73 protein-coding genes and 2 pseudogenes (1 of these 75 only partly in view) are annotated in these 81,071 nt (G+C 53.4%); 45 read left to right on the forward strand and 30 right to left on the reverse strand.

Translation table 11 applies throughout. The annotated features are described in order from the left end of the window. The 3 genes in view from glgC to glgP are tightly spaced (at most 19 nt apart) and all read left to right on the forward strand, a layout consistent with a single transcriptional unit that may run on beyond the window. A protein-coding gene (gene glgC / locus N0B36_RS18515; protein ID WP_016154815.1) for a glucose-1-phosphate adenylyltransferase crosses the window boundary here: on the forward strand, positions 1-859 show its 3' portion. It extends 437 nt beyond the left edge of the window; only the last 859 of its 1,296 coding nucleotides appear in the window; its start codon lies off the left edge, out of view; it ends in the stop codon at positions 857-859. Beyond that, on the forward strand, positions 859-2,292 hold the full coding sequence (glgA, locus tag N0B36_RS18520; RefSeq protein ID WP_016154814.1) for a glycogen synthase GlgA: 1,434 nt from the start codon (positions 859-861) through the stop codon (positions 2,290-2,292). Before glgC ends, glgA begins: the two co-directional genes overlap by 1 nt. Before the next feature lie 19 nt (positions 2,293-2,311). Then, the gene (glgP, locus tag N0B36_RS18525; protein WP_259688792.1) at positions 2,312-4,759 is read left to right on the forward strand and encodes a glycogen phosphorylase; all 2,448 of its coding nucleotides are present in this window, start codon (positions 2,312-2,314) and stop codon (positions 4,757-4,759) included. A gap of 104 nt (positions 4,760-4,863) precedes the next feature. On the opposite strand, the gene glpD is transcribed toward glgP, so the two are convergent. After that, entirely contained in the window at positions 4,864-6,372 is a 1,509-nt protein-coding gene (gene glpD, locus N0B36_RS18530; protein ID WP_047415950.1) for a glycerol-3-phosphate dehydrogenase, read from the reverse strand. A 198-nt stretch (positions 6,373-6,570) separates the two neighbouring features. On the opposite strand from glpD, the gene glpE reads away from it, so the two are divergent. From glpE to N0B36_RS18545, 3 genes are all read left to right on the forward strand, one after another. Further along, the gene (gene glpE / locus N0B36_RS18535) at positions 6,571-6,897 is read left to right on the forward strand and encodes a thiosulfate sulfurtransferase GlpE (protein ID WP_016157651.1); all 327 of its coding nucleotides are present in this window, start codon (positions 6,571-6,573) and stop codon (positions 6,895-6,897) included. Positions 6,898-7,067: 170 nt separating this feature from the next. Further along, complete coding sequence (gene glpG, locus N0B36_RS18540; RefSeq protein WP_200052022.1) at positions 7,068-7,898, forward strand: rhomboid family intramembrane serine protease GlpG; 831 nt, start codon at positions 7,068-7,070, stop codon at positions 7,896-7,898. 15 nt (positions 7,899-7,913) lie between these two features. Continuing rightward, positions 7,914-8,672 carry a DeoR/GlpR family transcriptional regulator gene (locus N0B36_RS18545; protein WP_003023499.1) on the forward strand — a complete coding sequence of 253 codons (759 nt, stop codon included), beginning with the start codon at positions 7,914-7,916 and terminating at the stop codon, positions 8,670-8,672. A gap of 41 nt (positions 8,673-8,713) precedes the next feature. On the opposite strand, the gene malT is transcribed toward N0B36_RS18545, so the two are convergent. Beyond that, positions 8,714-11,419, reverse strand: coding sequence for an HTH-type transcriptional regulator MalT (malT, locus tag N0B36_RS18550; RefSeq protein WP_016154810.1), 2,706 nt, complete (start codon positions 11,417-11,419; stop codon positions 8,714-8,716). 629 nt (positions 11,420-12,048) lie between these two features. Here malT and malP point away from each other — a divergent pair. Then, positions 12,049-14,442, forward strand: coding sequence for a maltodextrin phosphorylase (gene malP / locus N0B36_RS18555; RefSeq protein ID WP_259688793.1), 2,394 nt, complete (start codon positions 12,049-12,051; stop codon positions 14,440-14,442). Positions 14,443-14,451: 9 nt separating this feature from the next. Next, positions 14,452-16,539, forward strand: a complete 2,088-nt coding sequence (gene malQ / locus N0B36_RS18560; protein ID WP_259688794.1) for a 4-alpha-glucanotransferase — start codon at positions 14,452-14,454, stop codon at positions 16,537-16,539. An 80-nt stretch (positions 16,540-16,619) separates the two neighbouring features. On the opposite strand, the gene gntT is transcribed toward malQ, so the two are convergent. From gntT to gntX, 3 genes are all read right to left on the reverse strand, one after another. Then, positions 16,620-17,936 (reverse strand): gluconate transporter, encoded by a 1,317-nt coding sequence (gene gntT, locus N0B36_RS18565; RefSeq protein ID WP_003023507.1) that lies wholly within the window; start codon positions 17,934-17,936, stop codon positions 16,620-16,622. 379 nt (positions 17,937-18,315) lie between these two features. Further along, entirely contained in the window at positions 18,316-18,891 is a 576-nt protein-coding gene (nfuA, locus tag N0B36_RS18570; protein ID WP_003023509.1) for a Fe-S biogenesis protein NfuA, read from the reverse strand. Between the two features lie 58 nt (positions 18,892-18,949). After that, positions 18,950-19,633 (reverse strand): DNA utilization protein GntX, encoded by a 684-nt coding sequence (gene gntX, locus N0B36_RS18575; RefSeq protein ID WP_259688795.1) that lies wholly within the window; start codon positions 19,631-19,633, stop codon positions 18,950-18,952. Between the two features lie 37 nt (positions 19,634-19,670). Between gntX and bioH the strand changes: the two genes are divergently transcribed. Beyond that, positions 19,671-20,441, forward strand: coding sequence for a pimeloyl-ACP methyl ester esterase BioH (gene bioH, locus N0B36_RS18580; protein WP_016157646.1), 771 nt, complete (start codon positions 19,671-19,673; stop codon positions 20,439-20,441). Positions 20,442-20,485: 44 nt separating this feature from the next. On the opposite strand, the gene N0B36_RS18585 is transcribed toward bioH, so the two are convergent. The 6 genes from N0B36_RS18585 to greB all read right to left on the reverse strand — a co-directional run bounded on the left by N0B36_RS18585 (position 20,486) and on the right by greB (position 27,834). Further along, positions 20,486-21,448: an Rpn family recombination-promoting nuclease/putative transposase gene (locus N0B36_RS18585; protein WP_259688796.1), complete on the reverse strand. Its 963-nt coding sequence runs from the start codon at positions 21,446-21,448 to the stop codon at positions 20,486-20,488. 236 nt (positions 21,449-21,684) lie between these two features. Further along, on the reverse strand, positions 21,685-21,921 hold the full coding sequence (gene feoC / locus N0B36_RS18590; protein ID WP_003023516.1) for a [Fe-S]-dependent transcriptional repressor FeoC: 237 nt from the start codon (positions 21,919-21,921) through the stop codon (positions 21,685-21,687). 11 nt (positions 21,922-21,932) lie between these two features. Then, positions 21,933-24,251 (reverse strand): Fe(2+) transporter permease subunit FeoB, encoded by a 2,319-nt coding sequence (feoB, locus tag N0B36_RS18595; RefSeq protein WP_259688797.1) that lies wholly within the window; start codon positions 24,249-24,251, stop codon positions 21,933-21,935. Between the two features lie 18 nt (positions 24,252-24,269). Then, positions 24,270-24,497 carry a ferrous iron transporter A gene (gene feoA / locus N0B36_RS18600; RefSeq protein WP_003023519.1) on the reverse strand — a complete coding sequence of 76 codons (228 nt, stop codon included), beginning with the start codon at positions 24,495-24,497 and terminating at the stop codon, positions 24,270-24,272. A 431-nt stretch (positions 24,498-24,928) separates the two neighbouring features. Further along, positions 24,929-27,262 carry a Tex family protein gene (locus N0B36_RS18605; RefSeq protein WP_259688798.1) on the reverse strand — a complete coding sequence of 778 codons (2,334 nt, stop codon included), beginning with the start codon at positions 27,260-27,262 and terminating at the stop codon, positions 24,929-24,931. A 98-nt stretch (positions 27,263-27,360) separates the two neighbouring features. Further along, a complete protein-coding gene (greB, locus tag N0B36_RS18610) occupies positions 27,361-27,834 on the reverse strand; it encodes a transcription elongation factor GreB (protein WP_049283093.1) in 474 nt (157 codons plus the stop codon). Between the two features lie 225 nt (positions 27,835-28,059). On the opposite strand from greB, the gene ompR reads away from it, so the two are divergent. Further along, entirely contained in the window at positions 28,060-28,779 is a 720-nt protein-coding gene (gene ompR / locus N0B36_RS18615; RefSeq protein ID WP_001157751.1) for a two-component system response regulator OmpR, read from the forward strand. Continuing rightward, positions 28,776-30,128, forward strand: coding sequence for a two-component system sensor histidine kinase EnvZ (gene envZ / locus N0B36_RS18620; protein ID WP_006687412.1), 1,353 nt, complete (start codon positions 28,776-28,778; stop codon positions 30,126-30,128). The genes ompR and envZ overlap by 4 nt, the downstream gene beginning before the upstream one ends. A 74-nt stretch (positions 30,129-30,202) precedes the next feature. Here envZ and pckA read toward each other — a convergent pair whose 3' ends face one another. After that, on the reverse strand, positions 30,203-31,825 hold the full coding sequence (gene pckA, locus N0B36_RS18625; RefSeq protein ID WP_016154801.1) for a phosphoenolpyruvate carboxykinase (ATP): 1,623 nt from the start codon (positions 31,823-31,825) through the stop codon (positions 30,203-30,205). Between the two features lie 378 nt (positions 31,826-32,203). Here pckA and N0B36_RS18630 point away from each other — a divergent pair, with 378 nt between their 5' ends. Beyond that, complete coding sequence (locus tag N0B36_RS18630; protein WP_259688799.1) at positions 32,204-33,922, forward strand: DUF4153 domain-containing protein; 1,719 nt, start codon at positions 32,204-32,206, stop codon at positions 33,920-33,922. A gap of 82 nt (positions 33,923-34,004) precedes the next feature. Here the strand turns inward: N0B36_RS18630 and hslO are convergent, their stop codons facing one another. The 4 genes from hslO to igaA form a co-directional block, all read right to left on the reverse strand. Next, positions 34,005-34,883 carry an Hsp33 family molecular chaperone HslO gene (hslO, locus tag N0B36_RS18635; RefSeq protein ID WP_016157640.1) on the reverse strand — a complete coding sequence of 293 codons (879 nt, stop codon included), beginning with the start codon at positions 34,881-34,883 and terminating at the stop codon, positions 34,005-34,007. 24 nt (positions 34,884-34,907) lie between these two features. Further along, positions 34,908-35,309, reverse strand: a complete 402-nt coding sequence (gene hslR / locus N0B36_RS18640) for a ribosome-associated heat shock protein Hsp15 (protein WP_259688800.1) — start codon at positions 35,307-35,309, stop codon at positions 34,908-34,910. A gap of 10 nt (positions 35,310-35,319) precedes the next feature. Then, positions 35,320-35,988 carry a GMP/IMP nucleotidase gene (gene yrfG / locus N0B36_RS18645; RefSeq protein ID WP_016157638.1) on the reverse strand — a complete coding sequence of 223 codons (669 nt, stop codon included), beginning with the start codon at positions 35,986-35,988 and terminating at the stop codon, positions 35,320-35,322. 62 nt (positions 35,989-36,050) lie between these two features. Then, a complete protein-coding gene (igaA, locus tag N0B36_RS18650; protein ID WP_259688801.1) occupies positions 36,051-38,186 on the reverse strand; it encodes an intracellular growth attenuator protein IgaA in 2,136 nt (711 codons plus the stop codon). Positions 38,187-38,508: 322 nt separating this feature from the next. Here igaA and nudE point away from each other — a divergent pair, with 322 nt between their 5' ends. Further along, on the forward strand, positions 38,509-39,069 hold the full coding sequence (nudE, locus tag N0B36_RS18655; RefSeq protein ID WP_016157636.1) for an ADP compounds hydrolase NudE: 561 nt from the start codon (positions 38,509-38,511) through the stop codon (positions 39,067-39,069). A 58-nt stretch (positions 39,070-39,127) separates the two neighbouring features. Here the strand turns inward: nudE and mrcA are convergent, their stop codons facing one another. Then, entirely contained in the window at positions 39,128-41,680 is a 2,553-nt protein-coding gene (gene mrcA / locus N0B36_RS18660; protein ID WP_181220928.1) for a peptidoglycan glycosyltransferase/peptidoglycan DD-transpeptidase MrcA, read from the reverse strand. A 120-nt stretch (positions 41,681-41,800) separates the two neighbouring features. Here mrcA and N0B36_RS18665 point away from each other — a divergent pair, with 120 nt between their 5' ends. The 13 genes and pseudogenes from N0B36_RS18665 to N0B36_RS24475 all read left to right on the forward strand — a co-directional run. Continuing rightward, positions 41,801-42,580: a DNA utilization protein HofM gene (locus tag N0B36_RS18665; RefSeq protein ID WP_103766939.1), complete on the forward strand. Its 780-nt coding sequence runs from the start codon at positions 41,801-41,803 to the stop codon at positions 42,578-42,580. Next, a complete protein-coding gene (locus tag N0B36_RS18670) occupies positions 42,580-43,119 on the forward strand; it encodes a PilN domain-containing protein (RefSeq protein ID WP_200046860.1) in 540 nt (179 codons plus the stop codon). The genes N0B36_RS18665 and N0B36_RS18670 overlap by 1 nt, the downstream gene beginning before the upstream one ends. Then, positions 43,103-43,558: a hypothetical protein gene (locus N0B36_RS18675; RefSeq protein WP_259688802.1), complete on the forward strand. Its 456-nt coding sequence runs from the start codon at positions 43,103-43,105 to the stop codon at positions 43,556-43,558. Before N0B36_RS18670 ends, N0B36_RS18675 begins: the two co-directional genes overlap by 17 nt. Beyond that, complete coding sequence (locus tag N0B36_RS18680) at positions 43,548-43,961, forward strand: HofP DNA utilization family protein (RefSeq protein WP_016154790.1); 414 nt, start codon at positions 43,548-43,550, stop codon at positions 43,959-43,961. Before N0B36_RS18675 ends, N0B36_RS18680 begins: the two co-directional genes overlap by 11 nt. Next, a complete protein-coding gene (hofQ, locus tag N0B36_RS18685) occupies positions 43,864-45,111 on the forward strand; it encodes a DNA uptake porin HofQ (protein WP_200102697.1) in 1,248 nt (415 codons plus the stop codon). The genes N0B36_RS18680 and hofQ overlap by 98 nt, the downstream gene beginning before the upstream one ends. Positions 45,112-45,515: 404 nt before the next feature. Further along, positions 45,516-46,037, forward strand: coding sequence for a shikimate kinase AroK (aroK, locus tag N0B36_RS18690; protein WP_003023552.1), 522 nt, complete (start codon positions 45,516-45,518; stop codon positions 46,035-46,037). Positions 46,038-46,094: 57 nt separating this feature from the next. Next, the gene (gene aroB / locus N0B36_RS18695; protein WP_047358161.1) at positions 46,095-47,183 is read left to right on the forward strand and encodes a 3-dehydroquinate synthase; all 1,089 of its coding nucleotides are present in this window, start codon (positions 46,095-46,097) and stop codon (positions 47,181-47,183) included. Positions 47,184-47,279: 96 nt separating this feature from the next. Beyond that, positions 47,280-48,566 (forward strand): cell division protein DamX, encoded by a 1,287-nt coding sequence (damX, locus tag N0B36_RS18700; RefSeq protein ID WP_259688803.1) that lies wholly within the window; start codon positions 47,280-47,282, stop codon positions 48,564-48,566. Between the two features lie 117 nt (positions 48,567-48,683). After that, positions 48,684-49,520 (forward strand): adenine-specific DNA-methyltransferase, encoded by an 837-nt coding sequence (gene dam / locus N0B36_RS18705; protein ID WP_016154786.1) that lies wholly within the window; start codon positions 48,684-48,686, stop codon positions 49,518-49,520. Between the two features lie 17 nt (positions 49,521-49,537). Beyond that, positions 49,538-50,215 (forward strand): ribulose-phosphate 3-epimerase, encoded by a 678-nt coding sequence (rpe, locus tag N0B36_RS18710; RefSeq protein WP_003023561.1) that lies wholly within the window; start codon positions 49,538-49,540, stop codon positions 50,213-50,215. Next, entirely contained in the window at positions 50,208-50,966 is a 759-nt protein-coding gene (gene gph, locus N0B36_RS18715) for a phosphoglycolate phosphatase (protein ID WP_016154785.1), read from the forward strand. Before rpe ends, gph begins: the two co-directional genes overlap by 8 nt. After that, complete coding sequence (gene trpS, locus N0B36_RS18720; RefSeq protein ID WP_016154784.1) at positions 50,959-51,963, forward strand: tryptophan--tRNA ligase; 1,005 nt, start codon at positions 50,959-50,961, stop codon at positions 51,961-51,963. The genes gph and trpS overlap by 8 nt, the downstream gene beginning before the upstream one ends. A 159-nt stretch (positions 51,964-52,122) precedes the next feature. Next, positions 52,123-52,200 (forward strand): annotated as a pseudogene (locus N0B36_RS24475) (hypothetical protein); the annotation flags it as partial. A gap of 77 nt (positions 52,201-52,277) precedes the next feature. Here the strand turns inward: N0B36_RS24475 and N0B36_RS18725 are convergent. The 6 genes from N0B36_RS18725 to tsgA all read right to left on the reverse strand — a co-directional run bounded on the left by N0B36_RS18725 (position 52,278) and on the right by tsgA (position 59,465). Further along, positions 52,278-52,448 (reverse strand): YhfL family protein, encoded by a 171-nt coding sequence (locus N0B36_RS18725; RefSeq protein WP_016154783.1) that lies wholly within the window; start codon positions 52,446-52,448, stop codon positions 52,278-52,280. A gap of 307 nt (positions 52,449-52,755) precedes the next feature. Continuing rightward, complete coding sequence (cysG, locus tag N0B36_RS18730; RefSeq protein ID WP_016157628.1) at positions 52,756-54,129, reverse strand: siroheme synthase CysG; 1,374 nt, start codon at positions 54,127-54,129, stop codon at positions 52,756-52,758. 11 nt (positions 54,130-54,140) lie between these two features. Then, the gene (gene nirC, locus N0B36_RS18735) at positions 54,141-54,950 is read right to left on the reverse strand and encodes a nitrite transporter NirC (RefSeq protein ID WP_047501468.1); all 810 of its coding nucleotides are present in this window, start codon (positions 54,948-54,950) and stop codon (positions 54,141-54,143) included. Positions 54,951-55,089: 139 nt separating this feature from the next. Then, on the reverse strand, positions 55,090-55,416 hold the full coding sequence (gene nirD, locus N0B36_RS18740; protein WP_047501470.1) for a nitrite reductase small subunit NirD: 327 nt from the start codon (positions 55,414-55,416) through the stop codon (positions 55,090-55,092). Beyond that, complete coding sequence (gene nirB, locus N0B36_RS18745; RefSeq protein ID WP_016154779.1) at positions 55,413-57,956, reverse strand: NADPH-nitrite reductase large subunit; 2,544 nt, start codon at positions 57,954-57,956, stop codon at positions 55,413-55,415. Before nirB ends, nirD begins: the two co-directional genes overlap by 4 nt. Before the next feature lie 327 nt (positions 57,957-58,283). After that, on the reverse strand, positions 58,284-59,465 hold the full coding sequence (gene tsgA / locus N0B36_RS18750) for an MFS transporter TsgA (RefSeq protein ID WP_016154778.1): 1,182 nt from the start codon (positions 59,463-59,465) through the stop codon (positions 58,284-58,286). Between the two features lie 264 nt (positions 59,466-59,729). Here tsgA and ppiA point away from each other — a divergent pair, with 264 nt between their 5' ends. The 5 genes from ppiA (at position 59,730) to N0B36_RS18775 (ending at position 63,066) form a co-directional block, all read left to right on the forward strand. Next, entirely contained in the window at positions 59,730-60,302 is a 573-nt protein-coding gene (ppiA, locus tag N0B36_RS18755) for a peptidylprolyl isomerase A (protein ID WP_003023595.1), read from the forward strand. Positions 60,303-60,408: 106 nt separating this feature from the next. Continuing rightward, entirely contained in the window at positions 60,409-60,576 is a 168-nt protein-coding gene (locus N0B36_RS18760) for a YhfG family protein (RefSeq protein ID WP_016157626.1), read from the forward strand. Then, positions 60,566-61,168, forward strand: a complete 603-nt coding sequence (locus N0B36_RS18765; RefSeq protein ID WP_016157625.1) for a putative adenosine monophosphate-protein transferase Fic — start codon at positions 60,566-60,568, stop codon at positions 61,166-61,168. Before N0B36_RS18760 ends, N0B36_RS18765 begins: the two co-directional genes overlap by 11 nt. A 31-nt stretch (positions 61,169-61,199) precedes the next feature. After that, complete coding sequence (gene pabA, locus N0B36_RS18770) at positions 61,200-61,763, forward strand: aminodeoxychorismate synthase component 2 (RefSeq protein WP_016154776.1); 564 nt, start codon at positions 61,200-61,202, stop codon at positions 61,761-61,763. 85 nt (positions 61,764-61,848) lie between these two features. Next, positions 61,849-63,066, forward strand: a complete 1,218-nt coding sequence (locus N0B36_RS18775; protein ID WP_016157624.1) for an aspartate aminotransferase family protein — start codon at positions 61,849-61,851, stop codon at positions 63,064-63,066. Positions 63,067-63,108: 42 nt separating this feature from the next. Here N0B36_RS18775 and N0B36_RS18780 read toward each other — a convergent pair whose 3' ends face one another. After that, positions 63,109-65,196, reverse strand: a complete 2,088-nt coding sequence (locus N0B36_RS18780) for a YccS/YhfK family putative transporter (RefSeq protein ID WP_016154774.1) — start codon at positions 65,194-65,196, stop codon at positions 63,109-63,111. Between the two features lie 51 nt (positions 65,197-65,247). Further along, positions 65,248-65,880 carry a cAMP-activated global transcriptional regulator CRP gene (gene crp / locus N0B36_RS18785; protein WP_000242758.1) on the reverse strand — a complete coding sequence of 211 codons (633 nt, stop codon included), beginning with the start codon at positions 65,878-65,880 and terminating at the stop codon, positions 65,248-65,250. Between the two features lie 308 nt (positions 65,881-66,188). Between crp and N0B36_RS18790 the strand changes: the two genes are divergently transcribed. Next, positions 66,189-66,596, forward strand: coding sequence for an OsmC family protein (locus tag N0B36_RS18790; RefSeq protein ID WP_016154773.1), 408 nt, complete (start codon positions 66,189-66,191; stop codon positions 66,594-66,596). 93 nt (positions 66,597-66,689) lie between these two features. On the opposite strand, the gene N0B36_RS18795 is transcribed toward N0B36_RS18790, so the two are convergent. The 4 genes and pseudogenes from N0B36_RS18795 to N0B36_RS18810 all read right to left on the reverse strand — a co-directional run bounded on the left by N0B36_RS18795 (position 66,690) and on the right by N0B36_RS18810 (position 70,902). Continuing rightward, positions 66,690-67,559, reverse strand: a complete 870-nt coding sequence (locus N0B36_RS18795) for a phosphoribulokinase (protein ID WP_003827751.1) — start codon at positions 67,557-67,559, stop codon at positions 66,690-66,692. A gap of 53 nt (positions 67,560-67,612) precedes the next feature. Continuing rightward, on the reverse strand, positions 67,613-67,831 hold the full coding sequence (locus N0B36_RS18800) for a YheU family protein (protein WP_003023615.1): 219 nt from the start codon (positions 67,829-67,831) through the stop codon (positions 67,613-67,615). Continuing rightward, positions 67,828-68,896 (reverse strand): annotated as a pseudogene (locus N0B36_RS18805) (hydrolase). Before N0B36_RS18805 ends, N0B36_RS18800 begins: the two are co-directional and overlap by 4 nt. Before the next feature lie 104 nt (positions 68,897-69,000). Next, positions 69,001-70,902 (reverse strand): ABC transporter ATP-binding protein, encoded by a 1,902-nt coding sequence (locus tag N0B36_RS18810; protein WP_047358155.1) that lies wholly within the window; start codon positions 70,900-70,902, stop codon positions 69,001-69,003. A 132-nt stretch (positions 70,903-71,034) separates the two neighbouring features. On the opposite strand from N0B36_RS18810, the gene kefG reads away from it, so the two are divergent. From kefG to slyD, 4 genes are all read left to right on the forward strand, one after another. Beyond that, on the forward strand, positions 71,035-71,586 hold the full coding sequence (gene kefG, locus N0B36_RS18815) for a glutathione-regulated potassium-efflux system ancillary protein KefG (RefSeq protein WP_200080332.1): 552 nt from the start codon (positions 71,035-71,037) through the stop codon (positions 71,584-71,586). Continuing rightward, positions 71,586-73,391 (forward strand): glutathione-regulated potassium-efflux system protein KefB, encoded by a 1,806-nt coding sequence (gene kefB, locus N0B36_RS18820; RefSeq protein WP_259688808.1) that lies wholly within the window; start codon positions 71,586-71,588, stop codon positions 73,389-73,391. Before kefG ends, kefB begins: the two co-directional genes overlap by 1 nt. Before the next feature lie 8 nt (positions 73,392-73,399). Continuing rightward, a complete protein-coding gene (locus N0B36_RS18825) occupies positions 73,400-73,600 on the forward strand; it encodes a YheV family putative zinc ribbon protein (RefSeq protein WP_016154768.1) in 201 nt (66 codons plus the stop codon). A 94-nt stretch (positions 73,601-73,694) separates the two neighbouring features. Then, a complete protein-coding gene (slyD, locus tag N0B36_RS18830; protein WP_003023634.1) occupies positions 73,695-74,300 on the forward strand; it encodes a peptidylprolyl isomerase in 606 nt (201 codons plus the stop codon). A 49-nt stretch (positions 74,301-74,349) separates the two neighbouring features. Here slyD and N0B36_RS18835 read toward each other — a convergent pair whose 3' ends face one another. Continuing rightward, a complete protein-coding gene (locus tag N0B36_RS18835; RefSeq protein WP_003023639.1) occupies positions 74,350-74,568 on the reverse strand; it encodes a protein SlyX in 219 nt (72 codons plus the stop codon). Positions 74,569-74,800: 232 nt separating this feature from the next. Between N0B36_RS18835 and fkpA the strand changes: the two genes are divergently transcribed. The 9 genes from fkpA to N0B36_RS18880 form a co-directional block, all read left to right on the forward strand. Further along, a complete protein-coding gene (gene fkpA / locus N0B36_RS18840; protein ID WP_200080271.1) occupies positions 74,801-75,619 on the forward strand; it encodes an FKBP-type peptidyl-prolyl cis-trans isomerase in 819 nt (272 codons plus the stop codon). Between the two features lie 167 nt (positions 75,620-75,786). Further along, positions 75,787-76,509, forward strand: a complete 723-nt coding sequence (locus tag N0B36_RS18845) for a transcriptional regulator (protein ID WP_003023643.1) — start codon at positions 75,787-75,789, stop codon at positions 76,507-76,509. Beyond that, on the forward strand, positions 76,509-76,895 hold the full coding sequence (gene tusD, locus N0B36_RS18850) for a sulfurtransferase complex subunit TusD (protein WP_016154766.1): 387 nt from the start codon (positions 76,509-76,511) through the stop codon (positions 76,893-76,895). The genes N0B36_RS18845 and tusD overlap by 1 nt, the downstream gene beginning before the upstream one ends. Further along, positions 76,895-77,254: a sulfurtransferase complex subunit TusC gene (gene tusC, locus N0B36_RS18855; RefSeq protein WP_016154765.1), complete on the forward strand. Its 360-nt coding sequence runs from the start codon at positions 76,895-76,897 to the stop codon at positions 77,252-77,254. The genes tusD and tusC overlap by 1 nt, the downstream gene beginning before the upstream one ends. Positions 77,255-77,261: 7 nt before the next feature. Further along, positions 77,262-77,549 (forward strand): sulfurtransferase complex subunit TusB, encoded by a 288-nt coding sequence (gene tusB, locus N0B36_RS18860; protein ID WP_016154764.1) that lies wholly within the window; start codon positions 77,262-77,264, stop codon positions 77,547-77,549. Positions 77,550-77,674: 125 nt separating this feature from the next. Further along, positions 77,675-78,049, forward strand: coding sequence for a 30S ribosomal protein S12 (gene rpsL, locus N0B36_RS18865; RefSeq protein ID WP_003023654.1), 375 nt, complete (start codon positions 77,675-77,677; stop codon positions 78,047-78,049). Positions 78,050-78,144: 95 nt separating this feature from the next. Beyond that, complete coding sequence (gene rpsG / locus N0B36_RS18870) at positions 78,145-78,615, forward strand: 30S ribosomal protein S7 (protein WP_016154763.1); 471 nt, start codon at positions 78,145-78,147, stop codon at positions 78,613-78,615. A gap of 96 nt (positions 78,616-78,711) precedes the next feature. Next, positions 78,712-80,826 carry an elongation factor G gene (gene fusA, locus N0B36_RS18875; RefSeq protein ID WP_016154762.1) on the forward strand — a complete coding sequence of 705 codons (2,115 nt, stop codon included), beginning with the start codon at positions 78,712-78,714 and terminating at the stop codon, positions 80,824-80,826. A 69-nt stretch (positions 80,827-80,895) separates the two neighbouring features. Then, positions 80,896-81,071 (forward strand): GTP-binding protein (locus N0B36_RS18880; protein WP_000031655.1); only part of this gene is annotated, 176 nt, incomplete at its 3' end.

Genomic DNA, 81,071 nt, shown 5'->3' on the forward strand with positions numbered 1-81,071 from the left:
GCAGGACTACTCACGCATGCTGATCGACCACGTTGAGAAAGGCGCGCGTTGCACAGTGGCCTGTATGCCTGTGCCTATTGAAGAGGCCAGCGCGTTTGGCGTAATGGACGTGGACGACACCGATAAAATTATCGAGTTCGTTGAAAAACCTGCCAACCCGCCAGCGATGCCTAATGATCCGACCAAATCGCTTGCCAGTATGGGGATCTACATCTTCGACGCCGATTATCTGTATGAACTGCTGGCGGAAGATGATCTCGATGAAAAATCCAGTCACGATTTTGGCAAAGACATCATCCCGAAAATCACCGAAGCTGGCATGGCATATGCTCATCCATTCCCATTGTCCTGCGTACAGTCTGACCCGGAATCCGAGCCGTACTGGCGCGATGTGGGAACGCTGGAAGCCTACTGGAAAGCAAACCTCGATCTGGCTTCGGTGACGCCTGAACTGGATATGTACGACCAGGACTGGCCAATCCGTACGCATATGGAATCACTGCCGCCGGCGAAATTTGTTCAGGACCGTTCCGGTAGCCACGGAATGACGCTGAACTCGCTGGTTTCCGGTGGCTGTATTATTTCTGGTTCGGTGGTAGTGCAGTCCGTTCTGTTCCCGCGAGTGCGGGTGAATTCATTCTGTAACATTGATTCGGCAGTGTTGTTACCTGAAGTGTGGGTGGGACGTTCGTGCCGCTTACGTCGTTGCATTATCGACCGCGCCTGCGTTATTCCTGAAGGCATGGTGATTGGTGAAAACGCGGAAGAAGATGCACGTCGTTTCTACCGTTCAGAGGAAGGTATTGTACTGGTCACGCGTGAAATGCTGCGCAAACTGCAGATCAAACAGGAGCGATAATGCAGGTTTTACACGTTTGTTCAGAGATGTTCCCTTTGTTAAAAACCGGGGGACTGGCGGATGTTATTGGGGCGTTACCCGCAGCGCAAATCGCGGACGGTGTGGATGCCCGCGTGCTGCTCCCGGCGTTTCCTGATATCCGTCGCGGCATTCCCGATGCGCAGGTAGTGACGCGTCGCGATACCTTCGCCGGACGTATTACGCTGTTGTTCGGGCATTTCAACGGTGTGGGCATTTACCTGATTGACGCGCCGCATCTCTATGACCGTCCCGGTAGCCCGTATCACGACACTAACCTGTTTGCATATACCGATAACGTGCTGCGTTTTGCGCTGCTGGGTTGGGTCGGCAGTGAAATGGCCTGTGGCTTTGACCCATTCTGGCGCCCAGATGTGGTGCATGCGCACGACTGGCATGCCGGTCTGGCCCCGGCGTATCTGGCGGCGCGCGGCCATCCGGCGAAATCGGTGTTCACCGTGCACAACCTGGCGTATCAAGGCATGTTTTATGCAAAACATATGGATGACATCCAATTGCCATGGTCGTTCTTTAACGTGCACGGACTGGAGTTTAACGGGCAGATTTCTTTCCTGAAGGCCGGGTTGTACTACGCCGACCACATTACGGCGGTCAGTCCGACCTACGCGCGGGAAATTACCGAGCCGCAGTTTGCCTACGGCATGGAAGGTCTGTTGCAGCAGCGTCATCGTGAAGGACGTCTTTCCGGTGTGCTGAACGGCGTTGATGAAAAAATCTGGAGCCCGGAAACCGATCTGCTGCTGGCGTCGCGGTATACGCGTGAAACGCTGGAAGAGAAGGCGGAGAACAAACGCCAGCTACAGATCGCGATGGGACTTAAGGTTAACGACAAAGTGCCGTTATTTGCCGTAGTCAGCCGCCTGACCAGTCAGAAAGGGCTGGATCTGGTGCTGGAAGCGCTACCGGGGTTGTTAGAGCAGGGTGGACAACTGGCATTGCTCGGTGCGGGCGATCCGGTTTTACAGGAAGGTTTCCTCGCCGCGGCGGCGGAACATCCGGGACAGGTGGGCGTACAGATTGGCTATCACGAAGCCTTCTCGCACCGCATCATGGGTGGGGCCGACGTTATATTGGTTCCCAGCCGTTTTGAGCCGTGTGGCTTAACGCAGTTGTATGGACTGAAGTACGGCACGCTGCCGCTGGTGCGGCGCACCGGTGGGCTGGCTGATACGGTCTCTGACAGTTCGCTGGAAAACCTGGCGGATGGTATCGCCAGTGGGTTTGTATTTGAAGATAGTAATGCCTGGTCGCTGCTACGCGCGATCCGGCGTGCTTTCGTATTGTGGTCCCGGCCTTCGTTGTGGCGGTTTGTACAACGTCAGGCCATGACCATGGATTTTAGCTGGCAAGTCGCGGCGAAGTCATACCGTGAGCTTTACTATCGTTTGAAATAGATATCCAGGAATCACCTATATGAATGCTCCATTTACTTATGCATCGCCCACACTCAGCGTAGAGGCACTTAAGCATTCTATCGCCTACAAGCTGATGTTCACGATTGGTAAAGACCCGGTTATTGCCAATAAACATGAGTGGCTGAACGCCACGTTGTTCGCGGTGCGCGATCGTCTCGTGGAGCGCTGGCTGCGTTCTAACCGTGCGCAATTATCCCAGGAAACTCGACAGGTTTATTATCTGTCAATGGAGTTTCTGATTGGCCGCACACTTTCCAATGCACTGTTATCGTTGGGTATTTATGACGATGTCAAAAATGCGCTGGAAGGTATGGGGTTGGATCTTGAAGATCTGATCGATGAAGAAAACGACCCTGGTCTTGGCAACGGTGGCCTCGGGCGCCTGGCGGCCTGCTTCCTGGACTCACTGGCAACGTTGGGTCTGCCGGGACGCGGCTACGGTATTCGTTATGACTACGGCATGTTCAAACAGAACATTGTTGATGGCCGACAGAAAGAGTCACCGGACTACTGGCTGGAATACGGTAACCCGTGGGAATTCAAACGCCACAATACACGCTACAAAGTGCGCTTTGGCGGGCGTATTCAGCAGGAAGGCAAGAAAACGCGCTGGATAGAAACTGAAGAGATCCTCGCGGTAGCCTACGACCAAATTATTCCCGGTTATGACACAGACGCCACCAATACGCTTCGCTTGTGGAATGCCCAGGCCAGTAGCGAAATCAACCTCGGTAAATTTAACCAGGGCGACTACTTTGCGGCGGTGGAAGATAAAAACCACTCCGAGAACGTCTCCCGCGTGCTGTATCCGGATGACTCCACCTATTCAGGACGCGAGCTGCGTTTGCGCCAGGAGTATTTCCTGGTCTCCTCCACGGTGCAGGACATTCTGAACCGTCATTATCAGTTGCACAAAACCTACGACAACCTGGCGGATAAGATCGCCATTCACCTCAACGACACCCATCCGGTACTGTCGATTCCTGAGCTGATGCGTCTGCTGATCGATGAGCACAAATTCAGTTGGGATAATGCGTTTGAGGTCTGCTGCCAGGTCTTCTCGTATACCAACCACACCTTGATGAGCGAAGCGCTGGAGACCTGGCCTGTCGATATGCTGGGCAAAATTCTGCCGCGCCATCTGCAAATCATCTTTGAGATTAACGACTACTTCCTGAAGACGTTGCAGGAACAGTATCTGAACGATACCAGTCTGCTGGGACGGACGTCGATTATCGATGAATCCAATGGCCGCCGGGTGCGTATGGCATGGCTCGCAGTGGTGGTGAGCCACAAGGTTAACGGCGTTTCTGAGCTGCACTCCAACCTGATGGTGCAGTCGCTGTTTGCTGACTTTGCGAAGATTTTCCCGACTCGCTTCTGTAACGTCACCAACGGCGTGACGCCGCGCCGCTGGCTGGCGCTGGCTAACCCATCGCTCTCTGAGGTACTGGATGAGAACATTGGTCGCACCTGGCGAACCGATCTCAGCCAGCTAAGCGAGCTTGAACAGCACTGCGATTACCCGCTGGTAAATCAGGCGGTGCGCCGTGCGAAACTGGAGAATAAAAAACGTCTGGCAACGCTCATTGCCCAGCAGCTTAACGTGGTGGTGAACCCGAAATCGCTGTTTGATGTGCAGATCAAGCGTATTCACGAATACAAACGCCAGTTGATGAACGTGCTGCATGTGATCACCCGCTACAACCGCATTAAGGCCGATCCTGACGCCGAGTGGGTGCCGCGCGTGAATATCTTCGCCGGTAAAGCGGCTTCGGCCTATTATATGGCGAAGCACATCATTCACCTGATCAACGACGTCGCGAAAGTGATCAACAACGATCCGCAAATTGGTGACAAGCTGAAAGTGGTGTTTATTCCTAACTACAGCGTCAGCCTGGCGCAGGTGATTATTCCTGCTGCCGACCTGTCTGAGCAGATTTCGCTGGCCGGGACCGAAGCCTCTGGTACCAGTAATATGAAGTTTGCCCTCAACGGCGCGCTGACCATTGGGACGCTGGACGGTGCCAACGTCGAGATGCTGGAGCATGTGGGCGCAGAAAATATCTTTATCTTTGGTAATACGGCGGAAGAGGTCGAAGCCTTACGCAGCCAGGGCTACAAGCCGCGTGAGTATTACGAGAAAGACGAAGAGCTGCACCAGGTGCTGACGCAGATTGGCAGCGGTGTATTCAGTCCTGAGGAGCCGGGGCGCTATCGTGACCTGGTTGACTCGCTGATCAACTTTGGCGACCACTATCAGGTTCTGGCGGATTATCGCAGCTACGTTGATTGCCAGGATAAGGTTGACGAACTGTATCGCCACCCGGAAGAGTGGACCACCAAGTCGATGATTAATATCGCCAACATGGGCTACTTCTCGTCGGACAGGACGATCAAAGAGTACGCCGAAAACATCTGGCATATCGACTCGGTGCGGTTGTAACAAGGGCAGGACGATCTGTCGGCCGGATAAGGCGTTAACCGCCATCCGGTAAAAGGCCCGGTAGCGCTGACGCTTACCGGGCCTACAGTTTTATATCGAGTATCTTAAGACGCCAGCGACAGCTGCTGTTTCTCAATGTACTCCACCAGCCACTGGGTCATGCGCGACTGCTGTTCAGCGTTCAGCCACATACCTTCTTTCGTGCGACGCCACAGCGCATCTTCCGCACGGCGCACCCATTCGTGATCGACCAGATATTTCAGCTCGGCCTCATAGAACTCATGGCCGAAGTCTTCACCTAACTCGGCAAGCGAGGTGGCTTCCCCGATAATCCATTCGGTGTTACTGCCGTAGGTGCGCGAATAATGGCGCGCCAGCGACTCGGTCAGGAACGGGTAGCGACGGCGCAGTTTGGCCGCGTAATCTTCACGATCGCCGCCGATGTCACCGCCTGGCAGAATGCACTCTTTTGTCCACGCCGGACCGATTCCCTGATAGTACGACGCCAGTTTTTCCATCGCGTGTTCTGCCAGCTTACGATAGGTCGTCAGCTTACCGCCAAAGACCGACAGCAGCGGCGCTTTGCCGTTTTCATCGTGGATATCCAGCGTGTAATCACGGGTGATAGCCTGCGGCGAGTCGGACTCGTCATCGCACAGCGGACGTACGCCCGAGTAGGTCCAGACGATATCGTCACGGCCCAGTTGTTTCTTAAAGTGCGCGTTGTAGACCTTCAGCAGGTAATTGATTTCACTCTCATCAATTTTTACCGCTTTCGGATCGCCTTTGTATTCGACGTCAGTCGTCCCGATGATCGAGAATTCGTCCATCCATGGGATGACAAACACAATACGTTTATCTTCGTTTTGCAGTATATAAGCTTGCTTCTGGGTATGGACGCGCGGCACTACGATGTGGCTGCCTTTAATCAGACGAATACCGTACGGCGATGGCAGATGCATGCCGTCGTCGAAGAACTCTTTCACCCATGGGCCGGTGGCATTGACCAGACCACGCGCCTGCCAGGTGTGCTTTTTACCGGTATCGATATCTTCAGCTTCAACAATCCACAATCCGTTTTCACGGCGAGCGGAGGTAGCGCGAGTGCGGGTTAACACCTCTCCGCCTTTGCGTACGACCATTTGGGCGTTTGCCAAAACCAGTCGCGCATCGTCTACCCAGCAGTCAGAATATTCGAAACCGCGCACAATCTCAGGTTTCATTACGGAATCTGCGCCAAAACGCAAACCGGTTGAACTCGGCAAACTGGTGCGTTTGCCCAGATGATCGTACATAAACAGACCAATGCGGATCATCCACGCTGGACGCAAGTGCGGGCGATGGGGCAGACGAAAGCGCATCGGGAAGGCGATATGCGGTGCCATTTTCAACAACACCTCACGTTCGGCCAGCGCTTCGCTCACCAGGCGAAATTCGTAGTGTTCCAGGTAGCGCAGGCCACCGTGGATGAGTTTGGAGCTAGCGGAAGAGGTGGCGCAGGCTAAATCCTGCGCTTCCAGCATCAGCACGGATAAACCGCGTCCAGCGGCATCTGCCGCGATACCGGCACCGTTGATGCCTCCACCTATCACAATCAGATCTTTGGTTTCCATGCTGGCCTCTCGCACTTTCGTTATAGCTCATTAATGTTCGTTATCGAGCATAATAGCAAAGAATCGCGCCATTGGTAACATCGGATAAACAATTTACAGTGATACATATAACATTATGGCGTTTAACTGCCGTCGGGACGTACACTAAGAAGTAACATGTCTGAAAAGCGTCACCTGCAATATAAAGAAGAGAGAGCAATGGATCAGTTTGAATGTATTAATGTCGAAGAAGCGCATCAGAAGCTGCACCAGGGGACCGCGGTGTTAGTGGATATCCGCGACCCGCAAAGCTATGCGATGGGTCACGCCCCACAGGCGTTTCATCTGACGAACGACACGCTGGGGTCATTTATGCGCGAGCATGATTTCGACACCGCCGTGTTAGTAATGTGTTATCACGGCAACAGCAGTAAAGGCGCGGCGCAATATCTTCTTCAGCAGGGCTATGACGCGGTTTACAGTGTTGACGGCGGCTTCGACGCCTGGCATCGACATTTTCCGGCAGAAGTGGCATACGGTTCGTAAGACTATACCCAAATTAATTCGAGTTGCATCGCGACGGCGACGCAGCAAATCTCCGGGCGCGTACGAACAGTACGTGACCGGAGTGAGTGAGGAAAGCCAACAAAGATGCAGCTCGAAGTAAGAAGGGTATATATACTGTCCTCTTTTGTGTGGAATAAGCGACAGCAACCATGTTGATGATTACCTCTTTTGCTAACCCCCGTGTGGCGCAGGCATTTGTTGATTATATGGCGACACAGGGCGTTATCCTGACGATTCAACAACATCAGCAAACGGATGTCTGGCTGGCGGATGAGTCCCAGGCTGAGCGCGTGCATGCTGAGCTGGCGCGGTTTCTGGAGAATCCAGGCGATCCGCGTTACCTCGCGGCAAGCTGGCAGTCGGGTCATACCGACAGCGGTCTGCGCTATCAGCGTTATCCGTTCCTGGCCACATTGCGCGAACGCGCAGGCCCGGTAACCTGGGTGGTGATGGCCGCGTGTGTGCTGGTGTTTATCGCGATGAACACGCTGGGCGACCAGACTGTGATGCTCTGGCTGGCATGGCCGTTTGACCTTTCGCTGAAATTTGAATTCTGGCGTTATTTCACCCACGCTTTTATGCACTTCTCGCTGATGCATATTCTGTTCAACCTGCTGTGGTGGTGGTATCTCGGCGGTGCGGTAGAAAAGCGTCTGGGCAGCGGAAAACTGATTGTAATTACCGTGATCAGCGCCCTGCTAAGCGGCTACGTTCAGCAGAAATTTAGCGGCCCGTGGTTTGGTGGGCTGTCTGGCGTGGTATATGCGCTGATGGGTTATGTGTGGTTGCGTGGCGAGCGCGATCCACAAAGTGGTATTTTCCTGCAGCGTGGTTTGATTATCTTTGCTTTGATCTGGATTGTTGCCGGCTGGTTTGATGTGTTCGGCATGTCGATGGCGAACGGCGCACATATCGCCGGGCTGGCCGTGGGTCTGGCAATGGCGTTTGCCGATACTATGAATGTACGAAAACGAACGTAATTTCAGGGAACAATAATGAAGCAAACACAACGACATGACGCGATCATCGAGCTGGTAAAGAAACAGGGATACGTCAGTACTGAGGAGCTGGTGGAGCATTTCTCCGTCAGCCCGCAGACGATTCGCCGCGATCTTAACGATCTGGCCGATCAGAACATGATTTTGCGCCATCACGGTGGCGCGGCGCTGCCCTCCAGCTCGGTCAACACCCCGTGGCATGACCGTAAAGCGACACAGACGGCGGAAAAAGAGCGCATTGCCCGCAAAGTTGCCACGCAGATCCCGAACGGTTCTACGTTGTTCATTGATATCGGCACCACGCCGGAAGCGGTGGCTCACGCGCTGCTCAATCACAGCAATTTACGCATTGTGACCAACAACCTCAATGTGGCGAATACGCTGATGGCGAAAGAGGATTTTCGCATCATACTCGCCGGTGGCGAACTGCGTAGCCGCGACGGCGGTATTATGGGCGAAGCGACCCTCGACTTTATTTCTCAGTTCCGCCTGGACTTCGGCATCTTAGGGATTAGCGGTATCGATAGCGATGGCTCCCTGCTGGAGTTTGATTATCACGAAGTTCGCACCAAGCGCGCGATTATTGAGAATTCACGGCATGTGATGCTGGTGGTGGATCACTCGAAGTTTGGGCGTAACGCGATGGTGAATATGGGCAGTATCAGCATGGTGGATGCGGTGTATACCGACACGCTGCCGCCAGCTGGCGTGATGCAGGTTATTGCGGACCATCATATTCAGTTAGAGCTGTGCTAAGTTAATTCCAGGCCTGATAAGCGTAGCGTATCAGGCATTAACTAAACCCCATACCCCATCATTTTCAGCAGTTTCTGCGCATGTTGCACTGCATCCTGGCGGTGTGCGACGCCGAGCTTTTGATACAAATTGCGGATGTGCGTCTTGATGGTCGTTGCCGCGACGGCTAATTCTCCGGCGATCTGCTCGTTGCTGTAGCCCGAATAAATCAGTCCCAGAACCTGCCATTCGCGCTGGGTCAGCGGGCTGGTGCGGATAAGCTCCGGTACTTCCGGGTGAGTAAGCAGACGCTCAACGAATCCTTCATCGAAGTGGGCGAATTTATGGCGGTGATGCTGGTTAATCTCACGCAAAATGCGCTGGGCGCGGTGCTGATCGAGTTCCGGTAAGGTATTGAGCTGAATCAGCTGACGCAGTTGCTGCGCCATGGCCTCACCTTCAATGACAAAGTGACTGATAAATCCAGTGCGGTTCGCCAGCTGCAGCGCGTCGAGTAACACGCGCTGTGCGTCATTTTTGCGCCCTGCCTGCCAGTAGAGCTGATTAAGCAGCAGCAGGTTACGGTTCAGATCGCTCATCAGGCGCAGATTGCGCGCATTTTCATTCAACTCTTCCAGCACAATCTCAGCCGGTTCAAACTCGCCCAGCAGGATCTGCGCGCGGGCGATGTTGCGCCACTGGCTTTGCAGAAAGTGGTTATTGGCGAATTCCGGTTTCGGCGTGTGGCGCAGCCAGTTGGCGGCCGAGTTTTTGTCGCCCACCATTTGCCAGTAAATCACCCGTACCTTATCGGCGTTCGAGATCCAGTCACTGTGATAGTGACCGTTACCCAGCAGGTTTTCCAGGCGGTTGAGCAGGCTACGCGCATTATCCAGATCCCCCCGGGCCAGCGAACATTGAATCAGCAGCGCCAGGCACTGTAGCTGTTGCTGCGGCTGGAATGTGGAAAGCAGTTCAATACCCGCGCGGGCAGACGCTTCCGATTCGTCCAGGCGCGCCCATGCCCACAGCAGTTGCGCGCGAATACGCACCAGGAACTCGTGCATCGGCAGCTGTTCCAGATGCTGCTCTTTGATCAGCTGAAACGCTTTTTCCTGAGTCTCCCAGGCGGCCTGTAAAAAGCCCTGGGCAAACAAAATTTCGCTTTGCTGAATTAAACTCCACAGCGCGTAATGCCAGACGTCATGGTGGCGCGCCATTTGCTCGGTTTGCTGCATCAACGCCAGAGAACGCGTGAGATCGCCCTTACAGTGCAGGACTTCACCATGTACCGAGGTGGCGACGATACGGCTATAGAACCAGGCGATGGGTAACTCATCCAGCGCCAGCTTTGCCAGGCGCTCGGCTTCGTCAGGATTTCCGTCGTTAATTGCGACCTGCGCACGCAGGGCGTTAAATTCGGCGTGCAGTGTCGGTTCCATGTCGCCTTTCATTTCCTGCTCAGCGCGTGCCAGCAGGGTATTAACCTCGCCGTAGCGGTGCTGGCTTTGCATCAGCCAGGCTTGCAGCAGAACCAGACGCGGATTTTCCAGCAGACTTTCCCACGGCAGGGCTTTCAGCGACTCTTCCAGTAATGTCAGTTCGCTGTGGTTAAACAGTCCCCACGCATGGTTAAGCAGGATATCGCGTAGCATATGGGCGTCGCCTGCCGCCAGCGCGTGGTGGATAGCTTCGCTAGGGAAACCTTGCGCCATCCAGCTTTCAGCGGCGGCGCGGTGTATTTCGGGCAGTTCGCTTGCCAGCTCCCACTGACAGCGCTGGCGTAAAAAGCTGCCAAATAGCGGGTGATAGCTGAACCACTCACCGACGTCATCCATCCGCTGCAAGAATAATCCCTGGCGCTCAATCTCCTCCAGCCGCATCTGGCCGTTTTCTTCCCCGGTGACCCGGACGATCAGTGCGTCGTTCATGGAGCGCAGAATGGCGCTTTTCAGCAGGAAGTGACGGGTGCCGAGGTCGACGCTGTCCAGCACTTCATCAACCAGATAATCGGACAAATGGCTGGCGTTGATCCCGGCGAGGCGGCGTGCGGACTGGTGTGCAGAGTGGTTGTTCTGGCGGGCGGAGAGGGCAATCAGCTGTAACGCCGTGGCCCAGCCAGCAACGTCATCGCACATCCGGCTGCTTTCTGCCGCTTCGATAGGCGAGGACAAACGTCGATCGAAAAATTGTTTGGCTTCCTGGTGGTTAAACGCCAGCTGTTGGCTGCCGATCTCCAGCAACTGATCGCGTACTCGCAGGTTGGCAATACCCAACTGCGGCAGGTTGCGCGACAGCACGACCAGCGTGAGGTTCTCAGGCTGATGACGCAGGAAGAAACGCATCGCTTCGTGAATTGCCGGATTGGAGATGAGATGATAATCATCCACTACCAGGTAGAGCGGGCGGTGCCACTCGGCCAGTTCAATAAATAGCTGCGCAAACAGTGACGTCAGGCTAGCGTATTGGCGCTTTTGCACCATCGCTTCGCTGGTGGTGCAGTGTCCACCGGTTGCCTGTTGGATAGCGGCGATCAGATAGCTGGCAAAGCGCTCTTGCTGATTATCGCCTTCATCCAGAGAGTACCAGCCTAAGTCGTTCTTCCCCGCTGCCCATTGTGAAACCAACGTCGTTTTTCCATAACCAGCAGGACTTGTTATCAGGGCAAGCCTGAAATTGTTCGCGCCGGAAAGTTTAGCCAACAGGCGCTCACGAACCACCGTATGGTCGAGTCGAACCGGACGACTTAATTTAGACGGAATCAACATAAGTTAGTCACTTCACTGTGTGAAAATGGGGAAAAATGATTTTTTTTGCGCTTCGTAATTAATAGATATAAGGTCGGCCAGATTAGTGTTTTATGCAAGCTAAGCGGACTTTTTGTGTGTCTGATTTTGCACTATGTCACAAATCTATACATCTATTACATTAATTGCTTTAAAGAGTCACAACAGGCGTGGCGACTGGATCCGTCGGTATTTTGGCTGAGCCGAAAAATACCTCCCTTTTTATAAGGTTACTCAGTTGCTTAATGTAAAGAGCCGAATTTTGTGGCCGACTTAAAAGTTTTATGTGAATTATCTTATCCACCTTGGATATTTCAGGTTAGAAACTATTTCTCTGTTTACAGATTGTTTCCCATCGTCACCCCTCTATTTGATATTGTCGATTTATCTCTTGTTATTAATGCGCCGTCCGTTGGGCATTACAGGGGCGTTATGCCGGACTTACGCGAATTTACGGGCGATAACACCCCCTTTAAGTGGCAGCGATCACACTTTTATGCTCATCCCCGCTCCTCCTCCCTGCCTAATCCGTGCCAGGATGAGGAAGGTCAACAACGAGCCTGGCAAACTAGCGATAACGTTGTTTTATTACCTAAGGATCTGGAACCCCTATGTCACAGCCTACTTTCAACAAAGATCAATTTCAGGCTGCCCTGACGCGTCAGTGGCAGCGCTTCGGTTTACTGTCGGCTCAAGAAATGACGTCGCGCCAGTGGTGGCAGGCAGTGAGTGGGGCGTTGGCTGAGTTACTCAGCGCCCAGCCTGCGGCGAAGCCGGCAAAAAATCAGCGCCATGTTAACTACATCTCGATGGAGTTTTTGATTGGCCGTCTGACTGGCAACAACTTACTCAATCTCGGCTGGTATCAGGCGGTGAGCGATGAGCTGAAAGCGCATGACGTCAACCTGACCGATCTGCTGGAAGAAGAGATCGACCCGGCGCTGGGTAACGGTGGATTGGGGCGCCTGGCGGCCTGCTTCCTTGATTCGATGGCGACAGTCGGTCAATCGGCGACGGGCTATGGTCTCAACTACCAGTACGGCCTGTTCCGTCAGTCGTTTGCCGATGGGCAGCAGATGGAAGCCCCGGATGACTGGCATCGCGGCAGCTATCCGTGGTTCCGTCACAACGAGGCACTGGATGTGCAAGTAGGGATTGGCGGCAAGGTCACCAAAGAAGGGCACTGGGAGCCGGGGTTTATTATCACCGGCCAGGCCTGGGATCTACCGGTTCTCGGCTACCGTAACGGCGTGGCGCAACCGCTGCGTCTGTGGCAGGCCAGCCACGCGCATCCGTTTAACCTGACCAAATTTAATGACGGCGATTTCCTGCGCGCAGAGCAGCAGGGCATCGACGCTGAAAAACTGACCAAAGTGCTGTACCCGAACGACAACCACACCGCGGGTAAAAAGCTGCGCCTGATGCAGCAATACTTCCAGTGCGCTTGCTCCGTAGCTGACATTCTGCGCCGCCATCATCTGGCAGGGCGTAAACTGCATGAGCTGGCTGATTTTGAGGTGATTCAGCTCAACGATACTCACCCGACCATCGCCATCCCTGAGTTACTGCGTGTGCTGATTGATGAGCACCAGATGAGCTGGGACGATGCGTGGGCTATTACCAGTAAGACCTTTGCTTATACCAACCACACTTTGATGCCAGAGGCGCTGGAGTGCTGGGACGAGAAGCTGGTGAAAGCACTACTGCCGCGCCATATGCAAATCATCAAAGAGATTAACGACCGCTTTAAGAAGCTGGTCGATAAAACCTGGCCGGGTAACGCTGAAGTTTGGGCGAAGCTGGCGGTGGTGCACAACAAACAGGTGCGTATGGCCAACATGTGCGTGGTCAGCGGCTTTGCGGTTAACGGCGTGGCGGCGCTGCACTCCGATTTGGTGGTGAAGGATCTGTTCCCGGAATATCATCAGCTCTGGCCGAACAAATTCCATAACGTCACTAACGGGATTACTCCGCGTCGCTGGATTAAGCAGTGCAACCCGGCACTTGCCGCGCTGCTGGATAAATCGCTGAAAAAAGAGTGGGCCAACGACCTCGATCAGTTGATTAACCTGGAAAAATACGCCGACGACGCGAAGTTTCGTCAGCAGTATCGTGACATCAAGCTGGCGAACAAAGCGCGTCTGGTGAAGTTTATTAAAGCGCGTACCGGTATTGAGATAACGACTAACGCTCTCTTTGATATTCAGATTAAACGCCTGCATGAGTACAAGCGTCAGCACCTCAACTTGCTGCATATTCTGGCGTTATACAAAGAAATCCGTGAGAACCCGCAGGCCGATCGCGTGCCGCGCGTATTCCTGTTTGGCGCGAAAGCCGCTCCGGGTTACTACCTGGCGAAAAATATCATCTTCGCCATTAACAAGGTCGCAGAAACCATCAATAACGACCCGCAAGTGGGCGACAAGCTGAAGGTCGTATTCCTGCCGGATTATTGTGTCTCAGCGGCGGAAATGTTGATCCCAGCGGCGGATATCTCTGAGCAAATCTCCACTGCAGGGAAAGAGGCTTCTGGCACCGGTAACATGAAGCTGGCGCTGAACGGTGCGTTAACCGTCGGTACGCTGGATGGCGCAAACGTCGAAATCGCCGAGAAGGTCGGTGACGAGAATATCTTTATCTTTGGTCATACCGTGGAAGAGGTGAAGGCGCTCAAGGCCAAAGGTTACGACCCGGTGAAATGGCGTAAGAAAGATAAAGTGCTGGATGCTGTTCTGAAAGAGCTGGAAAGCGGGAAGTACAGCGACGGCGATAAACATGCCTTCGACCAGATGCTGCACAGTATCGGCAAGCAGGGCGGTGACCCGTATCTGTTAATGGCGGACTTCGCGGCCTATGTTGAAGCCCAGAAGCAGGTTGACGTGTTGTATCGTGACCAGGAAGCCTGGACCCGGGCGGCGATTCTGAATACCGCGCGTTGCGGCATGTTCAGTTCGGATCGCTCCATCCGCGATTATCAGACTCGTATCTGGCAGGCGAAACGTTAAGGAATCGCGATGGAAAGCAAACGTCTGGACAATGCCGCGTTGGCGGCGGGGATTAGCCCCAATTACATTAATGCCCACGGTAAACCGCAGTCTATTGGCGTCGAAACCAAGCGGCGTTTGCTTGACGCTATGCATCGCTCCACCGCCACCGCTCAGGTGGCGGTGACCCCGGTGCCGAATGTCATGGTTTATACCGCTGGTAAGAAAATGCCGCTGGCAGTTGAGGGACGCGGAGAGTTTAACTGGCTGCTGACCACCGAAGAGGGCGTGCAGCACAAAGGGCATGCCGTCGGCGGTAAATCGTTCAACCTTCCGGCAAAGCTGCCGGAAGGGTATCACACGCTTACCCTAACCCAGGGGGAGTTGCGTACCCATTGCCGCATCATCGTCGCGCCGAAACGCTGCTATGAGCCGCAGACGCTGTTAGCCGGGCAAAAGCTGTGGGGCGCATGCGTTCAGCTCTATACCCTGCGTTCAGAAAAAAACTGGGGGATTGGCGACTTTGGCGATCTCCGTGCCATGCTGGTGGAGGTGGCGCAACGCGGCGGCGCGTTTATCGGCCTGAATCCGATTCACGCGCTGTATCCGGCGAACCCGGAGAGTGCCAGTCCGTACAGCCCGTCGTCACGCCGCTGGTTGAACGTTATTTATATTGATGTGAACGCAGTAGACGATTTTCGCCTGAGTAAAGAGGCGCAAGCCTGGTGGCAGAAACCCGCGACTCAGCAAGCTCTGCAACGCGCGCGTGATGCCGAGTGGGTTGATTATTCTGCCGTTACCGCATTGAAGATGACAGCGCTGCGTATGGCGTGGAAAAGCTTCTCTGCACGTGACGATGAGCAGATGGCGGCATTTCGCCAGTTTGTGACTCTGGAAGGGGATAGCCTGTACTGGCAGGCGGCCTTTGACGCGCTGCATGCGCATCAGGTGAAAGAGGACGCACTGCGCTGGGGCTGGCCGGTGTGGCCGCAAGCTTTCCAGTCGGTGGATTCGCCAGAGGTAAAACGCTTTTGCGAAGAGCATCGTGATGAAGTGGATTTCTACCTGTGGTTGCAGTGGCTGGCGTATACCCAGTTTGCTGATTGCTGGAAAACCAGCCAGGGCTTTGCGATGCCGATTGGATTATATCGCGATCTGGCTGTCGGCGTGGCCGAAGGCGGGGCGGAAACCTGGTGCGACCGCGAGTTGTATTGCCTGAAAGCCTCGGTTGGCGCACCGCCGGATATTCTCGGTCCGCTCGGGCAAAACTGGGGATTGCCGCCGATGGATCCGCATATCATCACGGCACGCGCTTACGAACCGTTTATCGAACTGCTGCGTGCCAATATGCAGAACTGCGGTGCGTTGCGTATCGACCATGTTATGTCGATGCTGCGTCTGTGGTGGATCCCTTACGGTGAAACTGCCGATCACGGCGCCTACGTGCATTATCCGGTCGACGATCTGCTTTCAATTCTGGCGCTGGAAAGTAAACGTCATCACTGCATGGTAATTGGTGAAGATCTGGGGACTGTGCCGGTAGAGATCGTCAGCAAGCTGCGTGACAGCGGCGTGTACTCCTACAAAGTGCTTTATTTTGAGAATGACCATGAGAAAAATTTCCGCGCGCCGAAAGCGTACCCGGAACAATCAATGGCAGTCGCGGCGACGCATGACCTTCCTACGCTTAAAGGTTATTGGGATAGCGGCGATCTGACGCTGGGTAAGGCGCTGGGGCTGTACCCGGATGAAGTCGTGCTGCGTGGGTTGTATCAGGACAGAGAACTGGCGAAACAGGGGCTGCTGGACGCGCTGCACAAATACGGGTGCCTGCCAAAACGTGCTGGTCACAAGGCGTCGCTGATGTCGATGACGCCGATTCTTAATCGCGGCATGCAACGCTACATCGCTGACAGCAACAGTGCGCTGTTGGGCCTGCAACCGGAAGACTGGCTGGATATGGCTGAGCCGGTCAATATTCCCGGGACCAGCGATCAGTACAAAAACTGGCGGCGTAAGCTCACCGCCACGCTGGAGCAGATGTTTGCCGATGACGGTGTGAACAAGCTGATTAAGGATTTGGATAAGCGCCGAAAAGCGGCCGCGAAGAAGAAGTAAAAAAGCCGGGGATTTCCCCGGCTTTTTTAGGGTGATAGCAGGTAGGCCGGGTAAGCGAAGCGCCACCCGGCACAGTTTTATCAGACCACCATACCCAGCAGCAGACACCCTACCAGACCGCAGACGGAGATAATGGTTTCCAGCATTGACCATGACTTAATGGTTTCACCGATGGTCAAGTTGAAGTACTCCTTGAACAACCAGAAGCCTGGATCGTTCACGTGGGAGAAAATGACGGAACCGGAACCAACCGCAATAACCATTAGCTCAGGGCTTACGCCGGTCGTTGCAATCAGCGGTGCCACAATCCCACCAGCGGTGATCGCCGCAACGGTTGCGGAGCCCAGTGCGATACGCAGTACCGCAGCGATAGACCATGCCATCAGCAGCGGAGAAACGTTTGAACCGTGCATCATTGACGCGATGTACTTGTCCACGCCGCTATCCACCAGGACCTGTTTGAAGGCACCGCCACCACCGATGATCAACAGCATCATCGCGATGATTTTGATGGAGGACACCAGCGTGTCGTTGATCTGATCCATCGAACGTCCACGGTTCAGACCAAAAGTGAACATCGCAATCAGCACCGCGATAAGCGTTGCCATAACCGGGTCACCCAGGAATTCTGCCACCGTCAGGAAAGCGTGGCCTTTTGGCAGAATCATCTCCGCCACGGCGCGCATTGCCATCAGGATAACCGGTACCAGGGAGGTCCAGACGCTGACGCCAAAGCCAGGCATCTCTTCTTCAGTAAACGTTTTCGCGCTGTACAGACCTTCCGGGATTGGCTTATCGATGCCTTTCAGGAAGCGAGCGTACACCGGACCGGCGAGAATAACGGTCGGGATTGCCAGAATCGTACCAAACAGCAGGGTTTTACCCATATCTGCGTGGAAAATGGTGGCAATAGCGGTCGGACCTGGGTGCGGCGGCAGGAAGCCGTGAGTTACGGACAGCGCTGCAGCCATCGGCACGCCAACATACAGCAGCGGGATGTTGGCAGCAGCGGCGATGGTGAACACCAGCGGCAGCATCAGCACGAAGCCGACTTCGTAGAACAGGGCAAAACCGACGGTGAAGCCGGTTAATACCACCGCCCACTGAATATGTTTTTTGCCGAATTTAGCAATCAGGGTGGTTGCGATGCGCTGTGCGCCGCCGCAGTCCGCCAGCATTTTGCCCAGCATGGCGCCAAAACCCATAATCAGGGCGAGGCTGCCAAGGGTTCCGCCGACGCCGGCTTTAATCGAACCGATGACTTTATCCAGTGGCATCCCTTGCATCAATCCGACAGCAAGCGCCACCAGGACGAGAGCGATGAAACCGTTCATTTTGAAACGGATCATCAGGAGGAGTAACAAGATTACACCGATAGCAACGATGACTAATGGCATGATTTACCTGGCCTTTACTTTGTTATGGGTAACGTCAGTGTTTAGATGACAAATTCCGATTGTCCCGACCGGGAACAGAGCATTCTCAGCACCAATGCTGGTTGCCTTCAAAACTAATCAGTTTAGCTGGCTGTTATGTGTGTGTTAGGTGCTGATGCGAATGATACGGGTAACATACGGCGCTTGAAAATCACCTGGGCAGGCAAAATTTAAATTATGAGAGGCTGGTCAAATTATGAGGGGGATTGTTGCAGGAAATATGCGGAGAAATGCAAGGTTGTAGGCCGGATAACGCGATTACGCTGCCATCCGGCATCAATGCCCGATGGCGGCGCGGATGCGTCTTAACGGGCCTACGGAAATTCTACAGGTTGAGGCGTTAGTAGTAAGAGTGCTCGCCGCGCTGGTGTTCGGTTAAATCGCGAACGCCTTTCAGTTCAGGGAATTCAGCCAGCAGCTGCTTCTCGATACCTTCTTTCAGCGTTACATCCACCATTGAACAGCCGTTACATCCGCCGCCAAACTGCAGAATAGCGTAGCCTTCATCGGTGATTTCCATCAGAGAGACGCGACCACCGTGACCTGCCAGCTGTGGGTTGATCTGCGATTGCAGCATGTACTCCACGCGTTCCATCAGCGGCGCATCATCGGCAACTTTACGCATTTTGGCGTTTGGTGCTTTCAGGGTCAGCTGGGAGCCTAACTGGTCGGTAACGAAATCGATTTCTGCATCTTCCAGATACGGTGCGCTCAGTTCATCAACATATGCGGTCAGCAGGTCAAATTTAATGGCGGTGTCGGTTGCTTCCACGGCGTCCGGCGGACAATAAGAAACGCCGCATTCAGCGTTAGGCGTGCCGGGATTAATCACAAATACGCGGATTTGTGTCCCTTCTTCCTGATTTGCCAGCAGTTTGGCAAAGTGCGCTTGTGCAGCATCGGAAATATGGATCATAGTAATGGCCTAATAGTTGACTATTTTACTTGGTTATAATACGCCCATCATCGAGGCTCTACAAGGTTCGACACAGGCACCATACCTGGACAGTCGCCGCGCCGTTGCGTAAAAGCAGCTGCGCGATTTCCGCGACGGTACTTCCGGTAGTGACGACATCATCCACAATGACCATATGGAGTCCCTGCACTGGCAATTCAAGGCGAAAGGCGTTTTTCAGGTTACGTTTACGTAATCGGGCGCTGAGATGGTGCTGTGTGGCGGTTGCCCGAACCCGCGTGATGGCCCGGCTGTCCCAGTCGCAGTCTAGCCAGCGTGCCAGGGGACGACACAGTAAGTCGCTCTGATTAAACCCTCTGCGCCAGTGCCGACGTTGCCAGAGCGGGACGCTGACGAGCCTGTCCGGCAGAGGAAGACCGCTGACGCGCCGGGCCTGTAATACCTCCAGCAACAGCAAGCGTGAAAGAGCGGGGGCCATTTCGCCACGTCGGGAAAACTTGAACTGGTGGATAAGCCCGCTCAATGGCGGAGCATAGTCGCTGACGGTAACCAGTCGCTGCCACGGCGGTGGTTTTTGCAGACAGCGCCCGCAGGGAACGACGGTATGCGCGGCAGGGAGTCCACATTGAGGGCACCGGCTGACGTGCTGATGCGTTGCCCGTGTGCAGACTGAACAGATCCCCCAATGCCCTAACGTCAGGGGCATTCGGCATAGCCAGCACAATCCCGGTACTGTTAGCATAGAAACATCCTTTCAGGCTAAAAGAGAACAATAACTGATGAATGACATCTGGTGGCAGACCCAGGGTTCGGGAAATTGCCATCTTGTGCTGCTGCACGGATGGGGACTGAATGCGCAAGTGTGGCATTGCATAAGCGAGGAATTGAGTTCGCATTTCACGCTGCATCTTGTCGACTTACCGGGATTTGGTCGCAGCCAGGGGTTCGGCGCAATGTCGCTGGAAGAGATGGCTGAGCGGGTAGTAAAACAGGCACCGGAGAAAGCCATCTGGCTCGGCTGGAGTCTGGGCGGGCTGGTCGCAAGCCAGGTGGCGTTAACCCATCCTGAACGTGTTCAGGCGCTGGTGACCGTGGCGTCTTCCCCCTGCTTTAGCGCGCGTGACGAGTGGCCGGGTATCAAGCCAGAAGTGCTGGCAGGTTTCCAGCAGCAGTTGAGCGAAGATTTCCAGCGTACGGTGGAACGTTTTCTGGCGTTGCAGACGATGGGCACGGACACCGCGCGTCAGGATGCGCGGGCACTGAAGAAAACAGTGCTGGCGTTACCCATGCCGAAGGTCGAGGTGCTCAATGGCGGACTGGAGATCCTGAAAACGGTCGATCTGCGTGAGCCTCTGTGTGCTGTGGACATGCCTTTTCTGCGGTTGTACGGCTATCTCGATGGACTGGTTCCGCGCAAAGTGGTCCCAATGCTCGATGCCCTGTGGCCGCATAGCGAGTCGTTGATATTTGCTAAAGCGGCGCATGCTCCGTTTATCTCGCATCCTGCAGAGTTCTGCGCAGCGCTGGTGGCGTTAAAAAAACGCCTATAAATCTGTTGTGTTGCCCGGTAGAGCCACGCTTACCGGGCTTGAGATTAATGGCTGCGCGTAGCCAGATCCTCAGCGGTCAGGCCGGTAATTCTGAAGATGGTCAGCGGGTCGATACCATCAGCCTGCAGGGTTGATGCAATACGTAAAGCTTCCTCTCGTTTACCTTGTTGCAAGCCCGTTTGTAACCCTTCTTGTAATCCCTCTTGTAACCCTTTCATATGACCTTCCTGAAGACCATTAAGATGCCCTTCTTGTCGTAATCTTTCGGCGATAGTCATCAACTTTTCCTTATGTTGGGGTAAACGTTCGGCGACCTCATGAAGAAACTCGGTAAAATGTGCGGTGTCCCCGACCTGCATTAGATAATTAAACAAGGCTTTCAACTGGCTGTCATTAGCGTGTCCTTTAATAATCAGGATGGCCAGTTTTTCTACCAGCCCCATCAAATCGCGTTTACGAATATGTTTTTGGATGAGTTCCAACAGCGCCATCCGGCGATGCTGCATGATCTCGTCATCAGGAACCACGGTGATATCGATCAGTGGAAACGCTGAGGTATAAAGTTGTCTGGCGGCCTTTGGGTCGTCAAATTCGTCCAGCCAGCAGAGTGAGTAGGGGTATGGGCTTGCCGCGCCATGATAAAAAAGCATGGGTATCACCAGCGGGAGTTTCTTGTGACCTGCAGCCAAATGACGATGCATGACCGCAATGGCATAACGCATCAGCCGAAATGCCATATGGGCATCGGCGGTGCTCTGATGCTCAATGATGGTGTAAATATAGCCATCGCCTTCGCTGGTTTTTAATGACCACAGCACATCGGAATAGTACGCGCGCAAATCGTCCTCAATAAAGCTGCCCGATTCCAGTTGTAGCGTTTTCAGATCGCACAGTTTTTGCAAAGAGGCTGGAAGATGGAGCCGAAGAAAGTCGCGTGCGGTAGCAGGGTGGTTTAAGAACGTTTTAAAAATCGCGTCATGCGGCGTAGCAGTCGTGTCAGTATTCATGGCGATCCGTCACCTGGGAAACAAGATGACGAGACTCTACTTCCCTGGTCGCCAGTAATCATTCACGAGTTGATAACGATGCGCGACAGGCTGGAGGATAGATCAGCTTTGCTGAAACAGAGACATCTTTGTGGAATCCATTACGCAAAAAGCCGGATATCAGCATAAACGCTTTATCCGGCCAGGACGTTTGCAGTCATTTTTAGACCGGAAGCGTAGCGCCATCCGGCATCGAACTAGCGCAAAGCCCACCACTCGCGCAGGCAGGCTTTACCTTCCGGGCAACTCTTGCAGCTTCCGGAAAGACACCCATCGGCATCTTCCTGAATCCGCACCGCTTTGCCCATCTTTTCTAACTGATTCAGCATGGCGTCAATCATGGGCTGCGGGGTGTGCAGCGTGTGGCTAATTTGAGTTGCCTCCATGCGTCCCCGCAAAGCCAATAAATCACGAACCTGAATAAGCGATGCCATTGTCGATAACCTTAGTGGCAGTCGCCAGTGGTGCTGGAACAGCAGGAGCTTGCCGTCCTGTTGGTCGCCAGCAGTGCGAGATCCACGCGACTGCGAGCTCGACGCAGCAGGCCCAGCAACACAATGTTAAACAGGATGACAGCTAAAATGCACACCAGGCTGTAGGTCGGGTGCTCTTTGTAGCTGACCGCCTGATAAAACAGCGTCGACAGAGAGTAGGCGATGTTCAGGCCCCACAGAATCGAGAAGCTCATCCAGCCACGGCTGGATTCACGTGCAATAGCGCCCATTACCGAAATACACGGCACATACAGCAGCACGAAAATCAGGTAGCTGTAAGCGGCGGCAGCGCTGCCAAATTTTTCGCCCATCACGCCCATTGCACCCGTAGCCATTTCACCGTCGCCCTTGCTGGCTTCAATAGGGTTAGCCAGTACGCTCAGGCTGAAGGTGTCTTTCAGGCTTTGCCAGGTCTCATCTATCGCGCCGAGCAGCTCGTCACCGAGGTGGAAATCTGCCGGGTTGAACTCTTCTTCCTGAATGTTTTCTGCGGTATAGAGCGTGTTCAGCGTACCGACAACCACTTCTTTCGCCATCGCGCCGGTGAACAGACCTACGGTTGCCTGCCAGTTATCTTCGTGAACGCCAATCGGCTTGAAGACCGGCGTGATTACGCGGCTGACGGAGGCCAGAGCAGAGTCGTTGATGTTGTCGACGATTTTTCCGCTCAGCGAGAAACTGTTAAACGCGCTGAGGAAAATGCTGACGATGATGATGACTTTACCCGCACGCAGAACGAAGCCTTTCAGGCGTTGCCAGGTCTGAATAATCAGACTCTTAATGTGCGGCACGTGGTACACCGGCAGCTCCATCACGAACGGCGTTGCTTCGCCACGCATGATGGTGTGTTTGAGCATCAGGCCAGTCAATACCGCCATAACGATGCCCAGTACGTACAGTGAGAAGACCGCCAGCGCACCGTTCTGACCAAAGAACGCTGCGGCAAAGACGGCGAAAATCGCCAGGCGAGCGCCACAGGACATAAACGGCGCCATCATGATGGTCATCAGACGTTCACGCGGGGCGTCCAGCGTACGTGCGCCCATCACTGACGGTACGTTACAGCCAAAGCCGACGATCAGCGGGACAAACGATTTGCCCGGCAGTCCCAGCGCCTGCATCAGACGGTCCATTACAAACGCGGCGCGCGCCATGTAACCGGAGTCTTCAAGGAAGGAGAGGAACAGGTACATCATGCCGATTTGCGGTACCAGTGGCAGCACGGTGTTAATCCCGCCGCCAAGACCTTGCGCCAAAAAGATCGTGAGCCAGTCCGGGAAGTGCAGCGAGTAGCCAATCCACTGAATACCATGGATAAAGAGCGCTACGGAGCCGACGTCAAACAACGGTTGCAGCGCGCCGCCAATGTTGATGGCGAGCAGGAACATCAGGTACATCACGAACAGGAAAATCGGCAGCCCGAGGAAGCGGTTGAGGACGATTTTATCTACTGCGGTGGTGAAGCGGCTCGGCTCTGCCGTCAGGGTGTTGCTGACGGTATCGCAGATAGCGGCAATGCACTGATAGCGCGCATCGGCGATATGCAGTGCCGGATCGTCCATTGTCTCGCTCAGACGTGCAATGGCGGCATCAAGGTTTTGCGCGGCATCACCCGCGTAAGCCCGGCTGTAGATATCGCCTTCCAGCATCTGCAGGCCCAGCCAGCGGCGCTGTATTAACGGCATATCTTTGGCCATCGCATCGGCGAGGGAATCCGCTTCCTGCAGCAGCGGCTGGGCATAATGAACCAGCTCGACGGTGTCGTTTTCTTTGTAGCGATCGATCGCCAGCTTCAGCGCTTCAATGCCGCGGGCGCGGGTGGATACCAGCGGAACCACCGGGCAGCCAAGGCGAGCGGAGAGGGCATCGATATCGATACGGATTTGCTGCTTCTCGGCAATATCCAGCATATTCAACGCGACGATGCAGGGGATGCCCAGCTCAAGCAGTTGCAACGTCAGGTAGAGGTTGCGTTCAAGGTTTGAAGCATCGACCACGTTGATCAAGAGATCCGCGTCGCCGCTTAAAATATAGTGACAGGCGATCTGCTCATCGAGAGAGGTCTGGGATGAGATTGTCGTCAGAGAATAGGTGCCGGGTAAATCAACCAGCGTGACCTGGTGGTCCGTCGTTGCGAAATGACCTTCTTTACGCTCAACGGTAACGCCAGCCCAGTTGCCTACACGCTGGCGTGCGCCGGTAAGCTGGTTGAATAAAGTTGTCTTGCCGGAATTAGGATTGCCAATTAAACCAATGGTTAGTTTTTTCATTTTTATAGACTCACTGTATTAACAGGAAACCGCTTCCACTTCTAATAACGCCAGATCTTTCTTACGCAATACCAGACTTACGCGACGCGTTTCGATATGGATAGGATCGCCGAGTGGGGCGACGCGTACCACGTTGAAAGAGGAGCCGGGTAGCATGCCAAGTGACAACAGTTTCTGACGATAAGCCGGGCTGATTTCACGGGCAAAACCGGTAATTTTCCACGCACTGTCAGGAGTGAATTGCATAGGGGCCTACTTATATCTCGCTAACTGGATGATTACCTCATGGGGCGACAAGGCGGCATGAGGCCAGATGATTAGCCAACGTAAGGAAAGAGTAAATAATCAACAGATCAATGATAATGAGAATGGTTTCTATCATCAATAGAATAAATGTGACGGAATGTACAATTGGATAATAATTTGCGCCAATTTTGATATTCCTCAATATTTATTCTGGTTGAGAACGAATGATTCACGGAAATAATTAGTGAGGATCTTAATGTTTAATTAAGGTTTCATCTGTTAATGAAGTGATAAATATATGGCGGTAGAAAGCGGGAAATAGACTAAATATGCCGGATGGCGACGCTCACGCGTGTTATCCGGCTTACAAATTAATTGCGACAAGTCAGCCGGATAAGGAGGTTACACCCCCATCCGGCACAAAAGCCATACTAGCGTTTTTTACCTATTGCCGCCGCCAGCGCATCCATCATGGCGCTGTTACCCGCAGGCTGTGCGTCACGACCACGAGGTTTCGCGGCTTTTGGCGCCGGGCGATTGCTTTGAGTGCGATCGTTATTCCCGCCGCCGCGACGCGCATTGGTTTCACCCGGCTGCTCGTCCAGACGCATGGTCAGTGCGATACGCTTACGTTGCAGGTCAACTTCCAGCACTTTCACCTTCACAATGTCGCCCGCTTTCACCACGGTGTGTGGATCTTCGACGAACTTATTCGACAATGAAGAGATATGTACCAGACCATCCTGATGAACGCCAATATCAACAAACGCGCCGAAGTTCGTGACGTTAGTGACTGCCCCTTCCAGAATCATTCCCGGCAGCAGATCGTTCATGGTTTCTACGCCATCAGCAAACTGCGCGGTTTTAAATTCAGGACGCGGGTCGCGGCCCGGTTTTTCCAGCTCTTTGATTATATCGGTGACGGTCGGCACCCCGAAGCGTTCGTCGGTAAAATCGGCTGCTTTCAGATTGCGCAGTTCGTTGCTGTTGCCCATCAGGTCACGCAGCGATTGCTCGGTTGCGGCCAGAATGCGTTCCACAATCGGATAAGCTTCCGGGTGAACGGTAGATGCATCCAGTGGGTTATCGCCATGGTTGATACGCAGGAAGCCCGCGCACTGTTCAAAGGCTTTTGGCCCCAGGCGGCTAACTTTTAGCAGTTGCTGACGGTTCTGAAACTGACCGTTCTCATCGCGCCAGGCGACGATGTTTTGTGCCATCATGCGCGTCAGGCCAGCAACGCGGGTCAGCAGCGGCACGGAAGCGGTATTCAGATCGACACCGACGGCGTTCACGCAGTCTTCCACCACCGCATCCAGCTTGCGCGCCAGCTGCGTCTGGCTTACATCGTGCTGATACTGGCCCACGCCGATAGATTTCGGATCGATTTTCACCAGCTCCGCCAACGGATCCTGCAAACGACGGGCGATAGACACCGCGCCACGCAGCGAAACATCGAGATCCGGGAACTCCAGCGCCGCCAGCTCGGAAGCAGAGTAAACCGATGCCCCGGCTTCGCTGACAATCACTTTCTGCGCGGTCACTTTCGGGAACTGCTTCTGGACGTCGAGGAAGAAACGCTCGGTTTCGCGCGACGCCGTACCGTTACCAATCGCGACCAGCTCAACGTTGTATTTTTCACATAACGCCGCCACGGCAACGGCGGCTTTGGCTGCCTGGCCGGTATGCGGATAAATAGTGTCGGTCGCGACCAGCTTGCCGGTACCGTCAACCACCGCCACTTTTACGCCGGTACGCAGTCCCGGATCGAGACCCATTGTGGCGCGCAGCCCGGCCGGGGCGGCCATCAGCAGGTCATGCAGGTTACGGGCAAAGACGTTGATCGCTTCATCTTCCGCACGTTCACGCACAGTACCCATCAGCTCAGTTTCAAGGTGCATCAGCACTTTGATGCGCCACGTCCAGCTAACAACGCCTTTACGCCAGCTGTCAGCGGGGGCGTTGTTCAGGCGCAGTCCCAGGTGATCCTGGATAATCTGCTCGCCGTGGCTCTCTTTTGGCGGCTCATCGAATTGCGGATCGGCATTTAGTGAAAGCTGCAACACGCCTTCGTTACGACCACGGAACATGGCCAGCGCACGGTGGGATGGAACGGTAGAAATAGGTTCGTGGTGATCGAAGTAGTCTCGGAACTTAGCGCCTTCCTCTTCTTTGCCACTAACCACGGCGGCAACCAGATGGGCGTTTTTCCACAAATAATCACGCACTTTTGCCAGCAGCGCAGCGTCTTCGGCGAAGCGCTCCATCAGAATGTAGCGTGCGCCATCGAGGGCGGCTTTGGTATCGGCTACGCCGTTTTCGGCGTTGAGATATTTTGCGGCTTCGGTTTCCGGGTCATGGGACGGTTCGTTCCACAGCAGATCTGCCAGCGGCTCCAGTCCGGCTTCAATGGCTATCTGCCCACGGGTGCGGCGCTTAGGTTTGTACGGCAGATAGAGATCTTCGAGTTCGGTCTTACTTAACGTGCCGTTGATCGCGTTCGCCAGATCGTCGGTCAGTTTGCCTTGCTCGCCGATAGATTTCAGGATTGCCTGACGGCGGTCTTCCAGTTCACGCAGATATCCCAGACGGGTCTCCAGATTACGCAGTTGCGTATCGTCCAGACCGCCGGTGATTTCCTTACGATAACGTGCGATAAACGGCACGGTGTTCCCTTCGTCAAGCAGGCGAACGGCAGCTTCTACCTGTTCAGCACGAGCCTGAATTTCACCTGCGATAATGCGGCAGAAAGAATCATTCATCATGGATAGCTTCGTCTATAGGATAAAAAATCAGGGGATAGTTATACGGATTGACTGGCAAAAATGCCAGTCATCTACCGGGGCTTCGGATTGTTCCGGTCTCACTTAACGTATTCAATTTCGTTCACGTACCAGCTGGCTTCACCACCAGGGGTGTTGACTATCGCGAGATCGCCGACCTCTTTTTTCAGCAGCGCCCGCGCCATCGGTGAGTCGATAGAAATGTAATCTTTACGACCGAAGATCTCATCGTAGCCGACAATACGGAATTTACGGATGTCGCCATCGTCATTTTCAACCTCGACCCACGCGCCAAAGAAGACTTTGCCCTCTTGCTGCGGGGAGTAATCGACGATTTTCAAATTCTCCATGCACTTGGTCAAATAACGGACACGGCGGTCGATCTCACGCAGACGCTTTTTATTATACTGGTAGTCGGCATTTTCGCTGCGGTCACCCAGACTTGCGGCCCAGGTAACCTTTTTGGTGACTTCCGGGCGCTCTTCACGCCAGAGGTAATTCAGCTCTTGTTTGAGTTTTTCATACCCTTCGCGGGTTATCAGGGGCGTTTTCATCTTATTGTTTTACCTTCGACTCTGTGATGATGCGCACAATTAGTATTACGCGAGCATATCAACAGAATAAATAATGTATTGCGAGAAACATTGTATACTTAAGCTGCTGTTTAATATGCTTTGTAACAATTTAGCCTGGAATTCATACCAGAATTCGCTGGTGACTCACGTTAGCTTTCTTAAGAATATACACTTAATTGTTGCGAACCTTTGGGAGTAATAACAATGCAAGAGAACTATAAGATTCTGGTGGTCGATGACGACATGCGCTTGCGTGCGCTTCTGGAGCGTTATCTGACCGAGCAGGGCTTCCAGGTTCGAAGCGTCGCTAACGCTGAGCAGATGGATCGTCTGCTGACCCGTGAGTCCTTTCACCTGATGGTGCTGGATTTAATGCTGCCGGGAGAAGATGGCCTGTCTATTTGCCGTCGCCTGCGCAGTCAAAGCAACCCGATGCCGATCATTATGGTCACGGCGAAGGGTGAAGAAGTCGATCGTATCGTTGGGCTGGAAATCGGCGCTGACGATTACATTCCGAAACCGTTTAACCCGCGAGAACTGCTGGCCCGTATTCGCGCTGTACTCCGTCGTCAGGCGAACGAACTGCCGGGCGCGCCTTCTCAGGAAGAAGCGGTCATTGCTTTTGGTAAGTTTAAACTGAACCTCGGTACGCGTGAAATGTTCCGTGAAGATGAGCCAATGCCGCTCACCAGTGGGGAATTTGCGGTACTGAAAGCGCTGGTAAGCCACCCGCGCGAGCCGCTGTCCCGCGATAAGCTGATGAACCTGGCCCGTGGTCGTGAATATTCGGCGATGGAGCGTTCTATCGATGTCCAGATTTCTCGTCTGCGCCGTATGGTGGAAGAGGACCCGGCGCATCCGCGTTACATTCAGACCGTGTGGGGTCTCGGCTACGTCTTTGTTCCGGACGGTTCTAAAGCATGAGGCGAATGCGCTTCTCGCCACGAAGTTCGTTTGCCCGCACGTTATTGCTCATCGTCACCTTGCTGTTTGCCAGCCTGGTGACAACTTACCTGGTAGTGCTGAACTTCGCGATACTGCCGAGCCTCCAGCAGTTTAATAAGGTCCTGGCCTACGAAGTTCGTATGCTGATGACCGATAAACTGCAGCTGGAGGACGGTACGCAACTGGTGGTGCCGCCCGCATTCCGCCGGGAAATTTATCGTGAGCTGGGTATTTCCCTCTATTCCAACGAGGCCGCTGAAGAAGCTGGACTGCGTTGGGCGCAACACTATGAATTCTTAAGCCATCAGATGGCGCAGCAGCTGGGCGGTCCGACGGAAGTCCGCGTTGAGGTGAACAAAAGCTCGCCGGTCGTATGGCTGAAAACCTGGCTGTCGCCCAATATCTGGGTACGCGTGCCGCTGACGGAGATCCATCAGGGCGATTTCTCACCGCTGTTCCGCTATACGCTGGCGATTATGCTGTTGGCTATCGGTGGTGCGTGGCTGTTTATCCGTATCCAGAACCGACCGCTGGTGGATCTTGAACATGCGGCGCTGCAGGTGGGGAAAGGTATCATTCCGCCGCCGCTGCGTGAGTATGGCGCTTCAGAGGTGCGTTCCGTTACCCGAGCCTTTAACCATATGGCCGCGGGTGTGAAGCAACTGGCCGATGACCGTACGCTGTTAATGGCGGGCGTGAGCCACGATTTACGTACTCCGCTGACGCGTATTCGTCTGGCGACCGAAATGATGGGCGAAGAGGATGGTTATCTCGCGGAGTCCATCAATAAGGACATCGAAGAGTGTAATGCCATTATCGAGCAGTTCATCGATTATCTGCGTACCGGTCAGGAGATGCCGATGGAGATGGCGGATCTGAACTCGGTATTAGGCGAAGTGGTCGCAGCGGAAAGCGGCTATGAACGTGAAATCGAAACTGCGCTGCTGCCGGGCAGCATTCAGGTGAAAATGCACCCGCTGTCGATCAAGCGTGCGGTTGCCAATATGGTGGTTAACGCCGCCCGTTACGGCAACGGCTGGATTAAGGTCAGCAGCGGTACGGAGACGCATCGCGCCTGGTTCCAGGTAGAAGATGATGGTCCGGGCATCAAGCCGGAGCAGCGTAAACACCTGTTCCAGCCGTTTGTCCGCGGCGACAGCGCGCGTAGTACCAGCGGCACGGGCCTGGGTCTGGCGATTGTGCAGCGTATTATCGATAACCATAACGGTATGCTGGAAATTGGCACCAGTGAACGAGGAGGGTTGTCGATCCGCGCCTGGCTTCCGGTTCCCTTCACTCGCGCGCAGGGCACCACGAAAGACGCATAAGAAAGGGAGGCGAAATGCCTCCCTTTTTGTTGCTGTAGGCCGGATAAGGCGAAACCGCCATCCGGCACTCTTCGTTACAGCTTCGGTCCGGCGCTAACCAGCGCTTCACCCGCAGGGGTATCGGTGTATTTCTCGAAGTTCTCGATAAACAGTTTCGCCAGTGCGTTGGCTTTTTCCTGCCACTGCTCCGGAGAAGCATAGGTATTACGCGGATCGAGAATGCGAGTATCTACGCCCGGCAGCTCGGTTGGGATAGCCAGGTCAAACATCGGCAGACGGAACGTTTCTGCGTCATCCAGCGAACCGTTCAGGATAGCGTCGATAATCGCGCGAGTATCTTTGATAGAGATACGCTTGCCGGTACCGTTCCAGCCGGTGTTAACCAGATATGCCTGCGCACCTGCCGCCTGCATACGTTTCACCAGTACTTCTGCGTACTGCGTTGGGTGCAGTGACAGGAATGCTGCGCCAAAGCAGGCTGAGAAGGTTGGGGTCGGTTCGGTGACGCCACGTTCGGTACCGGCCAGTTTGGCGGTGAAGCCAGACAGGAAGTGGTACTGGGTTTGGTCTGCCGTAAGACGAGAGACCGGCGGCAGCACGCCAAACGCATCGGCGGTCAGGAAGATCACTTTGGTGGCGTGACCCGCTTTTGACACCGGCTTAACGATGTTATCGATGTGATAAATCGGGTAGGACACGCGGGTGTTTTCGGTTTTGGAACCGTCGTCGAAGTCGATGGAACCATCTGCGCGCACGGTGACGTTTTCCAGCAGCGCGTCACGACGGATTGCGTTGTAGATTTCCGGCTCGGCATCTTTAGACAGTTTGATGGTCTTCGCGTAGCAACCGCCTTCAAAGTTAAACACGCCGTCGTCATCCCAGCCGTGTTCGTCATCGCCAATCAGGCGGCGTTTCGGATCGGTGGACAGCGTTGTTTTACCCGTACCGGACAGGCCAAAGAAGACTGCCACATCACCTTTTTCCCCGACGTTTGCCGAGCAGTGCATGGAGGCAATGCCTTTCAGCGGCAGCAGGTAGTTCATTACGGAGAACATACCTTTCTTCATTTCGCCGCCGTACCAGGTGCCACCAATCAACTGGATACGCTCAGTCAGGTTGAAAGCCACGAAGTTTTCGGAGTTCAGACCCTGCTCTTTCCACTGCGGGTTAGTGCATTTAGCGCCGTTCATCACGATGAAATCAGGTTTGAAATCAACCAGCTCTTCGTCGCTTGGGCGGATGAACATGTTTTTAACAAAATGCGCCTGCCAGGCTACTTCGGTAATGAAGCGTACGGAAAGGCGGGTATCGGCGTTAGCGCCGCAGAATGCATCAATGATAAACAGACGCTTACCGGAAAGCTGCTGGGTGACTAATCCTTTCAGATGCTGCCAGGTTTCCGGGGAGAGCGGTTTGTTGTCGTTCTTACCTTTACCTTTGTCGGACCACCAGAGCGTGTCGCGCGTGGTGTCGTCACGGACAATATACTTATCCTTTGGCGAACGTCCGGTAAAGATACCGGTATCAACGGCAACGGCACCCAGGTTTGTTAACACGCCACGCTCATAACCTTCCAGGTTTGGATCAAGTTCCTCCTGGAAAAGCGTGTCGTAGTCTGGATTGTAAACGATATCCTGAACGTCATTGATACCATAAGCCTTGAGATCTTGCGGGGTTAAACTGTTGTTCACACGCATTTCACTGCTCCTTAGCCAATATGTATTACCTGGAATAGTAAGGTTTTTTAGGGATTGCTAACCGCGACAAGGCTCATAGATTTACGCATCCGGGAAAATCACGGATAACCGAATGCGCTGCGACTCCTGTCACAAAGAGGCGGATATTATGGCAGGAAACCCTTTTTTGTTGTGGAAAATGTTCTTAAAACGTTAATAGAGAGTGTTTTTGGCGGGAAACTTGTGAGTGTAATCGCATTCACGTAAGAAAATAACGTAACTCATACATAAACAATATCGATTCACTTCCCGCCGCAGTGGTCCGGGATCGGCCTATCAATGCTCAAAATTGTGAAGTTGATGCGATAATTACCTTTTCTCTTCATTCTGGGTGACGACATGGATAGTGTTGAGCTTTCACGTACTACTCGCTGGGGCATGATATCTATCGGCCTGTTACAGGGGATATTGTGCTACCTGCTGATGACATATCTGGTGCCGCATAATGACGGCTGGCTGTTCTATGGCATGCCCGCGACAATTGCTCTCTCCTCGGCGCTTTTACTCACTGTTGTCTCTTTCAAACAACGTGCGGTGTGGTACTGGATGGCGCTGATCTTTGTTGTCGTGCTGGCGATGAGCGTCTGGCTAAAGTGGCAAGTCGAGGGCAGCGATAAGTGGCGGCAAAATGATATTTTTATGTTGTACGGCTGGCGCTTACTGCTGATGGCGATGCTGGCATTGCCATGGATTCAGTACTCGCTCCACGCATCCCGCCAGCAGGCCCGTTATGCGCAGTTTTATACGAGTTTGTGGCTTAATGCGCTGACGTTACTGATTGTCTTTGTCGCCAACGGTCTGTTCTGGATGGTGCTCCTGCTATGGAGCGAGATGTTTAAGCTCGTTGGTATTACCTTCTTCGACACGCTTTTCTTTGATACCGACTGGTTTGGCTACGTGGCCTTTGGCCTGGTTACCGCACTGGCGGTGGTACTGACCCGCACGCAGTCGCGTCTGGTTGCGGCGGTCCAAAAGTTACTGACTTTGATCGCCACCGGTCTGTTACCCCTGGTCGCGCTGCTGGCGCTGATGTTTGTGCTGACCTTGCCCTTCACCGGCCTGGAGGCTATCTCGCAGCGGGTGTCTGCGGCCGGGTTGATGTCAACGCTGGCGCTGCTCCTGCTGCTGTTGATGGCTATCGTTCGCGAGCCGCAGAAAGAGGCGCTTCCCTATCCAGCCGCGTTACGCTACCTGATCAAATGCGCCCTGGTTGTCGCGCCCATCTATATGCTGATTGCCGGTTGGTCACTGTGGGTGCGAATTCAACAGTACGGTTGGACGCCAGAGCGTTTATATGGCGTGCTGGTGGTCTGCGTGCTGCTGCTCTGGTCGTTTGGCTATCTGGCGAGTATTTTACGCCGTGGGCGCAATCCGCTTGAGCTTCAGGGGAAGGTGATTCTTAGCGTTTCGTTGCTGGCGTTGGGGCTGTTGATTTTGCTGTCGTCGCCGGTTATTGATGCCTGGCGCATCAGCGTCAACAGCCATATGGGGCTGTATCACAGCGGCAAAATTAAGACGGATCAGGTCAGTCTGTATATGTTGGGTAATAGCGGAAAACCGGGACGTGCGGCGTTGGAGGCATTACAAAAAGATGCGGCGTTTAACCAAGACAGTAAGCGCCGGCGCGACTTAAATTCTCTGCTGCAAGGACGTCGCGATCCCATTCAGAACCTGACTGCCACTCAACTAGCGCCGAAAGTGATGATAGCTCCAGGTAGCAGGCAACCCGATGAGGCCTTCTGGGCGTTTGTCAAAGGGCAGAGCTACCGCATTACATCCTGCGTTGAGCAGGATGCATGCGTCCTGGTCGATCAGGACCTCAATGCTGATGGTAAGCCTGAGCAGGTGCTGTATGCTTTTGGCGATGGTGAGAGTCTGGTCTTTGCCAGGAAAGAGGATAAATGGGAACTCATCGCATCAGGTCAGCTACCTGCAGGATTCAATAAGGATAAACTGCTGCAGGCGGTGGCGAATCATCAACTGGATTCAGCCCCCAGAGTTTGGCGTGATATCACTATTGATGGCACCCGATTGCCGATGAATTATTACAACGAGTGAGCGTGTTGCGGATAGCGTTTTGATGGATGGCGGTGCGAACGCCTATCCGGTCGATGATAGTGGGCCGGATAGGCAGTGGTGATTAATGTACCTGCGGGTCCGCCGGTGAAGCGTTGCTGCGGATCTCAGCAATGTCCATGGCATTAAACAGATAGTGGCTCCCGCAGTAATCGCAGTGCATATCGATCTCGCCTTCTTCCGCCAGAATGCTGTCCACTTCTTCGTCCGGCAGCGTTTTCAGTGCGCCAGCGCAGCGTTCGCGTGAACAGGTGCATTTGAACTCAACGTCCTGCGGATCGTAGAGAGTAACCTCTTCTTCGTGGTACAAGCGCCACAGCACTTCGTTGGCCGGGAGCGTTAACAGCTCTTCAGTTTTGATGGTTTCGGTCAGGGCTGTCAGGTGATCGAAATCATCTGCCTGCGCGTTTTGCGCCGGCATTACCTGCAGAAGCATCCCGCCAGCAGCGGGTTTGCCATCGACGTCGCCAGTACGGATAAACAGACGTGTCGGCAACTGTTCAGAACGCATGAAGTAATCTTCCAGACAGGCGGCCAGCGTGTCGCCTTCCAGACCAACCACGCCCTGATAGCGCTCGCCTTCTTCTGGGGTAATGGTGATCACCAGGTAGCCGTTGCCTACCAGCGTTTTGAGATCAGCGCCTTCAGGGATATCGCCCTGCATACGGGCCACGCCGCGCATCTGCTGATTGTTGTTGCCGTTAATGACGGCCAGGCTCAGCGGACCATCGCCCTGCAGCTGTACGGTGATATCACCGGCAAACTTCAGCGTGGCGGTGAGCAGGCTGGTGGCGACCAGCAGTTCAGCCAGTACGTTCTTGACCGGCTGCGGGTAAGTATGATTTTCGAGGATCTGTTGCAGGGTTTCCGAAACGGTCACCAGCTCGCCGCGCACGGCAAAGTTTTCAAACAGATAACGATGTAATTGGTCATGTTGCGGCATAATCATCTCTCTTGCAGGTGACAGTCACTCGCTGTCGCCATGTTTAAATCGTAACAGGTCGCGGCGCTCTTTCTTGTCCGGTCGCCTGTCCGGGTGCGGCATGGTTAACGCGTTAAGTTTACGCGCCAGCGCCACTTTTTCGCGTTTTTCTACGCTTTCCGCGGTTTCTTCATACAGCGTAACGGCTTCCGTGGCCGGGCGACGCTGTTCGGTAATAGCCTTGATAATGACCGTTCGCTCGTCATTTCCCTGGCGCAGGGTGAGGGTGGCGTTCAGCTCGACAATCTTGCTCGGTTTGCTGCGCTGGCTGTTGTAATGCACCTTACCGCCTTCAACCATTTCGCGGGCTAGCGCACGCGTTTTGTAAAAGCGTGCAGCCCACAGCCATTTATCCAGCCTGACTTCAGCAGAGGGCTTTTCTTTCATGGCGTCTCCTTCACATCAGTGAGGGGATCAGTCGGCGGTAGTCATTCAGTGACGGATGGCGTGCGTACTGTTTTTCCGCGATGCCTGAGTCGGGATTGGTCACGCCGAGGCAGTAACGAATACCGTACAGAGCAGCGGCGTCGAGAATGGGTTCGCTGTCATCAATAAACAGCGTCTTCTCTGCACTCATTCCCGTTTCTTCAGCCACAGCGTGCCATAACCGCTGATCCTCTTTGGGATAACCAAATGTGTGGGTGGAAAGTAATAAATCAAGGTGTGAGGCCAGACCGGTATGCTCCAGCTTCACCGCCAGGTTATGGGGATGCGCGTTGGTGAGCAAAATACGGCGCTTGCCGCTGGCTTTTAAGGCATCAAGAAACGGTACAGTATCTTCACGCAAAACGGCGCGCGGTCCCTGTTCCGTTGTCATGGCGCAAATATCAAGATCCAGGCATTCGCTCCAGTAATCCAGGCAGTACCAGTTTAGCGTATGCTGCACGGCATGATACTGCTGACGAATATAGTCCTGGGCTTCCTGGGGAGAGATACCCTGTTTCGCGCCATAGGTTTCCGGCACCAGTTTTTGCCAGAAATAGTTATCGAATGCCAGGTCGAGCAGCGTGCCGTCCATATCTAACAACACGGTATCGACATCCTGCCAGGCAATATTGATCTGCATGGAAACTCCCCAGAAGAAAACATGATGCGCGACAGGGTAGCATATCCTGTCGCGCGAGCGTGTTATCGAATCAGGCTTTCCGGGTTGTCAATCAGCGTTGGATTCAGGCAACTTTCGTAGTAGCTCTGAATTTCCGTGATGCGGGAGCGGTGACGCTGGTAGCGTCTGAAAGCCTGTATGCTGTTGTAGACAGCGCACCCGAGCATGGAGAACATCAGCAGCGTTGTGCCAAGGTAACGCCATAATCCTGAACGATCCGGGATACGGTGCAGGCCAATGTGCTGGGTGCCATTGGCGTCGGTCGAAATATTGGTGACGATCCCCTCCGCGCGAAACGGCGTCTGCATCAGCATCTGCGCCAGACGCTGGAAGGCGATCCACTGTTCCTGTGGGGGATAGTCATATAGCGAGGTTGTCGGCCACGGCTGATCGACCAGATCGCTGCCTTCGTCGCTGATAATCAGGAAACCGCCAGGGGCTGGGCTATTCAGCGTCTGGGCCGCTCGCGCAGTCTCGCGTGAAATAAACGGCGCCGTAGAGGTATTCACCAGATTATCCAACGACTCCGCGCTTACCGGACGCAGCAGCACGTTCACGCCATCCAGTTTGCCTGCGTTCGCCCGTTTCACCAGCGCCGTCCAGTCTTTACTGTTACCAAGGTTAACCAGTGCATTTTTTAAACGTACACATTCATCTTTGGCCGCGCACAGATCGGCCGTTTTCAGGACGATCTCGCCAAAATCGTCCAGTAACACCATTCCGGACTTTTGAATTGCCGAGCGTAACGACGCGCTGACGCGAGAGTCATCATCCGCTTTGGGGTGCAGTTGGCGGTTCACCGCCTGCGTGAGCGCGGTGGCTTTATTCACCAGGTCGGACTCAGGCAGCGGTAATGCGCGCGCGTCATTCCAGATAATTTGCGTGCAATCGAAAGGCATAAACGGCGCGGAAGGCTGCGCATTCCAGCTCCCCTGGGTATGAATGTTACACATACCCGTACCGCTCAGATGCAGCGTGTCACCCACGCGAACGCCCGCGTTTTCAAGCTGTTTAACGCTGGTGGCTTCGATAGTTTGTGCGCCCTTCATCCAGGAAAGCGTAAGCTTTATCGGCATATCCAGCGGGATCCAAAACAGCAGCATCAGCAGCACCAGCAACGAGCCGCCCGCGATGACGGCGTTGCGCAGCCAGTGCTGTAACGGGAAGTTTTTGACTTCGTCATGCAGCGATAAAAAACGTCCCTGGCGAACAACGTGGCGATCGAGATAAATATCGATATCCGTTTGCTGGCCAAGATCTTGTGCGATGTAAGGCTGCCAGTGCGGTGGATAAATCAGATCAATAATACCTAGCGAGATATTATTAATTTGCTCCTGGTCGTTTTCGCCAAACAGCCCCCAGCGACGCGGCGTACCGCGCAGACAATGAATTTCCCGCAGGGCGGTTTTAGACGGTGGGGCAAACAGCCCCCACAGACCTGCAGCCAGTAGCAGCACCGCGCCACCAACTGTCCACGGAACAAACGTATCCGGGATTATCAAACAGAAAAAGAACAGCAGGAACGATGCAGCAATCAGTAACGCCTCGCGCAATCCCGATGGGCGGCTGAGCGCATATTCTTCATGGGTTTCCTGGCGAATATTCAGCAGTTCAATCTGCTCGCTTTCTTCACCGCGAATGGACGCCTGGGTAGAGGCGGTGTGCTGTAACGCATAGCCACGCGCTTCCTGCATATATTCCTGCAGCGTATGGCCGTTCAGGGAGATAACTAGCGGTATCGTATTGGTGTGGATTAGCTCAACGCTGTTTTCGTCATTGATGTATTGTTCCCAGAAAGGGGGAAGATGTACCTCAACGGAATCAAGATAGTAACGCCATTTGTTAGGATCGTCGGTAGTAATGCCGTAACGTGTAATCGCGTGCGTAAGTACGATGACGCTATTACTTTGGGCATTCAGCGTTAATGACACCGGCGCGGAGCTGGCGCCCGTTGGACCAGGTACCTGCTGAATTTGACTAAGGCTTTCGAGATAGTTTTCGACTGCACTGCGCTCTTCAGGCGTGAGTTTACGCTTCGAGGCGTCTGAGAAGACGTTGCTCAAGGGTAAATTTTTCCGTCTGGATTTCGTTCTGAGTAGCCATCCTGCAAGCAATGAGCAGGCCAGCAAAGCAGCTAAAAAAATCAGAATGGTGCTCATGCTTTCCCCATCTTACTTAGTCTGTCAGGCGTGGTCAGTCGCACCCTGTTCAATATTCGTGATTCTGTGGTTGGCTATCGGCAAGTGTGGAGTCGAACTTGAGCATCTTTAAGTACAGCCCAGTAAATGCGAATCATAGCAAAATCACTAAAAATGGAATATCAGCAAATTCCTGGAGTTATTTCAACCTATTGACTTTTAATTTGAAATAGGGATTAACTTTTAGTACGTTACATAAATGTAAATAAACGGCAATTCACATTGCCGAAACCGTGCGGTATATCGCACAATAACCCCAGATTTCACAGCAAAGATCCTCACAATGAGCAAATCATTACAGAAACCCACGATTTTGAAAGTGGAAACCGTCGCCCAATCCCGGCTGTTTAAAGTCGAAAGCGTGGACCTTGAGTTCAGCAATGGCGTACGCCGCGTTTATGAACGTATGCGCCCGTCCACGCGTGAAGCGGTAATGATTGTGCCGATTGTGGACGACCACCTGATCCTCATCCGCGAATACGCCGTCGGGACCGAATCTTACGAACTGGGTTTTTCCAAGGGGTTAATCGATCCTGGCGAAAGCGTGTATGAAGCGGCGAATCGGGAGCTGAAAGAAGAGGTGGGGTTTGGCGCAAAAGATCTGACGTTTTTAAAGAAACTCAGCATGGCGCCGTCCTATTTCTCCAGCAAAATGAACATCGTGGTGGCGGAGGACTTATATCCTGAATCGCTGGAAGGTGATGAGCCTGAACCATTACCGCAGGTGCGCTGGCCGCTGGCGCATATGATGGACCTGCTGGAAGATCCTGATTTTCACGAAGCGCGTAATGTGAGTGCGCTGTTCCTCGTGCGCGAATGGCTGAAAGGACAAGGGCGGCTTTAATTTCTCTTCACGAATAATAAAAAAGGCGCCGAAGCGCCTTTTTTTGAACGGTCAGGGATCAGAACAGTTCGTGTGTCTCACCATTATCGATAATGGTCGTCCCCACCTCATGCACCGCCTGTTGCGTCGGCTGAGTGCCTTCAATGAAGTATTCTGCGCGGCTGTTGCCACCGCTTGCCAGTTGACCGGTGCTGCGATCGATATTGACCGTCACGATACCCGGCGGCGGCGTCAGCGGCTGCTCAGGCACGCCTTCCAGCACGGACTTCATATAGGCATCCCAGGCAGGCTGTGCGCTCTTTGCGCCGCCTTCGTAGCCGGAGATCTGGTCTTTGATCGCCCCAGAAGCCGTCGTGTGTCCGAGATTGCGGCGATGGTCATCAAACCCGATCCATACCGACGTCACCACGCCTGGCCCGTAGCCGGAGAACCATGCATCTTTAGAGCTGTTGGTGGTCCCGGTTTTCCCGCCGATATCATGGCGCTGTAAATCGCGACCTGCACGCCAACCGGTTCCCATCCAGCCCGGCTCACCAAAGATATTGGTATTCAGGGCGCTTTTAATCAGGAAGGCCAGCGGCGTGTTGATCACGTGTGGAGCGTACTCCTGCGTTCCGCTTTGCGCGACCAGCGCCTGGTTTGCCTGCTCAAGCTGAGGCATAGGCACGGAGGCATTCTGCTGTTCCTGCGAGACGGCGACATCTTCGACGTTACTGTTTTCCAGCACGTTAGATTTCTGGGTATCACCATAAATCACCGGAATATCGCATTCCGGACAGGCAATTTTCGGCTTCGCCTCGAAGATAACGCCGCCCATATCGCTTTCGATTTTACTGATGAAATACGGATCGACCAGGAAGCCGCCGTTAGACATCACTGCATAACCGCGCGCCACCTGCAACGGCGTGAACGAGGCAGAACCCAGTGCCAGCGACTCGGTGTGCACAATGTTCTGTGCCGGGAAGCCGAAACGTTGCAGATACTCTGCCGCGTAATCCACGCCCATCGCGCGCATGGCGCGTACCATCACCACGTTTTTCGACTGACCCAGCCCCTGACGTAAGCGGATAGGACCGGCGTATTGCGGTGGTGAGTTCTTCGGCTGCCAGTCGGAACCCGCGCCGGCATCCCAACGGGAGATTGGCACGTCGTTGAGCATGCTCGCCAGCGTCAGACCTTTATCCATCGCGGCGGTATACAGGAATGGTTTGATGTTGGAACCCACCTGGCGTAACGCCTGGGTTGCACGGTTAAACTTGCTCTGGTTGAAGTCAAAACCACCGACCAGCGCCAGCACCGCGCCGTTTTGCGGATTGATGGAGACCAGTGCGGAGTTGACGTCCGGTACTTGCGCCAGCCACCAGGAATCGCCAACCTGGCGTACCCAGATTTGCTGCCCGGTTTGCACCACATCAGTCACTTTGCGCGGCGTCGGGCCTTGCTGGGTATCCGAGCGGTAAGGACGCGCCCAGCGCATGCCATCCATCCGTAATGACACTGACGTACCATCCGCCAGCGCGGCAATGGCTTCCTGCGGATTGGCGCTGGTAACAACCGCCGGTAGCAGGGGGCCATAAGTCGGTAGCGCTTTCAGCGTATCGGTGATTTTCTTGCTGTCCCAACTGCTTTCGCCTACTTTCCATAGCACGTTCGACGGGCCGCGGTAACCGTGGCGCATGTCGTAATCCATTACGTTGTTACGTACTGCCTGCTGAGCAGCCTGCTGTACTTTGCGCGTAATGGTGGTGGTGATGCGATACCCGTCCTCATAGGCTTTCTCGCCATAACGGTTATACATCTCCTGGCGCACCATCTCAGAGAGATACGGCGCGGAGAAGGCGATTTCCGGCGCGTGGTAGTTGGCGTCAATGGCTTCGCCGCGCGCCTGATCGTACTGGGCCTGCGTGATGTAGTTTTCGCTCAACATACGCGACAGTACGACGTTACGTCGCGCGGTTGCCCTTTCCATCGAATAGAGGGGGTTGAAGGTTGACGGCGCTTTTGGCAGACCGGCAATCACCGCAATTTCACTTAAGCTGAGCTGATCAACCGTCTTACCGAAATAGACCTGCGCGGCAGCACCAACGCCATAAGCGCGATACCCCAGGTAAATCTTGTTCAGATACAGTTCGAGGATCTCATCTTTACTCAGCAGTTGTTCAATGCGGATTGCCAGGAACACTTCTTTGATCTTACGCATCAGCGTACGTTCCGGGCTCAGGAAGAAGTTTCTCGCCAACTGTTGGGTGATGGTGCTGGCCCCTTGCGATGCATGGCCGGAGAACAGCGCGACGCTGGCAGCACGGAAGATCCCCACCGGGTCTACCCCGTGGTGCTCATAAAAACGACTGTCTTCGGTAGCGATAAAGGCTTTAACCATTACCGGCGGCATCTGATCCAGGGTAACCGGGATTCGACGTTTCTCGCCATATTGTGCGATCAGCTCGCCATCAGCGCTGTAAACCTGCATCGGGATCTGTAAACGCACATCTTTGAGCGTCGCGACGTCAGGTAATTGCGGCTCAATATAGCGATAGAGGCCATAAATCGAGCCTGCTCCCAGCAGGATGCAACATACTGCAAGGATTAATAAATACTTTACGAACTTCACTGGAGATTTCCCATTTAGTGGCATTTGGGCAGTTTATAAACAAACGCGCGGTAGTATAAAGGCAAGCCAGACGCATTGATATACCCGTTAAAGCAACGGGTGATAAGGAGATCATCAGCAATGGCTTTCAATATCTGGAAAATTGGTCTGCATATTCAGCAACATGAAGCGCTGGCTGTCGCCGTAGTTCACGACGCATCCGGTTGGTTTCTCCAGCGCTGGTGGCGTATACCGCTGACGCCTCAGGTTATCGTCGATGGCCACATTCGCGAGCCTGAACAGCTTGTCGCAGCGCTACTGCCGTGGAGCCGGGAGCTTCCTCGCCGACACCATATTCATCTCTCTTTTCCTGCCAACAGGACGTTACAAAAAAAGTATCCTCGTCCGGAAATGATGCTGCGCGAGCCGGAGCAAGCCGCATGGTTATCCGGTTCGATGGCGCGTGAGCTGGATATGGCGCCGGATGCGCTGCATTTTGATTATAGCGAAGACACGTTAAGCCCGGCGTTTAACGTCACTGCCGCGCAAAGCAAAGAGGTTTCAGCGCTTCTGACGCTTATCCAAACGTTGAAGGTTCAGGTTACGGCGATTACGCCGGATGCCAGCGCGTTACAGCGATTTATACCTTACCTGCCAGAACATCATCAGTGTCTGGTATGGCGTGATGACACCCAGTGGCTATGGGCGACCCGTTCGGCATGGGGGCGTAAATCAACGGGCGATATTGGCTGTATCGACGAGCTTGCCGCGACATTATCGCTTTCCACGACAGCCATTGCGCTATGCGATCCCAGCGGCTTCGATCCTTTAAGCGTGGTGTCTGTACGCCAGCCGCCAATTCCAACGCAAAGCCATCGCTTCACCATTGCACTGGGACTCGCTATGGGAGGCACATGTTGATGATAGCGACCATCAATCTTCTGCCCTGGCGCCAGACGCGACGTCGCGCCTGCCTACGCTTCTGGAGTGTTTTATTTGGCGCTTCGCTACTGCTTAGTAGCGGCGTGTTGTTGCGCTATTACAGCGTTTTGAGCGTAGAAAATCAGGTCGAATTGTTGTTAGCGGATGCCGAAAAGACGCGGGCCGAGGCTTTAATGGCGCTAAAGCCGCGTGTGCAGCAGCGCCAGCAACGATGGCAACAGGTTCAAGCGCGGAACAAACAGCGTGAGCAGACCCGAAGCTGGCAGCGGGTTTTGCAAGGGCTGGCGGAATTACTGCCAGAGCAGGCGTGGTTAACAAAAATAACCTGGCAGCAGGATACGCTGGAACTGACGGGAAACACGCTGAGCTTTGCCGCGCTGAAGGTACTGGAAGCGCAATTACGCCAACTGCCGCTATTTAAATTGGGTAGCCCTGGCGAAACGCAGCAGGATGCGCAGGGACGCTGGCAATTCCACTATCGACTGATGCGGAGTGGTGCGCATGAAAACGCTTTGTGATAGCTGGTTAGCGCAGTCGCCGCGCTTTCGGCTCATCTGCTACTGCGGCTGGATGCTGGGACTGCTCATCGTCGTCATGTTATACCTCAGCTCCACCGCGCAGAAACGGGTTATGCAACAAGAGGCGCTAAACCAGCAACGAGCGGCCACTCAGGCACAATGGCGAAATTTATATCTGCTGGCGGCATCGCCAGAAGAGCTTGAAGAGACGCTGATTCCGTTCTCCCCACTGCTGTTTCAGACTCCTCTTGCACATCTTATCCACTGGCAACCCTCCGCACAGGGCGGAGAAATGACGCTGAAGCCAGGCTGGGATGTCATCCCGCCGATGTTTGACCAATTAGCGGAGCAAGGGATGAACGTCAGCCGGTTTTCTCTTTACGCAGAAGGTGCGGAGCTGCTGTTAACACTACAACTGGAGCGCCTGAATGATGGTTGAACGCTGGCTGTTGGCGTGCGTAAGCGTACTGATACTCACCGGTATGCGTAATCCCTTCCTGCCGCCGGAGGACCGTTGCCAAATTGCTGAGCTGTCGGCATGGCGCTATCAGGGAATATTGAGCCAGGGCGCGCGACCCATTGGCATTGTTCAGGATAGCCAGAAAAAATGGCAGCGGGTTGAGCGAAATGATGTCCTGAAAAACGGTTGGACGGTTACGCAGATAACGGCCCAGAGCGTAACCCTCGACACAGGGAAAAACTGCGAGCCGTCGCAGTGGCAGTGGCAACGACAAGGAGCGATAAATGAAGCGATGGATGGCATGGATAGTACTCGTACTGGTGGTCGGGATTCAGAGCGTACTGGCGGCGAAATCACAAAACGTGACGCTGGTGGTCGATGATGTGCCGGTTGTGCAGGTATTGCAGGCGCTGGCCGAACAGGAAAAGAAAAACCTGGTAGTTTCACCGGATGTCAGCGGTGTGCTGTCACTGCATTTGACGGATGTGTCCTGGAAGCAGGCATTGCAAACGGTGGTGAAAAGCGCCGGGCTGGTATTACGCCAGGAAGGCAACATTCTGCATGTGCATTCTGTTCAATGGCAGAGTGAAAATGCGGCTCGTCAGGACAATGAGCAGGCACGGCTTCAGGCCAGCATGCCGTTGGAACATCGCAGTATCATTTTGCAATATGCTGATGCCTCCGAGCTGGCAAAAGCCGGAGAAAAGCTGCTCAGCGCTAAAGGAAGCATGACGGTGGATAAACGCACCAACCGCTTACTGCTGCGTGATAATAGCGTTGCGCTTAACGCACTGGAAACGTGGGTGGCGCAAATGGATCTGCCGGTTGCACAAGTCGAACTGGCGGCGCATATCGTGACGATTAATGAAAAAAGCTTGCGTGAGCTGGGGGTGAAGTGGTCGCTGGCTGACGCACAGCAATCGGGGGCGGTGGGGAACGTCACAACGCTTGCCAGCGATCTTTCTGTATCCACAGCCACATCCCGTGTGGGATTTAACATTGGCCGTATTAACGGTCGTTTACTCGAGCTGGAGCTGTCTGCGCTGGAGCAAAAACAGCAGTTGGACATCATCGCCAGTCCACGCTTACTGGCTTCTCACCTGCAACCTGCCAGTATTAAGCAGGGTAGTGAGATCCCTTATCAGGTCTCCAGCGGTGAAAGCGGCGCGACATCCGTCGAGTTCAAGGAAGCTGTATTAGGGATGGAAGTCACGCCCACCGTATTGCAGAAAGGACGAATCAGACTAAAACTGCATATCAGCCAGAATGTTCCCGGGCAGGTGCTACAGCAGGCGGATGGCGAAGTTCTGGCTATTGATAAGCAGGAGATTGAAACTCAGGTCGAGGTAAAAAGCGGCGAGACGATTGCGCTGGGCGGGATTTTTTCACATAAGAATAAATCCGCAGCCGACAGCGTGCCGCTGTTAGGCGACATCCCCTGGCTTGGCTCTCTCTTTCGTCATGATGGTAAAGAAGACGAACGGCGTGAATTAGTGGTTTTTATTACGCCCAGACTGGTTTCAACGCAATAACTTATGCATGAAAAGCCGTTGTTTTTGCACTGAACACGTTTCAGAGATTTGACGTGCGGGTGTATTTAGCATACAAGGAGTACCGATTTGAGTGTCGGTACTTTTCTTTACTTATGCGGCAGTAAATACGCTTTGCCTTTCTGGTGGTGTGTCATAGGCTTATTTGGTGTCATTTGGCTGCGCAATACGTCGCCAGGTCTGATGTTTGCAGGGTAGCATGCCTGCCACGACCAGAAATGCGTAAGGTTTGGTGATTTATTCAGTTGCCAAACCCGCTTGAGTATTGAGATAATTTTCAGTCTGACTCTCGCAATATCTTATGAGGTTTCAGTTCATGTCCTGCTGCGCTGAGTGTCTGCGAAGCGGGTTTACCATTAACGAATAGTCTTAGTAGTACCGAAAAAATGGCAGAGAAACGCAATATCTTTCTGGTTGGGCCTATGGGTGCCGGAAAAAGCACTATTGGGCGCCAGTTAGCTCAACAACTCAATATGGAATTTTACGATTCTGATCAAGAGATTGAGAAACGAACCGGAGCTGATGTGGGCTGGGTCTTCGATGTAGAAGGTGAAGACGGCTTCCGTGATCGCGAAGAAAAAGTCATCAACGAGTTGACGGAAAAACAGGGTATTGTGCTGGCAACTGGCGGTGGCTCTGTTAAATCACGTGAAACACGTAACCGTCTTTCCGCGCGTGGCGTCGTGGTCTATCTTGAAACGACAATTGAAAAACAACTTGCGCGAACTCAACGTGACAAGAAACGCCCGCTGCTGCAGGTAGAATCGCCGCCTCGTGAAGTTCTGGAAGCGTTGGCTGACGAACGCAATCCTCTGTACGAAGAGATTGCTGACGTGACCATTCGCACCGACGATCAGAGCGCAAAAGTCGTAGCAAACCAGATTATTCATATGTTGGAAAGCAACTAATTCTGGCTGAATACACACTCGTCTGCGGGTACAAGTAACTAAGGTGGATGTCGCGTAATGGAGAGGATCACAGTCACTCTCGGGGAACGTAGTTACCCTATCACCATCGCGGCTGGTTTGTTTAATGAGCCAGCTTCATTCTTACCGCTGAAATCGGGCGATCAGGTTATGTTGGTGACCAACGAAACCCTGGCTCCCCTTTATCTCGATAAGGTTCGCGGCGTACTTGAACAGGCGGGTGTTAACGTTGATAGCGTTATCCTTCCCGATGGCGAGCAGTATAAAAGCCTGACGGTTCTGGATACGGTTTTCACTGCGTTACTGCAAAAACCGCACGGTCGTGATACCACGTTAGTCGCACTTGGCGGCGGTGTGATAGGCGATCTGACCGGTTTTGCGGCAGCCAGCTATCAGCGTGGTGTTCGTTTTATTCAAGTCCCGACAACCCTGTTGTCGCAGGTCGACTCCTCCGTTGGCGGCAAAACCGCCGTAAACCATCCCCTCGGTAAAAACATGATTGGCGCGTTTTACCAACCGGCGTCCGTGGTGGTGGATCTCGATTGTCTGAAAACGCTTCCTGCGCGTGAGCTGGCATCGGGGCTGGCGGAAGTGATCAAATACGGCATCATCCTTGACGGTGAATTTTTCAGTTGGCTGGAAGAAAATCTGGATGCGTTATTGCGTCTGGATGGTCCGGCGATGGCGTACTGTATTCGTCGTTGTTGTGAGCTGAAAGCAGAAGTTGTCGCAGCGGACGAGCGTGAAATGGGCTTACGTGCTTTACTGAATCTGGGACACACGTTTGGCCATGCGATCGAAGCTGAAATGGGTTATGGCAATTGGTTACATGGTGAAGCCGTTGCAGCAGGTATGGTAATGGCTGCTCGTACGTCAGAACGTCTTGGACAGTTTACCTCCGCTGATACGCAGCGCATCATTACGCTGCTGCAGCGAGCGGGCTTGCCGGTCAATGGACCGCGTGAAATGTCCAGCGAGGCTTATCTGCCGCACATGCTGCGAGATAAAAAAGTGTTAGCGGGAGAGATTCGTTTAGTGCTTCCGCGGGCTATAGGGAAGAGTGAAGTGCGCGGCGGAGTGTCGCACGAGGTGGTTCTTAACGCTATTGCTGATTGCCAGCCGGCGTAACAACAAGAAAGGTCTGGCTTGCGTTGCGAAACGTAGGTCTTTTAGCTTCAGGTTATGTGCAAAGTCGTAAGCATTAACCTTTGAGTGGGGTGTTAAATGGATGAATTCAAACCAGAAGACGAGCTGAAACCCGATCCCAGCGATCGTCGTACTGGTCGTTCTCGTCAATCGTCTGAACGCGATAATGAGCCGCAAATCAATTTTGATGATGTTGATCTGGATGCTGACGATCGCCGTCCTGCGCGCGCACGTAAAGAGCGTGAAGAAGAACGGGACATTGAAGAAGAGTATGAATCTGAGGACGATGACGTGGATGAAGAGCGTGTAGAACGCCGTCCGCGCAAGCGTAAGAAACCCGCCAGCAAGCCTGCCTCTCGTCAGTATATGATGATGGGTGTCGGTGTTTTGGTGTTGTTGCTGCTGATCATCGGTATCGGTTCTGCGCTGAAAGCCCCCTCATCATCTCCCAGTGAGCAGGCTGGATCTGGCGAGAAGAGCATTGATCTTTCTGGCAACAACGCGACGGATCAGGCGAGCACGACTACGCCTGCAGCAGGCGCTGAGCAGACCGCTGGCAATACCCAGCAGGATGTTTCCCTACCGCAGATTTCCTCTACCCCAACTCAAGGTCAGACACCTGCGGCAACTGAAGGCCAGCAGCGTGTTGAAGTGCAGGGCGATCTGAACAACGCTCTGACGCAACCGCAAGGCCAGGAGCAGGTTAACAATGTAGTGGTTAACTCTACGCTGCCGACCGAACCTGCGACCGTTGCGCCAGTTCGTAATGGTAATGCTGTGCGCCAGACTGCGAAAACGGAAACGGCTGAACGCCCTGCTGCGACACACCAGGAACGTAAACAGGCTGTTATTGAGCCGAAGAGCAAACCGCAAACTACGGTGAAAGCGACGCAGACAGAGCCGAAACCTGTTGCTCAGGCAAAACCAACTGCAACTGCGCCGACGACCACAACCAAAGCACCTGTGGTTACCGCTACACCGAAGGCGACCGTTGAGCCGAAAGCAACCGCGACTACAACGCCTGCGCCAACTGCGACGGCAACAACGTCAACGCCTGTTGCTGGTGGAGCGAAAAGTGCAGGAAATGTCGGAGCGTTAAAATCTGCGCCGTCCAGCCATTACACGCTGCAGCTCAGCAGTTCTTCTAACTACGACAACCTTAACGGTTGGGCGAAGAAAGAAAACCTGAAGAACTACGTGGTGTATCAGACGACGCGTAACGGTCAACCGTGGTATGTTCTGGTAACAGGCGTGTATGCGTCTAAAGAAGATGCGAAACGTGCAGTGTCTACGCTCCCCGCCGATATTCAGGCGAAAAATCCGTGGGCAAAACCGCTGCACCAGGTTCAGGCCGATTTGAAGTAAGATAGGATATGTTCTGCAATGGTTTGCTGTTTCGCCCAATTGCGGGACAAAGACTAAAGCGCAGGATGCTGTCGGAGCTTTCTCCACAGCCGGAGAAGGTGTAATTAGTTAGTCAGCATGAAAAAAAATCGCGCTTTTTTGAAATGGGCAGGGGGAAAATACCCCCTGCTTGATGATATCAAACGGCATTTACCTCAGGGTGAATGCCTGATTGAACCTTTCGTGGGTGCCGGGTCGGTGTTTCTCAACACCGACTTTTCTCGTTATATTCTTGCCGATATCAACAGCGACCTCATCAGTCTCTATAACATCGTGAAGACACGTACCGATGAGTATGTGCAGGCTTCACGTGAGCTGTTTATGCCTGAAACTAATCAGGCTGAGGTGTACTATCGGTTCAGAGAAGAATTTAATGCCAGTCAGGATCCGTTCCGCCGTGCAGTGCTGTTCTTGTATCTGAACCGCTTTGGTTACAACGGATTGTGCCGTTATAACCTGCGCGGCGAGTTTAATGTACCGTTTGGTCGTTATAAAAAACCTTACTTCCCGGAAGCCGAGTTGTACCATTTTGCTGAAAAAGCGCAGAATGCGGAGTTCCATTGTCTCTCCTATGAAGAGTGCATGGACCGTGCGGATAGCAACTCTGTGGTCTATTGTGACCCGCCTTATGCACCGCTTTCGGCGACGGCAAATTTCACCGCGTATCATACCAACAGCTTTAGCCCAAAAGAGCAGGCGCATCTGGCCGAGATGGCAGAAAAGCTGGTCAGTAAGCAGATCCCGGTGTTAATTTCGAACCATGACACGCCCGATACCCGCGAATGGTACCGATCGGCGAAACATTTTCAGGTCAAAGTGCGGCGCAGCATTAGCAGCAATGGCGGCACGCGTAAAAAGGTGAACGAACTGCTGGCACTGTATAAACCAGGAGTTGTAACGCCTGCGAAGAAATAATTCTCAAGGAGAAGCGGATGAAACAGTATTTGATCGCCCCCTCAATTCTGTCGGCTGATTTTGCCCGCCTGGGTGAGGACACCGCGAGAGCGCTGACTGCCGGTGCCGATGTCGTACACTTCGATGTCATGGACAATCACTACGTACCGAATCTGACCATCGGCCCGATGGTACTGAAATCGCTGCGTAAATATGGAATTACCGCTCCGATTGACGTTCATCTGATGGTGAAACCGGTCGATCGTATTGTCCCGGACTTCGCCGCCGCCGGCGCGAGCATCATTACTTTTCACCCGGAAGCCTCCGAGCATGTCGATCGCACTTTACAGCTGATCAAAGAGCATGGCTGTAAAGCGGGCCTGGTGTTTAACCCGGCAACACCGCTGAGCTATCTGGACTACGTCATGGATAAGCTCGATGTGATCCTGCTGATGTCCGTAAACCCAGGCTTTGGCGGGCAGTCCTTTATCCCACAAACGCTGGATAAGCTGCGCGAAGTGCGTCGTCGTATTGATGAATCTGGCTACGATATCCGCCTCGAAGTGGACGGCGGCGTCAAGGTGAACAACATTGGTGAAATCGCGGCGGCGGGTGCAGATATGTTTGTCGCAGGCTCTGCTATTTTCGACCAACCAGACTACAAAAAAGTCATTGATGAAATGCGCAATGAACTGGCGAAGGTAAGTCATGGATAAGTTTCAGGATATTCGGGGCGTTGCCTTTGACCTCGACGGTACGCTGGTCGACAGCGCGCCGGGATTAACCGCAGCGGTGGATATGGCGCTGTATGCGCTGGAACTGCCGATTGCCGGTGAAGAACGCGTTATCACCTGGATTGGCAACGGTGCAGATGTACTGATGGAGCGCGCGCTGGCGTGGTCGCGTCAGGAGCGCGCCACACTACGTAAGACAATGGGTAAACCGCCCGTTGATGATGATATCCCTGCCGAAGAACAGGTGCGTATTTTGCGTAAGCTGTTCGACAGATACTACGGCGATGTCGCAGAAGAGGGGACATTCCTGTTCCCTGATGTTGCCGACACGCTGGGCGCGATGCATGCGAAAGGATTGCCGCTGGGTCTGGTGACCAACAAACCGACCCCGTTTGTCGCGCCATTGCTTGAGGCGTTAGATATCGCCAAATACTTTAGCGTGGTCATCGGTGGTGACGACGTGCAGAATAAAAAACCGCATCCGGATCCGCTACTGCTGGTAGCAAGCAAGCTTGGCATCAAGCCTGAGCAATTGCTCTTCGTAGGGGATTCACGTAATGATATTCAGGCGGCAAAAGCTGCTGGCTGTCCGTCCGTTGGTCTGACTTATGGCTACAACTACGGCGAGTCGATCGCGCTGAGCCAACCCGACGTTATTTACGACCGTATTAATGAACTACTGCCCGTTCTCGGGCTTCCGCATAGCGAAAATCAGGAATCAAAAAATGACTAAGCCCATCGTTTTTAGTGGCGCACAGCCCTCAGGTGAATTGACCATTGGCAACTATATGGGTGCGCTGCGTCAGTGGGTGAGCATGCAGGATGACTACCATTGCATCTACTGCATCGTTGACCAACATGCCATCACCGTTCGTCAGGATGCTCAGCAACTGCGTAAAGCAACGCTCGATACGCTGGCGCTGTATCTGGCATGCGGTATCGATCCTGAAAAAAGCACCATTTTCGTCCAGTCTCATGTACCGGAACACGCACAGTTAGGTTGGGCGCTGAACTGCTACACCTATTTCGGCGAGCTGAGCCGTATGACCCAGTTCAAAGACAAATCCGCACGCTATGCGGAGAACATCAACGCCGGTCTGTTTGATTATCCGGTGCTGATGGCGGCAGACATCCTGCTGTATCAGACCAACCAGGTACCGGTTGGCGAAGATCAGAAACAGCATCTGGAACTAAGCCGCGATATCGCCCAGCGCTTCAACGCCCTGTATGGCGACATCTTCAAAGTGCCTGAGCCGTTCATTCCTAAATCCGGTGCGCGCGTGATGTCGCTACTGGAGCCGACGAAGAAAATGTCCAAGTCGGATGACAACCGCAACAACGTGATCGGCCTGCTGGAAGATCCGAAATCCGTGGTTAAGAAAATCAAACGTGCGATGACCGACTCCGAAGAGCCGCCTGTTGTACGCTACGACGTGCAGAATAAAGCGGGTGTTTCCAACCTGCTGGATATCCTCTCTGCCGTTACCGGCCAGAGCATTCCGGAGCTGGAACAACACTTTGAAGGCAAGATGTATGGTCATCTGAAAGGTGAAGTCGCAGAGGCCGTTTCCGGCATGCTGACCGAGCTTCAGGAGCGTTATCACCGTTTCCGTAACGATGAAGCTTTCCTGCAGCAGGTGATGAAAGATGGCGCTGAAAAAGCCAGCGCACGCGCGTCTGTTACGCTGAAAGCGGTTTACGAAGCGATTGGTTTTGTCGCCAAGCCGTAATGCGCTCTGCGTTGCTGAAGAAACCGGGTTCTACCCGGTTTTTTTTCGCCTGTTCGCTGGCGAATCTCAAAAAAATATGAAGCGCCTCGCCGTTTGCATATTTCCTTATATCAATCAATTTAATGAAGATATAAATATTCAATTTACTGAGAATATAAAATGCGTCGGATATTTATCAAGAGAGAGGAGGGACGGACAACCCTGGCCCGCTACCTGCTCGGCGAGAAGTGCGGTAGCGTGTGAATGAGTATCTAACCTATAAATATAAAAACCGGGGGTTTCCCGGTTTTTTTGTATCTGCGCAATCGCTTCTGTTACAGATCTGCAGCCGGGCCACAGCCACCAATAATTTTAGAAATAGAAATTGCCGGATGCAGGAAGTAATCGTAGGTGCAGTTATCTTTTTTGTTATCAACATGACCAGTACACGCGGTCAGCGTAGCCAGAACACCAGCAACGATAGTGATTTTTGCAAATTTCAGCATGTTAAAATCCTTGTAAGATATCTATTTTTAAATGGATGAAATCCATTTCTCGGCGGTTAAGATATCAACTAAAATAAACTTAAAGTAGTCCGGATTAGGACATAACAAGTTTTATATAAAATATGCTTTCAATGAATTTAAATGTTTTAAAAATACATTTAATTAATGATTAACGGTTGGGCTACTGAGGCGAGTATATAGCGTATATCGGTTATTTATTTCTATAGGAAGATAAATAAATGCCCTGAATACGAACTGTCCGACTTTATGGGGGCAGTCCAATATCAGGGCATTTTTCAGCGTTCAATTAATGGTTCGAGAACCAGTTCAGCTTATCGCGTAGTCCAACCACGCGGCCGACGATAATCAGCGCTGGGCTTTCAACCTGCTGCGCCAGTTCGCCGAGTTGCGAAAGCACCCCGTTAACAACGCGTTGCTTCACGGAGGTACCGTTTTCTACCAGCGCGACAGACATATCGGGTTGCATGCCGAATTCGATCAGTTTTTCCTGGATAGTCGCCGCCTGATTGAGGCCCATGTAGAACACCAGCGTCTGTTTCTCTGCCGCCAGGTTTTCCCAGTCCAGCTCGCCGCCGGTTTTCAGGTGCCCGGTGACCAGACGTACACTCTGGGCGTAATCTCGATGGGTCAGTGGAATGCCGGAATAGGCGGAACAACCGGATGCTGCGGTAATACCTGGCACAACGGAGAATGGAATACCGGCATGGCACAGGGTTTCCAGCTCTTCGCCACCACGGCCAAAGATGAACGGGTCGCCACCTTTCAGGCGCACGACGCGTTTGCCCTGTTGCGCTTCACGCAGCAGGATCTGGTTAATTTCTTCCTGCGGTACACAGTGGTAGCCCGCGCGTTTACCGACGAACACCCGGTCGGCATCGCGGCGTACAAGGTTCATGATGTCGTCGGATACCAGACGGTCATAAACCACGACATCCGCTTGCTGGATCTGCTGTAGACCTTTCAGCGTCAGCAGCCCGGCATCGCCAGGACCGGCGCCAACCAGCACTACTTCGCCTCGATGGTCCAACGGTTCGCTGAGCAACTGCTCGGTGGTTTCCTCGACTGCTTTCTGGTCACTGTTCGCCAGCGATTGCGCCAGGCGGTCATTCACGAACAATTTTTCCCAGAAGCGGCGACGTTCACCCATGCTGGCAAACTGTTCTTTCACTCGGGCGCGTAACTTGCCTGCATATTGCGCGACCTGGCCCAGATGCTGAGGCAGCACAGATTCAAGTCTTTCACGTAGCAGACGGGCAAGCACTGGCGATGTACCGCCGGAGGAGACCGCCACCATCAGCGGCGAGCGGTCGATAATGGAGGGCATGATAAAACTGGCTGCTTTTGGCGCATCGACCACGTTGCAGAAAATACGACGTGATTCTGCGGCGGTGCTGACGCTTTGGTTGACGGCATCGTCATCGGTGGCGGCAATAGCCAGCCAGCAGGTGTCGAGCAGGGACTCGTCGAACGGTCCCTCAACCAGCGTCAGCATGCCTTCATCTGCCCATACGGTGAACTGCGGAATAAACGCCAGCGCATTAACCGTTATACGGGCGCCCGCTTCCAGCAGTAACCGCGCTTTGCGTTCTGCGACATCACCACCGCCGACGATCAAGCAGTCGCGGTCACGTAGTTGACAAAATATAGGCAAATGATCCACGACATTACCCCTTAATTATTGGCAGTAGCCTCTGGCTGGTTGATTTTTGCCGGAGCAGGACGCTCCGATTTTGGCGTAGCATACCAATAACCCAATCCCATGAATACGACACCGGACAAAGTATTACCGAGTGTCACCCACAACAGGTTATGACCAATTCCTGACAGGGTATAAGCTTCGCTGTGGTGGCCGAACCAGGAGAGGGCAAACAGCGTCATGTTGGCAACCGAGTGCTCGTAACCGGAAGCGATAAACGCCAGCAGACACCACCAGATAGCGAGGAATTTTGCTGCGCCCTCGGTACGAATTGCCATCCAGATAGCCAGACAAACCAACCAGTTACACAGTGCGCCTTTAAAGAACAGCACCGTTGCTGGCGCGGTAGTTTTCGCCAACGCCACCGAATGGACGATGCTGGTATCGACCGGCAGCAGGCTACCGCCGCCCCAACTATAAAGCAGAGCGACAAACACGGATCCGACCAGATTACCCAGCCAGGTTTGCGGCAGAATAGCCCACATCTGACCGTGACTGATGGTGCCCGCTTTGACGCCGAGCGTCAGGAACATGGTGTGACCGGTAAACAGTTCCGAACCGGCAATAATGACCAGCGTTAAAGCGATACCAAAGGTTGCACCCATTACCAGAGGACGAACGGACGGGTCGAGCAGATTACCGAGGGTGAAAATAAGAATGATGCCGAGACCGACGTAGGCCCCCGCCATTGCCGAACTGACCCAGAATCCGAGCGGGTTATTAGCCGACAGGCGTGCGATGCGCGCAGCGTTAGCCGCACACTTATTGATAGTGTCTGTGAACATGTGTTGATTATCCTTGAAGTACAAACAATAAAAAGAAATCGTAACCGTAGGCCTGATAGCGCTACGCTTATCAGGTCTACAAATAAAAGACCTACAAATACGTCAAAAAAGGGGAGGCGTTGCGCCTCCCAAAAAGTTATTAACCGCGCAGTTGCACCATGCCGTCTTTCACTCGGGCTTCGTAATGTTTCACGGAGAACTGTTCGTCTTCCATGCACAGACCGTCGCTTAAGCGAAAGCGCTGTTTTTTCAGCGGGCTGGCGACCCACAATTCGCCCTGATGTTCAGCAATCAGCCCACGAGAAAGCACGCTGGATTCAAAGAATGGGTCGATGTTGCTGATCGCAAACACCTGGTCGCTGTGATACGGGCGGAAAATCGCAACTTGCTCGCTACCTAACAGGGCGCAGACGCCTGTTGCAGGCAGAATGTCATCGATTTTGCAGATGTTTTTCCACTGGCTCATGCGTTTTCCTCCACCAGAGTCACCGGGATACGCTCATAGGGCGTGGCCGGACGATGTTGTTCACGTTCAGGCACAACCTGGACATTCGGATCGCGTTGATCGCTGTTGATAAAGTGTTTGAAGCGAACCTGTGCGGATGGGGTGTTAACTGTCTCTGTCCACTCGCAGACCACCGCTTCACGCAGACGGGCCATCTCTTCTTCCAGGTGCTGGTTCAGCCCCAGTTTGTCGTCGATGATGACCGATTTCAGATATTCGATACCGCCTTCCAGATTGTCTAACCATGGTGCGGTTCGGGTCAGTTTGTCGGCGGTACGGATGTAGAACATCATGAAACGATCAAGGTATTTGAGCAGCGTTTCGCGGTCGATATCCGCTGCCAGCAGGTCTGCATGACGAGGTTTCATCCCGCCGTTACCGCAAACGTACAAGTTCCAGCCTTTCTCAGTGGCGATGATACCCACGTCTTTGCCCTGAGCTTCCGCACATTCACGGGTACAGCCGGAGACGCCGAATTTCATTTTGTGCGGGGTACGAATGCCCTTGTAGCGGTTTTCCAGCTCCACGCCGAATCCGACGCTATCGCCGACGCCATAACGGCACCAGGTACTGCCTACGCAGGTTTTCGCCATACGCAGGGCTTTGGCGTATGCGTGACCGGTTTCAAAGCCCGCTTCAATCAGCTGACGCCAGATTTCCGGCAGGTCATCTTTTTGCGCGCCGAACAGGCCGATACGCTGAGAACCGGTGATTTTGGTATACAGGTTAAATTCACGCGCGATACGGCCCACGGCCACCAGGCCTTCAGGAGTTATTTCTCCGCCCGCGGAGCGCGGGATCACGGAGTAGGTACCGTCTTTCTGGATGTTCGCCAGGAAGTTGTCGTTAGTGTCCTGCAGCGGCGTGTGCTGTGGTTTGAGGATGTACTCATTCCAGCAGGAGGCCAACAGGGAACCTACGGTTGGTTTACACACTTCACAGCCGTAGCCTTTCCCGTGTTTTGCCAGCAGCTCTTCGAAGGTTTTAATTCCTTCTACACGGATCAGATGGAACAATTCCTGACGCGAGTACGGGAAGTGTTCACACAGGTTGTTGTTGACTTCGATCCCCTGTTTCGCCAGTTCAGCGTTCAGGACCTGCGTTACCAACGGGATACACCCGCCGCAGCCGGTACCAGCTTTGGTTTCAGCTTTCAGCGCCGCAACGGTGTGGCAGCCTTTGTTAATAGCGGCGATCAGCATGCCTTTGGTGACGTCGAAGCAGGAGCAAATCTGCGCGCTGTCCGGCAGTTTATCGACACCGATAGACGGCTTACCGCTGCCCGCGTGAGCTGGCAGAATCAGTGAGTCTGGGTTTTCCGGCAGTTCGATGGCGTTCAGCACCAGCTGCAGCAGGTTGCCGTAATCGCTGGTGTCACCGACTAAAACTGCCCCGAGCAGGGTTTTGTTATCTTCGCTAACGATGAGGCGTTTGTAGACTTCTTTGCTTTCGTCGAGATAGACGTAGCTACGGGCGCCCGGCGTGCGCGCATGCGCGTCGCCAATCCCGCCGACGTCAACACCAAGCAGCTTCAGCTTGGCGCTCAGATCCGCGCCTTCAAAGGCGTTTTCGGTTTCGAGAATATGGTCAACGGCAACCTGCGCCATTTTGTAGCCTGGAGCGACCAGGCCATACACGCGGTTGTTCCAACTGGCGCATTCGCCGATGGCATAGATGTCCGGATCAGAAGTCTGGCAAGTATCGTTAATCACAATACCACCGCGCGGCGCAACGTCGAGGCCGCATTGGGTGGCCAGTTTGTCGCGTGGGCGAATACCGGTAGAAAAGACGATGAAATCGACTTCCAGTTCGCTACCGTCGGCAAAACGCATGGTTTTGCGCGCTTCGGTGCCTTCCTGGACGATCTCTTTAGTGTTTTTGCTGGTGTGGACACGCACGCCCATGCTTTCAATTTTGCGACGTAACTGCTCGCCACCCATGTGATCCAGCTGTTCGGCCATCAGCATCGGGGCAAATTCAATCACGTGGGTTTCAACGCCGAGGCTTTTCAGCGCACCGGCGGCTTCCAGACCCAGCAGGCCACCGCCGACGACGGCACCACGTTTGCTACGGCGCGCGCAAGACTCAATGGCGTTGAGGTCTTCGATGGTGCGGTAAACGAAGCAGTCTTGGGTTTCCGAACCTTTAATCGGTGGGATCCACGGATAAGAGCCTGTCGCCATGATCAGCTTATCGTAATAGACCGTACGACCCGCGCTGGAGTGGATCACCTTCTCCTGGCGGTTGATGGTGATTGCGCGCTCGCCCACTAACACCTTAACGCCATGCTTCTCGTAGAATCCTTCACGCACCAGAGAAAGTTCTTCGGCGGTGTGGTGGGAGAAGTAGGACGACAGGTGGACACGGTCGTACGCTTTGCGGGGTTCTTCACAGAAGACGGTAATATCAAAATTGGCAGCGTCGGATTTATCAAGAAGATCCTCAATAAAGCGATGGCCGACCATACCATTACCGATAATAGCGAGTCTGACTTTGCTCATTTTTGCCTCGATTTCTTTTCTATTACTGCCTACCTTAACGATTCAGCAACCCCGCTTATTGATGCAAATCAAATTCGCCTTTATATACTCCTTAAGAGGTATATGGCTGATTTAACTGCATTTTTATAAGTTACGGAATTAACAGGCTTTTCGTGTTTGTATAAATAGCGTACAAATTAAGGGGTTTTTGTAAGAATTGGCCTACAGCACCAGAGAAAGAAGAGGGCGCGGGAATAGGCCGGAGGGCGTCTGCGCCTTATCCGGCCTACGAACAGCTTGTCTTGTAGGCCGGATAAGATGCGTTAGCATCGCCATCCGGCACTCAGATTAATGCGTTGCGGGTGCGTTATGCTGGCGATGACGCGTGACGAACCCAAGAATAAAGCACATCACGAATACGACCGCATACAAGCCGTTAGCCGTCTGCAATGCCGCCAGCGGACCGCTGTGCGCCACGATAGGGCCAGTGACCACGAAGGTGAGCATAGTACCGATGGTGCCACAGGTCAGAACGAAGTTAACCAGTTTAGGTGATGCGACCTTCGTCTGCTGGGAGCCGAGGGTAATGATGGTGGTATAAATCGCGCTGGAGAAGAAGCCCAACGTCAGAATGAACCACGGCATATGCTCCGGCGTACCGGTGATAAACAGATACATCAGGACGGTGGCCACCCCCGCCAGTACGGTCAGGATGCGCTGCAAATCGAAGAAACGCAGGATAAAGCTAAATGCCCACATGCCAACCATGTAAGACATCCAGAAGTCGCTGACCAGTTTACCTGCGTCGTTCAGGCTCATGCCCAGACTTTTGGCGTATTCCGGTACCCAGGAGATAAAGCCCAACTGACCGAGGATGTAGCACAGCGCGGCGATCGCCAGGAACAGCACGCCAATGCCCCATTTTTCTTTTACCACAGGCGCGTCCGGTTGCTGTGCGTGTTTACCCAGCGCCGGGAATTCGCAGCCGAAGGTCAGCAGGAAAATGGCGACGTATACCAGGCCGATGCAGGCATAAACCCAATACCATTCGATGCTGCGCGCTAACAGGAATGCTGCCACCATCGGGAAAATCATGCCGGCCATGCTGAAGAAGGAGTCAGTAAACAGCAGGCGGGAACCGCGCTGGCGACCTTCGTACATCTGAGTCACCAGGAACGTACCAATCGACATGGTAATACCGCTCACCAGACCCAGTACAAACATGGCGGCTGAGAACAAGGCCAGGCTATGGCTGAGCATCAGTCCGGCGACCGCCAGAACCATCAGGATAAAGCCAAAGCGCAACTGGGTTTTCAGTGGCACAATTTCCATCAGCCATGCATTCAGAAAAATAGAGATCAGAATGCCGGCATTCAGAAAGGTGAAGGTGTTACTCATACTGGAAACGGGCAAATGGAAGTAATCTGCGATGTTTCCCATCACCATCCCGGTGACAATTACCAACGCGCCTGTCAGGGCGTAGGAGAGAAAGCTAATCCATGTGAGCTTGATGCGATTGCTGTTAGTCATGACTGGCCTGTATAGAAGTGTTAGGTGCATTGACTGCACCGTGAGCGGGCAGATTTTAGGCGCTTTAGTGATGCATTTAAATGTTTATTGGTAATTACTTGCTTCGTTACATTTTTTTATGTGATCTAGATCGCATTGAATCTTGAGGCTATAAGGTTACATTTGTTTCAAGTACGTAAAATTAAGTAAAGGGATGGCCTTGTTCTTGAAGGCTCTTTAGAATCAATTCACTTGCTTCATTTCTGCTCTTGTTAAGGAATTCTCATGCTCAAATCGACTCTGGCGGCTGTTGCAGCTGTTCTCGCTCTTTCTGCTCTCTCTCCCGCAGCACTGGCAGCAAAAGGTGACCCGCATGTCCTGCTGACAACCTCTGCCGGTAACATTGAGCTGGAGCTGAACAGTCAGAAAGCCCCGGTTTCAGTGCAAAACTTTGTCGATTATGTCAACAGCGGTTTCTATAACAACACCACGTTCCACCGCGTGATCCCTGGCTTCATGGTGCAGGGCGGCGGTTTTACCGAGCAGATGCAGCAGAAGAAACCTAACCCGCCAATCAAGAATGAAGCCGATAACGGACTACGTAATACCCGCGGCACGATTGCCATGGCGCGTACAGCAGATAAAGACAGCGCGACCAGCCAGTTCTTTATCAACATTGCAGACAATGCGTTCCTCGATCACGGCCAGCGCGACTTTGGGTACGCGGTCTTCGGTAAAGTTGTGAAAGGTATGGATGTCGCGGATAAGATCTCTCAGGTGCAGACCCATGATGTTGGTCCTTACCAGAATGTCCCGTCAAAACCGATTGTTATCCTGTCTGCCAAAGTCCTGCCATAAACGTCTTTTGCGCGGGCAGTTCCTGTCCGCGTTCTTTCCCTTCTCTGCGTAACCTGAAATTGCCGCTTATACTTGTGGCAAGTGTCGGCTCATTCAGGGAGGTCACGTGAAAAAACTCACCGATAAACAAAAGTCCAGACTCTGGGAACAACGGCGAAATGCCAATTTCCAGGCCAGTCGGCGGCTGGAAGGCGTGGATATTCCACGGGTGACTCTGAGCACGGAAGACGCCCTGGCGCGTCTTGAAGAGTTGAGGGGGCACTATGAGCGATAAATTCGGTGATGGACGCGATCCCTATTTGTATCCGGGCCTGAATGTCATGCGTAACCGTCTGGGGATTCATCAGGCACAGCGCCTGGCGCAGGCGGCGTATGAACTGACGGCGCTGCGTGCGGCCACTATCGAATTAGGCCCGCTTAAACGGGGCTTGCCGCATCTGTGCGCCATTCATCGCCAACTGTATCGGGATATTTTTGACTGGGCGGGACATCTGCGAGAAGTGGATATTTACCAGGGCGAGACCCGCTTTTGTCATTTCGCTTATATCGAGAAAGAGGGCAATGCGCTGATGCAGGACCTGGAAGACGAGTCCTGGTTGGTGGGGTTACCGGAAGATAAGTTTGTGGATCGTCTTGCGCACTATTATTGCGAAATCAACGTGCTGCATCCGTTTCGTATTGGCAGCGGTCTGGCGCAGCGAATTTTTTTCGAACAGTTAGCGATTCATGCCGGGTATATATTGAGCTGGGATGACATTCCGGTTGAGGAGTGGAACCTGGCTAATCAGAGTGGGGCGATGGGTGACCTGTCTGCGCTTCGGGCGATATTTCGTAAAGTGGTAAGCGAAGCCCCGGAAACTGAGTAGAATAGCGCGGTTCTTATGTACCGGAGCCGCCATGATCCTGCTTATCGATAACTATGATTCTTTTACCTGGAACCTGTACCAATACTTCTGCGAACTGGGCGCTGATGTCCTTGTCAGGCGCAACGACGAACTGACGCTGGCGCAAATCGACGCGCTAAGCCCGCAAAAAATCGTAATATCCCCAGGCCCCTGCACGCCGGATGACGCTGGGATCTCATTGGATGTTATTCGTCATTTCGCGGGCAAGACGCCCCTGCTGGGTGTTTGTCTGGGACATCAGGCTATGGCGCAGGCCTTTGGCGCGACAGTGGTTCGGGCAGCTAAAGTGATGCACGGTAAAACCTCGCCAATTACGCATAACGGGCAGGGTGTTTTTCAGGGGCTCGCCAACCCATTAACGGTGACGCGCTACCATTCTCTGGTGGTTGCCCCCGCGACGCTTCCTGACTGCTTTGAGGTGACGGCCTGGAGTGAAACGCAGGAGATTATGGGCATTCGTCACCGCGAGTGGGATATGGAAGGGGTGCAGTTTCACCCGGAGAGTATTCTCAGCGAGCAGGGGCATCAACTGCTGGCTAATTTCCTCAACCGGTGATTTGTGGTTGCTATTCAGTGATTTTTTATTCATATTTTGTGATTATAATTTCACTAACATTTCTGCTTAACAGGGTGGCAATGACATGGCAACTGAACAAACTGCAATTACGCGCGCGACATTCGATGAAGTGATTCTGCCGATTTATGCACCGGCTGAGTTTATCCCGGTAAAAGGAAAAGGGAGTCGAGTCTGGGATCAACAGGGCAAAGAGTATGTTGATTTCGCGGGCGGCATTGCAGTTACTGCACTAGGGCATTGCCATCCGGCCCTGGTGGAGGCGTTAAAAACCCAGGGTGAAACCCTGTGGCATACCAGCAACGTTTTCACCAACGAACCGGCGTTGCGCCTGGGCCGTAAAATCATTGATGCGACCTTCGCCGAGCGCGTGCTGTTCATGAATTCGGGTACCGAAGCTAACGAAACCGCCTTTAAGCTGGCGCGCCACTATGCCTGCGTGCGCCATAGCCCGTTCAAAACCAAAATCATTGCCTTCCACAATGCGTTTCACGGTCGTTCGCTGTTTACCGTGTCCGTCGGCGGGCAGCCAAAATACTCTGACGGTTTTGGACCAAAACCAGCGGATATCATCCATGTACCGTTTAACGATCTGCATGCGGTCAAAGCGGTGATGGACGATCACACCTGTGCGGTGGTGGTTGAGCCTATTCAGGGGGAAGGTGGCGTCACCGCGGCAACGCCGGAATTCCTGCAAGGTTTGCGTGAACTTTGCGACCAACACCAGGCGCTATTGGTATTGGATGAAGTGCAGAGCGGGATGGGCCGTACCGGCGATCTGTTTGCCTATATGCACTACGGCGTGACGCCGGATATCCTCACCAGCGCGAAGGCCCTCGGCGGCGGCTTCCCGGTGAGCGCGGTGCTGACCACCCAAGAGATTGCCTCCGCATTTCATGTGGGTTCGCACGGTTCCACTTATGGTGGCAATCCGCTGGCCTGCGCAGTTGCGGGGGCCGCGTTTGATATCATCAACACGCCGGAAGTGTTAGAAGGTATTCAGGCTAAACGTCAGGCGTTTGTCCAACATTTGCACAAGATTGATCAACAGTTCGACATTTTCAGCGAGATTCGCGGGATGGGGCTGCTGATTGGCGCCGAGCTGAAGCCGCAGTTTAAAGGCCGGGCGCGCGATTTCCTGTATGCCGCCGCGCACGAAGGGGTGATGGTACTCAACGCCGGACCGGACGTGATGCGTTTCGCGCCGTCGCTGGTAGTTGAGCAGGCGGATATCGATGAAGGGATGCAGCGTTTCGCACAAGCGGTAGCGAAAGTCGTTGCCTGATTACCTGTTGCCGGATAAGCACAGCGCATCCGGCAGTCGATCTTAACCTTTCATGTCCCGCAGACGGCGGCTCAGCCAGATTCCGTGGTGCGGTCGCTGACGCCATGCTACCGACGAAATGGTGTGCATGGTGTTCAGATGCCCCAGTATCCGTTGCAGATGCTGCTCAAGGGTGCTTAACGGACCGTGGGACAGCATCTCTGGCGCTTCGAGAATATTCACATCGCCTGAGCTTCCCGGTCCGTCATATTCCAGCCGCTGCTGACAGCGCTGGAGCGCAATTTCACAGGATTCCAGATACCGCTGCGCTAAATCCGGCGTCAGCATTGTGTGTTCCCTTGCCAGTGTGGTCATCGCGTTGATGTGCTCGACGATGAACTGGCTGTGCGTGACCCACAGTTTCATGTCCGCCAGGTAGTGCGAGTTGAATCCTGGCTCCTGCATCGCCTGGTTCAGTGAGTTGAACAACGTGTTATGCGCCTGATTGACCCGCATGCGTTGGTACGCCAGCGGCGTGGCCTGCGGATCGTTGCTGAGGATCAGGCGAATGGCCTCCTGATCGGCTTCTAACGCATCATGGGCGTTCTTACGCAGCAGGCCGCTCTGCCACTGCGGCCACAGCCAGAGTGTACCGCCAAAGGCGATTAAGCAGCCAATAACCGTATCGACAAACCGCGGCACGATAAACTGTTCTCCGTTCAGCGTCAGCAGTTGCAGGGTGTATACCGCCGTGACCGTAAAACCGACGGTAGCCCAGCCGTAGTTTTTGCGCATGATCAGATAGCTACCCAGGGTAATCAGCAGCATGCCTGCCAGCGTGTAACCTTCCTGAATATGGAAGTGCAGGGTGACCCCGGCAATGACCAGTCCAACGAGCGTTCCTGCTGAACGGTGTAAAATACGTACCCGGGTTGCTCCGTAGCCATTTTGCGTGACGAACAGGATCGTCATCAAAATCCAGTAAGGCTTTGGCAGGTGTAAAGCGCTGCCCATCAGGCTGGCGATACTCAGCATGACGCTGATGCGTCCGGCATTACGCAGCGCCGGCGATTTCAACGACAGATAGTTTTTCAGGGCCGGGATCAGCGGCAACCGACGCTGCTTGTCTGCCATTAAATCTCGGGCGTACAGCGGTCGCTGGGTGCGTAGCACGCGGGCAATACGGCTGAAGTGCCAGTAGCAAAATTGTCCCACCGGATTGTCCGGATGCTGGTTGGCGATTTTCTCCAGCGTGCCAATCTGCTTGTCCATCGAGAAACGGGTCGGCAAGCGGTGATACAAAATATCATCGGCCAGTACCCGAAGGCGTTCGGCGACGGTGCGCGCATTCCAGCGAATCACCTGTTCGGCGTGGCTACGTTCGACCAGCTTTTGCACCTCTTCCGGCTGGTGGAGGCTGACGGAAATATGCTCCTGCAAGTCCAGTGCCTCCTGAAAGGCACGCAGCAGGCGCTTGTAATCGTTGTTGCGATGCGCCGACAGCATATGCATTTGCTGGTAGCACTGGGTAATCAGATCCACCGCTTTCTGCTGGCGAACCAGCAGGGGAGGTAGCGCTTTTTCCGGATCGGCATGCTGGGTCAGCAGGCTGTACTTGGCCTCACAGTAATCGGCTAATTCACGGTACAACAAGCTGAGCGATTCACGGAGCGGCTGCTCGCGCCACATCCAGAACCAGAACCAGTTGAACAGGCCGTACCATAACGTGCCCAGCGCATAGATCAGCAACGGTTCCCAGACGGGCATGTTCCCGACCAGGCTTAGCGTGAAAATCGCGGCGATAAGTGAGGCCGGTAACAGTCGGGCATGCAGAGGGCTTAGCTCGGCGGTTACGCCAAGAATCAGCGTCAGTCCGGTGAGGATAAGCGGCAGCGGTATGGCCTGTGCCAGCAGCAACTGCATGATCAGACTGCAACCGGCAAACAAAGACGCGCCAATAGCTAAACGTTTGAAAAAGCGCTTATGCGGGGTATCAAGACCAGCAATGTTGCAGCAGGCAGGGACCAGGGAGAAGAGGAGTCCCAGATGAAGCTGACCGATGATCAGACCAACAGCCACAGGTAAACATAGCACCAGCGTCTGCCGTAGTGCGTAGTTGATCTCTGGGTGGTATATCAGTCTTCGCCACATCGGTGTAAACAAAAGTGGCGCATCACTGAGTAACGCGCCACTTCGATGGGGTTAACGGGTGCCGTAGACGACGATGGTCTTACCGTGTGCGGAGATCAGGTTTTGATCTTCCAGCATCTTCAGAATACGACCAACGGTCTCACGGGAGCAGCCAACGATCTGGCCGATTTCCTGACGGGTGATTTTAATCTGCATGCCGTCCGGGTGGGTCATCGCATCAGGCTGTTTCGCCAGATTCAGCAGAGTCTGCGCGATACGACCCGTTACGTCGAGGAAGGCAAGGTTGCCGACTTTTTCAGACGTGACCTGCAGGCGACGAGCCATCTGTGAAGACAGGCGCATCAGAATATCCGGGTTGACCTGAATTAATTGGCGAAATTTTTTGTATGAAATTTCAGCGACTTCACATGCGGTTTTGGCACGTACCCAGGCGCTACGTTCCTGACCTTCTTCGAAGAGGCCTAATTCACCAATAAAATCGCCCTGATTCAGATAAGAAAGGATCATTTCTTTCCCTTCTTCATCTTTGATCAGCACTGCCACTGAGCCTTTAACGATGTAATACAACGTTTCCGCTTTTTCACCCTGGTGAATCAGCGTGCTCTTCGATGGGTACTTATGAATATGGCAATGAGACAAGAACCATTCGAGAGTCGGGTCTGTTTGCGGTTTGCCAAGCACCATGCGCGGTTATCCTCTGTTATAAGCTGTCTCCAGAGCCAGAAAACGACGCTGCCTCTGGGTTTGCAAAAATATGCTTCCCGCTACCTGGGAAAGGGGCTGTCAAAAATTAACTGCAGCCTGTAATGTGATGTCCTCTGCATACATGCAGTACGTCAATGTATTACTGTAGCATCCTGACTGTTTTAGCATAGCTTTCGCCGTGTGTCTCCTGGTGTCTCGCTTCAGCATGACGCAGGTCGCCTTCCGTTGCGAGAATTGTTATGTACGCGTAATCTGTCAGGAAAATTGAAACATTGGAGTTACGAAATATGCAAGCGCGTGTAAAGTGGGTTGAGGGGTTAACCTTCCTCGGTGAGTCCGCCTCTGGTCACCAAATTTTGATGGACGGTAACTCCGGTGATAAAGCGCCGAGCCCGATGGAAATGGTATTAATGGCTGCGGGCGGTTGCAGCGCAATTGATGTGGTTTCGATCCTGCAAAAAGGTCGTCAGGATGTGACCAACTGCGAAGTGAAACTGACCTCAGAGCGTCGTGATGAAGCGCCGCGCCTGTTTACCCACATTAACCTGCATTTCATCGTAACGGGTAACGATCTGAAAGATGCGTCCGTTTCGCGCGCAGTCGATCTCTCTGCGGAAAAATATTGCTCTGTGGCGCTGATGCTGGAAAAGGCGGTGAACATTACCCACTCCTATGAAGTGGTTGCTGCTTCTTGATGTCATGCCTGATGGCGTTTCACTTATCAGGCCTACAGGATATAAACGCGTAGGCCGGATAAGGCATAAGCCGCCATCCGGCAAAATAACACCTTACTCTATCTTTTTGCCTTCCATCAGTCGCTGGACCAGCGGCAGCATAATCAATTCCATCGCCAGACCCATTTTCCCGCCCGGAACAACCAACGTATTGATATGGGAAATGAATGATCCCTGCAGCATGGCCAGTAGCCACGGAAAGTCGATCCCTTCCAGGTTCCGAAAATGAATCACGACAAAGCTTTCATCCAGTGATGGAATACTTTTGGCGGCAAAGGGGTTGGAGGTATCAACGGTCGGTACGCGCTGGAAGTTAATATGCGTACGGGAAAACTGCGGCGTAATGTAATTGATGTAATCGTCCATTGAGCGCACCACTGAGTCCATCACCGCTTCGCGCGAGTGTCCCCGCTCGCTGGTATCGCGGGTCAGCTTCTGAATCCATTCCAGGTTCACGATCGGCACTACGCCAACCAGCAGATCGACATGCCGGGCCACGTTTTGCTGTGGGGTTACGACGCCGCCGTGCAGTCCTTCATAGAACAGGACATCCGTCGGTTCAGGCAGCGGCTGCCAGGGCGTAAATGTACCCGGAACCTGATTCCACGGTACGGCCTCATCGTAAGTGTGCAGATATTTTCGCGACTGACCTTTGCCCGTCTGGCCGTATTCGATGAAGGTTTGCTCCAGCAGACCGAAGTCATTAGCTTCGGGGCCGAAATAGCTGATATGCCGCCCGGCATCGCGCGCTTTGCGAATCGCCATGTCCATTTCCGGACGGGTATAACGATGAAAACTGTCACCTTCCACCTCGGCGGCGCGCAGATTTAACTGCGCGAAAATTTTACGAAACGCGAGGCTGGTGGTGGTGGTCCCCGCGCCGCTGGACCCTGTTACCGCAATCACCGGATGTTTGGCAGACATAACAACTCCATGAATAGGTTGAATTTTTATTATAGTCGGCCGTCGGCTACGGATTACTCGTGAATCTGCTTCCTCGGCATAATGTTGACCGTTTCATGCAGTTCGGACCATACCAGCACGGCTTCACCAGATTGGAGTTGGCGTTTGACGTCGGCGACTTTTTGTTCGAGCGAGCGTTCATGTTCACCATAATCGGTGCCTTCGCGCAAGACAAAGCTTTCAATCAGATTGTCCAGCGCGTCCGGGGAGATGTCTTGCCAGGGGATGATCATGATGATGCCTCCAGATACGTTGTCAGCCAGTCCGGGATTCTGGATTCCAGCCACATCTCAGGACGGCGCACCGTACCGCCAATGAATCCGACGTGGCCGCCGTGTTCCGTCAGTTGATACTCTACCTGTGAGGGCAGATTTTCCGGTTTAGGGATCACGTGATGATCCATAAACGGATCGTCCTTGGCATGGATAATCAGCGTGGGTTTGGCGATCTGGTTGAGCAACGGCATAGCGCTACACTGACGGTAATAGTCTATAGCATCGGCGAAACCGTGGATTTTTGCGGTGATCAGATCGTCAAAATCGCGAATGCGACGTAGAGATTTCAACTGGCCCAGACTCACCGGCAGCGAGCCTGGATATGCCTCTAGCTTGCGCGAGGCATTGGCTTTCAACAGGTTTAGCAGGTAGCGCTGATAGACCCGGGAGAATCCCTTGTCCATATGGTAACTACAGGCTTCCAGCACGAAAGGCGCGGAAACGATAACCGCGGCATCAATTGGAATCTCAGTACCTTCTTTTGCCAGCAGGCAGGCCAGCATGTTTCCACCGAGCGAATAGCCTACCGCCGCGGTCGGCACGCGACCGAACTCACGTGCCAGCCAGTGTAAAAACCAGGTGCCATCTTCTGTTTCACCGGAGTGATAAATACGGTTCAGACGATTGGGTTCGCCGCTGCAGCCGCGAAAATGCATCACCACGCCCAGCCAGCCGCGCTTTTGCGCTGCTTCAATCAGGCCATGTGCGTACGGGCTGTTCAGACTGCCTTCCAGACCGTGAAAAACCACCAGGCGCGGTTTGTGTTTCGCCTGTTGCGGATCTTCACTCCATGCCAGATCGACAAAATCACCGTCGGGCAATTCCAGACGCTGCCAGTGGGCGTCGAACTTCACCTTGCGGCGAATTAAACGCGGCAGCATCGTCTGCAGATGGCGGTTACTGATACCGCGCATCGGGCGGAATTCTCGCGAATCGTCGGTAGGTGGAGTTATTTCTGTGGACGTGATTTCAACCATAACACCAGAGCAATTAATAATCGGAAAGAATAACTATACCGCGCACAGCGCGTGCGGGTTAGCCAATATGTGATTTTGTCGCGAGTCAGTCAGCAGGCAATCATCGGCTATAGTGCCGGATGGCGGCTTCGCCTTATCCGGCACTCATGATTACTCGGCCAGCATCTGCTCAAGCTGTTCCTGAGCCTCCAGCCAGGCCATTTCGCACTCTTCCAGTCCGGATTTCGCACTGGCCTGCTGCTGCAAGCATGCCGTGAGTTCGGCTTTGCGGCTTTGGTCGTACAGCTCGCTATCGCCGAGTTTTTCTTCCGCCTGTGCCAGCTGTGCGTGCAGTTTCTCCATCTCTTTTTCCAGACGGGTAATCTCTTTACGTAGCGGTTGCGTCAGGGTGCGTAGTTCAGCTTCGCGACGCTTCTGGTCTTTACGTGCCTGGGCGCTGTTAACGCTCTCTTTTGCCGGTTCGTCGCTCTGGTTTTCCTGTTTTTGCACATCGCTCAGCCACTGCTGATAATCCTCAAGATCGCCATCAAACGGCTCGACTTTCTTGTCGTGCACCAGATAGAGGTCATCGGTAGTGGAGCGAATCAGGTGACGGTCGTGCGAGACTACAACCAGCGCGCCTTCGAAATCGATCAGCGCTTCGGTCAGCGCCTGACGCATATCCAAATCCAGGTGGTTGGTCGGTTCATCAAGCAGCAGCAGGTTCGGGCGCTGCCAGACGATCAATGCCAGCACCAGACGCGCTTTTTCACCACCGGAGAAGCGGCGAGTCTCTTCGCTGACTTTATCGCCCTGGAAGCCGAATCCGCCGAGGTAGTCTCGCAGTTTCTGCTCCAGCTCCTGCGGCGCCATGCGCGCCAGGTGCTGAATAGGTGATTCATCGGCGCGTAAAAACTCCAGCTGGTGCTGTGCGAAGTAACCCAGCTTGATGCCTTTTGCCAGGCCAATCTCGCCGCTGATGGGGGCCAGTTCGCCGGCCAGCAGCTTAATCAACGTAGATTTACCCGCGCCGTTGCGTCCGAGCAGGCCGATGCGAGACCCCGGTACCAGATTCAGTTTGATCGAATCGAGAATGACGCGGTCGCCGTAGCCGGCGCTGACCTTTTCCATCTTTAACAGCGGGTTCGGCAGGCTTTCCGGCTCGCGGAAGCTGAAGTGGAACGGGTTGTCCACGTGCGCAGGGGCAATCAGCTCCATGCGTTCCAGCATTTTGATACGGCTCTGCGCCTGCTTTGCTTTGGTGGCTTTAGCGCGGAAACGATCGATATAGCTTTGCAGATGCGCCACGCGCTCCTGCTGGCTTTCGTACATTGCCTGTTGCTGTGCGAGGCGGGTCGCTCGCTGGATTTCAAACGCGCTGTAGTTGCCGGTGTACTCGAACATCGTTTGCTGTTCGATATGAATAATTTTATCCACCACCGGGTCGAGGAAGTCGCGGTCGTGGGAGATCAAAATCAGCGTGCCCTGATAGCTTTTCAGCCATCTTTCCAGCCAGATCACCGCGTCGAGATCGAGGTGGTTGGTCGGTTCATCGAGCAGCAGCAGGTCTGAACGGCAAATCAGCGCCTGAGCCAGGTTGAGACGCATACGCCAGCCACCGGAGAAATCGCTGACGGGACGTTCAAGCTGTTCGTTGGAGAAGCCGAGGCCATGCAGCAGGCTGGCGGCGCGTGAGCGCACAGTCCAGGCGTCGATGGCATCCAGCTTGCCATGGACGGTGGCAATGGCGTGTCCATCGTTACGTTCGTTGGCATCGTTCAACTGTGCTTCCAGTTGACGATACTCGCGGTCGCCGTCAATCACATACTCCAACGCCGGCTGTGGCAACGCAGGCGTTTCCTGATTAACCCACGCGAGCTGCCAGTTTCCCGGATAGGTAAATCCTCCGGCGTCGGCGCTAAGTTCATTTTTCAGCAATGCCAGCAGGGTAGATTTACCGCAGCCATTTTTACCTACCAGGCCAACTTTCTGCCCTGGATTAATGGTGGCCGTGGCATTTTCCAGCAGGACGCGCACGCCGCGACGAATTTGTAACGATGAGAAAACAATCATAAGGCGCCGTATGTTCAGACTATGTTAATTTATCATTATGATAATGTAATGTGTGGGCCATTTGCCGCACCGAGGCGCAATGGTAGCCCAAAACGTCGAAAATAGACAAAAGACAAAACCGGGAGGGGGATGATGTTCCAGCCAGCGAAAGTCTTGCTGCTGTATGCCCATCCGGAATCTCAGGACTCGGTCGCGAACCGGGTACTGCTTAAACCGGCCATGCAGCTCAGCAATGTTACCGTGCGCGACCTGTACGCGCACTATCCTGACTTTTTTATCGACATTCCGCATGAGCAGGCGCTGCTGCGCGAGCATGATGTGATTGTTTTTCAGCATCCGCTCTACACCTATAGCTGCCCGGCGTTGTTAAAGGAGTGGCTTGACCGCGTACTGAGCCGAGGATTTGCCAGCGGCCCCGGGGGGAATCAACTGGCGGGAAAGTACTGGCGGAGCGTTATCACTACCGGAGAGCCGGAAAGCGCCTACCGCTATGACGCGCTAAACCGTTATCCAATGAGCGATGTACTGCGCCCTTTTGAGCTAACGGCCGGTATGTGCCGCATGCACTGGATGAGCCCTATCATTGTCTACTGGGCCAGACGGCAAACGAAGCAGGAGCTGGACAGCCATGCGAAAGCGTATGGTGACTGGCTGACGAATCCGATCCCTGTGGGAGGCCGCTGATGGAAGGTTCTGATTTATTGACAGCCGGCGTGTTGTTCCTCTTCGCGGCGGTGGCTGCCGTTCCTCTGGCCTCAAAACTGGGTATCGGTCCGGTGCTGGGTTACTTGCTGGCGGGGATTGCTATTGGCCCATGGGGATTAGGGTTCATCAGCGACGTGGATGAAATCTTACACTTTTCCGAACTGGGCGTAGTTTTTCTGATGTTCATCATTGGGCTGGAACTTAATCCAGCCAAACTGTGGCAATTGCGGCGTTCAATTTTTGGCGTCGGCGCCGCGCAGGTGATGCTAAGTGCGGTCGTGCTGGCAGGGCTACTGATGCTTACAGCGTTCTCCTGGCAGGCGGCAGTGGTTGGCGGCATTGGTCTGGCGATGTCATCGACCGCTATGGCGCTACAGTTGATGCGCGAAAAAGGCATGAATCGCAGTGAATCCGGACAACTGGGCTTTTCGGTGCTGCTATTTCAGGATCTGGCGGTGATCCCCGCGTTGGCGCTGGTTCCGCTGCTGGCGGGGTCTGCTGACGAACATTTTGACTGGATCAAAGTGGGGATGAAGGTGCTGGCCTTTGCCGGCATGCTGATAGGTGGGCGTTATTTGCTGCGTCCGGTTTTCCGCTTTATTGCGGATTCTGGCGTGCGGGAAGTGTTCACCGCCGCCACGCTGCTGTTAGTGTTGGGTTCTGCTTTATTTATGGATGCGCTGGGTCTGTCGATGGCGCTGGGGACCTTTATCGCGGGCGTTCTGCTGGCGGAAAGCGAATACCGACATGAGCTGGAAACGGCAATCGATCCGTTTAAAGGCCTGTTGCTTGGCCTGTTTTTTATCTCCGTAGGTATGTCGCTTAACCTTGGCGTGCTCTATACCCATATTTTGTGGGTGGCGGCGAGCGTGATAGTGCTGGTGGTCGTAAAAATGCTGGTGCTGTATGTACTGGCGCGTCTTAACGGCATGAGAAGCTCAGAACGGATGCAGTTTGCCGGGGTTTTAAGTCAGGGCGGTGAATTCGCTTTCGTGCTGTTTTCAACGGCCTCTTCCCAACGGCTGTTCCAGGGTGACCAAATGGCGCTGTTGTTGGTGACCGTCACGCTGTCGATGATGACCACGCCGCTGGTGATGAAGTTGATTGATAAATGGCTCTCCCGCCAGTTTAACGGCACGGATGAAGAAGATGAAAAACCCTGGGTGGAAGATGATAAACCGCAGGTGATTGTGGTGGGTTTCGGGCGCTTTGGTCAGGTTATTGGTCGTCTGTTGATGGCCAATAAAATGCGTATTACCGTCCTGGAAAGAGATATCAGCGCAGTGAATCTAATGCGCAAATATGGCTATAAGGTCTATTACGGTGATGCCACGCAGGTGGATCTGTTGCGTTCCGCGGGTGCAGAAGCCGCACAGTCTATTGTTATTACCTGTAATGAACCTGAAGACACTATGAAGCTGGTGGAGCTGTGCCAACAGTATTTTCCGCATTTGCATATTCTTGCGCGTGCGCGCGGACGTGTAGAGGCGCATGAGTTATTACAGGCTGGTGTGACGCAGTTTTCCCGCGAAACGTTTTCCAGTGCGCTGGAGTTAGGGCGAAAAACGCTGGTTACGCTAGGGATGCATCCGCACCAGGCTCAGCGCGCTCAGCTGCATTTTCGGCGGCTGGATATGCGCATGTTGCGGGAACTGATCCCCATGCACACGGATACGGTACAAATCTCCCGAGCCAGGGAAGCCCGGCGCGAGCTTGAGGAGATTTTCCAACGAGAGATGCAGCAAGAGCGACGTCAGCTGGATGGTTGGGATGAATTTCAGTAGAGGTAACCATGGCAATTCGTAAACGTTTTATCGCAGGCGCAAAATGTCCGTCCTGCCAGGCGCAGGATACGCTGGCGATGTGGCGCGAAAATAATATCGATATTGTTGAGTGTGTTAAGTGCGGTCATCAGATGCGGGAAGCCGATAAAGAGGCGCGCGAGCACGTTCGCAAAGAAGAGCAAGTGATCGGGATTTTTCATCCGGACTAGCGATATGGCGCAGCTTTTTTTAAGCTAGAGGGTACACGGGTGCAGAATTCCGCTACAATCTGCGCCACTATTCTTTCCATGCTCAGGAGATATCATGAAAGTAGCAAAGGACCTGGTGGTCAGCCTGGCCTATCAGGTACGTACAGAAGACGGTGTGTTGGTTGATGAGTCTCCGGTGAGTGCACCGCTGGACTACCTGCATGGTCACGGTTCCCTGATTTCTGGCCTGGAAACAGCGCTGGACGGTCATGAAGTTGGCGACAAATTCGATGTTGCTGTTGGCGCAAACGACGCATACGGTCAGTACGACGAAAACCTGGTGCAGCGCGTTCCTAAAGACGTCTTCATGGGCGTTGACGAACTGCAGGTTGGCATGCGTTTCCTGGCTGAAACTGACCAGGGGCCAGTACCGGTAGAAATTACCGAAGTGGAAGACGACCACGTGGTGGTTGACGGTAACCACATGCTGGCTGGCCAGAATCTGAAATTCAACGTAGAAGTTGTCGCTATCCGCGAAGCGACCGAAGAAGAGCTGGCTCACGGCCACGTTCACGGTGCGCACGGTCACGACCACGATCATGACCACGGTCATGACGGTTGCTGCGGTGGTCACGGTCACGACCATGGTCACGAGCACGGTGGCGAAGGCTGCTGCGGCGGTGGCGGTAAAGGTAACGGCGGCGGTTGCGGTTGCCACTAATCGTTATACGGCATAAAAAAAAGCGGGAATATCCCGCTTTTTTTATGTCTCAATAATGTGGCGGCGGGGTCTCTTCAGACTGCGACGCGATGTGGGACGGCTGCGTGGCCTTGAGCTTCTCCGTCAATAAACGCAGATGGTCGCGGAGTTTTGCCATTTCCAGTTCATGCGCGGTCACCGTCACGTTGAGCTCTTCAATGGTTATCTCCTGAAATGCCAGGCGACTTTCCAGTTCAGCCAGGCGAGTTTCCATTGTTGTATCCTGCATGATTCACCTCTTTCTTTTTTCTCCGGCAGATCGCGGACTGCGGCGAATTCTACTTAACTTTGCCTGTTTGCACAGCACTCAATCTTCGGTCACGAAACTAATTTAAACAAAAAGAGTCTGAAAAGTGGTGATAATAGGGCGTGCCCGTATGTTGATTTGTTCTGCAACGCTTTATAGTACATTTTTATGTTAGCTAACCTTGGGGTGAGATGCCCCGGCCCTGGAGATATGGATGAAATCACTGTTTAAAGTAACGCTGCTGGCGACCACAATGGCTGTTGCTCTGCATGCCCCGATCACCTTCGCTGCTGACGCTGCGAAACCAGCCGCTACTGCTGACAGCAAAGCAGCATTCAAGAATGACGACCAAAAAGCCGCTTACGCGCTGGGCGCGTCCCTGGGTCGTTATATGGAAAACTCTCTGAAAGAGCAGGAAAAACTGGGCATCAAACTGGATAAAGATCAGTTGATCGCTGGCGTTCAGGATGCGTTTGCAGACAAGAGCAAACTGTCTGACCAGGAAATCGAACAAACTCTGCAGGCGTTTGAAGCACGCGTGAAGAGCTCCGCTCAGGCGAAAATGGAAAAAGACGCGGCTGACAATGAAGCCAAAGGTAAAGTTTACCGCGAGAAATTTGCTAAAGAGAAGGGCGTTAAAACCTCTTCTACTGGTCTGGTCTATAAAGTAGAGAAAGAAGGTACCGGCGCTGCACCGAAAGATAGCGATACCGTGGTAGTCAACTACAAAGGTACACTGATTGATGGTAAAGAGTTTGATAACTCTTATACCCGCGGTGAGCCGCTCTCTTTCCGTCTTGACGGTGTTATCCCTGGCTGGACCGAAGGCCTGAAAAACATCAAGAAAGGCGGCAAAATCCAGCTGGTTATCCCGCCGGATCTGGCTTACGGCAAAACCGGCGTACCGGGCATTCCGGCTAACTCTACGCTGGTCTTTGATGTTGAACTGTTAGACATCAAACCGGCACCGAAAACCGATGCGCAGCCAGATGCTGCACCGGCAGCTAAAGCTGCGGACAGCAGCAAAAAGTAAGTAACCAGACACCGCCGCCCACAGGGCGGCGGTTTTTTATTATCGACAGGATATAATTAATACTGGAAAGCGCCTTGTGCGCTGTATTACTTTAGATGCCCCTATAATAGTGATGAGCCTGCCCTGACAACATAACGACAGGCTCCTGAAAAGGAGTGCTTTTTTTCATGTCCAGGTCGCTTTTAACCAACGAAACCAGTGAGCTAGATTTACTGGATCAACGTCCTTTCGATCAAACCGATTTCGATATCCTCAAATCCTACGAAGCGGTTGTGGACGGGTTGGCGATGCTCATTGGTTCCCATTGTGAAATCGTATTGCACTCTTTGCAGGATTTGAAATGCTCGGCCATCCGCATTGCTAACGGTGAACACACGGGCCGCAAAATTGGCTCGCCGATTACTGACCTTGCGTTGCGTATGCTGCATGATATGACGGGTGCGGATAGCAGCGTGTCGAAGTGTTACTTCACACGTGCGAAAAGCGGTGTCTTGATGAAGTCGGTGACGATTGCCATTCGCAACCGTGAGCATCGCGTGATTGGTCTGCTGTGCATCAACATGAACCTTGATGTTCCATTCTCGCAGATAATGAATACCTTTATCCCACCGGAAACCCCGGAAGTGGGTTCTGCCGTTAACTTCGCTTCTTCGGTGGAAGACCTGGTTACCCAAACGTTGGAGTTCACGATTGAAGAAGTGAATGCCGATCGTAATGTTTCCAACAATGCCAAGAATCGCCAGATTGTCCTGAATCTGTATGAGAAAGGTATCTTCGATATTAAAGATGCCATTAACCAGGTCGCCGATCGGCTGAACATCTCCAAGCACACGGTTTACCTCTATATTCGTCAGTTCAAAAGCGGCGATTTCCAGGGGCAAGACAAGTAATGCGTTTTGCCATTATGGTGACGGGGCCAGCTTATGGCACGCAGCAGGCGAGCAGCGCGTTGCAATTTGCTCATGCGTTACTCAAAGAAGGGCATGAGCTATGCAGCGTCTTTTTCTATCGTGAAGGTGTGTATAACGCCAACTTCCTGACTTCGCCCGCCAGTGATGAATATGATCTGGTGCGGGCCTGGCAACAGCTGAACCAGCAGCATGGCGTGACGCTGAATATCTGCGTAGCTGCGGCGTTGCGTCGCGGCGTCGTTGATGAAACAGAAGCGAAGCGACTGGGACTGGCAGGGGCTAATTTACAATCAGGTTTTAACCTCAGCGGGCTGGGTTCGCTGGCTGAGGCATCCCTGACCTGCGATCGCGTGGTGCAGTTTTAATGAAACGTGTTGCTTTTGTCTTTTCTACCGTGCCGCATGGCAGTTCGTCTGGCCGCGAAGGGTTAGATGCCTTACTGGCGACATCGGCATTAACGGAAGACCTCGGCGTATTCTTTATCGGCGATGGCGTTTTTCAAATCCTCCAGGGACAACAGCCGGATGTCGTGCTGGCTCGCGACTATATCGCAACCTTCAAGCTGTTAGGGTTGTACGATATCGATCAATGTTGGCTTTGTGCCGCCTCATTACGCGAGCGGGGCCTCCAGCAGGGGGATAATTTTGTGGTCGATGCGACAGCGTTGGAACCGGAAGATTTACGCCGTGAGCTAGGCAACTATGACGTCATTTTAAGGTTTTGAGATACTCATGCTGCACACATTACATCGTTCCGCGTGGCTTACCGATTTCTCCTCTCTTCTTCGCCTGATTGGTAAAGACGATGAACTTTTATTGCTTCAGGATGGCGTGACCGCGGCAATAGAAGGAAGCCGTTTCCTTGAAAGTCTGCAAAATGCCTCCATTAAGGTCTATGTACTGGAAGAAGACATTAAAGCTCGCGGCTTAGGTGGTCAAATTTCAGACAGTGTCGTCAGGGTTAGCTATACTGACTTCGTCAGACTTACGGTGAAGCATCCCAGCCAGATGTCCTGGTAATTGTGGGATCGTTGTATATTTCTTGACACCTTTTCGACACCGACCTAAAATTCTGCGTCCTCATATTGTATGAGGTCGTTTTATTACGTGTTTACGAAGCGAAAGCTACAACCAGGAGCTATTTAATGGCAACAGTTAACCAGCTGGTACGCAAACCACGCGCACGCAAAGTTGCAAAGAGCAACGTGCCTGCACTGGAAGCATGCCCGCAGAAACGTGGCGTATGTACTCGTGTATATACTACCACTCCTAAAAAACCAAACTCCGCACTGCGTAAAGTATGCCGTGTGCGTTTGACTAACGGTTTTGAAGTGACTTCCTACATCGGTGGTGAAGGTCACAACCTGCAGGAGCACTCCGTGATCCTGATCCGTGGCGGTCGTGTAAAAGACCTCCCGGGTGTTCGTTACCACACCGTTCGCGGTGCGCTTGACTGCTCCGGCGTTAAAGACCGTAAGCAATCACGCTCCAAGTATGGCGTGAAACGTCCTAAGGCTTAATGGTTCTCCGTTAAGTAAGGCCAAACGTTTTATATTAATGTCAAACTAAACTCGTAGAGTTTTGGACAATCCTGAATTAACAACGGAGTATTCCCATGCCACGTCGTCGCGTCATTGGTCAGCGTAAAATTCTGCCGGATCCTAAGTTCGGATCAGAGCTGCTGGCTAAATTTGTAAATATCCTGATGGTAGATGGTAAAAAATCTACTGCAGAAACCATCGTATACAGCGCGCTGGAGACCCTGGCTCAGCGTTCTGGTAAAGATGGCCTGGAAGCTTTTGAAGTAGCCCTTGAAAACGTGCGTCCGACTGTCGAAGTTAAGTCTCGCCGCGTTGGTGGTTCTACTTATCAGGTTCCAGTTGAAGTCCGTCCGGTTCGCCGTAATGCCCTGGCAATGCGTTGGATCGTTGAAGCTGCTCGTAAACGCGGTGATAAATCCATGGCTCTGCGCCTGGCGAACGAACTTTCTGATGCTGCAGAAAACAAAGGTACTGCAGTTAAGAAACGTGAAGACGTTCACCGTATGGCAGAAGCCAACAAGGCGTTCGCACACTACCGTTGGTAATCCCTTCGGAGTTTTAGTCACCAGGCGGGCGCTTCTAGTAAGCAGCCCGCTTTGGGCTACTTAAATTGAACGCCTAAAAGATAAACGAGGAATCAAATGGCTCGTACAACACCCATCGCGCGCTACCGTAACATCGGTATCAGTGCGCACATCGACGCCGGTAAAACCACTACTACCGAACGTATTCTGTTCTACACCGGTGTAAACCATAAAATCGGTGAAGTTCATGACGGCGCAGCCACCATGGACTGGATGGAACAGGAGCAGGAGCGTGGTATTACTATCACCTCCGCAGCGACTACTGCATTCTGGTCTGGTATGGCTAAGCAGTATGAACCGCATCGCGTAAACATCATCGACACCCCGGGGCACGTTGACTTCACTATCGAAGTAGAACGTTCCATGCGTGTGCTTGATGGTGCAGTAATGGTTTACTGCGCAGTTGGTGGTGTTCAGCCTCAGTCTGAAACCGTATGGCGTCAGGCAAACAAATATAAAGTTCCACGCATTGCGTTCGTTAACAAAATGGACCGTATGGGTGCGAACTTCCTGAAAGTTGTTGGTCAGATCAAAACCCGTCTGGGCGCGAACCCTGTTCCGCTGCAGTTGGCGATTGGCGCTGAAGAAGCGTTCACCGGTGTTGTTGACCTGGTGAAAATGAAAGCCATCAACTGGAACGAAGAAGATGCAGGCGTAACCTTCACTTATGAAGATATCCCGGCTGACATGCAGGAACTGGCTGAAGAATGGCACCAGAACCTGATCGAGTCCGCTGCGGAAGCTTCAGAAGAGCTGATGGAGAAATACCTGGGTGGTGAAGAACTGACTGAAGAAGAGATCAAAAAAGCTCTGCGTCAGCGCGTTCTGAACAACGAAATCATCCTGGTAACCTGTGGTTCTGCGTTCAAGAACAAAGGTGTTCAGGCGATGCTGGATGCGGTAATTGATTACCTGCCATCCCCAGTCGACGTACCTGCGATCAACGGTATTCTGGACGACGGTAAAGATACTCCGGCTGAGCGTCATGCTAGCGATGAAGAGCCGTTTGCTGCTCTGGCATTCAAAATCGCTACCGACCCGTTCGTGGGTAACCTGACCTTCTTCCGCGTGTACTCTGGTGTGGTTAACTCCGGTGACACCATCCTGAACTCAGTGAAAACTGCACGCGAGCGTTTTGGCCGTATCGTACAGATGCACGCTAACAAACGTGAAGAGATCAAAGAAGTTCGCGCGGGCGATATCGCTGCTGCTATCGGTCTGAAAGACGTGACCACTGGTGACACTCTGTGTGACCCGGATCACCCGATCATTCTGGAGCGTATGGAATTCCCTGAGCCGGTAATCTCCATCGCGGTAGAACCGAAAACCAAAGCTGACCAGGAAAAAATGGGTCTGGCTCTGGGCCGTCTGGCTAAAGAAGACCCGTCATTCCGCGTTTGGACTGACGAAGAATCTAACCAGACCATTATCGCCGGTATGGGTGAGCTGCACCTCGACATCATCGTTGACCGTATGAAGCGTGAATTCAACGTTGAAGCGAACGTCGGTAAACCTCAGGTTGCTTACCGTGAAGCGATTCGCGCGAAAGTTACCGATATCGAAGGTAAACACGCTAAGCAGTCTGGTGGTCGCGGTCAGTACGGTCATGTTGTTATCGACATGTACCCGCTGGAGCCGGGTTCAAACCCGAAAGGCTACGAGTTCATCAACGACATCAAAGGTGGTGTAATTCCTGGCGAATACATCCCGGCCGTTGATAAAGGCATCCAGGAACAGCTGAAATCTGGCCCGCTGGCTGGTTACCCGGTTGTTGATCTGGGCGTGCGTCTGCACTTCGGTTCTTACCATGACGTTGACTCCTCTGAGCTGGCGTTTAAACTGGCCGCTTCTATCGCCTTCAAAGATGGCTTTAAGAAAGCGAAACCAGTTCTGCTTGAGCCTATCATGAAGGTTGAAGTAGAGACTCCGGAAGAGAACACCGGTGACGTAATCGGTGACTTGAGCCGCCGTCGTGGTATGCTTCGTGGTCAGGAATCCAACGTCACTGGCGTTGTTATCCATGCTGAAGTTCCGCTGTCTGAAATGTTCGGATATGCAACCCAGCTGCGTTCTCTGACCAAAGGCCGTGCTTCTTACTCCATGGAGTTCCTGAAGTACGACGATGCGCCGAACAACGTTGCTCAGGCCGTTATTGAAGCCCGTGGTAAATAAGCCACAGGATTAAAACCTAAGTCCCGTGCTCTCTCCCCAGGGGAGAGCACTATAGTAAGGAATATAGCCGTGTCTAAAGAAAAATTTGAACGTACAAAACCGCACGTTAACGTCGGCACCATCGGCCACGTTGACCACGGTAAAACTACCCTGACCGCTGCAATCACCACCGTACTGGCTAAAACCTACGGCGGTGCTGCTCGTGCATTCGACCAGATCGATAACGCGCCGGAAGAAAAAGCTCG

Origin of the sequence: Citrobacter sp. XY323 (assembly GCF_025106035.1) — a bacterium.
In the GTDB taxonomy this organism is placed as follows: Bacteria; Pseudomonadota; Gammaproteobacteria; order Enterobacterales; family Enterobacteriaceae; genus Citrobacter; species Citrobacter braakii.

Excerpts from the sequence above, each read along its gene's own strand:
- glgA (WP_016154814.1), top strand. The coding sequence starts at position 859 with ATGCAGGTTTTACACGTTTGTTCAGAGATGTTCCCTTTGTTAAAAACC.
- glgP (WP_259688792.1), top strand. The coding sequence starts at position 2,312 with ATGAATGCTCCATTTACTTATGCATCGCCCACACTCAGCGTAGAGGCA.
- glpD (WP_047415950.1), bottom strand. The coding sequence starts at position 6,372 with ATGGAAACCAAAGATCTGATTGTGATAGGTGGAGGCATCAACGGTGCC.
- glpE (WP_016157651.1), top strand. The coding sequence starts at position 6,571 with ATGGATCAGTTTGAATGTATTAATGTCGAAGAAGCGCATCAGAAGCTG.
- glpG (WP_200052022.1), top strand. The coding sequence starts at position 7,068 with ATGTTGATGATTACCTCTTTTGCTAACCCCCGTGTGGCGCAGGCATTT.
- N0B36_RS18545 (WP_003023499.1), top strand. The coding sequence starts at position 7,914 with ATGAAGCAAACACAACGACATGACGCGATCATCGAGCTGGTAAAGAAA.
- malT (WP_016154810.1), bottom strand. The coding sequence starts at position 11,419 with ATGTTGATTCCGTCTAAATTAAGTCGTCCGGTTCGACTCGACCATACG.
- malP (WP_259688793.1), top strand. The coding sequence starts at position 12,049 with ATGTCACAGCCTACTTTCAACAAAGATCAATTTCAGGCTGCCCTGACG.
- malQ (WP_259688794.1), top strand. The coding sequence starts at position 14,452 with ATGGAAAGCAAACGTCTGGACAATGCCGCGTTGGCGGCGGGGATTAGC.
- gntT (WP_003023507.1), bottom strand. The coding sequence starts at position 17,936 with ATGCCATTAGTCATCGTTGCTATCGGTGTAATCTTGTTACTCCTCCTG.
- nfuA (WP_003023509.1), bottom strand. The coding sequence starts at position 18,891 with ATGATCCATATTTCCGATGCTGCACAAGCGCACTTTGCCAAACTGCTG.
- gntX (WP_259688795.1), bottom strand. The coding sequence starts at position 19,633 with ATGCTAACAGTACCGGGATTGTGCTGGCTATGCCGAATGCCCCTGACG.
- bioH (WP_016157646.1), top strand. The coding sequence starts at position 19,671 with ATGAATGACATCTGGTGGCAGACCCAGGGTTCGGGAAATTGCCATCTT.
- N0B36_RS18585 (WP_259688796.1), bottom strand. The coding sequence starts at position 21,448 with ATGAATACTGACACGACTGCTACGCCGCATGACGCGATTTTTAAAACG.
- feoC (WP_003023516.1), bottom strand. The coding sequence starts at position 21,921 with ATGGCATCGCTTATTCAGGTTCGTGATTTATTGGCTTTGCGGGGACGC.
- feoB (WP_259688797.1), bottom strand. The coding sequence starts at position 24,251 with ATGAAAAAACTAACCATTGGTTTAATTGGCAATCCTAATTCCGGCAAG.
- feoA (WP_003023519.1), bottom strand. The coding sequence starts at position 24,497 with ATGCAATTCACTCCTGACAGTGCGTGGAAAATTACCGGTTTTGCCCGT.
- N0B36_RS18605 (WP_259688798.1), bottom strand. The coding sequence starts at position 27,262 with ATGATGAATGATTCTTTCTGCCGCATTATCGCAGGTGAAATTCAGGCT.
- greB (WP_049283093.1), bottom strand. The coding sequence starts at position 27,834 with ATGAAAACGCCCCTGATAACCCGCGAAGGGTATGAAAAACTCAAACAA.
- ompR (WP_001157751.1), top strand. The coding sequence starts at position 28,060 with ATGCAAGAGAACTATAAGATTCTGGTGGTCGATGACGACATGCGCTTG.
- envZ (WP_006687412.1), top strand. The coding sequence starts at position 28,776 with ATGAGGCGAATGCGCTTCTCGCCACGAAGTTCGTTTGCCCGCACGTTA.
- pckA (WP_016154801.1), bottom strand. The coding sequence starts at position 31,825 with ATGCGTGTGAACAACAGTTTAACCCCGCAAGATCTCAAGGCTTATGGT.
- N0B36_RS18630 (WP_259688799.1), top strand. The coding sequence starts at position 32,204 with ATGGATAGTGTTGAGCTTTCACGTACTACTCGCTGGGGCATGATATCT.
- hslO (WP_016157640.1), bottom strand. The coding sequence starts at position 34,883 with ATGCCGCAACATGACCAATTACATCGTTATCTGTTTGAAAACTTTGCC.
- hslR (WP_259688800.1), bottom strand. The coding sequence starts at position 35,309 with ATGAAAGAAAAGCCCTCTGCTGAAGTCAGGCTGGATAAATGGCTGTGG.
- yrfG (WP_016157638.1), bottom strand. The coding sequence starts at position 35,988 with ATGCAGATCAATATTGCCTGGCAGGATGTCGATACCGTGTTGTTAGAT.
- igaA (WP_259688801.1), bottom strand. The coding sequence starts at position 38,186 with ATGAGCACCATTCTGATTTTTTTAGCTGCTTTGCTGGCCTGCTCATTG.
- nudE (WP_016157636.1), top strand. The coding sequence starts at position 38,509 with ATGAGCAAATCATTACAGAAACCCACGATTTTGAAAGTGGAAACCGTC.
- N0B36_RS18665 (WP_103766939.1), top strand. The coding sequence starts at position 41,801 with ATGGCTTTCAATATCTGGAAAATTGGTCTGCATATTCAGCAACATGAA.
- N0B36_RS18670 (WP_200046860.1), top strand. The coding sequence starts at position 42,580 with ATGATAGCGACCATCAATCTTCTGCCCTGGCGCCAGACGCGACGTCGC.
- N0B36_RS18675 (WP_259688802.1), top strand. The coding sequence starts at position 43,103 with ATGAAAACGCTTTGTGATAGCTGGTTAGCGCAGTCGCCGCGCTTTCGG.
- N0B36_RS18680 (WP_016154790.1), top strand. The coding sequence starts at position 43,548 with ATGATGGTTGAACGCTGGCTGTTGGCGTGCGTAAGCGTACTGATACTC.
- hofQ (WP_200102697.1), top strand. The coding sequence starts at position 43,864 with ATGAAGCGATGGATGGCATGGATAGTACTCGTACTGGTGGTCGGGATT.
- aroK (WP_003023552.1), top strand. The coding sequence starts at position 45,516 with ATGGCAGAGAAACGCAATATCTTTCTGGTTGGGCCTATGGGTGCCGGA.
- aroB (WP_047358161.1), top strand. The coding sequence starts at position 46,095 with ATGGAGAGGATCACAGTCACTCTCGGGGAACGTAGTTACCCTATCACC.
- damX (WP_259688803.1), top strand. The coding sequence starts at position 47,280 with ATGGATGAATTCAAACCAGAAGACGAGCTGAAACCCGATCCCAGCGAT.
- dam (WP_016154786.1), top strand. The coding sequence starts at position 48,684 with ATGAAAAAAAATCGCGCTTTTTTGAAATGGGCAGGGGGAAAATACCCC.
- rpe (WP_003023561.1), top strand. The coding sequence starts at position 49,538 with ATGAAACAGTATTTGATCGCCCCCTCAATTCTGTCGGCTGATTTTGCC.
- gph (WP_016154785.1), top strand. The coding sequence starts at position 50,208 with ATGGATAAGTTTCAGGATATTCGGGGCGTTGCCTTTGACCTCGACGGT.
- trpS (WP_016154784.1), top strand. The coding sequence starts at position 50,959 with ATGACTAAGCCCATCGTTTTTAGTGGCGCACAGCCCTCAGGTGAATTG.
- N0B36_RS18725 (WP_016154783.1), bottom strand. The coding sequence starts at position 52,448 with ATGCTGAAATTTGCAAAAATCACTATCGTTGCTGGTGTTCTGGCTACG.
- nirC (WP_047501468.1), bottom strand. The coding sequence starts at position 54,950 with ATGTTCACAGACACTATCAATAAGTGTGCGGCTAACGCTGCGCGCATC.
- nirD (WP_047501470.1), bottom strand. The coding sequence starts at position 55,416 with ATGAGCCAGTGGAAAAACATCTGCAAAATCGATGACATTCTGCCTGCA.
- nirB (WP_016154779.1), bottom strand. The coding sequence starts at position 57,956 with ATGAGCAAAGTCAGACTCGCTATTATCGGTAATGGTATGGTCGGCCAT.
- tsgA (WP_016154778.1), bottom strand. The coding sequence starts at position 59,465 with ATGACTAACAGCAATCGCATCAAGCTCACATGGATTAGCTTTCTCTCC.
- ppiA (WP_003023595.1), top strand. The coding sequence starts at position 59,730 with ATGCTCAAATCGACTCTGGCGGCTGTTGCAGCTGTTCTCGCTCTTTCT.
- N0B36_RS18765 (WP_016157625.1), top strand. The coding sequence starts at position 60,566 with ATGAGCGATAAATTCGGTGATGGACGCGATCCCTATTTGTATCCGGGC.
- pabA (WP_016154776.1), top strand. The coding sequence starts at position 61,200 with ATGATCCTGCTTATCGATAACTATGATTCTTTTACCTGGAACCTGTAC.
- N0B36_RS18775 (WP_016157624.1), top strand. The coding sequence starts at position 61,849 with ATGGCAACTGAACAAACTGCAATTACGCGCGCGACATTCGATGAAGTG.
- N0B36_RS18780 (WP_016154774.1), bottom strand. The coding sequence starts at position 65,196 with ATGTGGCGAAGACTGATATACCACCCAGAGATCAACTACGCACTACGG.
- crp (WP_000242758.1), bottom strand. The coding sequence starts at position 65,880 with ATGGTGCTTGGCAAACCGCAAACAGACCCGACTCTCGAATGGTTCTTG.
- N0B36_RS18790 (WP_016154773.1), top strand. The coding sequence starts at position 66,189 with ATGCAAGCGCGTGTAAAGTGGGTTGAGGGGTTAACCTTCCTCGGTGAG.
- N0B36_RS18795 (WP_003827751.1), bottom strand. The coding sequence starts at position 67,559 with ATGTCTGCCAAACATCCGGTGATTGCGGTAACAGGGTCCAGCGGCGCG.
- N0B36_RS18800 (WP_003023615.1), bottom strand. The coding sequence starts at position 67,831 with ATGATCATCCCCTGGCAAGACATCTCCCCGGACGCGCTGGACAATCTG.
- N0B36_RS18810 (WP_047358155.1), bottom strand. The coding sequence starts at position 70,902 with ATGATTGTTTTCTCATCGTTACAAATTCGTCGCGGCGTGCGCGTCCTG.
- kefG (WP_200080332.1), top strand. The coding sequence starts at position 71,035 with ATGTTCCAGCCAGCGAAAGTCTTGCTGCTGTATGCCCATCCGGAATCT.
- kefB (WP_259688808.1), top strand. The coding sequence starts at position 71,586 with ATGGAAGGTTCTGATTTATTGACAGCCGGCGTGTTGTTCCTCTTCGCG.
- N0B36_RS18825 (WP_016154768.1), top strand. The coding sequence starts at position 73,400 with ATGGCAATTCGTAAACGTTTTATCGCAGGCGCAAAATGTCCGTCCTGC.
- slyD (WP_003023634.1), top strand. The coding sequence starts at position 73,695 with ATGAAAGTAGCAAAGGACCTGGTGGTCAGCCTGGCCTATCAGGTACGT.
- N0B36_RS18835 (WP_003023639.1), bottom strand. The coding sequence starts at position 74,568 with ATGCAGGATACAACAATGGAAACTCGCCTGGCTGAACTGGAAAGTCGC.
- fkpA (WP_200080271.1), top strand. The coding sequence starts at position 74,801 with ATGAAATCACTGTTTAAAGTAACGCTGCTGGCGACCACAATGGCTGTT.
- N0B36_RS18845 (WP_003023643.1), top strand. The coding sequence starts at position 75,787 with ATGTCCAGGTCGCTTTTAACCAACGAAACCAGTGAGCTAGATTTACTG.
- tusD (WP_016154766.1), top strand. The coding sequence starts at position 76,509 with ATGCGTTTTGCCATTATGGTGACGGGGCCAGCTTATGGCACGCAGCAG.
- tusC (WP_016154765.1), top strand. The coding sequence starts at position 76,895 with ATGAAACGTGTTGCTTTTGTCTTTTCTACCGTGCCGCATGGCAGTTCG.
- tusB (WP_016154764.1), top strand. The coding sequence starts at position 77,262 with ATGCTGCACACATTACATCGTTCCGCGTGGCTTACCGATTTCTCCTCT.
- rpsL (WP_003023654.1), top strand. The coding sequence starts at position 77,675 with ATGGCAACAGTTAACCAGCTGGTACGCAAACCACGCGCACGCAAAGTT.
- rpsG (WP_016154763.1), top strand. The coding sequence starts at position 78,145 with ATGCCACGTCGTCGCGTCATTGGTCAGCGTAAAATTCTGCCGGATCCT.
- fusA (WP_016154762.1), top strand. The coding sequence starts at position 78,712 with ATGGCTCGTACAACACCCATCGCGCGCTACCGTAACATCGGTATCAGT.